82 protein-coding genes and 3 pseudogenes (1 of these 85 only partly in view) are annotated in these 111,188 nt (G+C 70.1%); 52 read left to right on the top strand and 33 right to left on the bottom strand.

Features of this window, described 5'->3' with window-relative positions:
• Positions 1 to 63 precede the first annotated feature (63 nt).
• The 4 genes from IMZ11_RS00955 (at position 64) to IMZ11_RS00940 (ending at position 6,207) form a co-directional block, all read left to right on the top strand.
• Positions 64 to 945 carry a potassium-transporting ATPase subunit C gene (locus tag IMZ11_RS00955; protein WP_228636802.1) on the top strand — a complete coding sequence of 294 codons (882 nt, stop codon included), beginning with the start codon at positions 64 to 66 and terminating at the stop codon, positions 943 to 945.
• 5 nt (positions 946 to 950) lie between these two features.
• Positions 951 to 3,581 (top strand): sensor histidine kinase KdpD, encoded by a 2,631-nt coding sequence (locus IMZ11_RS00950; protein ID WP_228636805.1) that lies wholly within the window; start codon positions 951 to 953, stop codon positions 3,579 to 3,581.
• The gene (locus tag IMZ11_RS00945; protein WP_061254976.1) at positions 3,578 to 4,246 is read left to right on the top strand and encodes a response regulator; all 669 of its coding nucleotides are present in this window, start codon (positions 3,578 to 3,580) and stop codon (positions 4,244 to 4,246) included. Before IMZ11_RS00950 ends, IMZ11_RS00945 begins: the two co-directional genes overlap by 4 nt.
• A 293-nt stretch (positions 4,247 to 4,539) precedes the next feature.
• Positions 4,540 to 6,207, top strand: coding sequence for a catalase (locus IMZ11_RS00940; RefSeq protein ID WP_228636801.1), 1,668 nt, complete (start codon positions 4,540 to 4,542; stop codon positions 6,205 to 6,207).
• A 150-nt stretch (positions 6,208 to 6,357) separates the two neighbouring features.
• Here IMZ11_RS00940 and IMZ11_RS00935 read toward each other — a convergent pair whose 3' ends face one another.
• Positions 6,358 to 7,089, bottom strand: coding sequence for a PP2C family serine/threonine-protein phosphatase (locus IMZ11_RS00935; RefSeq protein WP_228636800.1), 732 nt, complete (start codon positions 7,087 to 7,089; stop codon positions 6,358 to 6,360).
• Positions 7,090 to 7,146: 57 nt separating this feature from the next.
• Between IMZ11_RS00935 and IMZ11_RS00930 the strand changes: the two genes are divergently transcribed.
• Both IMZ11_RS00930 and IMZ11_RS00925 read left to right on the top strand, forming a co-directional pair.
• Positions 7,147 to 9,156, top strand: a complete 2,010-nt coding sequence (locus IMZ11_RS00930; RefSeq protein WP_228636799.1) for an N-6 DNA methylase — start codon at positions 7,147 to 7,149, stop codon at positions 9,154 to 9,156.
• Positions 9,157 to 9,194: 38 nt separating this feature from the next.
• Positions 9,195 to 10,085, top strand: a complete 891-nt coding sequence (locus IMZ11_RS00925) for a serine/threonine-protein kinase (protein ID WP_061254972.1) — start codon at positions 9,195 to 9,197, stop codon at positions 10,083 to 10,085.
• Positions 10,086 to 10,332: 247 nt separating this feature from the next.
• On the opposite strand, the gene IMZ11_RS00920 is transcribed toward IMZ11_RS00925, so the two are convergent.
• Positions 10,333 to 10,785, bottom strand: a complete 453-nt coding sequence (locus IMZ11_RS00920; RefSeq protein ID WP_228636798.1) for an HNH endonuclease signature motif containing protein — start codon at positions 10,783 to 10,785, stop codon at positions 10,333 to 10,335.
• Between the two features lie 573 nt (positions 10,786 to 11,358).
• A pseudogene (locus tag IMZ11_RS46585) lies at positions 11,359 to 11,994 on the bottom strand (DUF222 domain-containing protein); the annotation flags it as partial.
• Between the two features lie 871 nt (positions 11,995 to 12,865).
• Here IMZ11_RS46585 and IMZ11_RS00915 point away from each other — a divergent pair.
• The 4 genes from IMZ11_RS00915 to IMZ11_RS00900 all read left to right on the top strand — a co-directional run bounded on the left by IMZ11_RS00915 (position 12,866) and on the right by IMZ11_RS00900 (position 22,200).
• The gene (locus tag IMZ11_RS00915) at positions 12,866 to 13,672 is read left to right on the top strand and encodes a class I SAM-dependent methyltransferase (RefSeq protein WP_228636797.1); all 807 of its coding nucleotides are present in this window, start codon (positions 12,866 to 12,868) and stop codon (positions 13,670 to 13,672) included.
• 435 nt (positions 13,673 to 14,107) lie between these two features.
• Positions 14,108 to 14,668 (top strand): hypothetical protein, encoded by a 561-nt coding sequence (locus IMZ11_RS00910; protein WP_228636796.1) that lies wholly within the window; start codon positions 14,108 to 14,110, stop codon positions 14,666 to 14,668.
• 13 nt (positions 14,669 to 14,681) lie between these two features.
• Positions 14,682 to 16,757, top strand: a complete 2,076-nt coding sequence (locus tag IMZ11_RS00905) for a flotillin family protein (RefSeq protein ID WP_228636795.1) — start codon at positions 14,682 to 14,684, stop codon at positions 16,755 to 16,757.
• Between the two features lie 184 nt (positions 16,758 to 16,941).
• Positions 16,942 to 22,200, top strand: a complete 5,259-nt coding sequence (locus tag IMZ11_RS00900; RefSeq protein ID WP_228636794.1) for a DNA repair ATPase — start codon at positions 16,942 to 16,944, stop codon at positions 22,198 to 22,200.
• A gap of 98 nt (positions 22,201 to 22,298) precedes the next feature.
• Here the strand turns inward: IMZ11_RS00900 and IMZ11_RS00895 are convergent, their stop codons facing one another.
• The 7 genes from IMZ11_RS00895 to IMZ11_RS00865 all read right to left on the bottom strand — a co-directional run bounded on the left by IMZ11_RS00895 (position 22,299) and on the right by IMZ11_RS00865 (position 31,693).
• Complete coding sequence (locus IMZ11_RS00895) at positions 22,299 to 23,360, bottom strand: DUF2293 domain-containing protein (RefSeq protein ID WP_228636793.1); 1,062 nt, start codon at positions 23,358 to 23,360, stop codon at positions 22,299 to 22,301.
• Between the two features lie 86 nt (positions 23,361 to 23,446).
• Entirely contained in the window at positions 23,447 to 24,547 is a 1,101-nt protein-coding gene (locus IMZ11_RS00890; protein WP_228636792.1) for a hypothetical protein, read from the bottom strand.
• A gap of 29 nt (positions 24,548 to 24,576) precedes the next feature.
• Positions 24,577 to 25,599 (bottom strand): agmatinase, encoded by a 1,023-nt coding sequence (gene speB, locus IMZ11_RS00885; RefSeq protein ID WP_228636791.1) that lies wholly within the window; start codon positions 25,597 to 25,599, stop codon positions 24,577 to 24,579.
• Complete coding sequence (locus tag IMZ11_RS00880; RefSeq protein WP_228636790.1) at positions 25,596 to 27,467, bottom strand: PH domain-containing protein; 1,872 nt, start codon at positions 27,465 to 27,467, stop codon at positions 25,596 to 25,598. Before IMZ11_RS00880 ends, speB begins: the two co-directional genes overlap by 4 nt.
• Positions 27,464 to 27,964, bottom strand: coding sequence for a PH domain-containing protein (locus tag IMZ11_RS00875; protein ID WP_228636789.1), 501 nt, complete (start codon positions 27,962 to 27,964; stop codon positions 27,464 to 27,466). The genes IMZ11_RS00880 and IMZ11_RS00875 overlap by 4 nt, the downstream gene beginning before the upstream one ends.
• 64 nt (positions 27,965 to 28,028) lie before the next feature.
• Entirely contained in the window at positions 28,029 to 31,208 is a 3,180-nt protein-coding gene (locus tag IMZ11_RS00870; RefSeq protein ID WP_228636788.1) for a S41 family peptidase, read from the bottom strand.
• A gap of 152 nt (positions 31,209 to 31,360) precedes the next feature.
• A complete protein-coding gene (locus IMZ11_RS00865; RefSeq protein ID WP_228636787.1) occupies positions 31,361 to 31,693 on the bottom strand; it encodes a hypothetical protein in 333 nt (110 codons plus the stop codon).
• 18 nt (positions 31,694 to 31,711) lie between these two features.
• Between IMZ11_RS00865 and IMZ11_RS00860 the strand changes: the two genes are divergently transcribed.
• The 3 genes from IMZ11_RS00860 to IMZ11_RS00850 are packed head-to-tail and all read left to right on the top strand — an operon-like array spanning position 31,712 to position 32,443.
• Entirely contained in the window at positions 31,712 to 31,888 is a 177-nt protein-coding gene (locus tag IMZ11_RS00860) for a hypothetical protein (protein ID WP_228636786.1), read from the top strand.
• Positions 31,889 to 31,898: 10 nt separating this feature from the next.
• Positions 31,899 to 32,129: a DUF6158 family protein gene (locus IMZ11_RS00855; protein WP_061254960.1), complete on the top strand. Its 231-nt coding sequence runs from the start codon at positions 31,899 to 31,901 to the stop codon at positions 32,127 to 32,129.
• A gap of 5 nt (positions 32,130 to 32,134) precedes the next feature.
• Positions 32,135 to 32,443 carry a hypothetical protein gene (locus tag IMZ11_RS00850; RefSeq protein ID WP_228636785.1) on the top strand — a complete coding sequence of 103 codons (309 nt, stop codon included), beginning with the start codon at positions 32,135 to 32,137 and terminating at the stop codon, positions 32,441 to 32,443.
• Between the two features lie 276 nt (positions 32,444 to 32,719).
• Here IMZ11_RS00850 and IMZ11_RS00845 read toward each other — a convergent pair whose 3' ends face one another.
• On the bottom strand, positions 32,720 to 33,094 hold the full coding sequence (locus IMZ11_RS00845) for a hypothetical protein (RefSeq protein ID WP_228636784.1): 375 nt from the start codon (positions 33,092 to 33,094) through the stop codon (positions 32,720 to 32,722).
• Positions 33,095 to 33,221: 127 nt separating this feature from the next.
• Between IMZ11_RS00845 and IMZ11_RS00840 the strand changes: the two genes are divergently transcribed.
• From IMZ11_RS00840 to IMZ11_RS00815, 6 genes are all read left to right on the top strand, one after another.
• Positions 33,222 to 34,202, top strand: a complete 981-nt coding sequence (locus IMZ11_RS00840; protein ID WP_061254957.1) for a LacI family DNA-binding transcriptional regulator — start codon at positions 33,222 to 33,224, stop codon at positions 34,200 to 34,202.
• A 408-nt stretch (positions 34,203 to 34,610) separates the two neighbouring features.
• Positions 34,611 to 35,636: a LacI family DNA-binding transcriptional regulator gene (locus IMZ11_RS00835; protein ID WP_228636783.1), complete on the top strand. Its 1,026-nt coding sequence runs from the start codon at positions 34,611 to 34,613 to the stop codon at positions 35,634 to 35,636.
• A gap of 499 nt (positions 35,637 to 36,135) precedes the next feature.
• Positions 36,136 to 37,515 carry an ABC transporter substrate-binding protein gene (locus tag IMZ11_RS00830; protein ID WP_228636782.1) on the top strand — a complete coding sequence of 460 codons (1,380 nt, stop codon included), beginning with the start codon at positions 36,136 to 36,138 and terminating at the stop codon, positions 37,513 to 37,515.
• Positions 37,516 to 37,701: 186 nt separating this feature from the next.
• Positions 37,702 to 38,619: a carbohydrate ABC transporter permease gene (locus IMZ11_RS00825; protein ID WP_228636781.1), complete on the top strand. Its 918-nt coding sequence runs from the start codon at positions 37,702 to 37,704 to the stop codon at positions 38,617 to 38,619.
• 15 nt (positions 38,620 to 38,634) lie between these two features.
• A complete protein-coding gene (locus tag IMZ11_RS00820; protein ID WP_082776766.1) occupies positions 38,635 to 39,642 on the top strand; it encodes a carbohydrate ABC transporter permease in 1,008 nt (335 codons plus the stop codon).
• 53 nt (positions 39,643 to 39,695) lie between these two features.
• The gene (locus IMZ11_RS00815) at positions 39,696 to 41,273 is read left to right on the top strand and encodes a glycoside hydrolase family 13 protein (RefSeq protein ID WP_228636780.1); all 1,578 of its coding nucleotides are present in this window, start codon (positions 39,696 to 39,698) and stop codon (positions 41,271 to 41,273) included.
• Positions 41,274 to 41,636: 363 nt separating this feature from the next.
• Here the strand turns inward: IMZ11_RS00815 and IMZ11_RS00810 are convergent, their stop codons facing one another.
• From IMZ11_RS00810 to mscL, 3 genes are all read right to left on the bottom strand, one after another.
• Positions 41,637 to 42,611 (bottom strand): aldo/keto reductase, encoded by a 975-nt coding sequence (locus tag IMZ11_RS00810; protein WP_228636779.1) that lies wholly within the window; start codon positions 42,609 to 42,611, stop codon positions 41,637 to 41,639.
• Positions 42,608 to 42,958 carry a MerR family transcriptional regulator gene (locus tag IMZ11_RS00805; RefSeq protein WP_228636778.1) on the bottom strand — a complete coding sequence of 117 codons (351 nt, stop codon included), beginning with the start codon at positions 42,956 to 42,958 and terminating at the stop codon, positions 42,608 to 42,610. The genes IMZ11_RS00810 and IMZ11_RS00805 overlap by 4 nt, the downstream gene beginning before the upstream one ends.
• A 232-nt stretch (positions 42,959 to 43,190) precedes the next feature.
• The gene (gene mscL, locus IMZ11_RS00800; protein ID WP_061254950.1) at positions 43,191 to 43,613 is read right to left on the bottom strand and encodes a large conductance mechanosensitive channel protein MscL; all 423 of its coding nucleotides are present in this window, start codon (positions 43,611 to 43,613) and stop codon (positions 43,191 to 43,193) included.
• A gap of 270 nt (positions 43,614 to 43,883) precedes the next feature.
• On the opposite strand from mscL, the gene IMZ11_RS00795 reads away from it, so the two are divergent.
• The 3 genes from IMZ11_RS00795 (at position 43,884) to IMZ11_RS00785 (ending at position 49,383) form a co-directional block, all read left to right on the top strand.
• A complete protein-coding gene (locus IMZ11_RS00795; protein WP_228636777.1) occupies positions 43,884 to 46,319 on the top strand; it encodes a PQQ-dependent sugar dehydrogenase in 2,436 nt (811 codons plus the stop codon).
• Positions 46,320 to 46,389: 70 nt separating this feature from the next.
• The gene (locus tag IMZ11_RS00790) at positions 46,390 to 47,748 is read left to right on the top strand and encodes a carbohydrate-binding protein (protein ID WP_228636776.1); all 1,359 of its coding nucleotides are present in this window, start codon (positions 46,390 to 46,392) and stop codon (positions 47,746 to 47,748) included.
• 6 nt (positions 47,749 to 47,754) lie between these two features.
• Positions 47,755 to 49,383, top strand: coding sequence for a glycosyl hydrolase family 8 (locus tag IMZ11_RS00785; protein ID WP_228636775.1), 1,629 nt, complete (start codon positions 47,755 to 47,757; stop codon positions 49,381 to 49,383).
• Between the two features lie 142 nt (positions 49,384 to 49,525).
• On the opposite strand, the gene IMZ11_RS00780 is transcribed toward IMZ11_RS00785, so the two are convergent.
• Together IMZ11_RS00780 and IMZ11_RS00775 are read right to left on the bottom strand one after the other, a co-directional pair.
• A complete protein-coding gene (locus IMZ11_RS00780; protein ID WP_228636774.1) occupies positions 49,526 to 51,109 on the bottom strand; it encodes a serine/threonine-protein kinase in 1,584 nt (527 codons plus the stop codon).
• The gene (locus IMZ11_RS00775) at positions 51,096 to 52,100 is read right to left on the bottom strand and encodes a LacI family DNA-binding transcriptional regulator (protein ID WP_228636773.1); all 1,005 of its coding nucleotides are present in this window, start codon (positions 52,098 to 52,100) and stop codon (positions 51,096 to 51,098) included. The genes IMZ11_RS00780 and IMZ11_RS00775 overlap by 14 nt, the downstream gene beginning before the upstream one ends.
• Before the next feature lie 381 nt (positions 52,101 to 52,481).
• On the opposite strand from IMZ11_RS00775, the gene IMZ11_RS00770 reads away from it, so the two are divergent.
• Entirely contained in the window at positions 52,482 to 53,153 is a 672-nt protein-coding gene (locus IMZ11_RS00770; RefSeq protein WP_228636772.1) for a DUF305 domain-containing protein, read from the top strand.
• A gap of 220 nt (positions 53,154 to 53,373) precedes the next feature.
• Here the strand turns inward: IMZ11_RS00770 and IMZ11_RS00765 are convergent, their stop codons facing one another.
• Together IMZ11_RS00765 and IMZ11_RS00760 are read right to left on the bottom strand one after the other, a co-directional pair.
• Complete coding sequence (locus tag IMZ11_RS00765; protein WP_061254946.1) at positions 53,374 to 53,577, bottom strand: cold-shock protein; 204 nt, start codon at positions 53,575 to 53,577, stop codon at positions 53,374 to 53,376.
• A 299-nt stretch (positions 53,578 to 53,876) separates the two neighbouring features.
• The gene (locus IMZ11_RS00760; RefSeq protein ID WP_228636771.1) at positions 53,877 to 54,461 is read right to left on the bottom strand and encodes a TetR/AcrR family transcriptional regulator; all 585 of its coding nucleotides are present in this window, start codon (positions 54,459 to 54,461) and stop codon (positions 53,877 to 53,879) included.
• A 95-nt stretch (positions 54,462 to 54,556) separates the two neighbouring features.
• On the opposite strand from IMZ11_RS00760, the gene IMZ11_RS00755 reads away from it, so the two are divergent.
• Both IMZ11_RS00755 and IMZ11_RS00750 read left to right on the top strand, forming a co-directional pair.
• Entirely contained in the window at positions 54,557 to 54,784 is a 228-nt protein-coding gene (locus IMZ11_RS00755; RefSeq protein ID WP_228636770.1) for a hypothetical protein, read from the top strand.
• Entirely contained in the window at positions 54,781 to 55,887 is a 1,107-nt protein-coding gene (locus IMZ11_RS00750) for a zinc-binding dehydrogenase (protein WP_228636769.1), read from the top strand. Before IMZ11_RS00755 ends, IMZ11_RS00750 begins: the two co-directional genes overlap by 4 nt.
• A 95-nt stretch (positions 55,888 to 55,982) precedes the next feature.
• On the opposite strand, the gene IMZ11_RS00745 is transcribed toward IMZ11_RS00750, so the two are convergent.
• The 3 genes from IMZ11_RS00745 to IMZ11_RS00735 all read right to left on the bottom strand — a co-directional run bounded on the left by IMZ11_RS00745 (position 55,983) and on the right by IMZ11_RS00735 (position 57,664).
• Positions 55,983 to 56,378 carry a VOC family protein gene (locus IMZ11_RS00745; RefSeq protein WP_228636768.1) on the bottom strand — a complete coding sequence of 132 codons (396 nt, stop codon included), beginning with the start codon at positions 56,376 to 56,378 and terminating at the stop codon, positions 55,983 to 55,985.
• Between the two features lie 256 nt (positions 56,379 to 56,634).
• Positions 56,635 to 57,078, bottom strand: a complete 444-nt coding sequence (locus IMZ11_RS00740; protein ID WP_228636767.1) for a hypothetical protein — start codon at positions 57,076 to 57,078, stop codon at positions 56,635 to 56,637.
• 130 nt (positions 57,079 to 57,208) lie between these two features.
• A complete protein-coding gene (locus IMZ11_RS00735) occupies positions 57,209 to 57,664 on the bottom strand; it encodes a pyridoxamine 5'-phosphate oxidase family protein (RefSeq protein ID WP_228636766.1) in 456 nt (151 codons plus the stop codon).
• 320 nt (positions 57,665 to 57,984) lie between these two features.
• Between IMZ11_RS00735 and IMZ11_RS00730 the strand changes: the two genes are divergently transcribed.
• The 4 genes and pseudogenes from IMZ11_RS00730 to IMZ11_RS00720 form a co-directional block, all read left to right on the top strand.
• Entirely contained in the window at positions 57,985 to 61,284 is a 3,300-nt protein-coding gene (locus IMZ11_RS00730) for an AfsR/SARP family transcriptional regulator (protein WP_228636765.1), read from the top strand.
• Between the two features lie 84 nt (positions 61,285 to 61,368).
• Positions 61,369 to 62,193, top strand: a complete 825-nt coding sequence (locus IMZ11_RS00725; protein ID WP_228636764.1) for an MBL fold metallo-hydrolase — start codon at positions 61,369 to 61,371, stop codon at positions 62,191 to 62,193.
• Positions 62,194 to 62,260: 67 nt separating this feature from the next.
• Positions 62,261 to 62,347: pseudogene (locus IMZ11_RS46580) on the top strand (SAM-dependent methyltransferase); the annotation flags it as partial.
• A gap of 25 nt (positions 62,348 to 62,372) precedes the next feature.
• Positions 62,373 to 62,708 (top strand): annotated as a pseudogene (locus IMZ11_RS00720) (SAM-dependent methyltransferase); the annotation flags it as partial.
• A 51-nt stretch (positions 62,709 to 62,759) separates the two neighbouring features.
• On the opposite strand, the gene IMZ11_RS00715 reads toward IMZ11_RS00720, so the two are convergent.
• Positions 62,760 to 63,944 carry a CdaR family transcriptional regulator gene (locus IMZ11_RS00715; protein ID WP_228636763.1) on the bottom strand — a complete coding sequence of 395 codons (1,185 nt, stop codon included), beginning with the start codon at positions 63,942 to 63,944 and terminating at the stop codon, positions 62,760 to 62,762.
• 115 nt (positions 63,945 to 64,059) lie between these two features.
• Between IMZ11_RS00715 and IMZ11_RS00710 the strand changes: the two genes are divergently transcribed.
• The 7 genes from IMZ11_RS00710 to IMZ11_RS00680 all read left to right on the top strand — a co-directional run bounded on the left by IMZ11_RS00710 (position 64,060) and on the right by IMZ11_RS00680 (position 75,869).
• Complete coding sequence (locus IMZ11_RS00710) at positions 64,060 to 65,334, top strand: MFS transporter (protein WP_228636762.1); 1,275 nt, start codon at positions 64,060 to 64,062, stop codon at positions 65,332 to 65,334.
• Entirely contained in the window at positions 65,331 to 66,578 is a 1,248-nt protein-coding gene (locus IMZ11_RS00705; protein WP_228636761.1) for an alkyl sulfatase dimerization domain-containing protein, read from the top strand. Before IMZ11_RS00710 ends, IMZ11_RS00705 begins: the two co-directional genes overlap by 4 nt.
• An 83-nt stretch (positions 66,579 to 66,661) precedes the next feature.
• On the top strand, positions 66,662 to 68,776 hold the full coding sequence (gene glgX / locus IMZ11_RS00700) for a glycogen debranching protein GlgX (RefSeq protein ID WP_228636760.1): 2,115 nt from the start codon (positions 66,662 to 66,664) through the stop codon (positions 68,774 to 68,776).
• A 161-nt stretch (positions 68,777 to 68,937) separates the two neighbouring features.
• Positions 68,938 to 71,160, top strand: a complete 2,223-nt coding sequence (treY, locus tag IMZ11_RS00695) for a malto-oligosyltrehalose synthase (protein ID WP_228636759.1) — start codon at positions 68,938 to 68,940, stop codon at positions 71,158 to 71,160.
• A gap of 39 nt (positions 71,161 to 71,199) precedes the next feature.
• Positions 71,200 to 72,903 carry a malto-oligosyltrehalose trehalohydrolase gene (treZ, locus tag IMZ11_RS00690; RefSeq protein WP_228636758.1) on the top strand — a complete coding sequence of 568 codons (1,704 nt, stop codon included), beginning with the start codon at positions 71,200 to 71,202 and terminating at the stop codon, positions 72,901 to 72,903.
• Positions 72,904 to 72,991: 88 nt separating this feature from the next.
• The gene (locus IMZ11_RS00685; RefSeq protein WP_228636757.1) at positions 72,992 to 74,053 is read left to right on the top strand and encodes an ATP-binding protein; all 1,062 of its coding nucleotides are present in this window, start codon (positions 72,992 to 72,994) and stop codon (positions 74,051 to 74,053) included.
• Position 74,054: 1 nt separating this feature from the next.
• Positions 74,055 to 75,869: a hypothetical protein gene (locus IMZ11_RS00680; RefSeq protein WP_228636756.1), complete on the top strand. Its 1,815-nt coding sequence runs from the start codon at positions 74,055 to 74,057 to the stop codon at positions 75,867 to 75,869.
• Positions 75,870 to 75,889: 20 nt separating this feature from the next.
• Here IMZ11_RS00680 and IMZ11_RS00675 read toward each other — a convergent pair whose 3' ends face one another.
• Positions 75,890 to 79,306 carry a serine/threonine-protein kinase gene (locus IMZ11_RS00675; RefSeq protein WP_228636755.1) on the bottom strand — a complete coding sequence of 1,139 codons (3,417 nt, stop codon included), beginning with the start codon at positions 79,304 to 79,306 and terminating at the stop codon, positions 75,890 to 75,892.
• Between the two features lie 384 nt (positions 79,307 to 79,690).
• On the opposite strand from IMZ11_RS00675, the gene IMZ11_RS00670 reads away from it, so the two are divergent.
• The 8 genes from IMZ11_RS00670 to IMZ11_RS00635 all read left to right on the top strand — a co-directional run bounded on the left by IMZ11_RS00670 (position 79,691) and on the right by IMZ11_RS00635 (position 87,510).
• A complete protein-coding gene (locus IMZ11_RS00670; RefSeq protein ID WP_228636754.1) occupies positions 79,691 to 80,014 on the top strand; it encodes a hypothetical protein in 324 nt (107 codons plus the stop codon).
• A gap of 314 nt (positions 80,015 to 80,328) precedes the next feature.
• Entirely contained in the window at positions 80,329 to 81,156 is an 828-nt protein-coding gene (locus IMZ11_RS00665) for a lysoplasmalogenase (protein ID WP_228636753.1), read from the top strand.
• Positions 81,157 to 81,324: 168 nt separating this feature from the next.
• On the top strand, positions 81,325 to 82,614 hold the full coding sequence (locus tag IMZ11_RS00660; RefSeq protein WP_228636752.1) for an MFS transporter: 1,290 nt from the start codon (positions 81,325 to 81,327) through the stop codon (positions 82,612 to 82,614).
• 89 nt (positions 82,615 to 82,703) lie between these two features.
• On the top strand, positions 82,704 to 82,874 hold the full coding sequence (locus IMZ11_RS00655) for a hypothetical protein (protein ID WP_228636751.1): 171 nt from the start codon (positions 82,704 to 82,706) through the stop codon (positions 82,872 to 82,874).
• 132 nt (positions 82,875 to 83,006) lie between these two features.
• Positions 83,007 to 84,110 carry a ThiF family adenylyltransferase gene (locus IMZ11_RS00650; RefSeq protein ID WP_228636750.1) on the top strand — a complete coding sequence of 368 codons (1,104 nt, stop codon included), beginning with the start codon at positions 83,007 to 83,009 and terminating at the stop codon, positions 84,108 to 84,110.
• Positions 84,098 to 85,324 carry a hypothetical protein gene (locus tag IMZ11_RS00645; RefSeq protein ID WP_228636749.1) on the top strand — a complete coding sequence of 409 codons (1,227 nt, stop codon included), beginning with the start codon at positions 84,098 to 84,100 and terminating at the stop codon, positions 85,322 to 85,324. The genes IMZ11_RS00650 and IMZ11_RS00645 overlap by 13 nt, the downstream gene beginning before the upstream one ends.
• A gap of 191 nt (positions 85,325 to 85,515) precedes the next feature.
• Positions 85,516 to 86,397, top strand: coding sequence for a hypothetical protein (locus tag IMZ11_RS00640; RefSeq protein WP_228636748.1), 882 nt, complete (start codon positions 85,516 to 85,518; stop codon positions 86,395 to 86,397).
• A 180-nt stretch (positions 86,398 to 86,577) separates the two neighbouring features.
• Positions 86,578 to 87,510, top strand: coding sequence for a hypothetical protein (locus tag IMZ11_RS00635; protein WP_228636747.1), 933 nt, complete (start codon positions 86,578 to 86,580; stop codon positions 87,508 to 87,510).
• Between the two features lie 190 nt (positions 87,511 to 87,700).
• Here IMZ11_RS00635 and IMZ11_RS00630 read toward each other — a convergent pair whose 3' ends face one another.
• The 6 genes from IMZ11_RS00630 to IMZ11_RS00605 form a co-directional block, all read right to left on the bottom strand.
• A complete protein-coding gene (locus IMZ11_RS00630) occupies positions 87,701 to 88,045 on the bottom strand; it encodes a hypothetical protein (protein ID WP_061254926.1) in 345 nt (114 codons plus the stop codon).
• A gap of 24 nt (positions 88,046 to 88,069) precedes the next feature.
• Entirely contained in the window at positions 88,070 to 88,747 is a 678-nt protein-coding gene (locus IMZ11_RS00625) for a uracil-DNA glycosylase (protein ID WP_228636746.1), read from the bottom strand.
• A gap of 386 nt (positions 88,748 to 89,133) precedes the next feature.
• Complete coding sequence (locus tag IMZ11_RS00620) at positions 89,134 to 90,021, bottom strand: carbohydrate ABC transporter permease (RefSeq protein ID WP_228636745.1); 888 nt, start codon at positions 90,019 to 90,021, stop codon at positions 89,134 to 89,136.
• The gene (locus IMZ11_RS00615; RefSeq protein ID WP_228636744.1) at positions 90,018 to 91,418 is read right to left on the bottom strand and encodes an ABC transporter permease subunit; all 1,401 of its coding nucleotides are present in this window, start codon (positions 91,416 to 91,418) and stop codon (positions 90,018 to 90,020) included. Before IMZ11_RS00615 ends, IMZ11_RS00620 begins: the two co-directional genes overlap by 4 nt.
• Positions 91,419 to 91,430: 12 nt before the next feature.
• Entirely contained in the window at positions 91,431 to 92,756 is a 1,326-nt protein-coding gene (locus IMZ11_RS00610) for an ABC transporter substrate-binding protein (protein WP_228636743.1), read from the bottom strand.
• 3 nt (positions 92,757 to 92,759) lie between these two features.
• The gene (locus IMZ11_RS00605) at positions 92,760 to 94,025 is read right to left on the bottom strand and encodes an ABC transporter substrate-binding protein (protein WP_228636742.1); all 1,266 of its coding nucleotides are present in this window, start codon (positions 94,023 to 94,025) and stop codon (positions 92,760 to 92,762) included.
• Between the two features lie 142 nt (positions 94,026 to 94,167).
• Between IMZ11_RS00605 and IMZ11_RS00600 the strand changes: the two genes are divergently transcribed.
• From IMZ11_RS00600 to IMZ11_RS00590, 3 genes are read left to right on the top strand one after another with little or no spacing between them, the layout of a single operon-like run.
• Complete coding sequence (locus IMZ11_RS00600) at positions 94,168 to 94,674, top strand: PadR family transcriptional regulator (RefSeq protein WP_228636741.1); 507 nt, start codon at positions 94,168 to 94,170, stop codon at positions 94,672 to 94,674.
• A 55-nt stretch (positions 94,675 to 94,729) separates the two neighbouring features.
• The gene (locus tag IMZ11_RS00595) at positions 94,730 to 95,476 is read left to right on the top strand and encodes an ABC transporter ATP-binding protein (protein WP_228636740.1); all 747 of its coding nucleotides are present in this window, start codon (positions 94,730 to 94,732) and stop codon (positions 95,474 to 95,476) included.
• A gap of 3 nt (positions 95,477 to 95,479) precedes the next feature.
• Positions 95,480 to 97,741 (top strand): FtsX-like permease family protein, encoded by a 2,262-nt coding sequence (locus IMZ11_RS00590; RefSeq protein ID WP_228636739.1) that lies wholly within the window; start codon positions 95,480 to 95,482, stop codon positions 97,739 to 97,741.
• A gap of 36 nt (positions 97,742 to 97,777) precedes the next feature.
• Here IMZ11_RS00590 and treS read toward each other — a convergent pair whose 3' ends face one another.
• Both treS and IMZ11_RS00580 read right to left on the bottom strand, forming a co-directional pair.
• Positions 97,778 to 99,451 (bottom strand): maltose alpha-D-glucosyltransferase, encoded by a 1,674-nt coding sequence (gene treS / locus IMZ11_RS00585; RefSeq protein ID WP_228636738.1) that lies wholly within the window; start codon positions 99,449 to 99,451, stop codon positions 97,778 to 97,780.
• A gap of 480 nt (positions 99,452 to 99,931) precedes the next feature.
• Positions 99,932 to 101,698: an asparagine synthetase B family protein gene (locus tag IMZ11_RS00580; RefSeq protein ID WP_228636737.1), complete on the bottom strand. Its 1,767-nt coding sequence runs from the start codon at positions 101,696 to 101,698 to the stop codon at positions 99,932 to 99,934.
• A gap of 248 nt (positions 101,699 to 101,946) precedes the next feature.
• Here IMZ11_RS00580 and IMZ11_RS00575 point away from each other — a divergent pair, with 248 nt between their 5' ends.
• The 4 genes from IMZ11_RS00575 to IMZ11_RS00560 all read left to right on the top strand — a co-directional run bounded on the left by IMZ11_RS00575 (position 101,947) and on the right by IMZ11_RS00560 (position 107,913).
• Positions 101,947 to 104,175, top strand: coding sequence for a hypothetical protein (locus tag IMZ11_RS00575; protein ID WP_228636736.1), 2,229 nt, complete (start codon positions 101,947 to 101,949; stop codon positions 104,173 to 104,175).
• 115 nt (positions 104,176 to 104,290) lie between these two features.
• Positions 104,291 to 104,965: a DALR anticodon-binding domain-containing protein gene (locus IMZ11_RS00570; protein ID WP_228636735.1), complete on the top strand. Its 675-nt coding sequence runs from the start codon at positions 104,291 to 104,293 to the stop codon at positions 104,963 to 104,965.
• Between the two features lie 270 nt (positions 104,966 to 105,235).
• The gene (lysA, locus tag IMZ11_RS00565; protein WP_228636734.1) at positions 105,236 to 106,618 is read left to right on the top strand and encodes a diaminopimelate decarboxylase; all 1,383 of its coding nucleotides are present in this window, start codon (positions 105,236 to 105,238) and stop codon (positions 106,616 to 106,618) included.
• A 14-nt stretch (positions 106,619 to 106,632) separates the two neighbouring features.
• On the top strand, positions 106,633 to 107,913 hold the full coding sequence (locus IMZ11_RS00560) for a homoserine dehydrogenase (protein ID WP_374461900.1): 1,281 nt from the start codon (positions 106,633 to 106,635) through the stop codon (positions 107,911 to 107,913).
• Between the two features lie 69 nt (positions 107,914 to 107,982).
• Here the strand turns inward: IMZ11_RS00560 and IMZ11_RS00555 are convergent, their stop codons facing one another.
• Positions 107,983 to 109,548: a glycosyltransferase family 39 protein gene (locus IMZ11_RS00555; RefSeq protein ID WP_228636732.1), complete on the bottom strand. Its 1,566-nt coding sequence runs from the start codon at positions 109,546 to 109,548 to the stop codon at positions 107,983 to 107,985.
• A 182-nt stretch (positions 109,549 to 109,730) separates the two neighbouring features.
• On the opposite strand from IMZ11_RS00555, the gene IMZ11_RS00550 reads away from it, so the two are divergent.
• Positions 109,731 to 110,642 (top strand): polysaccharide deacetylase family protein, encoded by a 912-nt coding sequence (locus IMZ11_RS00550; RefSeq protein WP_228636731.1) that lies wholly within the window; start codon positions 109,731 to 109,733, stop codon positions 110,640 to 110,642.
• On the opposite strand, the gene IMZ11_RS00545 is transcribed toward IMZ11_RS00550, so the two are convergent.
• Positions 110,632 to 111,188, bottom strand: partial view of a TetR/AcrR family transcriptional regulator gene (locus IMZ11_RS00545; protein WP_228636730.1) — the 3' portion only. The gene runs 106 nt beyond the window's last position; 557 of the gene's 663 nt are visible here — the last part of the coding sequence; the start codon falls outside the window, past its right edge; the stop codon is at positions 110,632 to 110,634. The two genes, IMZ11_RS00550 and IMZ11_RS00545, sit on opposite strands and share 11 nt — an antisense overlap.

Here is a 111,188-nt window from a genome sequence, read left to right as displayed (position 1 = left end):
CGTGGCGCCGTTCATCGGGATCAAGTTCATCGACCTGTTCATCCAGTTCCTTCCGGGGATGTCATGAAAGAGCATGTGCCGGGCTGGCTCCGGGTCCATCTCGCCGCGCTGCGGGCACTGCTCGTTCTCACGGCGGTGACCGGAGTGATCTATCCGCTCGTCACCACGGGCGTGGTCCAGGCCCTCTTCCCGGGAAAGGCCGGCGGATCGCTCATCGAACGGGACGGCAGGAGCGTCGGAAGCGCCCTCATCGGGCAGTCGTTCACCGACGCCCACGGCGCCCCGATCAGGACGTACTTCCAGAGCCGCCCGAGCGCGGCCGGCGCCGGGTACGACCCGATGTCGAGCGGGGCGAGCAACCTGGGGCCCGAGGACGTCCTGGACGTGCTCGCCGTACCCGGGGCGAAGAACGCCGCGGGCGAGCCGGACACCGGCAGGCAGAGCCTCCTCACCAAGGTCTGCGCACGCAGCGCGGCCGTCGGCGCGCTCGAAGGCGTCAGCGGCGCCCGGCCGTACTGCACGGGCGACGGGGTCGGGGCGGTCCTCAAGGTCTTCCCGGCCGTCGGCACGCCGACCCGGGTGGTCAGCGCCAACCAGGCATGTCCGGCGAAGCCGTTCATCGCCGGTTACCAGGGCGTGCCGGTCGAGTGCGCCAAGCCCGGCGAGGACCTGGCCGCCGGCCGGACCGTCCCGGTGCGAGGCGCGGCGCGGGCCGTCGTCCCGGCGGACGCGGTCACCGCGAGCGGCTCCGGCCTCGACCCGCACATCTCGGTCGCCTACGCCGAGCTCCAGGCGCCCCGAGTCGCCAAGGAGCGGGGCATCCCACTGGAGCGGGTCAGGCGGCTCATCACGGACAACACGACCGGGCGAGCCCTCGGCTTCATGGGGGAACCCGGCGTCAACGTGCTGCAACTTAACCTGGATCTGGACGGTATGGGGAGATGAGAGACATGGCGCGCGGGCGGCTCCGGATCTACCTCGGCGCCGCTCCCGGCGTCGGGAAGACCTTCGCGATGCTGGGCGAAGGCCGGAGGGCGCAGGAGCGGGGGCGTGACGTCGTCGTGGGGCTCGTCGAGACCCACGGCCGCGCCCGTACGGCCGAACTGCTCGAAGGCATGGAGATCGTGCCGAGGAAGGAGCTCGTCTACCGGGGGGTGCACCTCACCGAGCTCGACGTGGACGCTGTCATCGCGCGCGGTCCCAGGGTGGTCCTGATCGACGAGCTGGCGCACACCAACGTGCCCGGATCGCGCCACGCCAAGCGCTGGGAGGACATCGAGCAGATCCTCGACGCCGGGATCGACGTCGTCTCCACGGTCAACATCCAGCACCTGGAGTCGCTCAACGACGTGGTCCAGGAGATCACCGGCGTCCCCCAGCGCGAGACCGTCCCCGACGAGGTCGTACGGCGGGCCGACCAGATCGAGCTGGTCGACATGTCGCCGGAGGCGCTGCGCCGCCGGATGGCGCACGGCAACGTCTACCCGCCGGAGAAGGTCGACGCCGCGCTGTCGAACTACTTCCGAGTCGGCAACCTGACGGCCCTGCGGGAGCTGGCCCTCCTCTGGGTCGCGGGGAAGGTCGACGAGCAGCTCGACCGATACCGGGCCGAGCACGGCATCGCCGGGACCTGGGAGGCGCGCGAGCGGGTCGTGGTCGCGCTGACCGGCGGGCCCGAGGGCGACACCCTGGTACGCCGGGCGACGCGCATCGCGGACCGGAGCAAGGGCGCTGACCTGCTCGCCGTACACGTCACCAGGGCCGACGGGCTGGCCGGACAGGACCCGGCGAGCCTGGCCAGGCAGCGCACGCTGGTCGAGAGCGTCGGCGGCACCTACCACCAGGTGGTCGGCGACGACATCCCGCGCGCCCTGCTCGACTTCGCGCGCGGCGTCAACGCCACCCAGCTCGTGCTGGGCGCCTCCCGGCGCGGCAGGCTCGCGCAGCTGTTCTCGCGCGGCGTCGGCGTCACGACCACGGCACTCTCGGGTTCCATCGACGTCCACATGGTCACCCACGGTGAGATCAGCAGAGGCAGGACCCGCGGCTCCCGGTCGAGGGCCGCGCTCACCCGCAGGCGCCGCCTGGCCGGCTGGGGGCTCGCCGGGCTCGGCATCCCCGCGCTGACCGCCATGCTGGTCACGTTCCGAGAGGAAGCGACCCTGCCGAGCGAGATCCTGCTCTTCCTGCTCATGGTGGTCGTCGTGGCGCTGGTCGGCGGCATGTGGCCGGCCATCACCGCGGCGGTGGTCGGGTTCGCCCTGCTCAACTGGTATTTCACGCCGCCCCTCTACACCTGGACCATCTACAGCCCGGAGAACCTGCTCGCGCTGGCGATCTACGTGCTGGTCGCGGTCATGGTGAGCGCCGTCGTGGACGTCGCGGCCCGCCGTACGAGAGAGGCGGCGAGAGCCAGCGCGGACGCCGAGGTGCTCTCGACGCTCGCGGGCCACGTGCTGCGCGGAGAGGCGGCGTTGCCGTCGCTGCTCGGCCGCCTCAGGGAGACCTTCGGTCTGGTCGCGGTCACGCTCCTGGAACGCCGGGCCGGCTCCCCGCCGAGTCCCGGAGACCACGCGGACCCGGACGCCTGGCGCATCGTCGCGACCACCGGAGGCCCGCCGTGCGCCTGCCCCGGTGCGGCCGACACCGACGTGGTGATCGACGACGATCTGGTGCTCGCCGCGCGCGGCCGGTTGCTGGACGCCTCCGACCGCAGGGTCCTGGAGGCGTTCGCGGCGGAGGCGGCGATCGCGCTGCGCCAGCAGCGGCTGGAGGAGGAGGCCGAGCAGGCCCGGCCGCTCGCCGAGGCAGACAAGATGCGGACCGCCCTGCTCGCCGCGGTCAGCCACGACCTGCGTACCCCGCTCGCCTCGGCCAGGGCCGCGGTCGAGAGCCTGCGAAACACCGAGATCGACTGGACCGACGAGGACCGCGCGGAGCTGCTGGCCACCGCGGACGAGTCGCTGCTCAAGCTGGACCGGCTGGTCGCCAACCTGCTCGACATGAGCCGCCTCCAGGCCGGGGCCCTCGGGCTGGCGTTGGGGCCGACCGCGCTGGAGGACGTCGTCCCTCGGGCGATCGACGACCTCGGGCCGCTCTGGGACCGCGTCGATGGGGACATCTCGGTCGAAATCCCCGAGGTTCTCGCCGATCCGGCCCTGCTGGAACGTGTACTGGCCAACCTGATGGCCAACGCGGTTCGCTACAGCCCCCCGGAGGAGAAGGTGCTGATCACCGCGAGCAGGCACGGTAGCCTCGTGGAGATCAGGGTCGTCGACCGCGGCCCCGGCATCCCGCCGGAGGCGCACGACCGGGTCTTCCTGCCGTTCCAGCGCCTCGGCGACCGTGACAACCACACCGGAGTGGGACTCGGGCTGGCGCTCTCGCGGGGGCTGACCGAGGCCATGGGCGGCACGCTGGTGCCTGAGGAGACCCCAGGAGGAGGGCTCACCATGACCGTCACCCTGCCCATCTCCTGGGATACGGCCGCCGACTACGGTCCGGGGCACGACGGAGAACGAAGGGAGGGCGGTGCCTCCCCCACGCCTGACGGCGGGGTCTCCGCACCGGAACTCCGATGACCAAGATCCTCATCGTCGACGACGAGCCGCAGATCCTGCGGGCGCTGCGCATCAACTTCGCCGCCAGGCACTACGAGGTGGCTGTCGCCGCCGACGGCGGCTCGGCGCTCCGCCAGGCCGCCGACTGGCATCCCGACCTCGTCCTGCTCGACCTCGGCCTGCCCGACATCGAGGGCATCGAGGTGATCCACGGCCTGCGCGGCTGGAGCCAGGTCCCGATCATCGTGCTCACCGGGCGGGTCGGCAGCGCCGACGCGGTCAGCGCCCTGGACGCCGGGGCCGACGACTACGTCACCAAGCCGTTCGGCCTGGACGAGCTGCTCGCCCGGGTCCGCGCCGCCACCCGCCGCGCGGCGGCGCACCAGCCGGAGACCGCGGTCGTACGGATCGGCGACCACACGGTGAACCTGGCCGACAAGACGATCACCGGAGGGGTACGGCTCACGCCGACGGAGTGGCACCTGCTGGAGATGCTGCTGCGCAATCCGGAGAAGCTGGTCAGCCAGCGTCAGATGCTCACCGAAGTGTGGGGCGCCACATATGTGACGGCGACGCACTACCTCCGGCAGTACATGGCCCAGTTGCGTCGCAAGCTGGAGCGGGATCCCGCCCGCCCGGTGCATCTGATCACCGAACCCGGCATGGGATATCGCTTCCGGCCCTGAGCCCTCGCCGACGCCTGGCGGCCGCGCAGGGGGCGGCTTCAGGCGTGGACCTGTGGCGGTGTCGCGGTCACCGATGCGGATCCAGGTGGTTACCGATACGGATCTGGGTAGCGGTGCGGCCCCAGCTACCGCTGCGGACCTGGGTGGATACCGATGGGGCCCACGTGGTTACCGGTGTGGACCCGGGGGCTTTAGGTGGCGATTTCCTGGAAAGGGGAGAGGGGACGGGTCGGGGGCGTCCCGTTCGTGGCGGAATGCCGCCGCACAGACAACACACGGAAGGACCCGTTGTCATGACGGACGGGGCGAACAGGGGACCACGACAGGGTGACGACCAGCCGGTGCTGACCAACAGGCAGGGACACCCCGTCTACGACAACCAGAACCAGCGGACGGTGGGAGCGCGAGGCCCGGCCACCCTGGAGAACTATCAGTTCCTGGAGAAGATCAGCCACTTCGACCGCGAGCGCATCCCCGAAAGGGTCGTGCACGCGCGTGGGACGACGACGTTCGGCTTCTTCGAGGCGTACGGGGCGCTGGGGGACGAGCCGGTCAGCCGTTACACCCGCGCCAAGCTGTTCCAGGACAAGGGCAAGCGGACCGACGTCGCCGTACGGTTCTCCACCGTGATCGGCGGGCGGGATTCGTCCGAGGCCGCTCGGGACCCGCGAGGGTTCGCGGTGAAGTTCTACACCGAGGACGGAAACTGGGACCTCGTCGGAAACAACCTGGCGGTGTTCTTCATCAGGGACGCCATCAAGTTCCCGGATGTGATCCACTCGCTCAAGCCGGACCCGGTGACCTTCCGGCAGGAACCGAACCGGATCTTCGACTTCATGTCGCAGACGCCCGAGTCGATGCACATGCTGGTCAACCTCTTCAGCCCGCGTGGGATCCCCGCTGATTACCGGCATATGCAGGGGTTCGGGGTGAACACCTACAAGTGGGTGAACGAGGCCGGCGAAACCCATCTGGTGAAATATCACTGGATGCCGCGACAGGGAGTGCGCAGCATGACCGCCGCCGACGCGGCGGCCGTACAGGCACACGAGCTTGGGCATGCCACCAAGGACCTGCACGAGGCGATCAACCGGGGCGAGTACCCCGAGTGGGAACTGCTGGTCCAGACGATGACCGACGACGAGCATCCCGAGCTGGACTTCGACCCGCTCGACGACACCAAGACGTGGCCGGAGGATCGTTTCCCGCCCAGGCCGGTCGGCCGGCTCGTGCTCGACGCCACCGTGCGCAACAACTTCGCGGAGAACGAGCAGATCGCCTTCGGCACCGGCGTCCTGGTCGACGGCCTCGACTTCTCCGACGACAAGATGCTGGTCGGCCGGACGTTCTCCTACAGCGACACGCAGCGCTATCGGGTCGGCCCCAACTATCTCCAACTGCCGGTGAACCAGGCCAGGAACGCCGACATCCGCACCAACCAGCGCGACGGGCAGATGACCTTCTACGTCGACGGTGAGGGGGAGAGCCCGCATGTCAACTACGAGCCGTCCATCAGCGGCGGTCTGCGCGAGGCGAGATACCCCACCACCGACGAGCAGGGACCGGTCATCAGCGGACGGCTGACCCGCAAGCGGATCCCGAGGACCAACGACTATCAGCAGGCGGGGGAACGCTACCTGCTGATGGAGCAGTGGGAGCGGGACGACCTCGTGGAGAACTTCGTCACCCTGCTCTCGGAGTGCGACCGGCCGATCCAGGAGCGCATGGTCTGGCATTTCCTCCTCGCTGAGGACGACCTGGGCGTACGCGTTGGGACCGGCCTGGGGATCAACCCCGGAGACGTCGCCCACCTGGAACCGCTGGCCGGGCAGGAACTCACCGAGCAGGACCGCGAGCGGCTGGCCAATCTCGGCAAGAACGGCCCACGTGACGTGACCGGGCTGCGGATGACTCACTGTGTCCCCAACCAGCGCGTACAGAGGGACACAGGGCCGCGCTGAAACCGGACACGGAGCGGCACCGGATCTGGACGTGGAGCGGGATGAAACGGCCTGCCGGGCTTCGGGTGGATCTTGCCTCCTGGGTGAGGCGGGATCCCAGCGCGCGTGAGGCCGGAGGTCACCACGCACCGGCCCGGCCAGACCAAGAAGTCAGGCGGGGTCCGCCTCGACGTCGGCGACGATGACGCTGATGTTGTCCGGACCGCCGGCCTCATTGGCCAACTCGATGAAGTGGCGGACCGCGTCGTCCCGGTCGGCCACGGTGGTGAGCACGCGATGGAGGGTCTCGGGGTCCAGCACCGCGGTCAGGCCGTCCGAGCAGAGCAGGTAGCGGTCACCGGCGTGGGCGCCGCGGAGGGACAGATCGGGGTCGGCCAGACCACTCGTCTCCACCGCACGCAACAGGAGGGACCGGTTGGGGTGCTTGGCGGCCTGGTCGGGGCTCATCCGGCCGTCGTCCACCAGCGACTGGACAAGCGTGTGATCACGGGTGATCTGGTAGAGGGCGCCATCGCGCAGCATGTACGCCCGCGAGTCGCCCACGTGCGCCAGCGCGAAGCGCGAACCGTCCCAGAGCATCGCGGTGATTGTCGTGCCCATCCGCTCCAGGGCGGGGTCACGTTCCGCCAGGTCCCGCAACCGGCGGCTGGCCTCCTGCACCGCGTCATCGAGGGCGGCGACGGCGTCGTCGGGGAAGGGGCCTTCCTCCAGGACCGCCAGGGCGGCGACAGCCGCCGCACTGGCCACCTCTCCATGGCCGTGACCACCCATTCCGTCGGCTATCGCGAGCAGTCGCGCCCCGGCGTGGAGCGAGTCCTCGTTCTTCTTCCGGGAACGGCCGACGTCGGATCCCGCGGCGTAGCGAAGTCGGTTGTGCGTCATGGTTTTGAGTAAAGCACTGGTTGAATGACTTCACAAGCTCAAGCTAAGCTGGGCGTCATGAGCCACGACGCCACAGTGAACGCGGGCGACATCGCCCGCCTAGCCGACGTCGGGAGAGCCGCGGTGAGCAACTGGCGCCGACGGTACGAGGACTTTCCGCAGCCTGTCGGGGGCACGGCCTCCAGTCCGCTGTTCTCCTTGCCGGAGATCGAGGAGTGGCTGCGTGCCAACGGCAAGGCCTTCGAGGTCTCGCTGGGCGACCGCGTCTGGCAGGGGCTCAGGGCCGCCGTGGACGACCTCCGGCTCGGCGAGCTGGCCGGATTCGCGGGAGCGTTCCTTCTCTACGTGCTGCGCGATCCCGACGGCTGGCGGCGGCTCGCCGCCCGTTCCGATCTCGTCGTACGGCTTCCCAGCGAGGTCGCGGCGGCGACGGCCGACCTGCCGATCCGTCCGGGAAGCGCCCTGGAAGACGCGCGCCTGGTCCGGTTGATCGCTGACTTGTCCGTGCTGCACGGGCCCACGACCGCGTTCGAGTTCATCTGCGAGCGCTACGTCGAGGCCCACACCCGTCGGCTCGCGGTCACGCGCGCCGAGGTGGCCGCGCTGATGGGACGGCTCGCGTGGCAGGCGTGCCCCGAGGGCGGCAGCGTGCTCGATCCGGCGGTCGGGGTCGGAACGCTCCTTCTCGCCGTCTCCGACGCCGCCGCGACCCTCGGCGGCACGGTCCCTCTCGCGGGGAGGCGCGTCGGCGCCACGGAGGCGGCCGGTGCCGTGCCGCCGATCCGCCTGCTCGGCCAGGAGATCAACGAGACGGCCGCGCTACTCGCCTCGCTGCGGTTGCTGCTGCGTGGCGCGAACACGCGGATCGTCGCGGGAGATTCGTTGCGACGAGATGGCTTCGCGGGCGAGCGTGCGGATGTCGTGCTGTGCGATCCGCCGTTCAACGAGCGAGCGTGGGGCCATGAGGAGCTGATCGGCGACCCGCGCTGGGACTACGGAGTGCCACCCAGAGGCGAGCCTGAGCTGGCCTGGGTCCAGCACTGCCTTGCCCATGTGCGCCCCGGTGGTCTGGTGGCGATCCTGATGCCAGCCGCCGCGGCGGCGCGTCGTCCCGGGCGGCGGATCCGGGCGAACCTGCTCAGGGCCGGTGCCCTCCGGGCGGTCATCACGTTGTCGGCCGCGGGTCCCGATCTCTGGCTGCTTCGCCGTCCGGAGACGGGGGAGCGCTCGCCGACGTCGATCCTGCTCGCCGACGCCTCCGACGACCTCTCGATCGTGGAACCGGCGTGGCGGGCCTTCGCCGAAGCACTGGCTGGGACAGCGGCGGGGGCCGGCGCGTTGCCGCGCGCGGCCCGGATCGTACGGATCATCGACCTGCTCGATGACGAGGTGGACGTCAGCCCGGCCCGGCACCTCTCGCCGCGTAGCGATCCCCGACGGTATCCCGCAGCCGGTCGCAGGCTCCGGGATCTCACCGAGGCGATGGCGGAGGCGGCGGCCACGCTGCCCGATCTGGAGGTGCTCTCCAGGCGGGCCGATCTTCCCGCGACAGCCATCACCGACCTGGTCAAGGCTGGGATGGTCGCGGTCAGGCACTCGGTTCTCAAGGCGGCCGACGCAGGTGACCTGAGCGTGCTGACAGCGGACGACCTGGCGCGAGGCGGTCCGCCGTCCGGCCGCACCGCCTCGGTGCCCGGCCTCGTCACGGTGACGGCCGGAGACATCGTGGCATCGGCGACGACCGCGCGGGTGATCGGCCAGTCGGGAGCGGTCCTCGGCCCACAACTCTCGCTCTATCGCGTGGATCTCTCTCGGCTGGACCCGGAGTTCCTCACCGGTTTCCTGAAATACGCCGCTGCCCGGGGCCATCCGGGAGCCAGCCGCGTCGATATCCGCAGGGCGCGCATCCCGCGGCTTCCGCTCGCGGAGCAGCAGGCATACGGCCTGGTGTTCCAGCGGCTCGCGGCCTTGGAAGACGCCATCAGGCAGGCGGCAGAGGCGGGCGACGCATTGATCCGGCTGGGGTTGGAGGGACTCGTTGACGGCCGTCTCCGCCCGCGCGTGTGAAGGTGTAGCTTTTCCCGAAAGATCGACGGGAGGGGCGGATGGTCATCGGCGACCGGTATGAGCTGGACGACCTTCCCCTCGGCCAGGGCGGGATGGGGGCCGTCTACGGCGGGCACGACAGGCGTCTCGACCGTAAGGTTGCGGTGAAGTTCCTCCGCTTCCCTGGCGGCCATGATGAGGAACTGGAGCGCCGGTTCATCCGTGAGGCGCGCATCCTCGCCCGGCTGGAGCATCCGGGGGCACCCGTGCTCTACGACTTCGGCACCTACGATCAGCGACTCTTTCAGGTGATGCAGTTCATCGAAGGCGTGACGGTCGCCGACCTGGTCAGCGAGTACGGCCCGCTTCCGGTCCCATGGGCCGCCGTGATCGCCGCGCAGGCGTGCGCGGTGTTGACCGCTGCCCACGCGCTGTCCATCTGCCATCGCGACCTCAAGCCGACGAACCTGATGCTCTGCCCGGACGGCAGCGTCAAGGTCCTCGATTTCGGCCTTGCCATGCTGCGCGAATCGGACGGTGCCCAGTTCACCCGGGTTGGGCAGATCCTGGGTACTCCCGCGTACATGTCGCCTGAGCAGATCCAGCGTGGTGTCGCCGGGCCGAAGAGTGATCTCTACGCTCTCGGCTGCGTCTTGCACGAGATGTTGACGGGCAAGCCGTTGTTCACCGGTCCGACCGAGTACGCGGTGTTCGACAAGCAAGTGAAGGAACGGCCGCCGTCAGTGCCCGACGTTCCGGCCGAGCTCGCCCGGCTGGTTGCCGAGCTGCTCGAGAAGGATCCGGAGAATCGCCCGGCCGACGCCAGTGCTCTCTACGAGCGGCTGCAGCCCTTCGCCGTCGAACTGCCGATGCTGCCCGGCTTTCTGCATCCGCCGGCAGTGCCGAGCCCCGGTCGCATGTACGCCAGGATGGTTGGCCGGGTTCTCTGAACCTCGCTTGCCACGCCTACTCGGCGGACGTATCCCACCACACGTTTCCAACTGCGTTCGTGCTGCGTTCGTGTCGTTCGGTCGGAGCCGGCAGCCCAGGCTCGAGCGCCTCCTTCGCGTGTTGTAGCGGGTGATCCAGCGAATACTGACCGTCGGGCCGCGCGGGCTGAGGGCCAGCACTTGGCGCCCTGAAGCGCCTTCCGCTTCAGCGTCGCGTTGAACACCTCGGCCGCGGCCTTCTCGCGGGTCAGCTGGCTGAGCGAGGTCGGCGCTCGCGTTGGTGGAAGCGGGGGAAGGGGCGGGGGCCGATGTAGGCGAAGGCCCAGCGGTTCTTGCCGGCCCGATAGAGCCGGTAGCGGTCGGGATTTCGGTAGCGGTCGCGGTTGTGGAACTGGCAGGTGGGTCCGAGTTTGTCCAAGTCGGTGGCGCCGCCGTCGCTCCAGTTGTCGATGTGGTCGATCTGGCACACGTGAGCGGGCAGGTGGCAGCCGTCGACCATGCAGGTGGCGTACCGGGTCAGGATGGCCCTGCGTTGTGAGGCCGTTGCGCGCCGGACTTTGCGGCCCATGTCGAGGACCTCGCCGTCGGCGTTCATGACCAGGCGGGTGAGGGTGGAGGTGTTGGCCAGGCGATGGACATCGGAGACGGGCAGGAACTGCCCGGTGGCCAGCAGCAGTCCGGGCAGCCTCCGGCTAGACATCAACCCAGCCGGCAGCGCCCACGCGGCTACCTGTTCATCCCACGGCGACTCACCTGGCGGTGTTTGACCTGGCGGCGCCTCGCCCGGCGGTGATTCACTCTCGCGTGATCCAGCCGGCTGTGATCCACTCTGCCGCGACCCGGCCAGCCGTGATCCATCCCGCCGAGGCTCGCCTGGCGTTGAACCAGTCAGCGGTGATCCACCTGAAGGGGATCCACCCAATGGCGAGGCGCCCGGCTCAGCCCGGCCTGTGGGCGGTCGGCCCAGCGGGGCCTTCCTCTCTTGCCGGCGCTCGTCCATCGGTGCCTCACCCTGGTCAGACTTGCCCGGCGGTGTCTCGCATGAGGATGCGCCGAAGGGCGGGTCGGCAGCTTGGGAGGAAACGGGGTGGTCGACCGGGCGGCGGCTGGTGGATTGGGGACCAGAGGCAGCGGGGTGGCGGGTGGTGGGGTTTTGGTCGGCGGGCTCGGGGTTGGTTGTCCGGGTACGAGTCGATCGAGCGTTGTCCGGCCGGGGATCGTCGGGCAGTGAAGTGGCGTTCACCAACACAAGAAGCTCGGTGCTGACCTGCTGCTCCAACATCGCGATCAACGTATCCGCGTTCCGCACCCGAAGCGGACGATCATCCCCCTGAGCGCGAGGCTTGGCATACGCATCCAGCAACGCCCGCAGTCGCGCCCCCGCCTCACGCGGAAGCCGGAACTCCCCTTCCACTCCACCAGAGGCACTCTCCCGAACCAGCAGAAACCGCCGCTCATAATCGGCATCAGCGTCATCCTCAGCGTCGTCAGGGTTGAGCACCTCATGCAGGTAACGACCTGCCCGAGCCACCTCCGCAGGAGTCGCCCGATCCGCCAACCCCACCAAAATCGGCTCCGCCAAAGCCGCTTGCTCATCAGACAACCGCCCCGTAGCAGCGCAGATCGCGGTCACCTGCCCCTCGGAAAGGCTCCCCGCAGCGAACCGCTCACGCACAACCGGCAGCCGCGCCAACTCCACAGCCAATCCGAGCAAGCGGCCCGCCGCCGACGTCGTCATCCCTGCCGCGCCCCGCAACCATGACCTCGTCGACGCATGTCCGTACGCCCGGGCCTCATCAGCGGCGTGCACCCGTCCCACCCGCGCAGCGATCGCCGACGTCAAGCGATCCCGCGCGTACAGCAGATCCTGCGCCTCGGCCAGACACACCCCCGCAGACTCAGGCAGCATCGCCGCCGCCAGCGCGGAGGCCGCCTCAGCCACCGCCGCCACCAGCGGCCACGAAGCCCGACCCCGATCCGGGTCCTGATTGCGATCCCGCCGCTGGCCCGGCTCATGATCCGGCACTTGGTCCTGGCCTCGCCCCTGACCCTGGTCTCGCCGCGGCGTCCGATCTCGCCTCTGAGCGCTGTCGCGAGCATTTCCACAGACGTTGTCGCGGGCGTTGTCCTGGGGTTCGACGCGTGCATTGTCGGAGGCGCCGTCATTGTCGGAGGCGCGTTCGAAGGCAGCGAGAGCGTCGTCGAATGCCTCATCGAGAGCGGTTGCCGAACTGCCCCGCGATGCGCGGGCCGCTCTGAGCGCCGCCACCTGCGCCCACCACTCCGCGTCAAACGGTCCTTTACGAGGACGGCGTGACCGATTTTCCGTGGAAAATTCGAAAGACCCGAATGCTTCGTTCACGCCACCTCCTGATCGAGTTTCGAACGCCTACGCGAATCATTGCATAGGGCAACCGCGCGCCTGACGAGTTATCCACAGGCGATTCGATGGAGGTATCTGGTCAATTGACCTATTTATTCATGTCCGTGAATCGGCTGTGGGCGCGGCGGGCACCTACGCCGAACTGGTGGCCGACCTGGAGATCGGCCAGGGGTGGATATCGGAGTCACGCCTTCGCACGCCTCTTCGAGCGGGTAGCGCTCTATGGCCGGTCGAGCGGTCTGTGGCCAAGGTACGTACAAAAGGGCCGTGGGATGATCGTGAAGCGATGAGTCTCAGGCCGCAGCTCTCGTGACCGCCCACTTGTTCCGTGGGCCAGGGTCCTGGCCGGGCCACGTTCGTGATCACTGCGGCTGGTCCGGGAGGGGAAACAGCGTAGGTGACGGCCTTCGATGAGTATGAGCGCAGGGCCTGGGCCGGTCGAGCGGCCGCGTTCGCGGGGAGCTTCGCGAAGCTCTGTGCGCATCCCGTTCGGCAGTTGCTTGACGCCGCGGCGGTCCGGGAGGGCGCCCGGGTCCTCGACGTTGGAACGGGGACGGGGACGGTGGCCGCGGCGGCGTGCGAGCGGGGCGCGAAGGTGACCGCGGTCGACGCCGAGCCGAGCATGGTGGAGTCGGCGGGACAGGCTGTCCCCTCCGCCGAGGTCCTGCCGGCTGTCCTGCCTGACCTTCCCTTTGAGGACAGCGTGTTCGACGCGGTGGTCGGCAACTTCGTGATCAATCACGTTGGACGGCCAAAGGACGCCTTGGCGGAACTCCGCCGGGTGGTCCGGCCCGGCGGGCGGATCGCGCTGACGATCTGGGCTGTGCCCGCGCCTCCCGGCCAGGCACTGCTCGGGCGGGCGGTGGAGGCCGCAGGGGTGACCCGGCCGCCGCATCTGCCTCCGATCGCCGCCGAGGATGATTTCCCACGCGACCCCGAGGGCATGGCCGGACTGCTGGCCTCGGCGAGACTGCGCGAGGCGACGTGCGAAACGCTGCGCTGGGAGCATCGGGCCGGCGCCGAGGAGTGGTGGAGCGGGGCCGCCGCCGGGGTGGCCTTCATCGGCCAACTCCTGCTGAGCCAGCCCGAAGAGACCCGCGCGGAGATCAAGCGGCACTTCGACGTGCTGTCCCAGGAATTCCTCGGTGCGGACGGTCGGCTGGTCCTTCCGCACGCCGCCTTGCTGGCGAGTGCCCGCCGCTGAGCCGGTACTGGTCCGGCGCCGCCTGGTGCTCTGCCGTACGCTCGCGCGGGCCGTCAGCACCGCAACCCGGCCTCGCCCTGGTCCGGCGCCGTGGGCACTTCACGGGCGCCTGGTCGGCCTCGCTCCGGTCCGGCGCCGTGGGCACTTCGGGCGCCTGGCCGTCCTCGTCTCGGGGACCGGCCAAGGCGAGCCCCAAAGGAGCAATGGAGCGATCTCGGGTGGTGAGCCAAGGCATCGAGCGTGCCTCATCGGCGACGAGTTCGCGGGCCGGTAACTCGCGGCCGGGGAACAACGGAGACCTCCGGAGATCCGTTGTAACAACGCCTCAAAACCCCAGAAAGTGCCCATTATTCGCATCGAATTTATGCTGACTTTTATTGCGACTTTACGCCATACTGCATGTGTCTCAGGGGGCGAGATAAACGGTGGGAGTCAATGGGGCGGTTCGTCGATGCGGTGCTGGAGTTCCCGACGGTGCTGTTCAGCTTCATGCTGGTCGTCGTCATCGTCTACTGGGTGCTCGTTCTGCTCGGCGGCCTCGGCATGGAGCTGTCGGATGACTTCCTGACCAGCCTCGGCCTGCGCGGAGTGCCGGGCGCGGTCGCGCTTTCGCTGCTGCTCGTGGTGGCCTGGTTCGTCAGCCTGGTCGGTGTGGTGCTCGTCGAGGGCACGCCGGCACGGGCCGCCGTGCTCGTGGTCGCGCTGCTCGCCGGGTGGTTGTGCGCCGGGCTGGTGGCACGGGCGAGTCGCGCGATGTTCCCCGCCGTGGCGCCGCCGTACAGGGCCGATTTCGTCGGCCGGATGTGCGTCATACGCACCGGGCGGGTGGGGACCGACTTCGGCCAGGCCGAGGTCACCGCCGACGACGGCTCTTCCGCCCTCGTCCAGGTGCGCCAGACCGGAGACGAGGATCTCCGCGCCGGCAGCTCCGCTCTCATCTTCGATTACGACCCCGAGGGCGAGTTCTTCTGGGTCATGCCGTACGACCTTCACTAGCAGGGGATCTCCGATGGACGTGATCAGCACCGGGACGGGCGTGTTTCTCGCCGTTCTCCTCCTTGTCGTCATCAGCGCGGTGGTCATCGTCAGCCGCCTTTACCGCAAGGTCGAGCAGGGCATGGCGTTGATCGTCTCCAAGATGCGGCGCGTCGACGTGACCTTCACCGGTGCCGTCGTACTGCCCGTTCTGCACAAGGCCGAGGTGATGGACATCTCGGTGAAGACCATCGAGATCACGCGGACCGGCCACGAAGGGCTGATCTGCCGCGACAACATCCGGGCCGACATCCGGATCACGTTCTTCGTGCGGGTCAACAAGACCGTCGAGGACGTCATCAAGGTGGCCCAGGCCATCGGCACGGTGCGCGCCAGCGACGAGGCGACGCTGCAGGAGCTGTTCAACGCCAAGTTCTCCGAGGCGCTCAAGACCGTCGGAAAGCAGCTCGACTTCGTCGATCTCTACACCAAGCGTGACGAGTTCCGCGACCAGATCATCCAGGTGATCGGCACCGACCTCAACGGCTACAGCCTGGAGGACGCCGCCATCGACTTCCTTGAGCAGACGCCGCTGGCCCAGCTCGATCCCGCCAACATCCTCGACGCCCAGGGCATCCGCAAGATCACCGAGCTGACGGCGATCGAGCACGTCCGTACCAACGAGTACCAGCGCAACGAGGAGAAGGAGATCACCCGCCAGAACGTGGACGCGCGGGAGGCGATCCTCGAACTGGAGCGGCGGCAGGCCGACGCCGAGGCCAAGCAGCGGCGCGAGGTCGACACCGTACGGGCACGGGAGGAGGCCGAGACCGCCCGCGTGCAGGCGGAGGAGCGGCTCAAGTCCGAAGGGGCCAACATCCGGACCGAGGAGCAACTCGGCATCCAGCGCCAGAACCGTGAGCGGGAGATCGCGGTGGCGACGAAGAACCGCGAGCGGGTCATCGCCATCGAGAACGAGCGGATCGAGAAGGACCGCCTGCTGGAGGTCATCGCGCGCGAGCGGGAGACCGAGCTGTCGCGCATCGCCAAGGACAAGGAACTCGAGGGCGAGAAGCGGGCGATCGCCGAGGTGACGCGGGAGCGGATCGCCGTGGAGAAGACGGTCGCCGAGCAGGAGGAGAGCATCAAGCGCCTGCGCGTCGTGGAGGAGGCCGAGCGGGTCCGCCAGGCGCTGATCATCCAGGCCGAGGCCGAGGCGCAGGAGAACCTGGTCAAGGACATCAAGGCCGCCGAGGCCGCCGAGCAGGCCGCCGCGTTCAAGGCGCGCGAGGAGCTCGTCCTGGCCGAGGCTCGCCAGAAGGCGGCCGATCTCGACAGCCAGGCCAAGATCCGCCTCGCCGAGGGACTGCGGGCCGAGGCGGCCGCCATCGGCCTCGCCGAGGTCCAGGTACGCGAGCGGGACGCCGAGGCGATCGAGAAGGTCGGCCGCGCCGAGGCCGTCGTGGAGCGCGAGAAGGGGCTGGCCGCCGCGCTGGCCGTGGGGGAGCGGCTCAAGGCGGAGGCCGAGGGCGAGCAGGCGAAGGCCGTCGCCGCTGCCGCCGCCGTGGGCGAGAAGTTGAAGGCGGAGGCGGAGGGTCTCAAGGAGAAGGCCGAGGCCATGGCGGCCCTGGACGAGGCGAGCCGCGGGCACGAGGAGTACCGGCTCCGGCTGGAGGCCGAGAAGGAGATCCGTCTCAGGAACATCGACATCCAGAGGGAGATCGCGGACGCGCAGGCGACCGTGCTGGCGGCCGGTCTGGAGAAGGCCGACATCGACATCGTCGGCGGCGACACCATCTTCTTCGACCGGCTGATGAACGCGATCACGGCGGGCAGGAGCGTGGACGGCTTCGTCGAGAACTCCGCCGTGACGCGGGCGCTGGCCGGGCCGTACCTGGACGGGTCGGCGAGCCTGCCCGCCGACCTGGCGCGACTCGTCGGCTCGCTGGACACCGCCGACGTACGGAATCTCACGCTGTCGGCGCTGTTGCTCAAGCTGATCAATGCGGGCGGTCCGGACACGGACAAGCTCCAGGACCTGCTGAGTACGGCCCAGCGTCTCGGCGTCGCGGAGCGGCCGGTGGCGGCGCTCAACTCGGTCGAACACTGACGCGAGGCGCGTGAGGCGCGGTGGGACGGAATGCTGAGACGAGGCACCGAGGAACCCTGTGACCGACCCCGTTGTGACTGAATCCGTGGCCGGACCCGCGACCGATACGGCGGCCGGACCCGTGACCGGACCCGTACCTGCGACCGGACCCGCGGCCGACGCGGCGGCCGGGCGTGTGGCATCCGTGACCGGGCCCGCGGCCGGCTCGGCCGCCGAGGTCGCGGGTACGCCGCCCGAGCTCGACTCCAGTACGTACGAGGTGCTGCGGGCCCGACTCACCGAGCAGGCCAGGGAGCTGCTCCACCGGACCGAGGAGCTGAACGCGCAGCGCCTGAAGGTCTTCGGCGGCGCCGATTTCCGCCTGCTCGGCACGGCCCGTGTCCGTACCGAGAACAACTGCGTGCCGCGTGACATCGTCTCGCTGGGCGAGGTCATGCTGTTCGGCTACAACGTGTTCATCGGGCTGAAGTCGGCGACGACCGTCCGCGACGTGTTCTCGTTCCACCGGTTCAGCCGCGACGGCGACACCTTCCGGTTCGACGAGGTCCCGGGGTTGTTCGACGATCCGCAGTTCGAACGGGACTTCGGCGAGCTGTACCGCTACTACAGCGAGACCAGGCTGCTGCAGCTCCGGAAGGTGGAGGGGCGGCTGCTGGCCGTCTTCCAGACCGGACCGCAGGACGTCCGGGTCCTGCGGTGGAGCGTCGAGAGCGACGGCACGATCCAGTACCTGGACAACCGCGGCGAACGCGACCACGTGTTCCCGCCGTCGCACGACTTCGAGTGGATCGAGACCACGCGGGACGATCACGTTCTCGGCCGGCACCCGCACATCTCGATCGCCGACGAGCTGTTCGTCGAGACCGTCGGCGGCGACCTCACCATCAAGATCGAGAACAACACCGAGACCGGTGAGGGCATCTACCGGGAACCCGTCGCGGAACCGCTGCAGAGCCTGGCCGACGCGGACGTCCACCACGCCAGGGTCGGGCCGCTGATCCTGCTGCGCGTGCGGCCGTACAACGAGAAGGAATGGCGGTACCTGGTGTTCAACACCAGGACCAGGAACGTGGAGCGCCTCGACGGCATCGGGCAGGCCTGTCAGCGGCTTCCCGAGGACCAGGGGATCATCTTCCCCGGCGGGTACCACCTGACCACCGGCGTCGTGAAGACGTTCGACCTCGACGTCGCCGACCTGGAGTTCGAGCGCGTCATCCGCTCCCCCAACGGGGAGGACGTGCTGTACGTCTTCCACGCGCGGGCCGAGGGCCGGTCGCTGCTGCTGCCGTACAACGTGATCCGCAAGGAGGTGAGCAACCCGATCACGTGCCACGGGTACTCGCTCTTCGAGGACGGCACGCTCGTGTACTTCCGGATGCCGGCGCCGGTCTCGGGCGAGCAGGGCCGGGCGGTCCCCGAGGAGCCGACCCGGGTCCACCTCATGCAGATCTGGCAGACGCCGTACGTGTCGGACGTCTACGCGGCGGGCCGGCCGGTGGGCACGGGACCGCTGGAGCGGATCGGCAACGCCGACCTGGTGCGGGGGATCTCCGACTGCCTGTCCGTGGTCCGGATGGCCGACGCGATGGCGCCGTCGGTCCCGGTGTTCGAGGGGCTCATCGCCGCCTGCGTACGGATCACCGACCAGTACCACTGGCTGGACGAGCACGATCTGCGGTCCGCGGTGGGGGCCGTCCGGGGGACCGCCGAGCAGGTGCTCGACGAGTTCGAGCGGGTCGAGTCGCTCACCGGCCAGGCCGCGGCGGCGCTGGACGAGGCCGCGGAGCGGATCGCCCTCCTGGTACGGCAGGTGCGGGGTGAGGCGCCGAGGGCCGCCGGCGAATGGGTCGGGCAGCTGGCCGAGCTCCGGCGCGAGCAGGGCCGCCTGGCGACCCTGCGGGAGGTCCGCTACGTCGACGTCCAGCGGGTGGACGCGCTGGCCGGAGAGTTCGAGGCCGAGATCGGGGAGGCCGCGCGGCGGGCGGTCGATTTCCTCCGTGGAGCCGACGCGTTCACCGGATACCACGCCGAGGTGGACCGGCTCGTCGCCGACGCCCAGATGATCGGCACCGTCGCGGAGGCCGGACCCGTCGGCGAGCGCCTGGCCGGGCAGACCGAGGGCCTGGAGGTCCTCACCGAGGTCGTCGGCGGGCTCGACATCGCCGACGCGACGGTCCGTACCGGCATCCTGGAGCGCGTCGCCGAGGTGCTCGCCGGGATCAACCGGGCGCGGGCGACGCTCGCCGCGCGGCGGCGTGAGCTGCTCGCGGCCGAGGGCAGAGCCGAGTTCGCCGCGGAGTTCGCCCTCCTCGGCCAGGCCGTCACCGCCGCGCTCGCGCTCGCCGACACGCCTGAGAGCTGCGACGAGCAGATGGGAAGGCTGCTGCTCCGGCTGGAGGACCTGGAGTCCCGGTTCGGGGACTTCGACGACTTCGTGGAGAAGCTCTCGGCCAGGCGTGGAGACGTCTACGAGGCGTTCTCCTCGCGCAGGCAGACGTTGCTGGACGTGCGGGCACGCCGGGCCGAACGGCTGGTCACCTCGGCCGGCCGCATCCTGGAGAGTGTGCACAGGCGGGCGGCGAGCCTGGGCTCGATCGACGAGGTGAACACCTACTTCGCCTCGGATCCGATGGTGGCCAAGCTGCGCTCGGTCGCGGAGGAACTGCGGTCCCTCGGCGACCAGGTACGCGCGGACGAGCTCGACGGGCGCGTCAAGGCGGCCCGCCTCGACGCGGGACGGGCGCTGCGCGACCGCCTCGACCTGTACGCGGACGGCGGTGAGACGATCAGGCTCGGCCGCCACCGGTTCGCGGTCAACACCCAGCAGATCGATCTCACGCTGGTCCCGATGGAGGGGCGGATGGCGTTCGCCATCACCGGGACCGACTACCGGTCTCCCGTCGAAGAGGAGTCGTTCCATCGGACCAGGACCTTCTGGGACCAGGTTCTCGTCTCCGAGTCGCCCGAGGTCTACCGGGCCGAGCATCTCGCCACGTCGATCCTCGACCTGGCGGAGTCGTCCTTTGGGGACGGCCTGACGCTGGACGCGCTGCACGCCGCCCTCGCCGACGGCGGCCTGCTCGACATCGTTCGCCGCGTCGCGGAGACGCGCTACGACGAGGGGTACGAGCGCGGCGTCCACGACCACGACGCCGCGGCGATCCTCGGCGCGCTGCTCCCCTTGCACGCGGGCGCCGGGCTGCTGCGCTTCCCACCCGCCGCCCGGGCCGCGGCCCAGCTCTTCTGGACGTTCGGTACGGACGAAGCCCAGCGGGAGGCGTGGACCACGCGCGCCCGCTCCCTCGCGCGGGCGCGCTCCCTGTTCGGGTATCGCACGGCCACACCGGACGCCCGCACGACCGCCGAAGGCGACGGCGGCGGCGGTGGCGGTGGTGGTGGTGCGGAGGCGGGCCGTGTCGAGGCGGGCCGTGATGGGGCGATCGGAGCGCTCCGCGCCGAACTCGGATCGGCGACGGCGGCATTCCTGCGCGACCGGGGCCTGCGGCTGGAGGACGCGGAGCTCGCCGGCGACTATCTCTTCGAGGAACTGGCCGGATCACGCCCCGGCTCGGCGCCTCGGCCGGGTCCCGCGTCTGGTTCATCTGGTTCACCCGCTTCCGCGATCGGCGGGCACGCGGGCTCCGCGGCCGGCGCTCATCCGGGGTTCACCACCGGGCCGCTCGCCCGGCTCCTGCTGGAGCGGTTCCGCGAGGCGCTCGGCGGTTCGGCCGAGGACTTCGACGACGAGATTCGGGCGCTGGGCGACGATCTGGCCGCCAGGCACCAGCTCGTCGTGGCCTGGCTGACCGCCTTTCTCGGGACGTCTCCCGATCTCTCGCCGCGTTCCGCCCTGACCGGCTCCCCGGCCGCGCCCGTCACGGGCGGTGCCGTACGGACGGGGCGCGCGGTGACGTTCGCGGCGGCGGACGTGAGAGCGGGAGACCTCGCCGAGGCCGTGGCCGTCCAGCTTTGCGACCTGCCGCGACATGAGCCGTCGGCGGCCCTCACGGTCACCGTGGACGGGCTGCTCGGCGCGCATCCCCGGCTGGCCGGGAGGAGCCTCACGCTGCGGTTGGACGAGGCGCTGGCGCGCACCAGGAGGTTCCGCACCGAGCGGGTGCCCGCCTACCGGGCCTACCAGAGGCAGCGCGGCGAGTTGCTCGACCGGGAACGGGCACGGCTTCGGCTGGACGAGTACCGGCCGAAGGTGATGAGCGCGTTCGTGCGCAACCGGCTGCTCGACGAGGTGTACCTGCCGCTGGTGGGAGACAACCTGGCCAAGCAGCTCGGCGCGGCGGGGGAGGGCAAGCGCACCGACCAGATGGGACTGTTGCTGCTGATCTCGCCGCCGGGGTACGGCAAGACCACCCTGATGGAGTACGTCGCGAGCCGGCTCGGCCTGGTGTTCGTCAAGATCAACGGCCCGGCGCTGGGGCACGCCGTCACCTCGCTCGACCCGGCCGACGCGCCCAACGCCACCGCGCGGCAGGAGATCGAGAAGGTGTCGTTCGCGCTCGAATGCGGCAACAACGTGCTGCTCTATCTCGACGACATCCAGCACACCTCGCCCGAGCTGCTCCAGAAGTTCATCTCCCTCTGCGACGCGCAACGCCGGATGGAGGGCGTGTGGAACGGCGGGACCCGTACGTACGACCTGCGTGGCAAGCGCTTCGCGGTCTGCATGGCGGGCAACCCGTACACCGAGTCGGGGCGGCGGTTCCGCGTCCCGGACATGCTGGCCAACCGGGCCGACGTGTGGAACCTCGGTGACGTGCTGTCGGGCAGGGACGACCTGTTCTCGCTGAGCTACATCGAGAACGCCCTCACCTCGAATCCCGTCCTCGCGCCGCTGTCCACGCGCGACCGGGCGGACGTGGAACTGCTCGTACGGCTGGCACGCGGCGACGCGGACGTGCGGGCCGACCAGCTCACACATCCGTACCCGAAGGTGGAACTCGACCAGATCGTGGCCGTCCTGCGCAGGTTGTCACGGGTCCAGCAGGTCGTGCTCGCCGCCAACCAGGCGTACATCGCCTCGGCGGCCCAGGCCGACAGTTCGCGTACGGAACCGCCGTTCCGGCTGCAGGGGTCCTATCGGAACATGAACAAGCTGACCGAGCGGATCGTCCCCGTCATGAACGACGCCGAGATCGAGGCGTTGATCGACGACCATTACGTGGGCGAGGCCCAGACGCTGACCTCAGAAGCCGAGGCGAACCTGCTCAAACTGGCCGAACTGCGCGGCAGGATGACGGCCGAGCAGCAACGGCGCTGGGCCGAGGTGAAGGCCGGATACCTCCGGGCCCAGGCCCTCGGCGGCGAGGAGGACAACCCGGTGGTCCGGGCCGTCGGCGCCATCGGCCTCCTGGCCGATCGTGTGGGCGGCATCGAGCAGGCCATCCACCGTGCCACCGAGTCCGATCGCGACGGTGGCATGGAGTAGGTCGTTCACCGTGCCACCGAGTCCGACCGCGATGGCGGTATGGAGTAGGTCGTTCACCGCGTCGCCGGGTCCGATCGCGACGGTGGTCGAGCTCGCCTTCAGTCGCGCCAGCGGGTGAGCACCTGGTCGATCCGGTCGCGGATGCGGTCCCGTGCCTCCCTGCGGGGCACGCCCGCCATGAGCAGGCGGTCGTAGTCCGTGTCCAGGTGGCGTACGGAGGCGACGACGGCCAGCGTGACGGCCCGGTCGTCGAACACGCGGGCCGCCGCCGTCCGGCCCACGCGCCCGCTGCCGCGCAGTCCCGCGTGCAGCGCTATGGCCTCGGCGCGTTCCTCAGGACAGCCGGGGAACAGCCGCCGGATCTCCTCGGCCAGCGCCGCCTGGAACTCGACATCGCCCACCTCGCGCCGCAGCCGGTCCCTTTCACGGCGGCGGAGCCGTACCTCCTCGTCGGCCAGGCACTGCTCCTCGGCTCGGGCCAGGGCCTCGTCCTCGACGAGGATGCCCCGGCGCTCGAACCGCTTCCGCCGGCGGTTGTACTGGACGACCACCGCCGACAGGACGCTCTCCTTCTTGGCCCGGCGGCTCAGCGCGGCGTTCCCGGCCGGTAGGAAGACGAGATGGTCCATGTCCGCGCAGGTCAGGCAGTGCAGCTGGTCGTCCTCCATGATGTGGTGCGGTCCCGTCTCCCCGCAGCCCGCGCAGGTCCACGGTTCGAGGGGAACGACGACGGTGAGGTCCGGCGGGCGGGTCTCCTTCTCGGTGAGCTGCCTGCGCCTGGCCTCGCTCAGCTCCGGCGAGAACCAGTGGACCCGGAACACACGCTCCAGTTCCTCGTCGCCGTCGACGGTGAACCGGAGCGGGCGCCGGTCCCGGCCGCCCGACACGTACGCGGACTCGCCCGGGGTCAACCCGCGAGCCAGCGCCCACTCACGGAGGATCGCCATGGCGTCGGCCATCTTCGCCGCGTCCACGGCGGTCACCCGCTCAAGGCTGTCGGTGCGCCCCTGCCGCCAGGTGTCGATGTTCCTGAGGTACGACCAGCGCAAGCCCGTGATCACGTCGACCGCGGTCACGTGCCCCCGCAGGGTCAGCGCCTCCTTCGCCGCCTGGGCCACCCGCCCGGCCAGCCTGCTCCCCGTCACGCCGTCGTTTCCCACCGGACAAGGGTGCCGCATCCCGGGCCCGTACCGCACAGCGTCCCGGCCGGTCGTCCCTCGACGCGGCGCGGAGCCGCGGGCCGCCCTCAGAGCACGCTGCGGTAGAGGTCTCTGGCCAGGGCCGTCAGCCGGGTCGAGGACGAGCCGAAGGTCGCGCCCGCCGGTTGGGTGGTCAGCACCACCATGATGAACCGGTCACCGATCACGCCGGTCGTGTGGAGTACCGGACGGCCGAAGTCCACCGGGTTGCGCGTGCGGCCGGTCGCGGTGGTGCCGACCTTGGTGAAGCCGGCTGCGGTGACTGTGGTGGCGGCCGTGAGGCCGTGGGTGAGATCGGATGACGTGGTCGTGGCGCGGACGCACGTCACCGGCGGCACCGAGCCGTATCCCGACCAGCCCTGCTTGACGGCCCAGGGGCGGGGCACGCCACGGGGAATGCCGAAGTACTGGTCGAACCCATCGGTCGCGCACTGCTGCGCCTGGCGGAGGTGGCCCATCACGACGTCGCGTACGCGTGGCTCGGCCTTGGCGAGGAGGTACTGGTAGACCCGGGCGATGTCGAGGGCGCTGATGGCCGTATAGCCCCAGAAACCCGGTTTGGCGGCGGGCGGCGGTGCCGTGTCGGTCAGGCCGATCTTCTTGACCATCCGCTGGACGATCTTCCCCTGGCCGCCGCGCCGCCACAGCGCGGTCGCCGCGTCGTCGTCGCTCCCGCGCAGCATGGGTTTGAGCAACGCGGCGTCGCCGGCCGGGATCGCGCCCTTCCGCCGTTCGAGATAGTCGATCGCGATGAGGATCTTGACGACGGAGGCGGACCTGAACCGGTGATGGACCTGACGGTTCGCGATCACCTTGCCCGCCTGCCGGTCGAACACGACGTAGCCCGCCGTCACACCGGAGGGCACCCGTACCGGCCGCGGGGTCGTAGAGGGAGCCCGGCTCGCGGCCCCGGCCGCCCCCGCGGCGTCCGCGGTATCCGTGGGAGGCGACGCCGAAGCGCCGGTCGCCGGGGACACGGGGGACGCGGGGGAGGGCTGAGCGGCCGCCTGAGATGCGGGGGAAGCCGCGTCACCCCCGCCGGACCGAGCCGCCTGAGACGTCGAGGCGGGCGCCGCGCAGCCCGCGATGAGCTGCGCGGCCGCCAGTGGGACGGCCAGGGAGACGGCGACCGGTGGGAAACGCTTCATCAGATCTCCTTGTGCGCGGCCGACCGTGATCACTCCGGTCGGCGGCCGTCGAGCAGGGGCTGGGAGGGGTCCCAGCGGGTGCCCTCGGCGGCGTCCCTGCGGCGGCGCGCGATGCCGGACAGCGCTTCGAGCACCACGCGGTTGCCCAGGTACGCCGTGATGTCCGCATGGTCGTACGGCGGAGCCACCTCGACGATCTCCACCCCGACGACGGGCAGTTCGTAGCAGGTCCGCCGTACCGCGTCGAGCAGTTGCCTGGAGGTCAGCCCGCCGGGCTCGGGCGTTCCGGTGCCGGGGGCGTGGCCCGGGTCGCACACGTCGACGTCGACCGACAGGTAGACGCCGTCACATTCGTCGAGCGCGATGCCGTACGCCTCGGTGAGGCATGTGTCGAGACCTCTGTGCACGATCTCGGTCATCTCGTACGAGCGCATCCGCTGGTCCGCCATCCAGTCGAGGATGTCGGGTCCCGGCCAGTAGCCGCGCAGGCCGATCTGCAGGAACCGGTCGCCCCGGATCGCGCCCGACTCGATGAGCCGGCGCATCGGCTGTCCGTGACCGTGCAGGTGGCCGAACTCGATGTGCCCAGTGTCGGCGTGCGCGTCGAAGTGCAGCATGGAGATCCGGCCGAAACCGTGGTGGCGTGCCACACCCGTCGCGTCGGGAAGCGCGATGGTGTGGTCGCCGCCGAGGACGATCGGGATCGCCCCGGAGGCCGAGATCCGGGCGACGGCGTCCTCGATGGCGCGCAGGCTGCCCTCGATGTCCCCGGCGTACGTCTCGACGTCGCCCGCGTCCAGGACACGCACGTCCTGGAGCGCGTCGACGCGCATCGCGAGGCTGGGCCGTGAACCGTCGTGGGGCAGGTAGCAGGTCTGCCGGATGGCATTGGGGCCGAACCGCGCTCCGGGCCGGTGCGAGGTGCCGCCGTCGAAGGGCGCGCCGAGGATGACCACGTCGGCTCCCGCGTACGAACCGGGATCGTTCAGGTCGCAGCGGTCGACGCCGAGGAAGGTGATGTCGGGGCCGAACATCTGGCCGTAGCGGGTCACTGTGATCCCTCCGGTTCTGGGGCGTGCTGTCCGGGGACGGTGAGGAACGGGTCGAGCAGGCCGGGGATGCCCGCCGCCGCGACGCCGAGCGCCTCACCCATCGCCACGTCCGACACACGGTAGCCCTGCCGTCCGGCTGCCGTGGTCGCGGTCAGCGTGGCCAGGCCCGCCCGGCGCTGGAAGAACGACCGCGTGACGTTCCAGCCGATGATCCCGTCGCATTCCAGGACGACCCGCCTGCGCACCAGCGATCCCCAGCGGGTGACCAGGTACTCCGTGGTCATCGCGTGTCCGAGGTTCCGGTAGCGGTCGGCCGCGAGCAGCGCCGCGAACGGGATGAACCCGAGGGCCGTGATCCAGGTCCACTCCGGCAGGCCCGCCCACTCCCACAGCGCCAGCAGGGCCACCACGGCGAGGGCGTTCGCGCCGAGGGCGCGGGTGAACCGGCGGCGCATCGCGGCGGCACCGTGCGCGACGAGCGGTGCGACGACGGGCGACGTGCCGTCCGGGATATCCGGGGTATCCGGCCTATCCCGCGTATCCGGCCCATTCGGCCTATCCGGTGTATCCGGCGTGCCGGGGGTGAGCACGCGCTCGGCGAGCGCCTCCACCTCGGCGACGGGGGCGGGCGGCAGGAGCATCGAACCGCCGCGCTGCGCTCCACGGCCGACCCGCAGGCCGGTCGTCACCGCGATCAACCGGGCTCCCCGTACGGCACGCAGCAGCAGCGGCTCGCTGACCTCGACGCCGCGCAACCGCCTCTCCTCGATGGTGGTCGCCCGGGTCGTGATGAGGCCACGGGTGACGTGCAGCGTCCCGCCGGTGTGCCGGGTGAGCCGGAAGCCCCAGAACGACAGGATGTAGCCGAACGTCGAGGCGACCGCCACGAAGACGACCAGGGTGAGGACGGCCGCGGCGACCCCGGTCCACACGGGGACGCGGGTGAACCACTCCCAGCCCTCGCGGAGTGCCGCGATCTTGCGAAGGTCCACGCCGCCCTCGTTGGTCAGCCGGGACAGGAATCCGGCGATGACGCCGACCGCGACGATGCCCGACAGCGTGAACGGGGCGTACCTGATCCACCGGGGCTGGAGGCGGGCGAGCTCCGTCTCCTGTTCCGGCGCGAAGGCCGCCGTGACCGGGCGGACACCGGTGATCGGGCCGCTGCCTGGGAGCGGTACCGGAACCGGGAGCGTACCGCCGGCACCGCCCCCTGCACCCACCCAGCCGTCCCCCGCACCGGCGGCATCGCCACCCGCGCCTGCCGGGCCGTCGCCCGCACCTGACGGGTCGGCTCCCGGGGTCGCGGCGCCGGTCGGGGAGTTCGGGGCGAGCTGGCGGTGCAGCAGCTCCTCCCGCAGGTGGGCGGCCTCGGCCGTGCCGAGCGCGTCGAGCTTCACGGCCCCGCCGCCCTTCTGGTCCGAGCGGCCGGTGCCGATCTCGACCCGGGCCAGGCCGAGAACGCGGTGGAGGATGTGCGAGGTGACGTCCACGGTGCGAACCCGGTCACGGGGAACCGTCATCACCTGCCTGCGGAACAGTCCCTTGCGCACCTGGACGTGCTCGTCGGTGATCCGGAACGTGGTGGTGAACCACTGGAGCGTGCCGAGCACGATCATCACCACCAGGCCGCCGAGGCTCCACAGGTGGCCGCTTCCGCCCCTGCTCGACCCGGCCACGAGCAGCCCGAGCAGCGCGGGCACGGCCCGTACGGCCACCTGGAACGGGTGCACGAACAGCATCCGCGAGTTGAGCCGCCGCCACTCGTCGGCCGGTGACGCGCCGCCCGACGTGCCGGTCGGTGACGCGTCAGCCTGGGGTACGTCGGCGGGCACGTCACCCGGGGGCAGATCGGCCGGGCCGTTCACGTGGCGTCACCCGCGGTGGCCTGCGCGCTCGCGGTGAGCTCGTGCACGATCCGGTCGGCCGTACCGCGGTCGAGGCCGCTGATCTTGAGGGGGCCGGCCGCCGAGGCCGTGGTCACGGTGACGTTGGCCAACCCGAAGAGCTGCTCCAGCGGCCCCCGCTCGCTGTCCACCGTCTGGATGCGGGAGACGGGGGCGATGCGCCATTCCTGCTTGAACCACCCCGACAGCGTGTACACCGCCTCCGGCGTGGTCTCCCACCGATGCACCCGGTACCGCCACTGGGGCATGACGATCAGATGCGCGGCCGCGAACACGGCGGTGACGGCCAGCGCCGGGATCCGGACGGCGCGGTGGTCGCCGTCGGCGAGCACCATCCAGGCGATCTGGGCGCCGATGACGACCAGCCAGCCCAGAGACGCACGAATGGTCCAGTACCGGATCGCGGTACGGCTCACGCGATGCAGAGGAGGGCGCAAGGAGGGGGTTTGCACGTCCATTACTCTGCCAGATCAGCCCATCTGCCTCCCCCTGCGACTGATCCTGGCTTTTATAGGACAAATGTCATGCGCGAGGCGGCAACGTCGGCGTCACCGGCCGGGGACGGTCGGCCGGATTCGCGGTGTGCGGCGGCGACATGGCGAGGCGTTCGAGCGCGACGTCGACGGCCACCTCCAGCTGGCTGTCCACGCCCAGCGCGTACTCCTGGGGCGTGATGTCCACCTCGATGTCCGGGTCCGTGCCGTAGTTCTCGATCCGCCAGCCGACGTCGTCGAACGCGAAGGAGAACTCCGGCTGCGTGGTCACCGTGCCGTCCGCCAGGTGGTGCCGCGGCCAGATGCCGACGACCCCGCCCCAGGTCCGCTTGCCCACCAGCGTCCCGAGCTTGAGCAGCTTGAACGTGTGGCAGAAGATGTCGCCGTCCGATCCCGCCCACTCGTTCGTCACCGCGACCAGCGGCCCGCGCGGCGACTCCGGCGGGTACGGCTCGGGCACGCCCCAGCGCGGGAAGTCGTAGCCGAGCCGCCTGCGGGAGAGCTTCTCCAGCAGCAGCGCGGAGACGTTGCCGCCGCCGTTGAAACGGACATCGATGATCAGGCCCTCGCGGTCGTACTCGGCCAGGAATCCCCGGTGGAACTCGGCGAAGCCGTGCGGGCCCATGTCCGGGATGTGGATGTAGCCGATCCTGCCCCGGGTCCGTTCGTGCACGAGGAGCCGGTTGGCGGCGACCCAGTCGCGATACCGGCCGGGCGTCTCGTCCGCGAGGGCCCGCACGATCACGGTGCGGGTCTCGCCGTCCCGCTCGACGGTCAGCTCCACCTCCTCGTCGGCGAGGTTGACCAGGAGCTGGTTCGGTGTGGTCTGCACGCCGAGCGGCTGCCCGTTGATCGCGATGACCGCGTCACCCGGCCGTGCGTCGACGCCGGGACGGTTGAGCGACGAGGTCGTGTCGGGATCCCAGTGGTCGCCGCACACGATCCGCGCGATGACGTATCGGCCGTCGCGGTAGGCCCAGTCGACCCCGAGCTTCCCCTGCCAGTAGTGCGGCCGCTCGCGGTACTCGCCGCCGGTCTCGTACGCGTGCGAGGTGCCGAGCTCGCCGAGCAGCTCCCACAGCAGGTCGGAGAACTCGCCACGGGTGGTCACCCGGTCCACGAGGGGGAGATAGCGGTCATAGACCGCCTCCCAGTCGATCCCGGCCATGTCCTCGTCCCAGAAGTGCTCCCGCTGCAACCGCCACGCCTCGCGGAACATCTGCCGCCACTCCGCGTCCGGGGCCACCGACACCTTGACCCGGTTCAGGTCGATCCACCCGCTCGTACGGCTCGGCGTGTCGTCGTCCGGCGGCTCCTCGCCCGCCTTGACGACCCGCAGCCGGTCGCCCGCCCGGTAGAGCAGCGTGGTCCGGTCACGGCCGAGCCGGAAGTCGGTCAGCCCGGTGACGAGCACCTCCGCCTTCTGCTTGGCGAAGTCGTAGCAGCGCAGGACGGCCGGGCCACCGAGCATCGGGGACGTCGTGTAGATCACCTTGCCGTGGAGTCCCGCGATCCGGTTGTAACGGCCCTCGGGGACAGGGAAGGAGATGATCCGGTCGGTCAGGCCCGAGGTCTCGATGACCAGCGGCTCGGAGCCCTCCCTGGTCTCGCCGCCCGTCTCCGCCGGGGTCTCGCCGAGCGGCCGGGGCTCGGGCACGAAGGGCGAGCGCACGTCGGGCCGCAGCGTGATCGCGTACGGGCGGGTGCCGAGCGGGAAGCCGAGATCGAACTGGAGCTCGTCGTAGACGGGGCTGAACGCCCGCTGCCCGATGAAGTAGAGGTAGCGCCCGCCGGGGTCGAACGAGGGCCGGTGGTCGACGAGCAGGGGGATCGTCGCCGGGAACGTCTCGCCGGTCTCGACGTGGAACAGCTTGATCGCGGTCGCCTGGGGGGAGATCGGGCAGGCGTAGGCCAGCCATGATCCGTCCGGCGACCACTCGGGATCCTCGATCGCCCCGAACAGGCTCGCCTCCACCTCGGTCACGCGTACGCCGGGCTCGTCGTCGAGATCGACGACGAGCAGCTCGTTGCGGTGGTTGGTGACCGCCACCCGGTCGCCGGTGGGGCAGACCACGAGACCGCTCACCCGTCCGGTGTCGGCGGAGTCGAGCCGGACCGGCTCCGTCTCCCCGTCCGCCGTGAGGATGACCAGGACCTCGCGGTCGCCGTCGTCGCTCGCCGCCGCGATCAGCCGCCGCCTGTCGTTCAGCCAGGTCAGGAAGCGGTACCGGACGCCGTCCTGCTCGCCGTGCCGGCGGACCGGGCCCTCCCAGTTCGCGAAGGAGAACGCCTTGCCCCGGGCGGTGACGGCCAGCCCGCTGCCGTCGGGGCTGAGCGTCGCGGTGTCCAGGTACTCGGCGGCCGGGACGAACCTGCGGTTGCGCTGGGTGCGCGAGCTGCCGAGCTGCACCTCGACCTGCCGGGACTCGCCGGTGGCGGGATCGAGCAGGTAGACGGCGGCATGGGCGTGGTAGACCAGCCGACGCCCGTCGGAGGACAGGTTGCGCGCGTAGTAGTCGTCATGATCGGTGTGCCGCCGCAGGTCCTCGCCCTCGGGTGTGCAGGAGTAGACGTTGCCGATCCCCTCGTGATCGGAGAGGAAGTAGATCCGGTCGCCGACCCAGCATGGTGACGCGAGGTTCCCGGGGAGCCGGATGAGCCGCTGGAAGGCGCCCCTCCCGGACAGGTCCACCCACAGGTCGCCGACCGTCCCGCCCCGGTAGCGCTTCCAGCGCGCGGGATCGGCCGTGTTGCGGCCCAGCACCATGCCGTACCGCGCCTGCCCCGGCAGCGGCATCCCGTACGAGATCGTGCCGGCCGGGCCGTACGGCAGGCGCTCGGGGACGTGGCCGGGATGGACGCGGTGCAGCCAGCGGTATCCGTCGAACGGCTGGCACTCGTCGCTCGCGTACACGATCGCGTCGGCGGGGTCCCAGCCGGTCACGACAGACGTGGCGCCGTGGAAGGTGACCCGTCGCGTCGCCCCTCCGTCCGACGGCATGACGTAGACCTCCTCCGGTCCCTCCTCCCGGCCGACGAAGGCGATCCGGGTGCCGTCGGGGGAGAACCGGGGATACGCAGCCTCCGCCACCCCCGCCGTGAGGCGGAAGGCCCGGCCACCGTCCGCGTGCACCATCCACAGATCGTCTTCGCACGCGAAGACGATCACGTCGCGGAAGATCGTAGGAAAGCGGAAATATCCAGACATGACGCCTCGCCCGGTGTCCGGGATGGTCACGCTGGGACGTCGGCGGCGGCGTCGCCGGGCGGCCGGGGGTTCGCGCCGGAGTCGCGCCGGGACGCCCACGGCGTGGCGCGTCCGGGGCCGGGCCCGGATGAGGTGCCCGGCCCTTCGGTGAGCTATTCGTTCTCGGTCGTCGGCCGCTGTTCCATGGAGCTTGTCGAACCCGTCGACTTCTTGGACTGCTTGGCCGAGCGTGCCTGCTTGATAGCCGACTTCTTGGCCTTGCCCGTCGACTTCGCGGCCTTCTTCTTGGGTGTTTCAGCCATAATTCCCCCGTTTGAGCGATGATGCGAGCCCATGTACGCATCAAGCGGTTGATACCCAATCCGGTTATTTGTCACCAGGTGGCCGGGTTTTGCTGAGAAGGCTCGTTCAGCGATCGGGAGAGCGCGGGCGGCGGCGGTGCGCGCGAGGACGCGGATCCGCGCCGTACGCATGGGTGCCGCCATGCCGGGCAGGGGGGCGGCATGAGACGCGAAAACGACCGTGAGCAGCACATCGTGAACGGGTTCTGGCGGGACACCGAGATCGACTACGAGCCGGATTTCGCCGAGGAGCACACACCGTCGGAAACCGATCCGGCGAACGCCCGCGCCTCCGACGGCATGCCGGATGAGCGCTGGGACAAGCCGACCGAGGTCTGAGGGAGATGTGATGACGACCGGAATGATGGGTGTGGACCCCCGGGATCTCGACGACGAGGATCTCTTCCGCGAGATGCGGCATCTCCACGAGACCCGGACCGACGCCCTGTTGCACGGATCAGACGACGCGCTGGAACGCCACACGTCCCGTACGCGGGAACTGGAGGGGGAGTACCTCAAGCGTTATCCCGAACGGGACGTGGATCCTGGGCGCCTGCGCAGTGGAGCCCGCGAGAGGTGACCACCATGGGGAAGATCGCCACGAGAAGGACGCCGCGTGAGCTGGCCGGTGACGTCTCCGGCCAGGACGCCGGCGCCGTCCGCCCGCTCGCCGACGTCCAGAGCGTGTCCGACGCCGACATGCGCGTGTACGAGACGGTGGCCGCGCTGAACGTCGACCGGCGCGCGGCCACCGTGGCCGAGATCGCACGGCTGGCCGATCTCCCCGAGGAGTTCGTACGGCACAGCCTGGACGTCCTGGTCGCCGACGGGTGGCTGCTGCGGCGACGGGACGCCTACCTGGTGGGGCCGCACGACTGGGGTCTGGAGTACTGACCCGCACTCCACGGCTCCCGGCGCCGGTGGTCCCGGTGTCGCGTGGGCCGGGCGCGTGGGGCTCTGGCGGCGGAGCGCGGGGCTCTGGCGGCGTAGTGCGGGGCTCTGGCGGCGTAGTGCGGGGCTCTGGCGGCGGAGCGCGGGGCCCGGCATGGCGAAGCCGCCGCACCACGGGGGCGCGGCGGCTTCTCGGGGTGTCCAAACCGGAGTGTCCGGCCCGGCGTCGAACCCGCAGTCGAACCCGAAGCGTCCGACCCGGTGTCTGGGCCCGGAACGTCAGGCGCAGGCGGCCGCGAACGACTGGGCGCCCTCGGACGCCTTCTTGGCGAACTCGGTCACCTTGGTCGCCGCGGCGGGGTCCGACGGGTCGATCTTGAGCTCGGCGAAGGAGTCGCCGACCTTCTGCAGGGCGCTCTGCAGGTCGCCGTCGGCCTTGCCCGCGAGTTCCTTGAGCTTGGCGGAGAAGTCCGCGGTCGCCTTGTTGAGATTGTCGAAGTTGGCGCCGGCCGCGGCCGCGGCGGTCTGGTAGTCGGTCATCGCCTTGGTCGCCTCCGTGCAGGTGGCCACCTTGTCGGCGCCGCCGCAGGCCGAGGTCAGGGCGAGAAGGGTAGACGCCGCGACGACGGCGAGGGAGTTCCTGACGATGCTCATTACGTGCCTTCCTAGTGATCTTTGACGAGGAGCGACATTAGGAACGCCCCCTTGCGGATCCCTTACAACGCGCTTACAAACGCGAAGATCGTAAAGTACTGGCTTTGCCCGTCCTATGCTTGCGCCCATGACGCGACGACTTGCCGAAGTTGCCAAAAAAGTGGGGGTGAGCGAGGCGACGGTGAGTCGTGTCCTCAATGGCAAGGCAGGAGTCTCCGACGCCACGCGGGAGGCGGTCCTGACCGCGCTCGACGTGCTCGGATACGAGCGGCCCACCCAGTTGCGCGGCGAGCGCGCCCGCCTGGTCGGCCTCGTGCTCCCGGAGCTGCAGAACCCCATCTTCCCTGCGTTCGCCGAGGTCGTCGGCGGATCGCTCGCCCAACAGGGGTTCACGCCCGTCCTGTGCACCCGTACGGTCGGAGGGATCTCCGAAGCGGACTACGTGGATCTCCTGCTGCAGCAGCAGGTGTCCGGCGTGGTGTTCGCGGGTGGCCTGTACACGCAGGCGGGGATGGTGCATGAGCACTACCTCAGGCTGATCGACCGCCGCCTGCCCACGGTCCTGGTGAACGCGGCGGCCGACCACTGGGAGTTCCCCCGCGTCTCCTGTGACGACACGATCGCCGTGGAGCAGTCGGTCGGCCACCTGAGGGCCCTCGGACACGAGCGCATCGGCCTGGTCGTCGGTCCGCCGGACCACATGCCGTCCGTACGCAAGCTGGAGGCGTTCCGGGCGTCCGGCGGCGAGTTGGTCGAGCACACGATGCACTCGCTGGAGGGCGGCCACGCCGCCGCGCTCAAGCTGCTCGGCCGCGAGGTCACCGGCATCGTCTGCGGCAGCGACCCGCTGGCCCTCGGCGTGGTCCGCGCGGCGCGGCGGCGCGGCCTGCGGGTGCCGGACGACCTGTCCGTCATCGGGTACGACGACTCGGCGCTGATGAACTGTGTGGACCCGCCGCTCACGACCATCCGGCAGCCGATCGAGGCGATGGGCCGGGCCGTGGTCGAGCTGCTGGTCAGCCAGATCGACGGGACCGCCGTCGCCGCCGGCGAGCTGCTCTTCGAGCCCGAGCTCGTGGTCCGCTCGTCGACGGCCCGCCCCCGCTGACCTGGTCGCTCCTTGGACCCGCCATTCCTTTGGACCAAAGCCCTTTCTGCTCGGAGATCCGGGAGAGGCGCCGTGGACGCTGGAACCGGCGCGCCTCCAAGGTCACCCACACCATAAGGTCGTCTACAGTACTGCGCAATATTTCGACGCAAACTAGCAATATCCTGCGCGCGCGACAGGCCGCGACGCTCGTGGCGCTCGTCATGCCGGGAACGCTCCCGGTTCGCGCCCGGTTCGCTCCCGGTTCCTGTGCTCCCTCTCGTGCGTGTCCGCCGTGACCGCGTGCCCGGCTGTCCGGGCGCGGAGGGGACCGCCGCAGGCCCCCTCCCGGCCATGCCGTACGAGCTGAGTGGCCGGGCAGCGCAAGTTGTTGCAAGTATTTACGCGATTTGTCGTATGCTTGCGCCCATGACACGACGGCTTGCGGAAGTGGCCAAGAAGGTCGGCGTCAGCGAGGCGACGGTGAGCCGTGTCCTCAACGGCAAGCCGGGCGTCTCCGACGCCACGCGGGAGGCGGTCCTGACCGCGCTCGACGTGCTCGGGTACGAGCGGCCGACGCAACTGCGCGGCGACCGCGGCCGCCTCGTCGGCCTGGTCCTCCCGGAGCTGCAGAATCCGATCTTCCCGGCGTTCGCCGAGGTGGTCGGGGGTGCGCTGGCGCAGCAGGGGTTCACCTCGGTCCTGTGCACCCGCACCGTCGGCGGCGTGTCCGAGGCCGACTACGTCGATCTGCTCTTCCAGCAGCACGTCTCCGGCATCGTCTTCGCCGGCGGGCAGTACGCCCAGGGCAACGCATCGCACGAGCACTACGCGCGGGTGCTGGAGCGCCGGCTCCCGATCGTGCTGGTCAACGCCGCGGTCGACCACCTGCGCTTCCCCCAGGTCTCGTGCGACGACGTGGCGGCGGCCGAGATGGCGCTCGGCCACCTGCTGGCCCTGGGGCACCGCCGCATCGGCATGCTGCTCGGTTCGCCTGATCACGTCCCCTCGCGGCGCAAGCTGGCCGCGTTCCGTGCCTTCGCCGCCGCGAACGGCCTGGACGTGGTCCCCGAGGACATCGAGCACGCCATGTTCTCCATCGAGGGAGGTCACGCGTCGGCGGCCCGTCTGGTACGCCGTGGGATCACGGGCATCATCTGCGCCAGCGACGTGCTCGCCCTCGGGGCGGTCCGCGCCGCCCGGCGGGCCGGGCTGTCGGTCCCCGAGGACGTCTCCGTCGTGGGATATGACGACTCGGCCCTGATGAACTGCACGGATCCGCCGCTCACGACCGTGCGGCAGCCGATCGACGCGATGGGCCGCGCCGCCGTCGACCTGCTCGTGGCGCAGATAGACGCCGTCGCCGTCCCGGCGGACGAGCTGCTCTTCGAGCCCGAGCTCGTGGTGCGTTCCTCCAGCGCGCCCGCGCCCCGCGAGGCCGCCCTCCCGGGTTAGCCTCCCGGGCCGCCCTCCAGGGGTTGGCCTCTCGGGCCGCCCTCCCTGATCAGCCTCTCGCGCCGCCCTCCAGGGGTTGGCCTCCCGGGCCGGACCCCTCTGGTTCCAGGTCACCGGGCCCAGGCCGTTCTCGCGCCGCGCCCCGTGCCGGACCTGGCGCCCCGTAGCAGAGCTGTCGCACTGGGCCCGGGCCCGGGGCCGGGGCCGGGGCCGCCCCGCGTCCCCCCGCGTCCGCTCGTGTCGGCTGGACGGTTTGCACGGGTCGACGCCGGTCCGCGTCCGTCTTCCCGCCGCCGCGCCGTGTCCGCGTTGCCGAGCTTCGGCCTCGTCCCAAGCGCGCCGTATGCCCTGGACGGATGTTTCCCGACGATGGCGTGAGGTGCACTGTCACTTTTTTGCATCATGAACGCATGAGTCTTGCTGGGTTCTGTATGCCTCTGTATGTTTCTCGCAACTGTCCGGCTCGGGTCGTGGCGCGCCGTTCCAGGAAGGAACATTCATGAAAACCCGCAACCTCTCGATACTGCTGGCCGCAGGCATCACCCTCAGCGTCGCCGCATGCGGAAGCGACGCCGGCGACACCCCGAAGGCCGCGTCGTCGCAGGGCTCCGCGGCTCCCGCCGCCGACGCCCCCGTGACGATCACGGTCGGCTGTCAGCCGCCGAAGAGCAACCCGAAGGAGCGCAGCCAGTGGGACGCCGACGTCGCGGCGTTCCAGAAGCTGCACCCGAACATCACGATCGAAAGCAAGGACGCCTTCCCCTGCATCGTCCCCGAGACGTTCCAGGCCAAGCTGGCCGGCGGGGAGATGGAGGACCTCTTCTACGTCTATTACACCGACGTCCAGAAGATCATCGCCAACGGTCAGGCGGCCGACATCTCGCCGTACGTCGACACCGTCACCACACTGAAGGACATGCGTCCCGACGTCCTCGGCGTCTTCAAGAGCGGCGAGAAGATCTACGGCATCCCGAGGACCAACTACTCGACGGGGCTTGTCTACAACCGCAAGCTCTTCACCCAGGCGGGTCTAAACCCTGACAACCCGCCCAAGACCTGGGCCGAGGTGCAGGAGGCGGCCAAGAAGATCGCCGCGCTGGGCACCGGCTACGTCGGGTACGGCGAGTACAGCGCCGGCAACACCGGAGGCTGGCACTTCACCTCCTCCCTCTACGGCCGCGGCGGCGAGGTGGTTACCGCCGACGGCAAGCAGGCGGCCTTCAACAGCCCCGAGGGCAAGGCCGTCCTCGAGAACCTGAAGCAGATGCGCTGGACCGACAACAGCATGGGCACCAAGCAGCTGCTCCGCTGGGAAGACCTCATGCGGATGATGGGCAGCGGCAAGCTCGGCATGATGATCGGCGCCCCCGACGTCGTGAAGGCCGTCAACAACGACTTCAAGGGCAAGTTCGACGACTACGGCGTGACCTCGCTGCCGGAGGCGACGTCGTCGCTCAGCGGTGGCGACGGCTACATGTTCAATCCGAAGGCCACGCCCGAGCAGATCAAGGCCGGCCTGCAGTGGCTGGAGTACAGGTTCCTGACGCCCGGCCAGGGCCAGTTCAACTATGAGCGGGCCAAGGCCGACGGTCTGCCGGTGGGCCTTCCTGAGACGGACCTGTACGGCTCGGCCGCGCCCGGAACGAAGATCAACGAGCAGCGCAGGCAGTTCGCGACGGTTCCGGTGGATCACTTCCAGCCCTACGTCGACGGCGCCGCGAACGTCCAGTTCAAGCTGGAGCCGCCCAAGGCCCAGGAGATCTACGCGGTGCTGGACACGGCGATGTCCGCGGTGCTGACCAGGCAGGACGCCAACATCGACCAGCTGCTCTCCGACGCGGAGAAGAAGGTCAACAACATCCTGGCGAAGTCCAGCTGAGATCAGGTCGTGTCCCGTGGGCCTTCCCGGCCTAACGCGGTCGCCCAGATGCAACCTCGCGGCGGCGTCGGGTCCCTCTGACCGCTCCTCGCCACGGCGAAGATCCACAGGACACTTCCTGGCTCCGGGGTGCCGGTCCCCACAGCCGGCACCCCACCGGTCACGTCGAGATCAGGAGTTCAACCCATGACCACAATGACCGTGAGGGGATCACGGCGCCGCACGCCGGGGGCGGTGCGGCGTGGCGTGCGCCGCAACCTGACGGCGTACGGGTTCCTCAGCGGGGCGCTGATCTGCTTCGCGTTCTTCTCCTGGTACCCGATGGTCCGGGAGTTCCTGCTCAGCTTCCAGAAGACGAACTTCGTCTCCTCGCCGGAATGGGTCGGGCTCGACAACTTCCGCACCGTGATGGAGGACTCGGCGTTCGGTCCGGCCTGGATCAACACCGCCATGTTCACCCTGCTGGCGCTGATCGTCGGGTATGCCGTTCCGTTCGTGATCGCCCTGGTGCTCAACGAGCTGCGGCACGCCAAGGCGTACCTCAGGTTCGTCGTCTACCTGCCGGTGATGTTGCCTCCGGCCGTCGCGGTCCTGCTGTTCAAGTGGTTCTACGACCCGGGCCCCGGGCTGTTCAACCAGATCCTGGACCTGGTGCACCTGCCCGGCCTGAGCTGGCTGGACTCCACGGACACCGCGCTGATCTCCCTGGTCATCGTCTCCACCTGGATGAACCTCGGCACCGGCACGCTGATCTATCTCGCGGCGCTGCAGAGCATCCCCAGCGACCTGTACGAGGCGGCGGAGCTGGACGGCGCCGGACTGTTCCGGCGGGTATGGCACGTCACGATCCCGCAGACCAAGCTCATTTTGCTGGTGATGCTGCTGCTCCAGGTCGTCGCGACCATGCAGGTGTTCATCGAGCCGTACCTGCTCACCGGAGGCGGGCCGGAGAACGCGACGGTCACCGTCGCCTACCTCATGTACCAGTACGCCTTCAGCTTCGGGAACTTCGGCGGCGGCGGCGCGCTGGGGTTCATGCTCATGATCGTGTTGATGGTGTTCTCGGCCGTCTACCTGCGCGTCTCGCGGGACAACCAGAACTAGGAGGGAGTGGCACCGATGTCGAACAGCACAGCTCAGTCGTCAGGCACTGGTGTCCGGTCGGGCCGACCGGCTCGGCTCGTCCCGCCGCCGGCCTCCGGCCAGAGGAAGGCGGCACGCCGATCCCGCCGGTCGGGCAGGAAGCCGGAACGCGAATTCCGCGGCCTGATCTCGCCGCACACGCTGAACACCACGCGCGGGCGGGTGATCTACTGGATCGTCCTCGTCACCGTCGTGGTGAGCTTCACCGTGATCTTCCTGTTCCCGTTGTACTGGATGGTCACCGGGGCGTTGAAGTCACCGGAGGATCTGGCCCAGATCCCGCCGTCGCTCTTCCCCGAGTCGATCAACTTCGACGTGTACAAGGAGGCGTGGGACCAGCTCGACCTGGGGCTGTTCCTTCGCAACACGGTCGTCTACGCGGCCGGCGCCTGGCTGTTCACGCTGGCCGTCGACGTGTCGGCGGCCTACGCCCTGTCGAAGCTGCGGCCGGTGCTCGGCAAGGCGGTCCTCGGCCTCATGCTGACCACGCTGATGATCCCGCCGATGGTGATCCTGCTGCCCGCGTATCTGACGGTCAAGGATCTGCCGATCCTGGGCTGGAACCTGCTGAACACGCCCTGGGCGATCTGGCTGCCCGCCGCCGCCAACGGGTTCTTCATTTTCCTGCTCAAGCGGTTCTTCGACTCGATCCCCCGGGAGCTGCTGGAGGCCGCCGAGATGGACGGCGCCACTCCCGCGCGGATCCTGTGGTCGATCGTGCTGCCGGTGTCCCGGCCGATCATCGGCGTGGTGTCCATCCTGTCGGTGATGAACGTCTGGAAGGACTTCGTCTGGCCGCTGCTCGTGCAGCCGGACTCCGACAAGATGCCGATCAGCGTCGGCATCGCCTCCCTATCGGCGCAGATGCCGCAGAACGTGCTCATGGCCGCGCTCGTCATCGCGAGCATCCCGGCCATCGTGGTCTTCCTCTTCTTCCAGCGCAGCATCATGGCCGGTCTCACCGCCGGAAGCCTCAAGGGCTGACGCGCCCTCGCGCGTCGGCCAGGTATCTCTCTGTGTGAGGAGTTGTATTCAGCATGTCCGGCAGTGCCTCTCGGGGGACGACTCCACAATCCGAAGAATGGTGGCGTGGCGCCGCGATCTACCAGGTGTACCTGCGCAGCTTCGCCGACGGGAACGGCGACGGCACGGGTGACCTGGCCGGATTGCGGGGACGCCTGCCGTACCTCGCCGATCTGGGCGTGAACGCGATCTGGCTCAACCCCTGGTATCCCTCGCCGATGGCGGACGGCGGGTACGACGTCGCCGACTATCGGAACATCGAACCGGTCTTCGGCACGCTGGCCGAGGCGGAGAAGCTGATCGAGGAGGCCCATGCCCTGGGCATCCGGATCATCGTCGACGTGGTGCCGAACCACGGTTCTGACCATCACGCCTGGTTCCAGGAGGCGCTGGCCGCCGGTCCCGGTTCGGAGGCCCGGGAGCGGTTCTGGTTCCGCCGGGGGAACGGCGACGCCCCGCCCAACGGCTGGCAGTCGATCTTCGGTGGTCCGGCGTGGACCCGGGTCCCCGACGGAGAGTGGTATCTGCACCTCTTCGCGCCGGAGCAGCCCGACTTCAACTGGACCAGCCCCGCCGTACGGGAGGAGTTCCTCGACGTCCTGCGCTTCTGGTTCGACCGGGGAGTGGACGGCATCCGCATCGACTCGGCCGCCGTGCTCGTCAAGGACCTTGACAGCGTCGAGGAGTCGTACACCGACCACGACGGGGTGCACGAGATCTACCGGGAGTGGCGCTGGGTCTGCGACACCTACTCGGCGCGGATTCTCATCGGCGAGGTGTGGCTTCCCGACCAGGAACGCTTCGCCAGGTACCTGAGGCCCGACGAGCTGCACACCGCCTTCAACTTCGACTTCATGTCCTCCGCGTGGGAGGCCGGCGCGCTGCGCCGGGCGATCGACATGACCCTCGCCACGCACGTGCCGCTGGGCGCGCCCGCGACGTGGGTGTTGTCGAACCACGACGTGGCCCGCCCCGTCACCCGGTACGGCAGGGCCGACACCTCGTGGGACAACGGCGACCGCAAGGACGGCGCTCCGTCCGACCTCGAACTCGGCCGGCGCAGGGCGCGGGCGGCGGCGCTGCTCGCCATGGCGTTGCCCGGCGGCGTCTACGTCTACCAGGGCGAGGAGCTGGGGCTGCCCGAGGTCGAGGACATCCCCGGTGACCTGCGCGAGGACCCGATGTGGCATCGCTCGGGGCACACCGTTCCCGGCCGGGACGGCTGCCGGGTCCCACTGCCGTGGTCGGGCGCCGAGCCGCCGTTCGGGTACAGCACCGGCGAGCCGTGGCTGCCGCAGCCCGCCGGATGGAAGGACCTCACGGTCGAGGCGCAGCAGGCCGATCCCGGGTCGATGTTGTCGCTCTACCGGGCCGCGTTGCGTGTGCGCCGCGAGCGGCTCGGCGACGGCACGCTGACGTGGCTTCCCTCGGGCGATGGGGTGCTGGCCTTCACCCGCGACTCCGGCGTGACCTGCGTCGTCAACCTCGGCCCCGATCCCGTACGGCTGCCGCCGCACGAGTCCGTCCTGCTCGCCAGCGGCCCCCTCGACGGTGACCTGCTCCCCGCCGACACCACCGCCTGGCTGGTCTAGCCGTACCGATCATGGCCGTACGGCGGGGTGGAGCACGACCGGCGACACCCCGGTGACGGCCTGAAACAAGCGAGTGCTTCCGGCGCGACGTGAATCACCGAATGCGAGTCGGCACGCTGCGAATCGACACGCTGCGAATCGACACGCTGCGAATCGACACGCTGCGAATCGACACGGTGTGCATCGACACGGTGTGCATCGACCATGATTCACGCCCGCCGGAAGCCCCCGCGAGTCGGCGTGGGCGTTTCGGCCGATCCGGTCGATCCGGTCGATCCGGCCGGCCGGACGGGGGTCACGGCACGCGCCTCCGGCTCCCGACCGCCATCAGGAAGGTGACGCTCCTGATGAACGCGGACGCGCTCAGGACTCGATGCGGCTCATGTCCGGGTAGCGCGCGCCGCGCACCGCGTCAGCGGGTACGGCCGACTCCAGCGCGGCCAACTGGTCCGGCGTCAGCGTGATGCCGGCGGCCGCGGCGTTCTCCTCCAGGTAGCTCAGCCGCTTGGTGCCCGGAATCGGCACGATGTCCTCGCCCTGTGCGAGCAGCCAGGCCAGGGAGAGCTGGGCCGGGGTGATCCCGGCCGACTCGGCGATCTTCCTGATCTCGGTGACCAGGGCGGCGTTGTGCGCGGCGTTCTCGCCCTGGTTGCGCGGTGCCCACTTGCGGAAGTCGTCGTCGGGAAGCTGCTCGGCCGGTGGGACGGTGCCGGTGAGGATGCCGCGGCTGATCGGGGAGTAGGCGACCAGCCCGACGCCCAGCTCGCGGGCGGTGGGAAGGATCTCCGCTTCCAGACCGCGGGTGAACAGCGAGTACTCGCTCTGCAGGGCGGCGATCGGGTGGACGCCGTTCGCCGCGCGCAGGGTCTCCGCGCTCACCTCGGACAGGCCGAGGTGCCTGACCTTGCCCTGCCGTACGAGTTCGGACATCGCGCCGACGGACTCCTCGATCGGCACGTCGGTGTTGCGGCGGTGCATGTAGTACAGGTCGATGTGGTCGACGCCGAGCCGCTGGAGGGAGGCGTCGCAGGCGGCCCTGATGTACTCCGGGGTGTTGTCGATGGAGCTGACGCCCCCCTCGCGCCTGATGCCGAACTTGGTGGCCAGCACGACCTCGTCCCTGCGGTCCTTGACGGCCCGGCCGACGAGTTGCTCGTTGTGCCCGCTGCCGTACATGTCGGCCGTGTCCAGGAAGTTCATGCCCAGGTCGAGCGCGCGGTGGATGACGGCGATCGACTCCATCTCATCGGCCGGGCCGTAGAACTCGGACATGCCCATGCAACCGAGGCCGAGGGCCGAGACCTCCAGGCCGCCGTTTCCGAGCGTGCGCTTGATCATGTCGTCTCCCGATAGGATTTGATCTTGTAGTCCAGGGCCGACAGGTCCTGGGTGAGCTCGGCGATCCTGGCCGCGACCTTCTCGCGATGCCGTTCCAGCATCAGGCGCCGCTCGCCGGCGGTGTGCGCGCCCGCGCGGAGCAGCTCGGCGTAGCGGCACATGTCCGCGATCGACATACCGGTGGAGCGCAACTTGGTGAGGAAGTCGAGCCACCCCAGGTCGTGCTCCGCGTAGTCGCGGTGCCCGCTGCCGTTCCTGCCCACGGCGTGGATGAGCCCGATCCGCTCGTAGTAGCGCAGCGTGTCCGCGCTCAGACCGGATCTGCGTGCGGCCTCCTGGATCGTCATGCCTCCAGGTTCGCCCTTGGAGTGCGCTCCAAGTCAAACCGGACACGGCCTCGTAGGCCGTCCCGAGCGACGACTCCGGCCACCGAAAGGCCGGCGGGGACGGCTGGGGACGCCGAAGGACGACAAGGGACGACGGAGGACGGGCTGGGGGACGGAAAAGTACGGCGGAGGACGGAGGACGGGGAAGGACGCTGCCGCACCGGTGCTGCCGGTGCGGCGGCCGTACACGCGATCAGGCGGGGGAGGACTCGGGGGCGGGGGTGAGCTCGGCGGTGCAGAAGGCGCACCTGCGGGCCCTGACGGGGATCGTGCTCAGGCACTCGGGGCATTCCTTCTCGGTGGTCTCCTTGTTCCGGTCGAACAGGCTGATCAGCCGGTTCATCGGCATGACGACCAGCCAGTAGATCACCGCGGCGATGATGAGGAACGTCAGCACATGGTTGACGAAGTCGCCGTATTTGAACTCGCTCCCGTTGATCGTGAACGAGTACGCGGAGAAGTCGGGCTGTTTCCCGCCGGTCACCGCGCCGATCAGCGGCGTGATGAGGTCGGCGACGAGGGCCTGGATGAGGCCGCTGAAGGTGGCGCCGACGACGACGGCGACCGCTAGCTCGACGAGGTTCCCTCGCATCAGGAATTTCTTGAATCCACTCATAGCGCTACGACTTATCCCAGGTCACTGATCGTGTGCAAGAGCGTGTCAAGGCGTGGTATGCCCTGACCTGGTCGGTCAAGGCGCGACAAATTTGGGCCTTGACTGTGAACGGCCCGCGCTGTTCCCATAGCAGTCACAAAGTTAGGAACCTTTCCTAACCTTTGTGTGTCCTGTCATGATCAGCTGGGCCCGCGTCCGCTCGGGGGAGCCGGGGCGCGTGGTCCGGCGGAGAGGGCCGTCACGGTGTTCCCCCGAAGCCTCCGTCGTCCGTTGATCCTCTTAGCCTCGCTGGCCACCGTGGCCGGCTTACAGCTCGTCGTCTCGTGGCCCGCCTCCGCCGCGACCCGCTACGAGGCGGAGAACGCCTCGATCTCGCAGGGGGCCGTGGAGGCGAACCACACCGGATACTCCGGGACCGGGTTCGTCAACGGCGACAACGTCGCCGGCAGCTACACCCAGTTCACCTTCAACGCGTCCGGAGCGGGCACCGCGACGCTGGTGCTGCGGTACTCCAACGGGACGGGCGCCGCCCGCACGGCCGACGTCGCGGTGAACGGCGCCGTGGTGTCGGCCAACCGGTCGTTCGCCGCGACCACCGACTGGGACACCTGGGCGAACTCCACCGTGACGGCGAACGTGAACGACGGCGCCAACACGCTGCGGGTGACCGCGACATCGGCGGGTGGCAACCCCAACCTGGACTACCTGGACGTGACGGTCGCCGTTCCTTCATCGGTCCACCAGGCCGAGGACGCGACGCTGTCGCAGGCGTCGGTGGCGACGAACCACACCGGGTACACCGGCACCGGGTTCGTCGACTACGTGAACGCCGTCGGCGGCTACATCCAGTGGACGGTCGACGCGGCCTCCGCCGGGCCGGCGACGCTGACGTTCCGGTACGCCAACGGCACGACCACCGACCGGCCGATGGACATCACGGTCAACGGGACCTCCGCGGGGGCGAGGTCGTACCCCGCCACGGCGAACTGGGACACCTGGGCCGACGACACCGTCACCGCGAACCTGAACGCGGGGGCGAACACGATCCGCGCCACGGCCACCACGGCGGGCGGCGGACCGAACGTGGACAAGCTCACCGTCGCGGCCACGTCCGGCGGCGACACCCAGCCGCCCACCACGCCCGGCACCCCGACCTGCGGCGACATCGGCACCACCGGACTGATCCTGAGCTGGGGCGCCTCCACCGACAACGTCGGCGTCGTCGCGTACGACATCTACAACGACGGCAACAAGCTGGCCGAGGCGCCGGGCAGCCAGACCTCGACGAGCCTGACCGGCCTCACCCCGAACACGCAGTACCGCCTGTCCGTGTTCGGCAGGGACGCGGCCGGCAACGTGTCGATCGGCAGCCCGACGGTGGCCTGCACCACTCTGGCGAGCACTGACACACAGCCGCCCACCGCGCCCGCCGGGCTGACCCGGTCGACCGTCACCGCCACCAGCGCCGACCTCGCCTGGACCGCGTCCACGGACGATGTCGGAGTCACCTCGTACGAGGTGCGCAGCGGGACCTCGGTGTACAAGACGGTCACCGGCAACCCGCCGGCCACCTCCACCACCGTCACCGGCCTGGCCTGCGACACGCCGTACTCGCTCACCGTGGTCGCCCTGGACGCGGCGGGCAACGCCTCCGCCGCGAGCAACGCGGTGAGCTTCACGACCCTGGCCTGCGGCGCCGCGGACGGCGGCGTGCCGTCCGCCGTCACCACCGTCTCCTCCGGCTGGACGATCCCGTGGGGCCTCCACTGGATGCCCGACGGGCAGACGGCGCTCGCCACCGAGCGGGACGACAAGGTGACCTCCGGCCAGTTCACGGTCTTCAAGGTCACCCTGGCCGGGGCGAGGACCCAGGTCGGCGCCGTGCCGAACGTGCAGACGACCGGCGGCGAGGGCGGCCTGCTCGGTGTGGCGGTCGACCCGAACTGGGCGTCCAACCACTACGTCTACTTCTTCCACACCGCGTCCGAGGGCAACCGGATCGTCCGGATGACCTACAACGGCACCTCGCTGAGCGGCTACACGATCCTGGTCCAGGGGATCAAGAAGAACAAGTACCACAACGGCGGCCGGCTGGCCTTCGGCCCCGACGGCTACCTCTACGCGAGCACCGGCGACGCGCAGACGTCGAGCCTCGCCCAGGACACGACCTCGCTCAACGGCAAGATCCTGCGGATGAAGACCGACGGCACCCCCGCTCCGGGCAACCCGTTCGGGACGCTCGTCTACAGCTACGGCCACCGCAACCCGCAGGGCCTGGCCTTCGACCGCAACGGCAGGCTGTGGGAGGCCGAGTTCGGCAACAGCTCGGTCGACGAGCTCAACCTGATCAAGCCGGGCGGCAACTACGGCTGGCCGACCTGCGAGGGCACGTGCAGCGTCTCCGGCATGACCAACCCGAAGAAGACCTGGTCGGTGAGCACGGCGTCGCCGAGCGGCATCGCGATCGTCCGCAACGTCATCTACATGGCCGCGCTGCGCGGCGAGCGGCTCTGGCGGATCCCGATCACCGGTGACACGGAGAACGTCGGCACCCCGACCGCCTACTACGTCGGCGCGTACGGCCGGCTGCGCACCGTGGTCAAGGTTCCCGGAGCCGACCAGCTCTGGCTGACCACCACCAACGCCGACAACAACGGCGGCGCCGCCAACGGCGCGGACAAGATCTTCCGGATCGCCATCAGCTGACACCCGGCCCTAGTCCCCGTACGGAACGCGTACGGGGCCCGGGTCACCCCCCAACCAGCAGGAGTGTCACGTGCGCAAGTTATTCGCATGCGTCCTCGGCGTCGCCCTGGCCGGGGCACTCGGCTCCATGGCGTCGCCCGCGCAGGCGGCGTCGGCCGTGTACCAGGCGGAGAACGCGACGCTGTCGCAGGCGTCGGTGGCGACCAACCACACCGGGTACACCGGCACCGGGTTCGTCGACTACGTCAACACCACCGGCGGCTACATCCAGTGGACGGTCGACGCGGCCTCCGCCGGGCCGGCGACGTTGACGTTCCGGTACGCCAACGGCACGACCGCCGACCGCCCGATGACCATCACGGTCAACGGGACCTCGGTGGGGTCGACGTCCTACCCGGCCACGGCGAACTGGGACACCTGGTCCGACGCCTCCGTCCCGGTCACCCTCACCGCCGGCGCCAACACGATCCGCGCCACCGCCACGACGACGACAGGCGGCCCGAACGTCGACAAGCTCACCGTCGTCACGCCGGACCCGGGCGGCCCCTCCATGGCGGTCGCTCCGTACGAGTACCTCGGCTGGGGCAACCCGCAGTCGCCCACCAGCGTCATGACCGCGACCGGCGTCAAGTGGTTCACCCTCGCCTTCATGCTCTCCGACGGCACCTGCAACCCCAAGTGGGACGGTGACCGCGCCCTCACCGGAGGGTCCGACCAGGCGGCGATCAACTCCATCCGCGCGGCCGGCGGCGACGTCGTCATCTCGTTCGGCGGCTGGAGCGGCAACAAGCTCGGGGAGAAGTGCTCCAGCGCGTCCGCACTCGCGGGCGCGTACCAGAAGGTGATCAACGCGTACAACCTGAAGGTCATCGACATCGACATCGAGGACACCGAGTTCTCCACCGCGAGCGTGCGGCAGCGCGTCGTGGACGCCCTCAAGATCGTCAAGACGAACAACCCCGGAATAAAGACGATCATCACGATGGGCACGACGCCGAGCGGGCCCGACTCGACCGGAACCGACCTCATCAACCGCGGCGCGGCGGCCGGGCTGGACAACGACGTCTGGACGATCATGCCGTTCGACTTCGGCGGCCACACCGGCACGATGGGCGCCGCGACGGTCAGCGCCATGGAGGGCCTGAAGGCCAAGGTCAAGAGCGCGTACGGCTACAGCGACGCGGACGCCTACCCCCGGATCGGCCTCTCCTCGATGAACGGCAAGACCGACGAGGCGGACGAGACGGTCACGACGGCCGACTTCCAGACCATGTTGTCGTACGCGCAGCAGCACCACATCGGCCGGCTGACGTTCTGGTCGATCAACCGGGACCGGGCCTGCGGGTCCGGCTCCGACGCCGACTCCTGCAGCGGCGTCTCCCAGTCCGCATACGCCTACACCAAGATTTTCGTCCAGTACACAGGGTGAGATGACATGCGCATGAGATCACTGATCATCGCCGCCGGACTGCTGCTGCCCCTGGCCGCGGTCCATCCGGCGGCGGCGGCCACCACCGTCTACCAGGCCGAGGACGCGACGCTGTCGCAGGCGTCGGCGGCGACCAACCACACCGGCTACACCGGGTCGGGGTTCGTGGACTACGTCAACGCGACCGGCGGCTACGTGCAATGGTCGGTCTCCGCCGCGGCGGCGGGATCGGCGACGCTGACGTTCCGGTACGCCAACGGCACGACCGCCAACCGGCCGATGGACATCGCGGTCAACGGGACCACGGTGTCGACCGGCACGGCGTTCAACGGCACCGGCGACTGGGACACGTGGGCCGACACCTCGGTCACGGTCGCCCTCAACGCCGGCTCCAACACGATCAGGGCCACCGCCACCAGCACCGGCGGCGGGCCGAACGTGGACAAGCTCACCGTCGTCAGCCAGGACGGCGGCAGCGGCGGCGGCCCCGCCGTGCCGTTCGGCGGCCACCAGTTCGCGTACGCCGCCGGGATGCTGCGGCCCACGGGGACGCAGGCGACGCTCGACCAGAAGGTGATCGACTACTACACCAAGTGGAAGGCCGCCTTCGTCAGGCAGAACTGCGGCAACGGCTGGTACGAGGTGATCTCGCCCGACGCCGACCACCCGTACGTCGCCGAGGCGCAGGGCTACGGCATGGTCATCGTGGCCACCATGGCCGGGGCCGACCCGAACGCGAAGACCGTCTTCGACGGGATGGTCAAGTACATGCTGGCCCACCCGTCGGTGAACAACGCCAACCTCCTCGCCGCCGAGCAGGACACCTCCTGCACGAGCGTCAACGGCTCCGACTCGGCCACGGACGGGGACCTGGACGTCGCCCTCGGCCTGCTGCTGGCCGACAAGCAGTGGGGCAGCACCGGGACGTACAACTACAAGGATCTGGCCGTCAAGCACATCAACGCGATCAAGTCGAGCGAGGTGAACCCGACGACCCACCTGATGCGGCTGGGCGACTGGAGCACCGCGGGCGACTCGCTGTACTACGTCAGCCGCTCGTCCGACTGGCTGATCGACCACTTCCGCGCGTTCAAGAAGGCCACCGGCGACACCGCGTGGGACACGATCAGGACGGCCCACCAGAATCTGATCACTTCACAGCAGGCGAACTACGCGTCGAGCACCGGACTGCTCGCGGACTTCGTGGTCAACACCAACACCACCCCCAAGCCGGCGCCCGGCGAGGTGCTGGAGGACACGAACGACGGCAAGTACTGGTGGAACGCCTGCCGTGACCCGTGGCGTATCGGCACCGACGCCGTGACCAGCGGTGACAGTGCCTCCCTCGCCTCGGCGCGGAAGATCAACACGTGGATCAAGAGCAAGACCGGCGGCAACGCGAACAACGTCGCGGTCGGGTACTCGCTCAGCGGTTCGCAGATCAGCAGCGGCAGCGAACCCGCCTTCTTCGCTCCGTTCGCGGTGGCCGCGATGACCGACTCGGGCAGCCAGGCATGGCTCGACGCCCTGTGGACGAAGATGCTCACCACCTCGTTCACGTCGAACGACTACTACTCGACCAGCATCCAGCTCCAGGTGATGATCGTCGTCACCGGCAACTACTGGCTGCCCTGACCCCCGCCGCGATTCCACGGTGCCGAGCCCGTCCCGCCTCCGGTGGGGCGGGCTCGCTCCCGCTCAGGTCACCGCCGCGCCGCCCGGTGTTCCCGTGTCCCGCCTCCGGCATGACGGGTTCGTGGCGCCTTCGCCGCGATGATCACGTGCCGAGGGACCGGGTCAGGGCGACGTGGACGTCGTCGAGGGCGGTGCCGAGCTTTCGCATGAGCGCGATCGTCAGCTTGCCCTCGCGCAGCCGGTCGCGGAGCTTGGTCCGGACGTTCGCTATGCCTTCGAGGTTGTGGCCGTCGATGGAGTTGTGCAGCACCTGTTTGAGGTCCAGCGCCGCGTCCGCGCTGATCTCGTTCCCGGAGAGGCCGTCGCCCAGGATCAGGTCGAAGCGGGAGAGCGCTCTGTCCAGGGACACCGGCTTCGGCGTCGCGAGCGGCAGCGTGGACACGCTGGGGTCGCCGCCTGACGTCGTGTCCGCCTGGCGCGTACGGGCGGGCTGCGGGCGAGGATCCTCCGGGGTCGGCCTCGGTTTCCCGCGGGCCTCGGGACTGGGCTTCCCGCTCGGCTCGGTCCCAGGTTCCCGCGACGGGTGGGCCACGGGCTCGCCGGCCGAGTCACCCGCGGGATCGTCCGACGCGTCACCGACCGGATCGGCGGCAGGCTGTTCCGACGGATCCGGGATCGGCGTCGCGGGCGGGCGCTTCACCTGATCCTCCGCCGCGGGCGCCGCGGTGCCGGGAGCGCCGGACGGAGCGCCGGACGGGGACGCGGCCTGGATCGACGCGCTCGACGGCGGCCGGGCGGTCACGCCACCGGGCGTCCCGCCGTACTGCGACCACACCAGGACACCGATGGCCACCGCGCCGGTCGCGGCCCCCCAACCCCGCCACTGCCGCCCACGCGGACCCTGCGACGGCGTCAGCAGGTCGGCCATCTCGCGGGCGCTGGGCCGTACCTGGGGATCGGGGGAGAGGCAGCGGTGGCAGAGCTCGGCCACCTCGGCGGGGAGGCCGGCCACGTCGGGGATCGGGGGCGGGTTCTCGCGCCGGGCCGCCTCGATGCCCTCCCAGGTCGTCTCCGGGTACGGCGGAGCCCCGGTGATCATTTCGAACAGCAGCACGCCCAGGGCGTACACGTCGACCGCCGGATCGGCGGTCATGCCGCGCAACCGCTCGGGCGCGACATAGGGCGGCGTGCCGAAGTCGGCCACCAGGTGGTCGTCGGCCTCACCGGTGAACGCGGCGATGCCGAAGTCGAGCAGCTTGGCACCGTCCGGGGTGAGCAGCACGTTCTCCGGCGTGACGTCGCGGTGCACGATGCCGCGCTCGTGCGCCGCGGCGAGTACGCGTGCGAGCCGGGTGGCGATGGCGGCCGCCTCCGCCCACGGCAGCGGTCCCTCCACGATCCGGTCGGCCAGTGAGCGCCCCTCCAGCAGGCGCATGACCACGTACGCGGCGAGCCGGCCGCCGTTCGTCACGGTCTCGCCGTAGTCGTAGACCTCGATGGCGTCGGGGTGGATCAACCGTGCGGTCGCCCTGGCCTCGCGGCGGATCAGCTCGCGGCCGGGATGGTCTCCGTCGAGCGTGCCGTCCAGCACCTTGATCGCGACAGTGCGCTGCAGGGACTGGTCGAAGGCGCGCCAGATGACCGACATCCCGCCCGTCGCTATCCGCTCCTGTAACTGATAACGACGGGTCAGGACGTCGCCCTCACGGAGCTCAGGACGATTCACGAACCACCAGTTCCGTGGGCAGTACCGGATTGCCCTCGGATGCCCCTTCCTCGGCCACCGAGACGAGGAGCAGTTTGGCGGCGAGCGAGGCGAGTTCCTCGACGGGCTGGCGGACGGTGGTCAGGGTCGGGGACGTGTGCCGGGCGATCGGCGCGTCGTCGAACCCGACCACGGCGACGTCGTCGGGCACCTTCCTGCCGGAACGGCGCAGCGTCTGCATCGCCCCGGCCGCCATCACATCGGACGCCGCGAAGACGGCGTCGAGATGTGGTGCCCGTTGCAGCAGCCACTGCATCGCGTGCGCACCGGAGGCGTGGCTGAAGTCGCCGTACGCCACCGGCATGTCGAAGATGCCGGCGTCGCGGAGCGTCTGGCGGAATCCCTCCAGGCGATCTCTGGCCGCGGGCAGCGTGGGAGGGCCGGCGATGGTGGCGATGGCCCGGCGGTCGCTCAGCAGCAGGTGTTCCGCCGCCTGCCGGCCGCCGTCCCTGTTGTCCATGTCGACGTATGGCAGCTCGACGCCGTCCGGGGGACGGCCCGCGCAGCGTACGGGGATGCCGGACGCCGCGAGGGTGACCGCGAGGGGATGGCGTGCTCTCGCGCTCACGAGGAGCACTCCGTCGACGGCTCCCGCGACGAGCGGCGGGGCGGCGATCGCCGAGGTCGCGGGTGTGGCGGTCATCACGACCATCGGTACACCATGCGCGGCGAGCACCTCCTCGCAGGCGCCCAGCAGTCGTCCGTAGAAGGGCTCGCTGAAGAGTCGCGGTGTCTGTTCGCAGACGACTGCTGCGATGATCTGGTCGGTACGCCTGCCCCCGGAACCACGAGGTGCGCGACGCCGTACGTAGCCGAGGCGGGACATGGCATCATGCACCTGGCGGCGGGTGGACGTCGTCACGCGGACCGAGCCGGTCAGGACCCGGGACGCGGTCGCCGGGGAGACGCCGGCTGCGGCGGCTACCTCTGCGAGGGTGGGAAGATCGGCCATTCCGGTCTCCTCGGCCCGAAGTGTTACGGCTTGGGAGCGCTCCCAACGGAACGTATCACTGTTTCGTGCGTGTCAACAGAGGTTTCGTCGGGATGAAACCTTTCGGAGTATTCCGCACGCGTTCGGTATGGTCAGAGGTTAGGTGTCCACCTACTCCCGATGGTGGTTAATGAGGGATTCTGTCGTGGACTAAGCGAACGTGTTCCGGTGAATCCCGAGGCCAAAGCGGGTTAACCGGAAATTTGACCGCCATGATCGAACTGAGTGACGAAGCACTGATCGCTGGTCGCGATAGGGTCCTTGACAAAGGGATCACGGATGGACACTTGCCCATCTTTCGGTCCTCCACATAGTGGCCCCGCTGAGAAAGGTTTCTCCTGAGTGACCAGCTTTAGCCGGATCGTCCTGCCCGTCGCCACGGGTACGGTCGTGCTGACCTTGCTCGCCGGGTGTTCCACCTCCGGCACGGACTCCGCGGGTCCTTCGCCCTCGGCCCCCGTGACCGCGTCCGCCTCCGAAGCCGGCACCGCGTCCGCCGCTCCGTCGGAGACGCCCACCACTCCGGAGGAGCCTTCCGCCTCCCCGACGGCCACCGAGGCGGCGGGACACAACGACGCGGACGTCTCCTTCGCGAAGATGATGATCCCCCACCACCTCCAGGCCATCGACATGGCGGGGCTCGCCCGGACCCAGGCCGGCGACCAGTGGATCAGGGATCTCGCCGCGAAGATCGTCGATGCGCAGGATCCGGAGATCCGGACGATCAAGGGATGGCTGGACGGCTGGGGTGAGGAGCCCCACCCGCGCGACCACGCGATGCCGGGAATGTTGTCCGAGGCCGAGATCGGCAAGCTCGCCAAGGCCGACGGGTCCGCGTTCGACCGCCTCTTCGTCACGATGATGATCAAGCATCACCAGGGCGCGATCAAGATGGCCGAGGAGGAGCGGGCGTCGGGCGCGTTCGCGGAGGCCACGGCCCTGGCCGACACGATCGTCACCACGCAGGCCGCCGAGATCAAGGAAATGAAGGCGTACCTCGCCAAGCTGAAGTGACCGGGTGGGCGCCGGGTCGCCGGATCCGAAATCTCCCTCACCGGAGGTTCAGGAAGAAGGGCCGGCGGTCCCGGTGATTCGGCACCCGTCCCTCCGGCGGCCAGAGCGCTGCTTCTCGACCGTGGGGGAGTGCGGGGACGCGGCCCCGGGCCACAGACACCACGAGCCGGGTCCCTCGACCGTTGAAGGTGAGGGCCCGGCTCGTGGCGGGCGCCATGGTTCAGGCGGGAACGATGTTCTCGGCCTGCGGGCCCTTCTGGCCCTGGGTGATGTCGAAGGACACCTTCTGGCCCTCCTGCAGCTCCCGGTAGCCCTGGGCGGCGATGTTGGAGTAGTGAGCGAAGACGTCGGGGCCGCCGCCGTCCTGCTCGATGAAGCCGAAGCCCTTTTCCGAGTTGAACCACTTCACGGTTCCAGTTGCCATGTCGATCTCCCTTTGAACAGGTGCAGAGCCGGAAACCGCACTGCACGGACCCGGCGTCGCTGTGATGAACCCATCCGGAGATCCCAGAGAAAACAAAAATGCACCTGAAGGTCACATCCCGTCAGGTGCACACAGAGTTTATGGGTACCACAACTGCAACAGGCCCCAAGTTAGCACATGTATATGCCGGGCACGAACGTATGGCCCAGACGGCCGTGCGCGGCACCGGGACATCTCCCATCCTACCGACGGATGCCTGGCCCGACATGTCGGGATTCTGTCCAGGTGGCGAGACGTGGTCACCTGCCGATGGCGGTGGTGACCAGAGTCTCCAACTGGGTCGCGACGGCGTCGAGCGGTTCGATGCCGCGCTTGGCCCGGCACAGCGCGACGGTCCCCTCCACCGCCGCCACGATCAAAGTCGCCAGTTGCGCGGCGTCCCCGGCCGGAGCGCCGTGGTCGCGCAGCGATGCGGCGAGCAGGTCCTCCCAGGTGGTGAAGACCTCGGCGGCGGCGTGGACCGCCTCGGGGTCGGTGTCGGCGGGGGGTTCTTCGACGGCGACGGCCAGGACGGGGCATCCCGCCGAGAAGTCACTGTCGATCACGATCTGCCGCCAGAGGGCGAGGAACGCCCGGAGCCCGGCCACCGGTCCGGCCTCCAGCTCCCGCTCCAGTGAGCGCGTGACCAGTTCCCCGGCGAAGCGCACGGCTTCGGCGGCAAGCTGCTGCTTGCCGCGCGGGAAGTAGTGGTAGGTCGAGCCGAGCGGGGCACCGGAATGCGCGGCGAGGTCGCGAACCGTGCTCCCGGCCAGTCCACGCCTCCGGATCAGGTCGGCCGCGCCCATGATGATCCGCTCCCGTGACTGCGGCTGCCGGCCGGACATCGGCACACTCCCTGGTTATGACGACTGTTATAAGCTACCGTAAGCTGGCGTTATAACGATCGTTATAGATCTCTTTCGAGCCAAGGAGGACTGCCATGACGATGATCGAGATCATCGTCCCGGCCGGGGCGCTGTCGGAGTGCCGTACGAGCGGGCCGGTCGGAGAGATGACGCAGGGGGTGCCGAAGTCCGCCGGGCTCGGCGAGAGCGACGCGTCGCGGGTGTGGGTGCCGGTCCATGAACAGGCCGACGGCACATGGGGCGCGGGCGGATCGGTGATCCGTTACGCGGATCTGGCCGCGCCGGCGAAGGACGCCGCATGAGAGAACTGGTCTTCCTGCGCAGCGGCACGCTCGCCTGGCGGGAACGCGACGCCCCCGTCCTGACCGGACCCGGTGACGCGATCGTCCGCCCGTTCCTGGCCGGTCGCTGTGACGGGGACACCCTTCCGCTCCACCGGCCGGTGTCCCGTGTGCTGCAGGCCGGGATGAGGCTCGGACTGGTCGACCCGGTCGTCGGGTCGATCTGCGGAGACGTGCCTTTCCGTGGGCCGTTCGCGATCGGCCACGAATGCGTCGCCGAAGTCGTCTCCGTGGGGCCCGACGTGCGGAGCGTCCAGGCCGGCCAGGTCGTGGTGGTGCCCTGGGCCGTCTCCTGCGGAACCTGCCCACGCTGCCGACGCGGCCTCACTTCAAAATGCGCCACCACCACCCGGAGCACGCTCGCCGCCTACGGCTTCGGGCCGGCCAGCGGCCCCTGGGGCGGCATGATCGCCGACCTGATCCGCGTCCCCCACGCCGACCACATGCTCGTCCCCGTCCCACCCGATATCCCACCGCTACGCGTCGCCGCAGCCAGCGACAACCTCGCCGACGCCTGGCGCGCCGTCGTCCCACCGCTCGCCGAACGCGAAGGCGGCACCGTCCTCATCCTCGGCGGCGGCGCCAAGAGCATCGGTCTGTACGCCGCCGGGCTGGCGACCGCACACGGCGCCGCGACCGTCCACTACCTCGACGACGACCCCGAACGCCGCCGTATCGCCGCTGCGCTCGGCGCCGAACCCGTCCTGCGCACCAGTGACCGCTACGACATCGTCGTCGAGGCCACCTCACGCCCCGCGGGCCTACGACGCGCCGTGCGCGCCCTCGCCCCAGGCGGCATCTGCACCGCCGTCGGCTATTACCTGGGCTCGGGCACCCGCGTGCCCCTGATGCACATGTACGCCACCGACGCCACCATGCGCCTGGGCGTCTCACACGCCCGCGCGACGCTGCCCGACCTGCTGGACTTCCTCCGACGCACCGCCTTCCCCGCCGAACACGTCACCACCCTGCTCGCCGACTGGGACGACGCCCCCGCCGCCTACACCGCCAAGACCACCAAACTCGTCCTCAGACGAGACCCCGAACGAACGATCACGCGATGACCGTCATCGGCTGACAGTGACGGGAGGACAGCACGACGATGCGGCGTACCCCTGCCTCCCACGCCGGCTCCACGACAGCCGGGCGAGAGCTGGGCTCAGCGAAGCTCGCCAGTGATGATCCACAGGTGGCCGAAGGGGTCACGGATGCGGCCCGAGCGCTTGCCATAGGGCCGGTTCTCGATCGGGATGACCACCTCGGCGCCGTGGGCGAGCATACGTTCGCCAACAGCGTCCGGGTCGGCTACCTCGATCTCGAGGAGGACTGCGGAGCCGCCGAGGTCGCTGGGTGAGAGCCAGCCCCACGCGGTGACTGCCGGCGAGAGCTGGAAGGACGAGTCACCGATGCGGTGATCAATCATGGCAGGTCGGCCATCGTCGCCCAGCGGAGCACGGAAGACCTGCTCTGCGCCAAGAGCGTCCTGGTAGAACGCCGACGCGTGGTCCGGGTCGGGCACGATGAGACGAGGAGCAATGTGGATGGTTTGCGTCATGCACTCATCGTGCGGCCGGGCAGCCGGCGGAGTCTTGGACAAATAGGAACAGATGCGCGCGCGTCGGCAGTCAACTGGACGTACGCTTCGCGCCTGGTGGCCGATCGCGGGCTGACCGGCTCTGCACGGTCAGGCCTTCGGCGCGCAGCCACTCGGTAGGTGTGCATCCGGTCATGGTCCGCCACTCCCGGGTTAGGTGGGCCTGATCGGCGAACCCGACGAAGCGCGGTGCTCGGGCCCTTCTCAGAGGCGGTGCTCAGGCATCGTTTCCGGGCATGCCTCGACGCCTGGCCAGGTCCGCGACGACGAGGCACCCGGCGACCGCGACGAAGAGTAGCGGCGGGAGCCACGGCCCGGCCACGTTGGACGGGCAATACGTGATGAACAGCGCGGAGTGCAGCGCGTAGGCGGCAACCGCGATCAGAGCGCCGCCCGCCCCCAGCCGGGCCAGGATGCGGTGCATGGCAGGACTCGCCTTGAGCGTGGCCAGAGCCGACACGAGCAGCAGCAGCGGCAGAACCGACCCGATGCCCGCGTACACCAGCCCAAAGATCGGCAGATCGAAGCCCACGTACCGCTCGTCGCCTCCCTGAATCGGGCACAGACCGATGCCGGTGCCTCCCAGAGTCGGCAGAACGTACGGCAGTGCGGAGACGAGGGTCGCGATGATCCACCAAAAACGAACCGAGCGCTTGAACACCGACCATCCACATCCAAATGAAACGGAGAACCACTACGCGTATCCGCTTCCGCGTCCGGCGTGACCCCAGAGAGGCCGGTGTGAGCTCAAACGGTGCGTCCGGCCTGGCCCCGGCGCGGCTGGTGCGATCTCAGCGACGCGTCCGTGTTTCGTGGCCGCGACCGGGATGCCAGCTCTCGATCACCACATGGTCGTTGCTCTCGGCGACCCGGACCAGCACCACCTCGGTGATCTCGATACGGAAGAAGTGGGACTCCGTCAACTGCGCCGGATCACCCAGTTCGTGCGCGATTCCGGCGATCTTGACATCGCCCGGATAGGCGCTGGGATTCTCCTCAGGCATGTCGCTCATGGGGCCGTGGAGCGCCAAGCGCGGATCGCGGCGGAGATCGAGGGCCTTCAGTGATCCGGGCATGCTGCCGAGCCGCAGATCACCACCGGAGAAGCCGACTTCGGTGCCGCTGATCCGAGGAGAGCCGTCCTTGCGGAGCGTCGCCATCGTGCAGTGTTTCGCGCTCTCGAACCGTGCGCGCACCCGCGCGGCGAATTCGGACGCTTCGTTCTCGAAATCCTGCCACCATGTCATGCACCCAGATCATGCCGAGCGGCTCCGACAGAACGAGGACCCCGCGGGCATGCCCCGCTTTTGACGGGAGATCTGGCCCGGGATGTCCACTCTGGGCGCTTTCCCGACGCGGCTTGACCATCACCCGACCGCTCCGCCGTCACGGGCCCGGCCATCACTCGCTTGGTCGCCGTCACGGGCCCGGCCGTCACCCGACCACCGGCCCGCCACCGTCCACCGGGTCTGTCGCCTGCCACCGTCCACTCACCGGCCGCCCGGTGCCGCGAGATCCGGCGATATCTGGATAAGGTCGGGCGCAGTACGACCAGGGGAGTGACTGAGTGGAGTTCCGGCTGCTCGGCCCGGTGTCCGTTATCGGGGACGACGGGATGGTTCTCGACACGGGCCCGTCCCAGCAGCGGGCCGTGCTCGCACTCTGCATGCTGGCCGCACCCCGGCCGGTCAGCGTCGCCGGGATCATCGGCGCGCTGTGGCCCGAGGAGCCGCCTCCGCGGGCTGTCAACACGGTCCAGGCGTACATCTCCAAGCTGCGCCGTGTCTTCGAACCCGGCCGTCCGCGCAGAGACAGCCCGTCCGTGCTGGTCAGCAGGCCGGGCGGATACGCGCTCGCCATGCCCGACGGCGCGTACGACCTGGGCAGGGCCAAGGAGCGGATCGCCACGGGACGGCGGCTGCTCGGCACGGGCGAGTACGCCGAGGGAGCCGGAGAGCTGCGGCGCGCGCTCGCCGAATGGCGCGGTGCCCCTCTCTCCGGCTTCGAGGAAGAACCCTGGGCGCGAGACGACATCACCCATCTGACGGAGCTCAGGCTCACGGTCATCGAGGACGCGTCCGAGGCCGAACTCGTTCTCGGCATGGGGCCGGAACTCGCGCCGGGACTGGCCCGGCTGCTGCTCGACCAACCACTGCGCGAACGGCTGCGCAGAATCACGGCGCACGCCCTCTATCAGGCGGGACGGCAGGTGGACGCGCTCGCCCTGCTCGCCGACGGGCGCCGGATGCTCGTCGACGAGCTCGGTCTCGACCCCGACCCCCGCTCGCGGGAACTGGAACGGCGGATCCTCTCGCAGGATCCCGCGCTCATGCCGGACCCTGCGGCGACGCGGGGCCCCACGCTCATCCCGGATTCCACGTCCGTCGCTCCGGCGATCGACGCGACACGGCCGGGTGCGAACGGCTCGGCGGAGCAGGTGGCGGGGACGGATTCCGGCACCGCGCGCACCGGGGCCGTGCCGCCGACGCGGCTGATCGGGCGGGCGGCAGAGGCGGACGTGCTGCGCCGGGCCATCACCTCCGGCGGTCACCGGATCGTCCTCATCGCGGGAGAGCCGGGCATCGGCAAGACCAGCCTCGCCGAGGACGCCGCGCGACACGCCCGCACGGTCGTCTTCGGGCGCTGCTGGGACGGCACCGGCGCCCCGCCGTACTGGCCGTGGGCGCAGGCCGTACGGGAGCTGACCGGCAGGAGCGGAGAGCTGGCCGAGATCACCGGAGCGACCGGCGAGTTCGCCTTGTACGAGGCGTTCGCCCGGCTGGTCGGCGGCCACGGGGCGGTGCTGATCGTCCTTGACGACCTTCAGTGGGCCGACGCCTCGTCGCTTCGCCTGCTGGAGTTCCTCGCCGCCACCCGGTCGTGCCCGGAACTGACCGTGGTGGCCACCTATCGTGACACCGAGGTGGCGGAGCCGCTGGCCAGAGCCCTGTCCACCCTCGTACGGCTTCCGCATGTCGAACGCGTCACCCTCGGGGGCCTGCGGGAGGACGCCATCGCCGAATACCTCGAACGCGCCGGAGCCGACGCGGGCAGGGCCGCAGACGTGGCCAGGAAGACCGGCGGCAACCCCTTCTTCCTGGGCGAGGTGGTCCATCTCGGCGAGGACGCGCCGGGTGCGATCGCTGACGTGCTGCGCGGCAGGATGGCGGCGATGCCGCCGGGCACACCCGAAGTGCTCTCCGCCGCGGCGCTGCTGGGCCGTGAGGCCGAGGTCGGGGTCCTGCTCGACGTGGTCGACACGCCCCACGACCAGGTGCTCGACGTGCTGGACGCGGCCGTCCAGGCGCGCCTGCTGACCGAACGCGGGCTGGTCTACCGCTTCGCCCACGACATCGTCCGCGATGTGCTCAGGGACGGGCTCGCGCCGCTTCGCCGCCGGCGCCTGCACGCCCGCGTGGCCGCCGTGCTCGAACGGCGGGGCACCCACCTGGCGGAGCTCGCGCACCACTACCGGGAGGGCCTGGTCATCGCCGGGATGGCGGGCAAGGCCATCGAGTACGCACGTCAGGCGGCGGCGCACGCCACGGCCCAGTTCGCGTACGAGGACGCCGCCGAGCAGCTGAGCCACGCCGTCCTGCTGACCGGGCAGTTGCCGGTCACCGATCTCGCGCTGAAGTGCGACCTGCTGCTCGACCTGGCCGAGGCGCAGTCGGCGGCCGGAATGAGCATCCGGGTACGCGCCTCCCTGGACGAGGCCGCCGAGATCGCCGAGTCGCTGGGCGACGACGAGCGGCTGGCCCGCGCCGTGCTCGGCTTCTCCGATCCGCTGGCCTGGGCGATGTACGAGGAGTGGGTGGCGGGAGACGCGCTCGCCGGGCGTATCGAGAGGGCCCTGCGCGCGCATGCCGGGGCGGACTCGCCGTGGCGCCCCCAGCTTCTCGCCGCCGCCGCCGTGACCGGCTCCTTCACCCGGCCGGTCGGGGACAGCGTCGCGCTCGCGGCGGAGGCCGTACGGGAGGCCAGGGACAGGGGCGACGACCGGTCCCTCCTGCGCGGGCTCAGCGCGTACGAGATCCTGTCGCGGGGCGTCGCCACGCACGCCGATCGGCAGGCGGTCGTCGACGAGATGGCGGAGGTGGCCCGGCGGACGGGTGACCTCGTCTCCGAATGGCTCGCTCGGGAGGCCGACTACTACGAGCTGGTCAAACAGGGTGAGTCGGAGACGGCGGAGCCGCTTCTCGCATGGCTGCGCGAGACCGCCAGGCGGATCCGCCAGCCGGCGCTGCTCAGCCTGGCCGCGTGGCTCGCCGCCATCCGCGCGTACATGCGGGGCGATCTGGACGAGGCACTCGCCGAGGCGGAGGAGTCGGCCCGTGTCCATCCCGAGGGTGCCCTGGGCAGGGACGACGCGGCGGTACGCGAGCAGGTGTTCCGCTGCCTCGTGCTCCGCGTACGGGGTGAGGCGGGGCGGGCGCTCGCCCTTTCCGAGGAGATGCTGGCCATCCGGCCGGGCCAGGCGGGGTGGATGGTCCTGCGATGTGCCGCACTGCTGGACGTCGGCAGGCGTGCCGAGGCCGCCGGTGTCCTCGCGGACCTGTCGCGTGCCGATTTCGCCGCCATCGAGGGCGACCTCGCCTACCGGTTCATCCCCGACCTGTTGAGCGAGGCGTGTCTGGAGCTGGGGGACGCCGCCGCCTCCCGGGCGCTTTACCGGCGGCTCGCTCCGAGCGGAGGGCGCCTGCTCGGCTGGTCGGTGGCCGACCTGTGCCTCGGCAGGTTGGCGCTCGGACTGGGCGACGACGAGGCCGCCTCCCGGCACCTGCGGGCCGCGCTCGACCTCGTCGCCAGGTCGGGGGCCGTGCTCTACGAGGCCCCCGTACGCGAACTCCTCGCCCGGGTGGGCTGACGCCCGCCCGCCCGGGTGGGCTGACGCGCGGCCGAGCAAGCGCGCGCCAAGGTGTGGACAAGACCATCCGGCGACCCTGTCGTCATGACAGGAAAAAGCGACGGATACCCGGAGACGCGGCCGGTGCCGAAGGACGTCCCCGCCCACCGATCGGATGAGTCCCGCCCGGAAGTCCTGCTCGGGCCGCGCCGGGTGGCTCCGGACGTCGTGCTCATCCCATGCATCGACCAGGCCGGAGCGGGGTTCCGCCACACCAACTCGATGGTGATCACGGGCCGTGAGCCGGTCATCGTGGACACCGGCGCTCCGATCCACCGCGACCGGTGGCTCCGGGACGTGTTCTCCGTCGTCGAACCGGAGGACGTCCGGTGGATCTTCATCAGCCACGGAGACGCCGATCACGTGGGCAACCTCCTCACGACCTTGGACCTGTGCCCGGCGGCCACGCTGGTCACCGGAACCGAGACCGGCCTGCGGCTGCGGCACTCGTTCGAGCCGCCCCCGTGCCGTACGCGGTGGATCGCCGACGGCGGGTCGTTCGACGCGGGGGACCGGACGCTCACCGCCGTACGGCCTCCGCTGTACGACGCCCCGGGGACGTACGGGCTCTATGACGACCGCAGCGGGGTCTACTGGGCCGCCGACTGCTTCGGCGCGCCGGTCCCGAGCGTCACCACGGACGCGGAGGACCTTCCGTTGACCCGCTATCTGGAGTCGGTGCGGGCGTTCGGCGGCGGCATGAGTCCCTGGCACGCGTGGCTCGATCCCCGGAAGTTCGGGCCGTCCGTGGACGTGGTCGCGGCGCTCGACATCACCGCCATCACGACCGCGCACGGCCCGACCGTCACGGGATCGCGCATCCCCCAGGTGATCGACGCCGTCCGCGCCCTCGCCGGGTCCGGCGCCTGAGACGAACCGCGCGGCCGGACATCCCGCGCGGGTCGGCGGCCCGACCAGGCGAGGAGCAGGTGGACACGTGACAGGCACCGACGGCATCGACGCGACCCGGCCCAGCCCGGCTCGCATGTACGACTACTTCCTGGGCGGCGGGAACAACTTCGAGATCGACCGGCACGGTCGCGGTCCTCCTCGTCGCCGTCCTCCACTTCGTCTCCGACGAGGACGACCCCCGGGCGCTCGTGGCCCGCCTGATGGACGGCCTGCCGTCCGGCAGCCACCTGGTCCTCTCCCACGTGACCCGGGACGGGATCCATCCCGAGCTGTGGGAACGCGTCCAGGCCACCAACCCGAAGATGGCCGTGCCGCTCCAGTTCCGTACGGGGGAGGAGATCGCGACGTTCTTCGACGGCCTCGACCTGGTCGCGCCCGGCATGGTCGACTGCCGTGCCTGGAGTCCGGGCGTGGCCGTTCCGTTCGAGGCGGACGCGCTGCGCACCTGGTGTGCCGTCGCGGTCAAACCCTGACGACGCCTGGCGAGACGCCCTCTCGTCTCGGCGGAAGCGCCCAAGGGAGCATCACGGATCCGCGAGGGCGGCGGTGTTGAGTCTGCGGGCGGTCAGTGCGGCGCCGATCAACATGACGCCCCGCGAGGTACGGGGATCGGCGCCGATCAGGGTGCTGACCCTGGCCAGGCGGTTGTCCACGGTGTTGGGGTGGACGCCGAGCGCGCGGGCCGTGGCGCGCCGGTCGAAGTCGGCGGCGAAGTAGGCGTCGAGGGTTCCGACCAGCGAGGGTTCCAGGACGTCGAGCAACCCCGCCAACTCGGTCCCGCTGTCGCCCGGAGCGCCCAGGTGATAGTCGAGCAGCACGTCGCGGAGTCCGTACACGCCACTGGGCCGCCCACCCGCGCGGGCCACCTCGGCGATCCTGCTCGCCCGGCGGGCCGCGCCGGGGATCTCCGCGATGTCCCCGGCGACGGCCATCCCCGTGTGGACCGGGGCGACGGCGTCCACGAGGCGGCGGGACAGCCGGGAGGCCGGTACGGCGATTCGCAGCGGGAGCAGCGCGTGCCCGCCGTCGGTGTCGAGCGAGCTGAGCACCGGTTCGTCGGCGAGCCGGTCGAGCGTCGCCTGGATCGCCCGCACGCGGCGGCGTCCCCCCGGTCCCGGAGAGGGATCACCGAGCGCGAAGGCGAGCACGTGGTAACCGGGTTCGAGCACCACTCCGTGCCGGGCGGCCACGTCGCCCGCCGGTCGGCCGGAGAGCAGCGTCCTGGCGACGGCCCGCAGCGCCTCACCGCGTTCGGCCAGCATGACCTCGCTCAGATACGCCTCACTGGCCGCGGTGGTCGCCCGCTCCAGCGCCGTGAGGATCAGCTCGCCGAGCCGGTGCAGCCCGGCGTCCTCCCCGGGGCGCGTGGCCGCGCAGAGAGCCCGCCACAGTGCCCGGTGGGCGACCATGTATCCGCTGAGCAGGTACGCCAGCGGCACGCCGTCGCCGACCCGCTGCGCGGCGCGCTCCCGGAACAGGCGCATGTCGGCGTCGGTGACGGCCTCTCCTCGTGCCATGCGCAGGAAGAGCCGGAGTCCGTGCCGGGTGGTCGAGGCGATCTCCAGTTCCTTGATCGCGTCAGGGAGTGTGGCGAGCCCGGGCACGACCGCCTCCTGCTCGGCGACGATCTGCCGGGTGAGCCGGTTCACCTGTGTCGCGCAGCGGGCCGCTATCCGGGCGGCGAGGAGCGAGGGGTCGTCCTGTTCCATTTCACGGATTGTGACATGTCATAGTTCGGCGTCCACAGGGCTGGGGCTCCGGTCGATTGTGCGCATCGGCGGCCCGGCCGCACAGTGAGATCACCCTTCATCCCGGAGTGTGTCGATGACCACGATCACGGAACCCGATGTTCCGGTCGCCGCCCGGCGGCGTGCCTGGGGCGTCGTCACGATGTTGCTGCTGTTCATGATGGTGAACTTCATGGACAAGGCGGTGCTCGGCCTGGCCGGCGAGGCGATCACAACCGAGCTCGGTCTCACCTCCACCGAGTTCGGCGCCGTGGGCAGCGCCTTCTATCTGCTGTTCAGCCTCTCCGGGATCGTCGTCGGCGGGTTGACGACCCGGTTCGACTCCACCTGGATCCTGGTCGCGATGATGGCGGGCTGGTGCCTGTCACAGTTCCCGCTGCTGTTCCCCGCGGCCGGGTTCGGGACGCTGGTGGTCACCCGGGTCGTCCTCGGCGCGGCCGAGGGACCGGCCTACGCCGTCGCCAACCACGCCGCCTTCACGTGGTTCCCCGACAGGATGCGGAACCTTCCCAGCAGTGTGCTCACGCTCGGCTCGGGTATGGGCGTCGCGCTGGGCGCGCCCCTCCTCATCTTCATCATCACGAACTACGGCTGGCGCTGGGCGTTCGGCTTCACCGCCCTGGCCGGGCTCGGCTGGCTCCCGTTCTGGCTGCGCCGCGGCGGCGAAGGCCCGTACGGCGCGCGGAGCGAGACGGCGCCGGCCGAGGGGCGCGTGCCGTACCGGAGGCTGTTCTGCAGCGGGACCGTGCTGGGCGGCGTGGCGGCCAGCTTCGCCGTCTACTGGACGCTCGCACTGGCGCTCACCTGGTTCCCGCAGTATCTCCAGAAGGTCAGGGGATACAGCCTCGCCCAGGTCGGGCCGCTCTCGATCGTCTGGCACGTCGCCGGGTTCGTGGTCATCGTCGTCGTCGGCGTGCTCACCCAGCGGCTGCTGGCGCGCGGGGTCTCCACCCGGATGGCCCGAGGGGTGGTCGGCGGCGTCGCCGTGGTCGTGGCCGGGGCGGCGATGACGACGCTGCCCCACGTCGGCGATCCGGCGACCCACCTGGTGCTGCTCACCGTCGCCGCGTCCTTCGGCTATGTCATCTTCCCGCTGGCCACCGCGGTCGCCGCCGAGATCGCCCCGGCCGCCCAGCGCGGCGCGGTCCTCGGCACCGTCACCGCGGTCGCCACCGTGGCCGGCGTGCTGGCACCGGTGGTCACCGGGGCATTGGTACAGCGAGCGGCGGATCCGGCCGAGGGGTACGGCACGGCGTTGACCGTCGCCGGACTGCTCATGCTGGGGGGAGGCGCGCTGGCCGCGCTGGCCATCCGCCCTGAGCTGGACAAGGAAAGGCTGGCTTCCCGATGAACATCACCGAGTACGCCGACACCGTCTGGCGGGGCGATGTCCCCGACAGCATCGTGCACACCGGACTCGCCGGGCAGGGCTTCGTCGAGGTCGCCGAGGGGGTCGGCTTCCGAGGGGGCTTCGGCAACACGATCGCGCTGCGCGAGGGCGGGGAGGTGACGCTGTTCGACACCGGCAACCCGTACGACGCGGAGCGGCTGCACGCCGAACTGCGGGCGTGGACCGGCGAGCCGGTGACGACCGCGATCTACTCGCACGGGCACATCGACCACGTCTCCGGCGTGGGCCCGTTCGACGCGGAGGCCGACGCGGCGGGGCGGCCCAGGCCCACGGTGGTGGGGCACGAGGCGATCCCCGCCCGCTTCGAGCGTTACGTCCTCACCAACGGCTACAACGCCGTCATCAACCAGCGGCAGTTCCAGGCTCCGGACCTGACCTGGCCGACGGAGTACCGCTACCCCGACGTGACGTACCGCGACGAGCTGACGGTCGGGCCCGTCGAGCTCTTCCACGCCAAGGGCGAGACCGACGACGCGAGCGTCGGGTGGGTGCCGTCGCGGCGCATCCTGCTTCCCGGCGACCTGTTCATCTGGGTGAGCCCCAACTGCGGCAATCCCCAGAAGGCGCAGCGCTACCCACGTGAGTGGGCCGTCGCGCTGCGCCGGATGGCCGCACTCGGCGCGGAGACCATGCTGCCGAGCCACGGCGCCCCGATCTTCGGCGCCGACCGGGTCGAGCAGGCGCTGACCGAGACGGCGGAATGGCTGGAGGCCATCGTCGGACGTTCCCTGGAGCTGCTCAACGAGGGGGCCAGGCTGGACGACATCGTCCGGGCCGTACGGCCTCCGGCGCGGCTGGCGGACCGGCCCTACCTTCGGCCGCACTACGACGAGCCGGAGTTCGTGGTGCGCAACATCTGGCGGTTGTACGGCGGCTGGTACGACGGCAACCCCGCCCACCTGAAGCCCGCGCCCGACGCCGTGCTCGCCGCAGCCGTGGCCGAGCTGGCGGGAGGCGCGGAGCGACTGTGCGACGCCGCGCTCAGGGCGCTGGCCGACGGCGACGAGCGGCTGGCGGGGCACCTCGCGGAGATGGCCGTGCAGGCCGCGCCGGGCGACCCCGGAGCACACCGCGTGCGCGCCCGGGTGTTCGCCGCGCGGGCCGCGTCGGAGGTGTCCCTGATGGCGAAGGGTGTGTTCACCTGGGCCGCCGAGGAGTCACGGAAGGCCGCCGGAGGCGCCTGACGGGGGAAGGGGCAAATCAAGGACACGTGTCTTTAACACGGCGGAACTGTCAAAGTCGGCCGAGGGTGGGAACGATGGCGTGAGTGAACGACCGCAGGGACATTTGGCCGGGTGACCCCTATCCGCTGGGGGCCACGTACGACGGTGCGGGCACGAACTTCGCACTCTTCACCGAGGTCGCGGACAGCGTCGAACTCTGCCTGTTCGACGAGGAGGACGCCGAGGAGCGGGTGCTCCTCACCGAGGTCGAGGGGTTCGTGTGGCACTGCTACCTGCCGGGCGTCGGCCCCGGGCAGCGGTACGGCTACCGCGTGCACGGGCCGTACGAGCCCGCCAGGGGGCAGCGGTGCAACCCGGCCAAGCTGCTGATCGATCCCTACGCGAAGGCGGTGGACGGCGCCGTCCGCTGGGACCAGTCGGTGTACGGCTATCGCTTCGGCGAGCCGGACAGCCGCGACGACAGCGACTCGGCGGCGTACATGCCGCGGGCCGTCGTGACGAACCCGTTCTTCGGGTGGGGACACGACCGGCCCCCGGCCACGCCGTACCACGACACGGTGATCTACGAGGCGCACGTGCGCGGTCTGACGATCGACCATCCGCGGATCCCCGAGCGGATCAGGGGGACCTACGCCGCGCTCGGTCACCCCGAGATCATCGACCATCTGACCGGGCTCGGGGTGACCGCGATCGAGCTGATGCCGGTCCACCAGTTCGTCACCGACCACGTGCTGGAGAAACGCGGCCTGAGCAACTACTGGGGCTACAACACCATCGGGTTCTTCGCGCCCCACAACGAGTACTCCAGCTCGGGCCAGCGCGGCGAGCAGGTGCTGGAGTTCAAGGCGATGGTGAAGGCCCTGCACGAGGCCGACATAGAGGTGATCCTCGACGTGGTCTACAACCACACCGCCGAGGGCAGCCATCTCGGGCCGACCCTGTCGATGCGGGGCATCGACAACGCCAACTACTACCGGCTGGTGGAGGACCACCCCGCCTACTACATGGACACCACGGGCACCGGAAACAGCCTGCTCATGCGGAGCCCGCACGCGTTGCAGCTCATCATGGACTCCCTGCGCTACTGGGTGAGCGACATGCACGTGGACGGCTTCCGCTTCGACCTCGCCTCCTCGCTCGCTCGGGAACTGCACGCGGTGGACCGGCTGAGCGTCTTCTTCGACCTCGTCCAGCAGGACCCCGTCCTCTCGCAGGTCAAGCTCATCGCCGAGCCGTGGGACGTCGGGCCGGGCGGCTACCAGGTGGGCAACTTCCCGGCCAGATGGACCGAGTGGAACGGCCGCTACCGCGACACGATCCGCGACCTGTGGCGGGGCGAGCCGGCCGCGCTGCCCGAGTTCGCCTCACGGCTGACCGGGTCGAGCGACCTCTACCAGGACGACAGCCGCCGCCCGGCCGCCTCGATCAACTTCGTCACCTGCCACGACGGGTTCACCCTCCAGGACCTGGTGTCGTACAACGTCAAGCACAACGAGGCCAACGGCGAGGACGGCAGGGACGGCGCGGACGACAACCGGTCGTGGAACTGCGGGGTCGAGGGGCCGGCGAGCGGGCCCGTCGCGCAGCTCAGGGAACGGCAGAAGCGCAACCTCCTCACCACGCTGTTCCTCTCCCAGGGCGTGCCGATGTTGTCCCACGGCGACGAGATGGGCCGGACCCAGGGCGGCAACAACAACGCCTACTGCCAGGACAACGAGACGAGCTGGGTCGACTGGTCGGACACCCGGGAGAACCGGCTGCTCCTGGACTTCACCCGGAAGCTCTCCCGCCTGCGTCGCGACCATCCCGTCTTCCGGCGCCGCCGTTTCTTCTACGGCAGACCCGAGCGCGGTTCGCACGACGAGCTGAGCGACATCGCCTGGCTGACCCCGTCCGGCACGGAGATGACGGACCAGGACTGGCGGAACGGTTACGCCCGTGCGCTCGCGGTCTTCCTCAACGGCGACGCCATCACCGAGCCGGACCGGCGTGGCAGGAGGATCACCGACGACTCCTTCCTGCTGCTGTTCAACGCCCACCATGACGTCATCAGGTTCACCATCCCGACCGGTTACGGCGAGATGTGGACGACCGCGCTCGACACGGCGCGGCCGGTCACGACGGACTCGCGCGTCTGCCGGGCCGGCGAGGAGGTGCCGGTATCCGGCCGTTCTGTCCGGGTTCTGCGCCGTGCCTAGAGAGACGATCTGGCGGTGATGTGTTCGCGCCGTCACTATGAGACGGAAACCGAAGGAGTGTTCCACGGGTCTTCGCCGTGGCCCCGTCCGGCGACCGCGGCGGGCCGAGAGGGTCCGCGGAACACGATCCAGCGCCGGAAGATCCGCCGAAGGGTGGTGCCGTGATCTCGACCTACCGAGTGCAACTGACCCCCGATCTCGGGTTCGCGGACGTGGCCGAGCTGACCGGCTACTTCCGGGAGCTCGGAGTCGGGGCCGTCTACCTCTCGCCGATCCTGCAAGCCGTGCCGGAGTCCGGGCACGGATACGACGTCACCGACCACACCGCCGTGCGGGCCGAGTTCGGCGGGCTTCCCGCCCTGCGCGACCTGGCGGCGCGGGGCCTCCCGCTGGTCGCCGACGTCGTGCCGAACCACATGACCGTGCCGGTGCCCGAGTCGCGGAACGCCCCGCTGTGGGCGGCGCTCAGGGACGGCCCGGCCTCGCCGTACGCGCGCTGGTTCGACGTGGAGTGGCCCGTCGCGCTGCCGGTGCTCGGCGACGAGACCGGCGACGGGAACGGCGGCCTCTCCGTGGACGGGAGCGTGTTGCGCTGTCACGAGCACGAGTTCCCGATCAGACCGGGCACGGAGCGTCTCCCGCTGCCCGAGTTGCTCGCGGCCCAGCACTACCGGCTGGTCAGCTGGCGCGACAGCCCCGGGTACCGGCGGTTCTTCGACGTCTCGTCGCTGATCGGGCTGCGGGTGGAGGACCCCGAGGTCTACGACGCCACCCACGCCGTGATCCTCTCCCTGCTCGACCAGGGGGTGCTCCAGGGGCTCAGGGTGGATCACCCCGACGGGCTGGCGGATCCACGCGGCTACCTCAAGCGGTTGCGTCCCCGCGTCCCCGGACCGCTGTGGGTCGAGAAGATCCTGATCGACGGCGAGCGGCTGCCGGAGAACTGGCGGTGCGACGGCACGACCGGGTACGACGCGCTCAACATGGTGACCCGCCTGTTCGTCGACCCGGCGTCCGAGGACCAGCTGGTCAAGACGTTCGCCCGCCACACCGGTGTCATCGAGGACTACGAGACGGTACGCCGCGAGGCGAAGCGGCACGTCATCGACCTGTTCTTCCGCGGCGAGGTCGACCGGCTCGTCGGCGCCATGACCGGCCGCGTCGAGGAGAGCGGGCTGCGCGAGGCGGTGGTCGAGCTGCTCACCGCGATGCCGGTCTACCGCGCGTACGTCGATCCGGGCGAGCCTCCGTCCACCGAGTCGATCCGCGTCGTCCGGCGCGCGGCGCGGGAGGCGGCGCGCCACACCGATCCGGGTCCGGTCGCCAGGGCCGCCGACCTCGTCCTGTACGGCCCCGCCGAGGCGGTGACGCGGTTCCAGCAGACCTGCGGCCCGGTGATGGCGAAGGGGGTCGAGGACACGGCCCTCTACCGGTGGTATCCCCTGGCCGCGTTGAACGAGGTGGGCGGGGAGCCGGACCGGTTCGGCGTGCCCGTCGGAGAGTTCCACGAGTTCTGCGCGATCCTGCCGCCCCGGACCATGACCACCCTGTCCACGCATGACACGAAACGCTCCGAGGACGTACGCGCCCGGCTGGCGGTGCTGTCCGAGATGCCCGACGAGTGGGCGCTGGCCGTGGACTCCTGGGCGGCCGAGGTGTCCTTCGACCCACGGCTCGACTATCTGGGCTGGCAGACGTTGATGGCGTCCTGGCCGATCACCCCAGAACGTTTCACGAAATATCTGCTCAAAGCGGCACGAGAGGCGAAGACCGCGATCTCCTGGCAGAACCGCGAACCCGGATACGAGAGCGGCATCCGGCGGTTCGCCCAGGAGGCGATCGGCGTCTGCGGCGAATCGGTCGCCGCGTTCACGGCGGTCGTGGACAGGTACGCCCGGGTCAACTCCCTCGGCCAGAAGGCCGTCCAGCTGTTGATGCCGGGCATCCCCGACGTCTACCAGGGCAACGAGATCACCGACTTCTCCCTGGTCGACCCGGACAACCGGCGGCCGGTCGACTTCCGGGCGCGGCGGGCGCTGCTGGCCGAGATCCTGACCCCCGGCACTCGCCCCGATACGTGGGACGGCCAGAAGCTGCTCGTCACCACCACCGCCCTGCGGCTCAGGAGACGGCTCGACCCGGAGGCGTCGTACACGCCGGTGGAGGCGGGTGAGCACGCGGTCGCGTTCTCGCGCGGGGACGAGGCGCTGGTGGTGGCGACCCGCCTGCCGGTGGCGCTCGAACGGCGCGGCGGCTGGGGGAGCGAGACGCTCATGCTCCCTCCGGGACGGTGGCGCGATCTGCTGACCGGATGGGAATACACCGGACGCGTCCCGATGGGGCATCTCCTGTCCCGTTATCCGGTCGCGATACTCGGGCGGTGAAGTGTGCACGGCGACACCAATCACGACGACGGGAGTGGCATGTTCGAGGTCTGGGCACCCGAGGCGGAACGTGTAGAGGTCGAGTCGGGGGGCGCCAGGCGGGACATGAGGGCGGGAGCCGGCGGCTGGTGGCACGCCGCCGGAGCGGAACACGGCGCCGACTACGCCTTCCACGTCGACGGCGAGGGCCCGTTCCCCGACCCGCGGACGCGGCGCCAGCCGTACGGCGTGGAGGGGCCGAGCCGCGTCTACGACCATGACAGGTTCACCTGGGGCGACCAGGAATGGCGCGGCCGTGACCTGCGCGGATCGGTCATCTACGAGCTGCACGTCGGCACGTTCACCCCGGAGGGCACCTTCGCCGCCGCCGCGGAGCGGCTGCGCCACCTGGTCGATCTCGGTGCCGACTTCGTCGAGCTGATGCCGGTGGCCCCGGTCCCGGGGCGGCGCAACTGGGGGTACGACGGCGTCGACCTCTACGCGGTCAACGAGGAGTACGGCGGTCCCGACGGCCTGAAGGACTTCGTGGACGCGTGCCACCGGGCCGGGATCGGCGTGATCCTCGACGTCGTCTACAACCACCTGGGTCCGTCGGGGAACTACCTCGCGAAGTTCGGGCCGTACCTGCACGGATTCAAGGGCTCCTACTGGGGCGACGCGATCAACCTGGACGGCCCCGGATCCGACGAGGTCCGGCGCTACTTCATCGGCAACGCGTTGCAGTGGCTGCGCGACTACCACATCGACGGCCTGCGGCTCGACGCCGTGCACGCGCTGCACGACCGGCGCGCCGTGCACTTCCTGGAGGAGTTGTCGGGCGAGGTGGAGGCGCTGTCCACCAACCTCGGCCGCCCGCTCACGCTGATCGCCGAGTCCGACCTGAACGATCCGCGCATGGTCACCTCGCGCGAGGCGGGCGGGCTCGGTATGCACGCGGCCTGGAACGACGACGTCCACCACGCCATCCACGCGGCGGTGACGGGGGAGCGGCACGCCTACTACGCGGACTTCGCGCCGCTGTCCGCGCTGGCCAAGGTGCTCACATCCGGATATTTCCACGACGGCAGCTATTCGTCGTTCCGCGGGCGCAGCCATGGCAGGCCGGCGAACGGCGTCCCCGGCTACCGGTTCGTCTGCTGCGTCCAGAACCACGACCAGATCGGCAACCGGCCCCTCGGCGACCGGATGGAGCCCGAGCAGCTCTGGATCGCCGCCGGCCTGCTGCTGACCTCGCCGTTCACGCCCATGCTGTTCATGGGAGAGGAGTGGGGGGCGGGGACGCCCTTCTACTTCTTCACCGACCATTACGACCCGGTGCTGGCCGGCGGTGAGGCTGAGCGGCGCAGGCGCGAGTTCGAGGGGTTCGGTTACGACTGGAAGGCCCCCGACCCGCAGGAGGAGTCCACGTTCCTGCGCTCCAAGCTCGACTGGAGCGAGATCTTCGACGACGGCTCGATGTCGCTGCTCGGCTGGTACCGCGACCTCATCGCGCTGCGCAAGACGCACCCCGACCTCGCCGACCCCCGCCTCGACCGGGTCCGGGTCCGCTTCGACGAGCAGCGGCACTACCTGGTGATGGAACGCGGCTCGCTCCATGTGGTGGCCAACTTCGGCGCCTTCCCCATTCCCGTACGGCTGTCGCCGGGCGCGAAACGGGTGCTGCTCGCCTCCGACGAGGCGGTGCGGGCCATGGACGGCGACCTCTATCTTCCCGCCCAGTCCCTCGCCATCGCCCAGGTCTGAGGAGCCGTCCGCGCGCTGTCCCGATAATCTGCGCGATGTCCCGATAAATCGGGTGCTTTCCGGTAGAGGGTGCGGAAACCTGGGTGCCATGCAGGCCACCCTCACCGTGACCCCGGCGCAGCTTCCCGACGTGTTGCTGCACGTCGCCGTCGTACGGCCGGTGTTCCTGTGGGGAGCGCCGGGCATCGGGAAGAGCTCCCTGGTCCAGGCGTTCGCCGCGTCGCTCGGGCTGCACTGCGTCACCCTGCTCGGCACCCAGCTCGCGCCGGAGGACCTCATCGGCGTGCCGCAGATCGTGGGCGACCGGAGCAGGTTCGCGCCGCCGGAGACCATCGCCAGGGACGAGCCGTACTGCCTGTTCCTCGACGAGCTCAACGCCTCCGCCCCCGAGGTGCAGAAGGCGTTCTACTCGCTGATCCTCGACCGGCGGATCGGCGCGTACGAGCTGCCCGAGGGCTCGGTCGTCATCGGAGCGGGCAACCGCGCGACCGACAACGCCCTCGCGAGGCCCATGGCGTCCGCCCTGGTCAACCGGATGATCCACGTCCATCTGCGCGCCTCGGCCACCGACTGGCTGAAATGGGCGGCGGAGCACGGCATCCACCCGTGGATCGTCGACTACCTCGTCCAGCGGCCCGACCACCTGTGGAGCCCGCCGCCGAAGACCGAGGAGCCGTTCTCCACACCGCGCGGCTGGCACATGCTGTCCGACGCCGTCCACTCGTACGGCGAGGCACTCGACGAGGACACCCTGGGCGTCCTCGCGTACGGCGCCCTCTCCGCGCCGCACGCCTCGGGGTTTCGCGCGTACGTCAAGACCGTGCGGCACGCCTACGACCTGGAGGCTGTCATCAAGGGAGACGCGGCCTGGCCGCGGCGGCCCGAGGACCGCGACCTGCTCTACTTCCTGGCCGAGACGTTCCGCGCGCGACTCGTCAGGGGGCTGCCGGACTCGAAGGACCACGCCTCGCCGTCCGGGAGGCAGCTCGCCTTCCGGGCCAAGACCCTGCTCGTCGAGCTCGCCGAGATCTCGCTCGAATGCGCCCAGCTCGTCATCGCGACGGGAGACGACGGCGCTCCGGTGCTGCCCTCGTGGTTCCTCGTCGAGGTCAGCCGCGACCTGCCCCGCCTCGCCGCCGCCCGGAGCTGACATGCCGCCGCGAAAGCAGAAGCCGGATCCGTGGCGCGAGGCCGTGTACAAGGGCTGGGAGCTGGTGTGGGCGCATCCGCTGTTCCGGCCGCTACGCGGATACCTCTACCAGGCCCCGGACGGCGAGCTGCCCAAGGACGCGTGGGCGTACGTCACGGCGAGCGGCAGCGTGTACCACCACCCGAAGCGGCGCGCGGACGCCGGCGAATGGGCCTGGGTGTTCGCGCACTGCCTGCTGCACGCCGGGTTCGGCCACCTCGATCCGCGTACGGCGGCGGCCGAGGACGTGGGGCCGGACGAGGCCACGCGGTGGCAGGAGTCGAGACGGGCACCCGGGACCGCCTACCGGGCCGCGTGCTGCGTGGCCGTCGACCGGTTCCTGCACACTCTGAAGATCGGCCGCCCGCCGGAGCCGCTGCCGCATCCCTTGCCCGAGGAGGACGAGCGGGTGCTGGCCGCCCGGTGGCGGGCCGGTGAGGTGCCGGTCGAATTCCAGACCACGAAATTTCCGGACTTCTTCGTCGGGACGGAGGAGACCGCCGCGCGCCTGGACTTCCCGCGGTCGTTCGCTATCGGGGTGTCGGCCGCCGCGGCCCGGGCCATCGAGGTCGCGGGCCGTGCCCGTGGCTCGCTCACCGACGCCGTCAAGAAGCCGTGGGACGTGGCGCTGGGCTGGTTCGTGTCGTCGTACCCGCTGCTGGGCGCCCTCGCGACCGGCATGAAGATCGTCGCGGACGCCGACCTCGCGCGCGCCTGGGACATCTCCGTGGCCGCGGTCAACGCCCAGGCCGCGGAGATCTACGTCAATCCTCTGGTCTCGATGTCGGCGGACGAGTGGCGGTTCGTGCTGGCGCACGAGATGCTGCACGCCGCGCTGCGCCACGGCGACCGCGCCGGATGGCGTGATCCGTACCTCTGGAACATCGCCTGCGACTACGTCGTCAACGGATGGCTGGTCGAGATGGAGGTCGGGACGATGCCGGAGGGGCTGCTCCACGACCCCTCGCTCAAGGGGCTGTCCGGCGAGGCCGTCTACGACCGGATCGCCACCGACCTGCGGCGGATGCGGAAGCTGGCGACCCTGCGCGGGCGCGGGCTCGGGGACGTGCTGGGCGAGCCGCCGCCGCGTCCCGGTGTTCCCGGACGTTACGTCGATCTCGACGACTACTACCGGAACGCGCTGACGACCGGCCTCGCCTACCACCGGGGCGGCGGGCGCGGCTCCATCCCGGCCGGTCTTGAACAGGAGATCCGCGCGCTTGACCAGCCCCCGCTCCCGTGGGACGCCGCTCTCGCGCGCTGGTTCGAGGAGCATGTGCCCGCCGTCGAACGGCGCCGTTCCTACGGCCGGGCGTCCCGGCGGCAGTCGGCCACGCCCGACATCCCGCGCCCCGGCTGGGTCCGTCCCGAGGAGCTCGTCCAGCAGGCCACCTTCGGCGTCGTGCTGGACACCTCGGGCTCGATGGACGTGAAGCTGCTCGGAAAGGCGCTGGGCGCCATCGCCTCGTACGCCGTCGCCCGGGACGTGCCGCGCGCTCGCGTGGTGTTCTGCGACGCCGCCGCGTACGACGCCGGATACCTGGCGGTCGAGGACATCGCCGCGAAGGTCCGCGTCCGGGGCCGTGGAGGCACGATCCTGCAACCCGGGATCAACCTGCTGGAACGGGCCGACGACTTTCCGCCGGCGGGCCCGATCCTCGTGATCACCGATGGCGAGTGCGACGTCGTGCGGGTCCGCAGGGAGCACGCCTTCCTGATCCCCGCCGGGGCCTTTCTCCCCTTCCGCCCGCGCGGCCCGGTCTTCCGGATGAGCTGAGTACGCAGGAAACCCCAGGGCTATCCGCAGACCTTCCGGTACGGCAGCGCGGGAATGTAGGTCTTCCACTCCTGCGGGGTCAGCGACCGTCCGGCCCGTGCGCAGACGGCCGTGGCGACAGCCTCCGCCGCGGCCGGGAAGTGTCTGACCGTCCCGTTCCTGTCCACGGTCAGGACGTCGGCCCCGTCGGGGGTGAAGGCGACGGACATCAGCTCGCCGGTCTCGGGGTCCCGTCCGCCGCCGGTGTCGGCGGACAGGCCGAAGTCGTCTCCTGTGAGCGGATCGAACAACCGCACGCGGCCCTCGCCCTCGCTGACCGCGATGAGGTCCTCGGTGGGTGAGTAGGCGTCGCCCCCGGCGAAGGCGCTTCGGGTGGGAGTGCCGATCATGCGCAGGGTGGCGGGGTCCCACAGAGTCATGCGTCCGCGCGTGTCGAACACGACGATGGCCCTGCCCGCGTGGGTGAAGTACACCCCGCTGCCTAGGCTGTCCTTGCCGCTGGCGCCGAAGGGCTCGCCGATCGCCTTTCCACTGGTGGCGTCGAGAAGTCGATGCTCGGGACCGACGACGGCCAGTCGACGGCCGTCGGGTGAGAACGCCAGGTCCACCACCATGCCCGTGGGCGCCTGCCACAGCCTGCGACGGGCCGACCAGTCCCAGAGTTCCACGGCGTGCCTGCGCGGGGAACGTCCGGCGAGGGGGGTGTCCAGGGTGAACGCGAGCCGGGTTCCGTCGGGACTGAAGCGTAAGGACCCGGCTTTCAGATCGCGCTCGACGGTGGTGAATTCGGCCGCGACCTTCCTGGTGGCCGTGTCCAGGACGGTGACCCGGCCCCGGGACAGGAGGGCCACCCACCGCCCGTCCCCACTGAATTCGGTGCTCTCGGCGGCGGGCAGGGAGCCGATCGGCTTTCCGCTCGGGGCCGCGTACAACGTCCTGGCGCCCGCCGTCTCCTCCACCACCAGGTGGCGCCCGTCCCGGCTGAACGCCGCGTTGTCCACCAGTCCCGGTTCAGCTTCGGTCATCAGGTCGGTGACGTCGACGGAGAAGACCTGATCTCCCATGCGATACCGGAACGTCGAGCCGTCGAAGGCGCCCACGGGCATGACGCCGAGGTCCCCATAACCCCGGACCGGAACCTCGCTGAGTAACACCGGGGCCTGTCTGAGCGAGGTGGCGTCGGGCAGCCGCCAGAACTCGATGCTCTCGCGTGCGACCGTCGCCAGCAGCCGCCCGTCCGCGTTGAACACCGGATCGCCCTTGTTCCAGGTCTCCGTCGTTTCGGCCCCGTCCTTCTCGCCGATCTCCGCCAACCGGCCGTCCTTGATGTTGGTCAGCTTCAGCGTCCCGTAGCCGTACCGCGCCAGCCATGCACCGTCAGGGCTCACGGTGCCCCTCCGGGCTGCCGGGTTCTCAGCGGCGATCACATTGAACTGGTCGCTCTCGCCGGGCCTGACGATCACCCGCCGGCCCTCGTGCTCCATGACGGCCGCGACCCAGCCGTCGATCAGATCGGCATCCCGGCGGAACGTCCAGGTTCTGATGGCTTTCCCTGTGCGGGTGTCCCACGCCCCCGCCCGCTTGGCGGTCGCCGCGATGAGCGTACGGCCCGAGGGGGACAGACCGACGCTCACCACCCGCCCACCGTCAAGCCCCAGCCCGGAGATCAGAGCGGTCCGCCTACCGGTGCGTACGTCCCACAGCCGTGCCTGGTCCTTGTCGATGCTGACCAGCGTGCGCCCGTCGCGGCCGAACGCCCGCAAGGTGTCACTCGTACCGGCCGGATCCCGGAACATCGCCCGCTCGCGTTGAGCGAGCGAGCCGGTCAGCGCCGCTCTGGACTGCGGTGTACCGCCCAGCCGCCAGGCGGCCACGCTGAGGAGCATGGCCAGGCGCGGGTCGGTGCGCCTGGTCGTGTCCGCCAGCGTGGCCAGCCGCACCGACTCCGACCTGTTCAGTTGAACCGACAACTCCTCGGCCCGGGCGTCGGCGACCCCGCCCTGATAGATGGCCAGGCCACCCGCGACCAGTGCGATGACGAGCAACCCCGCCAGGCTCAGCGAAACCAGCCTGGCGCGCTTGGCCCTGCGCCTGCTCAGCCGCGCAGAGGACTCCAGGAAGTCGCGCTCGGCCGGGGACAGGGTGATGTTCTTGCGGCCGGTGGCCGCCCACCGCAGGCCGTTCTCCAGGCTGCTGCCCTGGAACAGGTCCCCGTGCCTGCGCCCGGACGCCACCCACAGCTTCGCGGCGGTCACGATCTGGTGGTGTACGGCGAGGCCGTCGCGGTCGGCGTCGATCCAGCGGCGCAGGCGGGGCCAGGCATGCGGCAGGGCGGGGCGCGCCAGCCAGATCTGCTCGCCGTCCCTGCCCAGCAGGTAGCCGAACACCTTCACCATCCGCGTGATCGCCGCGACCTCGGACCGCGGCCTGTCTTCCGTCAGTTCGGCCAGATCCGCGTGCCGTAAGGAAAGCTCGCCGCGCTCGTTCACGGTGATCAGCCGCAGGAAGAACTCGGCCGCGAGCTCGCGTTCCGCCGGGCCGAGCAGCGCGTAGGACTCCTCCGCCAGTGTGCCGAGCGCGGGGTCGGCGTCGGGGACGGCCACGTCGGCCGCCGCACGGTTGCCCTGGGCCAGCAGTCGTCCAGTGTCGAGCCCGGCGCCGCCGCTGACCAGAGCGATGAGCAGTTGCCGCGCGGTGGGCCGCTCCTGTGGCTCCTTGCTGAGCGCCGCGGCCACCAGCGGACGCAATGTCTCCGGCAGCACCCCGAGGTCGGGACTGGCGGACAGCACCCGATGCATCACTCCGCCCAGGCTCTCGGCCTCGAAGGGATCGGTGCCCGTGGCCGCGTAGAGCATGATGCCGCCCCACGCGAACACGTCGGCGGGCGTGCCCGCCCGCTGCCCGGTGAACACCTCCGGCGCCATGTAGGTGGGGGTGCCGGTCACCAACCCCGTCGCGGTCAGCGACATCTCCGCGGTCCTGGCGATGCCGAAATCGATGACCCGGGGGCCGTCGGGACCCAGCAGCACGTTGTCCGGCTTGAGGTCCCGGTGGATCACGCCGGCCTCGTGGATCGCGGTCAGCGCCGTGGCCACCGCCGTGGCCAGCCGATGCAGGTCACCGCCGAGGAACCGGCGTCCCTCGCCGACCGCCGTGCGCAGGCTCGGTCCCGGCACGTACTCACTGACGATGTAGGGTCGCGGCCCTTCCAGGTCGGCGGCGATCACCCGCGCGGTGCAGAACGAGGCGACCCGCTCCGCGGCCGCGGCCTCCCTGGCCAGCTGCCCTGCCTGGCCACCGTGGAGGACCTTGATGGCCACCCGGACGCCGTCCTCGGCGTAGGCCTCGTAGACCACACCCTGGCCTCCCGCGCCCAGTCTTCCGGCCAACCAGTAACCGCCCAGATGCTGCGGATCCCCCGCTATCAGCACGCCCACGGAGGGTTGGATGCGGCGAACCGCCGGAAAGTTGTGATGGATTTACGGCGATATGCGATGTCCTCGGCGAGGAAGGTCACAGTCGGGTCACGTCGGTTCGTGATCCGGCGCATCACCCCGAGTGTCCTCCCGGACGATCCTCCCGATGTCTCACCCGGAGCTCTCCGAGTGGCTCCGGTCACGCCGGCAACCATCGTGGCCAGGGATGACTCCGTCTCCGAGTGCCGCGGTGTCCAATACACCGCCTCCGAGCGGGGCGTCTCCATCGCCTTCGACGGCGACGGGGAGTCACCCGGAGTACGGGCTCCCGGCGGTAGACCATCCCTCTGGATCTTTCTCATGCCGTGCGCTACGTTCTGGCCCGCCAACGGGATGAGGGGAAAAATGAAGACATTTGCCAAGATTGCCGTCACGTCGATCGCAGGCATGGCGCTCATGGGAGCCGTCCAGCTTCCGGCCGAGGCTGCCGTCAGGTACAGCAACCCCTGCCAGGGCGTCACCCACTGCAAGTGGGAGAAGACGGACGGAGAGCAGTTCACGGTGACCACTCCGAAGCGGAACTGGAAGAAGGTCCTCTACCGCTACCACCACCTGACCAAGGCCGGCCGGTCCACGTGCAACGGCACGCTGCCCCTGACCCTGACTGATGGAAAGAAGTACAGGTTCTACCAGATCAAGGGCATCAAGGACTCCAGCTACTGCAACTGACCACCACCGGTCTCACGACGTGGCTCGCCGCGCACGCGGCTTCGCCACGCGGCCACGCACACCGCCTCGCTGCGCGCGGCCGGCGGAGTGTGACGACCGCACGTCCAATGCCGACTGAACGTGGAGAGCGCTGCGTCGGCGCGAAAACGTATTAATGGCATTGGACGTGCGATCACGTCGCGTCCATGTCCGGATTCGTGGCCTTGTTGGCCTGTCTCCACCGTTCCGCCGGGTTCGGGGGTATGCCGGGGAGTAGGCCGCCGGGTCCTTCGGGAGTCTTACTAACGTGAGACCCGCTCACTAGGATCCCGGGCATGGACGAGTCACCGAATGTTGTTCAGCCGGATCGCGCGCCCGGTGCTCCCGCGAGGTTCGCCGGGCCGGTTCTGATCGCGTTCTGGGTGTGCTCGGTGGTCCATCTGGTCGCGGTGCTCACCGAGCCGGGCTTGCTCGACCCGGTGAGCAAGGCCCTGCTGATGCCCCTTCTCGCGCTCTGGGTGCTCGCCCGGCGCGGCCCGGGGATCATCGTGGCGGCCCTCCTGGCGTCGGCGGCCGGGGACATCGCCCTGGAGATCGACGGGATGTTCGTCCCCGGCATGGGGTTCTTCGCCGTCGCGCATGTCTGCTACATCACGTTCTTCGTACGGGAGAGGCCCGCCTTCCGGAAGGCGCCACGGGCCGGACATCTCGCCGAGGCCGGTTCTGGAGCCGAGGTCGGTTCTGGAGCCCAGGTCGCCGCTGAGGGCGAGGTCGGTTCCGCGGGCGAGACCGCGAGCGGGGCCGCAGGTCCGGGTTCTGCGCGCGGTCGGCGGCCCGGCGCGCCGTGGGCGGCGGTGGCCGTCTACGGAGTCGTGTGGCTGGTGCTGGTCACGCTGCTGTGGCCCCGGCTCGGCGCGTTGCAGATCCCGGTCGCCGCCTACTCCCTGGTGCTCACCACCACCGCGATCACCTCGTCCTGGTACGGCGTGCGTGCCGGGCTGGGCGGAGGGCTGTTCTTGCTGTCCGACACCCTTATCGCACTCGGAATCGCCGACCTCGATATTCCGTACATAGGTTTTCTCATCATGTCGACGTACATCGTCGGCCAGTATCTGCTGGCCTCCGCGATCGTGCGCCGGACACGCGTTACCACCGGCGTCTGAGAGCCCTTTCCGCGCGCCCGCACGCGCTTGCGCGCGCCCGTATGCGCCCGTGTGCGCCTTCGCGCGGCGAACCGGCACGGCTTTATTACGGACCTGCACAAGTCGCATGCCTCGGGGGTCCATTCATCTCCCTTGCGCGATTCAACCGGGAAGGGATGATTTCGTGGCATGCGCACTCGTTGGAGCAAGCTCATCCGGTCGGCCCGTCCCGCTGACGGTTCTCTGGTCCGAAACCGCGAGTTCCGCCTGCTGTGGCTCAGCTTCACGATGTCGGTGGCGGCCGACCAGATCTTCCCCGTCGCGGTGACCATCGCCGCTCTCAACGCGGGCGGTACCGCTTCGACGGTGGGCGCGATCTTCACCGGGCGGTGGATCGCGTTGATCCTGTTCGCGTTGCTCGGCGGGCTGTGGGCGGATCGGTTGCCGCGCCGGACCGTCATGATCGCCTCCTTGGCGTTCCAGTGCTGTGTGGTCGCGATCGGGGCGCGCGGCAGTGCTCCGGCGTGGCTCCTCGCCTTCCTGGTCTTCCTCGTCGGATCGGCGGAGGCGTTCCACCGGCCCGCGTACCAGGCCTGCCTGTCGTCGGTGCTCACGCCCGCCCAGCGCTCCGCGGGCGTGGCGCTCGGCGCGGTCTCCTGGCGGATCGGCGCCATCATCGGGCCGGGCTTCGGCGCGTACGTGGTGACGGTCTGGTCTCCCCGTGTCGGGTTCCTCGCCGTGCTGGCCGCCTACCTGCTCGCTCTCGTCCTCCTCCTTCCGCTGCGCGAACCCGCGGCCGCGCCGGCGCAGCGGACGTCGGCGGTCCGGGAGATCGCGGACGGTCTCTCCGAAGTCTGGCGACGGCCGTGGGTGACGGGGGTCATCGTCGCCGTCGCGCTCCAGCTGATGTTCACGGTCGCGCCGGCGCAGGTCCTGCTGCCCCTCATCTCCCGCGACACCTTCGGCGGTGACGCCGTGTACGGCACCGCTCTGGCCCTGCTCTCGGTCGGTGGCCTGGTGGGCGGAGTGATCAGCATGCGGTGGAAACCCGGACGGCCCGGTCTGACCGGCATCATCGGGCTCGCGTTGTACGGGGCCGTGCCGCTGGCGCTGAGCTGGCCGGTGTCCCCGGGGTTCCTGTACGCCTGCTACATCGTCGCCGGACTGGGACTGGAGATCTTCGCCGTGCAATGGGTGGTGAACCTCCAGCGGGAGATCCCGTCCGAGCGCCTCGCGCGGGTCACGTCCGTCGACTGGCTGGCCTCCTCGGTCATGATGCCCCTGGGGCTCGCGCTGACCGGGCCGGTCGGCGCCGTGTTCGGCCGGCCCGCACTGCTGGCGGTCTCCACGGTCGCCGGATTCGCCGTGCCGCTCGCCGCGCTCTTCTTCCGCGGAATGACGCGTTTCCAGAGCGGCGTCACTCCGATCACCGGAGGCCAGGCGCAGGAGGCGACGCCCACTTCGCTCAAAGCGCCGTGACGGAGATTGCGGCTCCCGGGATTCCCACCTTTCCCTCCCGTTACCGATGATCTAATCTGACAATCGCTACGGCCGTACATTTACAAGTCATGTCAATCGAGTGTGTCGACGAGAAGAGGAAACTCGTGAGCGAGCTCAGGGACCTCGACAAGAACAAGGCCGCGGAAAAGACCGCCGCTGACGGGACGGTCAAGATCGAGATTCGCCGGCTGGACCGGCTCGAGACCACCGAGCGTCTCAGCAACTCCAGCGGAAACTGACCCATACCCGCACGAGCGGAGCCAGGACCGGGCGGCTCTCCCGCGCCCGATCATGGCTCCGCGCGTTCCGCTTCGGATGTTCGGCTGCGTCGGAAGCGGTTTCCACGCCCCTGCCGGGAGGCCGGATTGCGGTTGCCGAGAATTAAGCCCGAGCACGCGGCGCACAGGTTGGAAGACGGCCGCATCCGCATCGGAGGCGACGTCTACGGGCTGGCCCACGAGATCAAAGATCCGCATGGCTGGGTGTGGACGGCCCTTGAGGCGATGAACGGCACCCGGACGTGCGCGGACGTCGCCGCGCTGGTGCGATCGGGATTCCCCGAACTGACCCGGCGTGACACCGTCGCGATCGTCTCCCAGCTCGTGGCCTCCGGTCACGTCGAAGACGCCGGAGCCACGGAAGCGCCCGAACTCAGCGAGCGCGAGCGCGACCGTTACAGTCGCGGCCACGCGTTCTTCCGCTGGGCGGACCTGACTCCACGGGAGCACGGCTGGGATGCCCAGCTCAGGTTGCGAAGAGCGCGGGTCCTGCTGATCGGCGTCGGAGGCGCCGGCGCTTCCGTCGCACTGGCCCTGGCGGCGTCCGGAGTGGGATTCCTGCATCTGGTCGACGACGACCGGGTCGAGCTCTCCAACCTCAACCGGCAACTGATCTTCACGGAACGCGACGTCGGCCGCGCCAAAGTCGACGTCGCCGTGGAGAGGTTGAGAAGGCTGAACTCCGATGTCGAGATCACCGGCGCGTACTCCCGCATCCGACGCGAGCGGGATCTGACGGATCTGCTGCCGGGATTCGATGTGCTCGCCCTGTGCGCCGACGAACCGAAGGGAGACGACGGCATCCGGGTGTGGACCAATCGGGCCTGCTTCGCCGCCGGCATCCCATGGGTGGGCGGCGGCTACAGCGGCCCCCTCGTCACGACGGGCGTCTTCGCGCCCGGCCGCGGCGCCTGCTACGAGTGCATGCAGCGGATCGAAGACCGCAAGCGCACGCCGTCCGGAGACCGGCCTCCCGGCGCCGCGTACCGTCCCGTCGACCTCGGCGGGCCGGGGGCGATCGCCACGTCGGCGGGGATGTGCGGGAACCTGGTCGCGCACGGGGTGCTCCGTCTCATCACCGGAGTGCCGCCGATCACGGCCGGTTTCATCCAGGGCACCAATCTGGTCGCCCCGCACCAGTCGATCTTCGCCGAGTTCCCGCACGGTGAAGCGGGGTGCGCCACGTGCACGCCGTGACCGGAGCGTCGACAGTACGGCTTCACCCGCTCCGCATGCGCCGCGACGGTGCGGAATGGATCGTCGGACGGGTCGAGACCGGAGAGTTCGTCTCCTTCCCGGACATCGGCAGAAGAACGATCGACCTGCTGGCCGGCGGCGGGCCGATCGACGAGGTGGCGGAACGCCTCAACGCCGAAACCGGGACGGCCGTCGATGTGGCCGACTTCGTGACGGCGCTGATGGGCGTGGGGTTCGTCGCGGAGATAGACGGCCGGCCGATGGACGACACCCGGCGGGAGAGGCCCTCTCTTCCCTGGCTGAAGCCCCGCCATGTTCGATGGACTCTGCGCCCGGCGGTCCGTGCCGGCCTCGTGACGATCTTTCTCTGCGGGTTGATCGCCCTCGCCGTCAGGCCGGGGATCATGCCCAATCCGAGCATCATGGCCTGGAGCGAGTTCGGCACCGTCTCCCTGGTCACCCAGATCGCCATCGCGTGGTCGCTCGTCATGCTGCACGAGCTCGCCCACCTGTGCACCGCCCGAGCAGCCGGAGTGCCCGGCCGGATGACTCTGGGATCCCGCCTGCAGTTCCTCGTGGTGCAGACCGACGTCTCTGGAGTCTGGGGTGAGGAGAAACGCGTCCGGATGACCGTCTATCTCGCCGGTATGACCCTGGACGCGGCCATCATGGGGGCCGGACTCGTCGGTCTCTCCATCGTCCCGCCGGAGGCGGGCGTCCACACCGCCCTCTCCATCGTCGTTCTGACGCAGATCGACGCGATGAGCTTCCAGCTCCTCGTCTTCATGCGTACCGACCTCTATTTCGTCGCCCAGGATCTCGCCCGATGCAGGAACCTGTACGGCGACGGTGCGGCGTACGGGCGGTATCTCGCCCGTCGCGTGATCGGCCGTGGAGGCGTGAATCCGCTCGCGGCCTTCTCATGCCGCGAGCGTTCCGCGGTGCGGTCGTACACGCTGCTGCTCGTGCTGGGCACCGTGGTGTGCCTGACCGTGGCCGTGACGATCGTGATCCCCGCCCTCGCGGCCATCGCGCTGCCCGCGATCGGCACGCTGGTGAACGGCGGGGACGGGCTCGCGGTCATCGACGCCGCGATCGTGGTCCTGGTGCTGGCAGGCGTCCAGGGACTCTGGGGCTGGGCGTGGTGGCGCAGACACGGGCCGAGGATCAAACGGTGGTTCACTCCGGCCGCAGCGGAGGGAACGGAAGGATGACGCCCCTCCCGAGTGTGGGTGGACGGATCCCGAAGTGGACGGGCACGACAGCGGCTGATGGCGCCCGTACCTGGCAGGCGAGGGGAACTCCGCTGTGGATAACCGGGGTTTTCCACAGAGGGGCGTTCGGTTGAGTGGAGCGTCCGGGGGCGCGCGCAAGCTGGGGTCTCCAGCGACCGACAGGAGGACCCATGAAGATCACCTATTCCGTGCCGGCCGAGACCACCTCGGTGTTCGTCGTCGCGGTCGACCGCCGACCGGTCGACCTGGACTCGGTCGTCCCGTGGCGGATGAGCGGGTCCCACAGGCGGGCCGCCGCGCAGGCGGTGGGCACGTCGCGGTTGGAGCTTCAGGTGTTCCGGGCCGCGCAGTCACCCTGGCGACGGATGGCCGTCGGGGACGAGGGCCGCGAGGCCGTGCGCAGGGCTCGCCATCATGTCGTGGTCACCAGCACCGCGCCGGTCACCGAGCAACCCGAGGCCGCGCAGGTCGCCAGGGCGGTGGCGCGCGGTGTGGCCGACGCCTGTCGTGGGGTGATCGTCGATCAGCTCACCGGGGCGATCGTCCCGCACTGCACGGGGTGCCAGGAGGAGCCTCAGGAGTTCCAGCTCGGAGACGACTGGCTCGGCTGGACCACCGAGGTCGGCGCCGACAGCTCCTGCCCGCCATGGGATCCCGCCGCGACCGACGCCTGCACCTGCCTCACGATCGCGACGCGTGGCCTCCGGAGGTTCGGCCTGCCGGAGGTGATGTTGGAGGGGGCCGCCTGCGCGCACAGCCTGTGCACCGTCTCCGTGCTCCGCACGGTCGCGCAACGCCTGCTCGCCGGGCATCTCGCGTGGACGGCCGGAAGCCCCGAGGCGAGTTGCCGCACGATCGGCGAGCATCTGTGGATCGGCGGCCCCGAGCTCGCGGTGGTCTCCGGTGCCCCTGATCTCGGTCGAGAGCCCTTCCGTGTCCGCATCGGCAGCCGCACGGCCGACACCACGTGTCTCAGCGTCAGTCCGCCGGCCGGCTTCGCCGGCACGCTCAACGACTGGCTCTGCCGCACCCCCGGACTGCTCGCCGCCTGAGAGATCGTTCCCCGCTCGCAGCGGATGGGCGGCCGCTTGGGCAGGCGGAGGATTCGCGCGCGGCGCAGGAGTCGGGATCGCGTAGCGGGCCGAGATAAGGAATGGAATGAAAGCCGGATTTCGGGCGAGATGGTGAATAAGCCGGGGAACGTCGCATGTTGATCGTTCGTCTTGTCGAATATGACCTCCTTTGATGCTCTTGATGAAAAAATTCGTGAGGCCAAGGAGCGGGCTCGCCGCCGGGAGCGGCTGACCCGGCAGCGCATCACGCTCACTGGGCAGATGAGCGAGGTCGGGGTGCTTCTGGCCGAGCTGGAACAGCAGCTCGCCAAGGAAGATCGGGATGTCGTCAGGTTGGAGCAGGGTGGCTTCTTCGCTTCTCTCTTCGGCACGAAAGAGGATCGGCTCGTCAAAGAGCGCGCCGAGGCGGAAGCCGTACGGCAACGCGTCCACGGCCAGCGCACCCGGCTGGAGTGGCTGACCGCGGACCTCCGGTCGATCGACGCGAGTCTGGCCGAGGTGGCCACGGCCCCGGGCGAGCTCGGCACACTGCTCGCCCGCAAGGAGCGGATGCTCATCGAGTCCGATGACCCGCGAGGACGGGAGTTCGAGAGAGTCGCCGTCCGGCTCGCCGACGTCGATGCCGAACTGCGCGAATACGAAGAGGCGCGGCGGGCGGGCATGGCTGTGGGCCATGCCATCGCGAGGGTCCTGCGGTCTCTTGGCGGAGCGCGCGGAGCGTCCACCTGGGACGTGCTCGGCGGAGGGGCCATCGCCGACATGATCGAGCATGGTCAGCTCATGAGGGCGGACGAGGCGGCATGGGAGGCGCAGCGCGCGCTCGACGCGTTCTCTCGGGAACTGGCGGACATCGGTGTGGAGACGAGTCCCCAGCTTCCGCGGGTGGACACCCGCTGGTTCGCCGACATGATCTTCGACAATGTGATCGTCGATATTTACAAGCATCGGAAGATCATGAATACCGGCCGGGAGATCCAGCAGATGGCCCAATGGGCCGAAGGCACGGTCGACGAGATCACCGCCCGCTGCGGCGAGCTGGCGCGGGAGCGCGAGGCCCTGGCCGACCATCGGCAGCGCCTCCTCGAAGCCTGATCGCTCCGGTGTGAACGCGGCACCGCTCCATGAACCGGCGTCCCACGACCGCACCTCATGGTGGTCGGCGGCCGATGGCAGGGACCGTGAGGGACCACCGGAGAAACGCGGAAAATCGGAACGGGCCGCCTGTCGAGGACGGCCCGTCACGTTCACCGGTGGTCGGGGAGGTCCCTACCTGCCGGGGTTTTCAGTGCGCGTGGTCGTGATCGTCGTGGTCATGCTCATCCTCGTCCTCAAGGATGCCGTCCGACGGCTCGACGCCGAGCATCGCCTCGCGCGGCTCCACATCGCTGACGTGCTCGACCAGGCCGAGGACGTGATCGGGCTCGATCAGCCACTGGAGGGCCGCGGCGCCGGTGTCGTCCGCGTTGACCAGCTCGATCTGCTCCTGGCGCTCGTCATCGTCCAGCTCGGCGTCCGGATGGCGGATCTCCGCCAGGGCCGCCGCCTGCAACGCCTTCACATCCTGGACCTCGACGACAAGGTCGACCGTCAGACGGAGGTAGCGTCCGGTATCCGTTTCATCGCTCATGGTGGTTGATCCTAGTGGCTGAGGTCAGGGGAGCTTCCACTCGACAGGGGCGGCGCCCTGCTGTTCGAGGAGCTCGTTGGCGCGGCTGAACGGGCGGGAGCCGAAGAAGCCGCTGCGGGCCGACAGGGGACTCGGGTGTGCCGACTCGATGCACGGCACCTGCCCGAGCATGGGCCGCAGGTTCCGGGCGTCGCGGCCCCACAGGATGGCCACGAGCGGGCCGCCGCGCTCGACGAGTGCGGTGATGGCGCGTTCGGTGACCTGCTCCCAGCCCTTGCCCCGGTGCGAGGCGGGCTTGCCGGGCATCACGGTCAGCACCCTGTTGAGAAGCAGCACGCCCTGCTCGGTCCACGGCGTGAGGTCGCCGTTGCTCGGCTGCGGGTGGCCGAGGTCGGCCATGTACTCCTTGTAGATGTTCACCAGGCTGCCGGGCAGCGGGCGGACATCCGCGGCGACGGAGAAGCTCAGGCCGATCGGATGGCCGGGCGTCGGATAGGGGTCCTGGCCGACGATCAGCACCCGTACCTCGTCCAGAGGCTGCTGGAACGCGCGGAGCACGTTGGCCCCGGAGGGGAGATACTGCCGGTCTTCGGCAATTTCCTGCCGGAGGAAGTCGCCCATGGCGCTGATCCGCTCGGCGACCGGTTCGAGGGCCGTGGCCCATCCGGCTTCCATGACTTCGTTTAAGGGACGCCCTGACATGGTCGGGAAGCCTATCGGCTTTTCGGGATCAAGGCTGAAGTGTCGCGACAACGCAAAGCCGGCTCAGCCTCCTGCCCTCCCACGACGGGTGGGACCCGTGCCCCCCGGAGCTCGTGTCTGCTCGCGCTGGTGTCTGCTCGCGCTGGTGTCTGCTCGCGCTGGTGTCTGCTCGCGCTGGCGTCGATTCGCGCCCATGGCTCCTGAGTCACCCCTGTCGACCCAGTCATCCATGCCTTCGCGGTTCGTGTCAGCACGTGGGTGTTCTCACGCGTTCGTGTCCGCACGCGGTGGTCCACGCATGTGTCGTCGTGCGGCGGACCCGGACGCGTGCCCTCCCCCGAGAGGCACGCGTCCGGGCTCCGTAGGCCGTCCGGACCGACTGGTCGCTACTTCACCGACCCCGCGAGCAGGCCCTGGACGAAGTACCGCTGGAAGGCGAAGAAGAGCACCAGCGGGATGATCAGCGACAGGAAGGCCCCGGGAGCGAGGATGTCGACGTTGGTGCCGAACTGCCGCATCTGAGACTGTAGGGCCTTGGTCATCGGCTGGTTCGCGGTGTCGGCGAAAACCAGGGCCACCAGCAGGTCGTTCCACACCCACAGGAACTGGAAGATCCCGAGGGACGCGATCGCGGGCTTGGCCAGCGGGAACACCACGGTCGCGAAGATCCGCCATTCCGGCGCGCCGTCCATCCGCGCCGCCTCCAGCAGTTCCCGGGGGATGCCCACGAAGAAGTTGCGGAGCAGGAAGATCGCGAACGGCAGGCCGAACGCCACGTGGAACAGCACCACGCCGGCGATCGAGCCGAAGATGTCCAGCGCCCCGTACATCTTGGCGATGGGGATCAGGGCGATCTGGATCGGCACCACCAGCAGGGCGATGACCAGGAGGAACACGGCGTCCCTGCCGGGGAACTCGATCCAGGCGAACGCGTACGCCGCCATGGCCGCGATCCCGATCACCAGCAGCGTCGCGGGCACGGTGATCATCACGGTGTTCCAGAACGACGACGTGAACCCGGACGCCAGCAGGTTGCCGTAGTTCTCGAACGTGATCTGGGCGGGCTTGGTGAAGAGGGTCCACCAGCCGGTGGAGTTGTTCTCCTTCTCGCCGCGAAGCGAGACCACCAGCAGCCCGAGCGTGGGGACCAGCCAGAACATCGCGATGAGGATCAGGACGACCTGGACCAGGCCGCCGCCGATCCGGTCGACGACGCGCCCGATCAGGCCGCGCTCGATCGCGCGCGCGTGCCTCGGCTCGGTCAGGGTTGTCATCGCTCGTCCCTCCTGAACCGCCGGATGTTGAAGATCATGAACGGCAGCACCAGGACCAGCAGGAAGATGGCCAGGGCGCTACCCATGCCCTGGTTGCCGCCGCCGCCGAACGACACGCGCCACATCTCCAGCGCGATCACGTTCGCCTGCGGTTGCACCGAGCCCGGCGCGATGATGAACACCAGGTCGAACACCTTCAACACGTTGATGACCATCGTGACGAAGACGACGAGCAGGACCGGCGCGAGCAGCGGCACGGTGATCCGCCGGAACACCTGCCATTCGGTGGCCCCGTCGATGCGGGCCGCCTCCAGCGCGTCACGCGGGATCGCCGAGAGCCCGGCCGCGATCAGCACCATCGCGAATCCCGCCCACACCCAGATGTACGCGCCGATGATCGCCGGCGTGATCAGGGTGGGGCCGAGCCAGCTCAGGCCGTTGAACGGCGCCTCGAAGTTCGACTGCGGGAGCCGTATGTCGTAGGAACCGGACGCCAGCCCGGAGAAGTAGAAGGTGCCGTCGGCGGAGGTCTCGGTGGTGGCCTTGACCTGTCCGTTCGCGACCGCCTCCACCGTGATCCCGGCCAGGCCCTTCTCGACGCCGTCGATCTGGTTGACCGTGCCGCCGCCTCCGCGTACGACGTCGAGCCAGACCGTGCCGCTGAGACCGCCGGAGCCGGCGGCCTTGGCGGGCGCCGCGCCGGCGACGGCGTCCTGGTTGAGGCCGACGAGCGGGATCAGCACCTGCTGGCCGGGCTGGGCCGGCTGCCTCGTCACGACGTCGCCGTCCTTCACCACCACGGGCGACTGGTCGTTCTCGCGCGGCCGGGCGCCGGGATAGCCCTGGCTGCTGCTGAAGGTGTCGTGCACCGTGGTGATCACGGCGTTGGCCACGCCCTTGTCGGGGTCCTGCTCGTAGACGAGCCGGAAGATGACGCCGGCGGCGAGCAGCGAGACCGCCATCGGCATGAACAGGACGAGCTTGAACGCGGTCGCCCAGCGGATGCGCTCGGTCAGCACCGCGAAGATCAGGCCGAGCACGGTCACGATCAGCGGGGCCACGACGACCCAGATGATGTTGTTCCTGATCGTGGTGAGCGTGCTCGCGTCGGTGAAGATCGCGGCGTAGTTCTCCAGGCCGACGAATCGGTCCCCTGCCGCGTCGTACAGGCTGCGCAGGATCGAGTAGACGATGGGGTAGATCACCCAGGCTGCCAGCAGCACGAGCGCCGGAAGCAGGAAGAGCACCGCCATCTTGGGGGACGGACCCAGCCGCATCGCCGCCTTGCCGGCGGTCGGTGGCCGCGTCGTCTGGGGTTCGGTCTCTGTCGGGCCGGGGGAGGCCCCGGCGGCGAGGTCGCCGCCGGGAGCCTGCTGGCCGTCCAACCGTTCGGTCACGGCCTTTTCCCCTTACTTCGTGTAGGCCTTGGCGGCGTCCGCTTCCAGCTTCTCCTGGATGCCCTTGATGTCCTTGGGGTCCCGCAGGAAGTCCTGCAGGTGCTTCCACTCGCCCTTGCCGTCGGTGCCGCCGAAGGCGCTGGGCGCGAGGTCGGACATGTCGTACCGGACCGCCTCACCCGCGGAGATGATCGTCTGCGCGAGCTTCTTGGTCAGCTCGGTCGGGTAGTTGTCCGGCGAGACGTTGCGGTTGGGCGACAGGTAGCCGGGCTCCTTCGCCCAGACCTCGCCGCCCTCCTTGGAGGCGAGGAACTCCAGCAGCGCCTGCGCGCCCTTGGAGTCCTTCATCACGACACCGACGTCGCCGCCGAGCACGACCGGCTCGGTGTCCCCGGCCTTCGGGAACGGCATGATCTTCGCCTCCTCGCCGACCTTGGCGCCCGACTGGCCGACCGAGGCGGCGACGAAGTCGGCCTCGATGACCATCGCGGCCTTCTTCTGGCCGTACACCTGGGTGACGCAGGTCGGGAAGTCGGTCTGCAGCGCGCCGGACGAGCCGCCGAGCATGAAGTCCTTCTTGCCGAAGATCTGGGCAATCTTCTCCAGCGCGGTGGTGACCGACGGGTCCGTCCACGGGATCTCGTGCTTGGCCAGCTTGTCGTAGTTCTCCGGGCCGGCCGACGACAGGTAGACGTTCTCGAACAGGTCGGTGAGCGTCCAGCCGGAGGCGGCGCACAGCGCGAACGGCGCGGTGCCGGAGTCGGCCAGGGTCTGCGCGGTCTTGCCGATCAGGTCGTCCCAGCTCGCGGCCTCCTGGGCGCCCGCGTCGTCGAAGGCCCCCTGGCGGTACCAGATCAGGGACTTGTGCGCCGCCTTCACGAGCACGCCGTACACCTGGCCGCTCGCGGAGCCGAGCTCCTTCCAGTACGGCGTGTAGTTCTGGTCGATCTGCGCCAGAACCTCCGAGGACAGCGGCTTGAGCGCGTTCTGGTCGGCGTACTGCTGCACGAGGCCGGGCTGCGGCAGGATCGCGACGTCCGGCGGGTTGCCGCCCTGGATGCGCGGGCCGAGGTAGGCGCCGGTGTCCTCACCCGTGGAGGCGTAGGTGACCTTGGCGCCCGTCTTCTCCTCGAACGCCCTGAGGACCTTCTCGAAGCTGGCCTGCTCGTCGCCGGTCCACTTCGCGGCGATCTCGATGGCGACACCGGCGAGGGGCTTGGCCGCCGCCGCCGTGGCGGAGGCGCTGCCGTCGGCGGCGGGTGTGTCGGACGCGGAGTTGCTGCTGCACGCGGCCGCAGCGAGGGCGAGGACGGCGAGCACCGGGGGGAGTTTCCGCATTGTCTATCCTCCAGTCTGGATGACCTCGCCGAGCTGCTGTTTCAGCTCGGTGACGGTCTCATCGACGGGTTTGCCGAGGTTGAGCGCACTGGAAACGGCGCTGGAGATGACCAGGCTGACCTGGTTGTAGTTCGCGGTGACCGGACGTGGCCGCGCGGAGAGGATCGCCTCCTTGAGCGCGGGCAGGTACGGGAACCGCTTGATCAGTTCCGGATCGTCGTAGAGGTCGGCCCACACCGGGGGGAAGGACCCCTCGGTGAGGACGAGCCGCTCGTTGTCCGGTCCGGTGAAGTAGCGGATGAAGTCGAGTGCGGACTTCTGCCGCTTCGAATATGCGCTGATGGCGAGGTTCTGCCCGCCCAGCGTGCTGGACCCCGGGCCGTTCAGGCCGGGTAGCCGGGTCACCTGGAACTTGCCGGCCACCGCGGAGTGGGTGGCCGGGCCGTACGCGTGCGGCCAGTTGCGGGCGAACAGCAGCTCGCCCTCCTGGAAGGCGAGCCGGGACTCCTCCTCCTTGTAGGCGAGCGCCTCCTGGGGGATCCAGCCCTCCTTGATGCCGCCGACCAGGAAACCGAGCGCGGTCCGGGTGGTGTCGGGGTTCATGGTCACGGTCCGCGCGTCCGGCCCGAGGATCGTGCCGCCGGCCGAGTGGACCGCCTCCGCGAAGTTCACGGTCAGCCCCTCGTATGGGAGGAACTGGCCCGCGTATCCGCCTATGTCGTATTTCTTGCCTAGGCGAAGTGCCTGATCGCGGAGCTCCGCCCAGGTCGTGGGCGGCTTGAGGTGCTCCTTCTTGAGGATGTCGGACCGGTAGTAGAGAAGCCCGGCGTTGCTCGTGTACGGCACGGCCCACAGCCGATCCCGGTAGACCGCGGTGTCCACGACCGGAGGCAGCAGCTTGTTCAGGGGGAACAGGTTGCGGTCCAGCGGGACGATCCAGCCGGCGTCGGCGAACTCCGCCGTCCAGACCACGTCCAACCCGAGCACGTCGTAGCGGTCGCTGTGCGCCTGCAGGTTGGCCACCATCTGGGCGCGCTGCTCGTCGGCCGCCTCCGGCAGTTCGAGCAGCGTCACCCGTTCGGCGGGGTGGGTCTGGTTCCATCGGTCGAGCAACGGGCGAAGGTACGCCGTCGTGTCCCGTCCGATGACGAGCGTGATGGGGCCGGTGCCGCCGGTCCCGCTGCCCGGCTCCTCACCGGGATCGCCGCCGAACCCTGAGCAACCTGCCAGGAGCAGGGTGGCCAGGAGCAGGCAGCCTCGGCGGAACACGACGTGACCTCCACATTAAGTCCGAGTTACATACGTGTTAGGTAGGTGCATGCATGTTATGCATAGCGATAATGTGGGCGTCAACGGGTGTACCCAGTCCGCTCGATAACGTTCCGGTCACTACGCTCTGGGAGGTGTGCGCGTGCGGCTGCCGCTGCTGGCGCTCCTCGCGAAGGAACCTGCCCATGGCTACGAACTGAAGCACGCTCTCGAGAAGACGTTCGGGAGCGCGTATCCGTCGCCCAACATCGGACAGATCTACGTCACGCTCGGACGTCTGGAGAAGGACGGCTACGTCCGCGCCGTGGACGTCGAGCAGTCGAACCGGCCGAACAAGAAGGTCTACTACCTCACGGCCACCGGCCGTGAGGCACTCGAGAACTGGGTCGACGAGCCCACGGAGGGGCCGCGGGTCCGGGACGAGTTCTTCATGAAGCTCGTGCTCGCCCCGCTGACCGGGATCGCCGACCGGATGGCGCTGGTGAACCGCCAGCGCCGCCACTATCTCTCCCTGATGAGAGATCTCAACGAACTCGCCGAGCAAACCGATCAGGGGAATCGGGTGGCTCTGCTGCTGATCGAGGGCGCCATGCTCCATCTGCAGGCGGACCTCGACTGGTTGGAACGCTGCCAGGAGGAACTTCCCTGATGCCCCCCACACCCCCCGAACCCCGCCACGCACCGGCGTCCGAGAGGGGCCGGTCGTGACCGACGCCCCCGCGATCAAAGCGATCAACCTCGTGAAGATCTACCAGTCGGGGGGAGTGCCGGTTCCGGCCGTACGCGGGATCGACATGCGGGTCGAGAGCGGCGAGTTCGTGGCCATCATGGGCCCGTCGGGCTCGGGCAAGTCGACCCTCGTCCACATGCTCGGCGGGCTCGACGTCCGTACGAGCGGGGAGATCTGGATCGACGGCACCCGCGCCGACACGCTGTCGGAGAGCGGATGGGCCCTGCTCAGGCGGCAGAAGGTCGGCTTCGTCTTCCAGTTCTTCAACCTGGTCGCCAACATGACCGTGGCCGACAACGTGGAACTGCCCGCGCTGCTGGGCGGGGTGTCGCCCCGGCAGGCTCGGGAGCGGCGTGAATACCTGCTCGGTGAACTGGGGCTCACCGAGCGTGCCGCCGCCGCTCCCGCACAGCTCTCAGGAGGCGAGCAGCAGCGGGTCGCGCTGGCCCGCGCGCTGGCCAACCAGCCCCGGCTGCTCCTCGCCGACGAGCCGACCGGCAACCTGGACAGCCGCAACACCAAGGACGTGCTCCGCCTGCTGTCCGACGTGCACAGGAAGGGCCAGACGATCGTCCTCGTCACGCACGACGCGCGGGTGGCCAGCATGGCCGACCGGGTCGTCAGCCTCCTCGACGGCCAGATCGTCGACGACGGAGCCCTGCCCAAGACGCGTCGCCGCCCGTTGGGCACGGTCGGCGACGTCGTCGAGCTGCGGGGCTGATCCGTGCGGGCCGAGCTGCGATGGATCCGCGCCGACCTGCGGGCCCGCCGGGGGCAGGCGTTGCTCACGATCCTCACGGTCGCCGGGATCGTCACCGCGCTCGTCACCGCGGCCACCCTGCTCGAAGACGGCACGAACCCCTGGCGCGGCCTGTTCACCCGGGGGCACGGCGCGCACATCTGGATCCACACCAAGGACACCCCCGACGTCGTCTCCCTGCAAGGGCTCGACGGCGTCGCGGACATCGCCGGGCCGTACCGCAGCGCGCCGGCGACCCTGACCGGCCACGGCCGAAAGGTGCCCATCGCGCTGCAGGAGACCCCCGCCGCGTTCCAGGCCGTCGCGCGCCCGCTGCTGCGTGAGGGGCGCTGGCTCGACGTACGCGACCCGGACGCGGTCGTGGTCGAGCGGTCGTTCGCGCGGGCGCTCGGGCTGCGGCCGGGCAGCCCGTTCCCGGTCACCGGCCTGAACGGCGCCTCCCACACGCTGATCGTGGCCGGCGTGGCGGAGAGCGGCGACCAGGGCTTCTATCCCGACTGGGCCCCCGGGCTGGTCTGGACCCTGGCGGGGACGCTCAACGTGGTCGAGCCGGCGTCCGGCCGTACGGAGACGGTGATCGGGCTGCGGCTCGCCGACCCCGACGACACCGACCTCGTGGTGCAGCGGGCCGTGACCGCGCTCGACAACCAGGTGCAGCGCGTGTCCACGTGGCGCGAGGTCCGGGCCTCCATGGAGCTCGACAACCGGCTGCTCGGCCTGCTGCTCGCCCTGTTCGGCGTGGCGGGACTGGTCGCCGCGGCCCTCGCCCTGGCCAACGCCACCGGCGGCCGCGTGCTCGGCCAGGTGCGCGACATCGCCACCCTCAAGTCGCTCGGGTTCACCCGGGGCCAGGTGACCCGCACGCTGGTCGCGGAGCACGGCGTCCTGGGCGTGTTCGGGATCGTGGTCGGGCTGGTCGCCGGCCGCCTGATCACCGCGTACGCGCTGCCGGACACCGTGGTCGTCCCGCTGTCGTCCGGGCCGTTCGCGGCGATCGCCCTCGGCACCGGTCTGGTGGTGCTGGGCTCGGTCTGGCTGCCCGCCTGGCGGGGCGGGCGGACGCCGCCGATCCCCGCCACGCCCGCCGCGCCTCCGCGCGGTCACCTGTCCCGCCTGGCCAGGGTCGCCCTGCTCGTACGGCTGCCGCCCGCGCTGGTGCTCGGCGCGCGTGACGCGTTCACCCGCAGGGCGCACGCGCTGCTCACGGTGTCGGGGGTGGCCATCCCGATGATGATGATCTCCATCGGGCTCGGCTCATGGGCGACGCTCGACGAGTTCATCCGCCATCCGGAGCGGGTCGGCCAGGCGGCGGCGTTGACCGTACGCCCGGGCGACCTGAGCGCGGACGAGGCGCGCGGGCGGGCCGCGGCCGACCCGGACGTGGCGGCGTTGTATCCCGGCGCCGAGCTGGACGCGCTCGTGCCGTGGCAGACCAGGACGGTACGCACCCGCGCGCTCGGCCTGTCGGCCGATCCCTATCCGTTCCCCGTCGTGGAGGGCCGGATCTTCCGGGACCGGGGCGAGGCGGTGGCCGGGCAGGGGCTGCTCGACCTCCTCGGCGTGCACGTCGGCGACCGGGTACGGATGACGATCGGCGGCACCCCGCTGATCGTCAGGATCGTCGGCAGGGTCGTGGAGCCCGAGCAGGACGGCGAGGTGCTGTCGTTCGGTCTCGACAGCCTGGCGGCCAAGGACGCGGAGCCGCCGCAGTTCTACAGCCTCGTGCTGCGGCCGGGGGCCGACCCCGCGGAGGTGCGGGACCGGCTCCATGACAGGGCGCTGGAGGTCGCCCAGGCGGTGAACCCGGCCGACCGGCTGTCGATCATCCGGCTGATCATCGTCGCGCTGGTCGTCGTGCTCGCCCTGATCGGCCTGGCGAACCTGCTGACCGCGAGCGCGCTCGGCCTGCGCGACCACGCGCCGGACCTGGCGGTGCTCAAGGCGATGGGGCTCACCCCGCGCCAGGTCATGGCGACGCTGGTGACCGGCACAGGTCTGCTGGCCGTCTCCGGGGTGGTCATCGGCACCGTCGCGGGGGCGTCCCTGTCGACGGCCCTGATCGACCTGGAGGGCCGGGAGAGCGGGGTCGGGGCGGGGATCGGCCGCGCCCCCACCCCGGGGATGCTCGTCGCCTCCGTGCTGGTCGCGGTAGGCGCGTCACTTCTCGTCACGCTGATCCCGGCACGCCGGGCGGCACGCGCCCGGGTGCCGCACAGCGCCCGCTGACCGCAGGCGGTCCGGCGGGCGCCGTGCCGGGGCCGCTCAGGGGCGGATCGAGAACCAGTAGAAGCCGTGACCCGGGAGGGTCAGCAGGTACGGCAGTTCGCCGATGACGGGGAACGGGACGCCGCCCCGGCATTCGACCGGGGTCATCCCGGTGAACCTGCGCAGGTCGAGCTCGACCGGCTGGGGATGCTTGGACAGGTTGTTGACACACAACATCCGGTCGTCGCCCTCCTCGCGGAGGAAGGCCAGCACGCTGGGGTTCGGCGACCACAGCTCGATGTACTCGCCGGTGCCGAACACCGGGTGCTCCCGCCTGATCTGCAGCATGCGGCGGGTGAAGTGGAGCAGCGACGACTCACTCTTCAGCTGGGCCTCGACGTTGACCGACTGGTACCCGTAGATCGGGTCCATCACGACGGGGAGGTACAGCCGGCCGGGGTCGGCCTGGGAGAACCCGGCGTTGCGGTCCGGGCTCCACTGCATCGGTGTGCGGACCGAGTCGCGGTCCTCCAGCCAGATGTTGTCGCCCATGCCGATCTCGTCGCCGTAGTACATGACCGGCGAGCCCGGCATGCTGAGCAGCAGCGCGGTGAACAGCTCGATCTGGTCCCTGTCGTTCTCCAGGAGCGGGGCCAGGCGGCGCCGGATGCCGAGGTAGGCCCGCATCCGCGGGTCCTTGGCGTACTCGGCGTGCATGTAGTCGCGCTCCTCCTCGGTGACCGTCTCGAGCGTCAGCTCGTCGTGGTTGCGGAGGAAGATGCCCCACTGGGCGCTCTCCGGGAGCTTCGGCGTGCGCGACATGATCTCCGAGATGGGCTCCCGGTTCTCCCTGCGCACGGCCATGAAGATGCGCGGCATGAGCGGGAAGTGGAAGGCCATGTGGCACTCGTCGCCCCCGGCCGTGGGGTCGCCGAAGTATTCGACCACGTCCTCCGGCCAGCCGTTCGCCTCGGCCAGCAGCACCCGGTCGGGGTAGAGCCGGTCCACCTCGGCGCGTACCCGCCTGAGGTACTCGTGTGTCTCGGGCAGCCCGGAGCAGGAGGTGCCCTCTCTTTCGAAGAGGTACGGCACGGCGTCCAGCCGGAACCCGTCGACGCCGAGGTCGAGCCAGAAGCGCAGGACCTCCAGCATGGCCTCCTGCACGTCCGGGTTGTCGTAGTTGAGGTCCGGCTGGTGGTGGAAGAACCGGTGCCAGTAGTACTGCCCGCGGACCGGGTCGTAGGTCCAGTTGGACTCCTCGGCGCCGATGAAGATGATCGGGGCGTCGGGATACTGTGTCGGGTCGTCCGTCCAGACGTAGAAGTCGCCGAACGGCCCCTCCGGGTCGTGCCGGGACGCCTGGAACCACGGATGCTTGTCGCTGGTGTGGTTCATGACCAGGTCCGTGATGACACGAAGGCCGCGTTCGTGGGCCGCCTCGATCATCTGGATGAAGTCGCTGAGGTCACCGAACTCCGGAAGGATCTTCAGGTAGTCGGAGATGTCGTATCCGCCGTCGCGCAGCGGCGACTCGTACAACGGCAGCAGCCACAGGCAGTCGATGCCCAGCCACTTGAGGTAGTCCATCTTCTCGATGAGCCCGCGCAGGTCGCCGGTGCCATCGCCGTTCGAGTCCTTGAAACCGCGTACCAGCACCTCGTAGAAGACCGCCCGCTTGTACCAGTGGGGGTCCTGGGAGGTGAAGTCGTCAGCGATCTCAGAAGTCGGCATGAGATCGCCATGACGCGCGATCTCAGAAGTCGGCATGAGATCGCGCGCGATCTCGGAAGTCGGCATGAGGGTGCCATGACTGGAGGTCCCGCGAGCGGGCACGGGGGCGCCGTCGCTCGCGGTCTCGGCAGTCGGCTCTGAAGCCGGGATGAGGTTGCTGGGCGCCGTGATCTCCGAGGTGAGATCGCCGGCAGCCTCGGAAACGGATTCCGGGCATGGCGAAGCAGCGTTCATCTGGTCTCGCTTGATGAGGGAAGGGGTGGGGTGGCCTGGTCACACTCCGCAGCTGTATGCCAGCTCATGCCATATACATAACAAGAAACTACCACCCACCCGGCTCTGACAAGGAGTCGTTACTCGGTCCTGACAAGTGCTTTTCGCCTGTTGCCGCGCGGTCGCGCACAGCTACCTCACCGTCGCCGATCCGACTTGTGCGGAGCGGGGACGGTCATGCCGGGTGATCGGGCCCGAGCGCCTGCCTCAGCCCCGCGGGGACCACGGGGGAGTGAGATCGCCGAGGACGTCCTCGTAGTCGCTCAGCCACGCCCCGAACAACACCAGGCCGCGCAGCCAGAACCGCGAGTTCCACGAGCCGAACGACGCCAGCGCGTCGGGCCCCTGGGAGACGACCTCCAGCATCTGGGGCGACATCAGGCCGGGGACGGTCGCGGCCCGCAGCAGCATGCGGTGGTTCCACTCGCGGGCGACCGGGCCGTTCGAACGCAGCGGCACCCGGCGGTGGGGGAGCGCGCCGTTCGTGGACGGCAGCGCCGCCACCTTGGGATCGGCCGCCTTCAGGATCTCCCGGTAGAACCTGCCGCCCTCCTTGCGGGTCACCGGCACCGAGAGCGCCGCGTCGAAGAACTCCGGGTGCAGGAACGGGAACACCGGCGTGGCCTCGGGACCCACCAGGTTGACCGGCGAACGGGCGATGCCCCGGGCGGTGCGCGTGTGCAGCACGCTCAGCGGCAACTCGGAGCGGTGGCCGTGCAGCATCGACGTCGCCCGCGCGAAGGCCGTACGGACCCGGTCGTCCATCCAGGCCAGGGCGGACTCGCCGAGCACGGGCAGGTGCGGCTCGCCGGTCGCCAGCGCGGCCAGGAGCGCCTCGCGGCGGGAGGCGCCGGTCCCGGCGTCCACGGCGTCGGCGGTGATGAGGAAGTTCTTCATCAGCGGTCCGCCGGCCAGGCCGTCCACCACGGGCCTCCCCGCACGGTGGACCTCGCGGGCGAACGGGGAGTACCAGGCGTGGTGGCTGGTGAGGTACTCCAGCCGTCGCGCCGCCCACAGTGCCTCTTCCGGGTATTTTTCCGGATATTGCGGGACGATCCGGTGCGGAAGGCCCAGCTCGCGGGTGATGTACCGGGCGAAGTCGATGTCGTTGTCCAGCCCGTCGTCCGGACTGGTCGTCCACGATTCGACGTCCATCTTCCTGGCCACCGCGATGCTGGCCAGGAGCCGCGAGTCGTACCCGCCGCTCACCGGCACCAGGACGCTGTCGTACGGCTTCAACGCGTCGTGCAGCAGCGCGACCAGGTCGCCGCCCGTCACGCCCCGGTCGAACGGCTCCTCGCGCACCCAGCGCGGGGCCGCCCGGTCCACGCGCGCCCGCCGGTCCTTCCGGGACCAGATCAGCGCGGAGGAGCCGGGCAACCGCTTGATCTGCCGGTACGGAGTGTCCTCCAGCAGTGGATAGGTCAGCTTCAGGATCGCGGCCCAGGCGTCCCAGTTCACCTCGTACGGCGTGCGCGCCAGGGCCAGCAGGGGCTCGATGAGACCCGCGAAGTAGATCGCGTCCCCGTCGGTCAGGTAGTAGACGTCGTCCAGGCCGAACGCCCCGGTGTGCAGGGTCACGTCGTCCGGCTCGTCGATGAGGCCGGGCGTCTCGTAGGTCTCGGCGACGGTCAGCCAGCCAGGACGCGCACCCGTCCCGGACGGCGCGCCCGCGAACGCCCCCCGCCCGCCCCAGGCGAAGGCCGCCGGGCCGGACACGCCCGCGACCGCGCGTTCCCGGCCGCCTCCGAGGCCGTCTCCCGCGCCGTCCCGAGGGCCGTCTCCCGCCGTGGTCCGCGGGCCGTACGGCGTGATGGGAGCCGAGCTGAGGAGTGCCGCCTCCTGGGCGCGGTGCACGACGCGGACGCCGGGGCCGGAGCGGGCGAGCACGTCCAGCCTGGCCGGGTCGAAGGGCCCGATGGCACCACACACGTACGGCCTGGCCTGGTATCGCGGCCACTCACCTTTGCGCACCGGTTCGCCCTCCTTCTACCTCGACCGGAGAGTCTACGGATCCGCGCCCCCAACAGACGACGCGCGAAACCCGCGACGCCGCCACCCGTCACGCGGGCCCGGCGATCTCCGCACTGAGCGGGTGGATCACCGGATGCGCCGGGGCGAGCGGCGCCGGCGGTTTCGGTGCGCTTCGAGGAGCGGAGATCGATCTGGGTGATCTGCGAATATTGTGGCTTGCGCCTTTTCGGACTACCGCGGAGTGACCCATGAGCGAGACGAGCGACCTCGAGAGCGTCAAGCGCGCGTTGGCGCAGGCCGTCGAGGAGGCCGCCGGGGCGGCGGAGCTGGCCCGGCTGCTCACCGACTACCAGCGGCGGCTCGACGAGGCGGCGCGCTCGGAGGCCGAGGCTCTGACGCGGATGCGGGAGGCGGAGGTCCGGGCGAGGACGGCCGAACGGCAGAACACCCAGCTCGCCAAGCACCTGGCCGAGCAGCGCTACCAGACCGAGGTCGCCAACTGGAAGCTCGTGTCGGTGCAGGACAGCCGCTGGCTCAAGCTGGGGGACGCGCTGCACACCAAGAATCCCGGCACGGTCGCCAAGACCCTGAAGGAGCCGGTGAAGAAGCGGCCCGCGCCCAAGCGCTCGGACTTCAAGCCGGAGCTTCCCGAGGTCTCCGAGGCCCCGGCGACCGCCGCCGTGCCCGATCCGAACGCGCCGCGGGTCTCCGCTCCCATGGCCGAGGGCTTCGAGGTGCCCAAGGGGCCGCTGGCCAGGCCGTACCTCACCGTCGCCGCGATCGTGGACCGGCAGACCGAGGCGCTGCTGCGCTACGAGTGGCGGCAGGTGACGAACTTCGGCCCGGAGAACTGGGCCGCGATGCTCGACCAGCACCAGCCGCACCTGCTCTTCGTCGAGTCCGTACGGCCCGGCCCCCGGCAGGGCAACGGCGGCCGCTGGCTGGAGGCCCTGGCCGGAGAGTCGCGGGCGCTGCGGGATCTCGTGGAGGCCTGTCGCAAGCGCGGCGTCAAGACCGTCTTCTGGCACTCCGGCGGCCCCATCTCGCGCGCGGTCCCGGCGGCGGAGCACTTCGAGTACGTCCTGACGACGACCGAGGCCCGTGCCCGGGAATGGAAGGCCGCCCTGCGCCACGACAGGGTCGGCATCCTGCCGCTTGCCGTCCAGCCGCGTGTGCACAATCCGATCCCGGCCGTCGGCGGCCGTACGTCCGAGGTCTTCACGCTGGGCGCGGTGGCCCTCCCCGCGCCCGCGCGGCCGGCCGAGGCGCCCGACGCGGACGCGGCCCAGGTTCCGGCGGGCGCCGCTCAGACTCCGGCGGGGGCCGGTGCCGCCCCCGCCGGAGGCCCTCCGCAGCCGCAGGGCGCGGAGTCCTTCCACGGCGGGCGCGCCTGGCAGCCGCTGCCCGGCCAGGACGACGACAAGACGTCCTATGACGACGTCCTGACCGCGTATCGCCGGGCCGGGCTGGTCGTCGCCGTGGCCGACGCGGACGCGCGCGCCATCGCCGAGATCGCCGCCTGCGCCACGCCCGTGCTCCGGCTGGCCGCGGGCGTCAAACCGGAGGTGACGGTCGCGCAGGCGGAGGCGCTGCTCGCGGACGCCGGGGGTCTCGACCGCGAAGCCCATCTCGGCTGGCGCAGGACCGTTCCCGTCACCCCGCTGCTCGACCCGGTGTTCGACGTGGTCGGGTTGCCGAACGTCCGCAACAGCGGCACCGTCTCCGTCATCGCGGCCGTGTACGGCGAGGCCGAGCTGGAGCATCTCCTGGACCAGGTCGCACGCCAGGCCCACGTACCCGGGCAGCTCGTCATCGTCGCCGAGGGCGTGGACGCCGGACTGGTCGAGAAGAGCGCCCGCCAGATCCTCACGCCGCTCAGGACCGCCGTATCGGTCGCCTCCGGCGCCGGAGGCGCGGGCGGGGTCACCGGCGACACCGCGAACCCGGCCGACGGCCCGGCTCTCCCGCAGGGCGTTCTGCAGGATCTCGTCATCCGGGTCGCGGACGTCCCGATGACGCGCGGTGCGGCGCTCGACCGGGCGCTGCGGCTCGCCGAGGGCGACTACGTCGCCGTCGTCGACCCCCGGGACGTGTACGGCCAGCACTACCTGTCCGACCTCGTCCGCTACTTCGGCTCGACCGACGCCGAGATCGTCGGGAAGGCGTCGTTCTACGCGCACCTGCCCGAGTCGGGGGCCACGCTCCTCCGCCAGCCGGGCGCGGAGCACAGGTTCCTGCCCGAGGTCGGCGGAGGGACGCTGCTCGGCCGCCGCCAGGTGCTCGCCGACCTGGGTTTCGCCGACGTCTCCGACGAATGGGACGAGGTGCTCATGCGGCAGTGCCGCGCCGACGGGGTGCGGGTGTACTCCGGTGACCGGTACTCCTACGTCTGCGTACGCGAGTCCGCGGTCGGCCGCCTGCTCGGCTCCGCCCGGCTCCAGGGCTACTTCCCCCCGGAGCCCGTCGCCCTGATCTGACCACCCGCTGCCCCCACGCGGGCGCGGGTCAGGTTGACGGGGGCTCGGGGGCCGTGAGCAACGGCATTCCAGCGGATGCTCCATCGGACGCTCCCCGGCGGCCTACGCTGCGGAGGTGACCCCTGACCAGCTTGCCGGACTGATCGGCGCGCCGCCCGTCCCCCTGGGCTCGTGGGCGCGGGAGGCGGTGTACGGCTCGCCGGTCGCGTTCCGGACCGCGTCCGGACGGCCGCCGCGCGAGGTCGCCGAGGAGATCGCGGTACGGCTTCGCGGACACGGCGGCGTCGAGGAGGTCAGGGTCCGGCCGGACGGCTTCCTGCTGATCACGGTCGGCTGTCCGGGTGAGGTCGTCCGCGAGATCGTGCGGAAGGGGCCGCCCGAGATCCGGGAGCGTGCCGCTCTCGCCCCGGACTTCCCCCGTACGTGGGACAACCCCGGCTTCGTCGTCCGGTACGCGCACGCGCGGGCGGCGGCCGTACAGCGGTGGGCGCGTGGCCTCGGCGTCCCGGAGGAGGGGTTCCGGCCCGAGCTGCTGGACGATCCGCACGATCGGGCGGTGCTCCGGCTGCTCGCCGAGCTCCCGACGCGCGCGGCCGGTCGCGACCCGGCCTGGGAGTCGTACGCCGGGCAGCTCGCGCTCGCCTATCACGACGCCCATGAGCACGCCCCGGCCGTTCCCGTGGGAGATCGGCCGGTGACCGGCGTCCACACCGCCAGACTCTGGCTGGCGACGGCGGTGCGGACCGTTCTCGTCGCGGTGCTCACCCCCGAGTTGCCCGAGCGGTTGTGACGGTGTCGGGCCCCGGCTCGCCCGCCCTTCCTCGGTGACGTACCGGACGGATGATCGCCGTCGCGGCCGCGGCCGGGGCTGAGGCGGTCGGGAAGCTCGCGGGGGGAGGGAGGGCGCTCCCGAGCCGCGGAAAAGGAGGTCCGTCATCTTCGAGGCTTTCCAACGAATTTTTCGTTGGAACGATGGAATTTCCGCATTTCATATAGTCGCGTGTCTCGCCAGTTGGTCATCCGTCTCGCTGTGCCGGTGGGGTCGGATAGCCTCGTTCGGGTGAGCCGATTCGCCCATTCCGCCGGTGACGGGCATGCCGAAGCGCTGCCCGAGGAACGTCCACCGTACGTTCCCGCTGACCTGAACCTTCTCGACCCGGCGATCTGGACGCGAACGTCCGGCCGGATCGACGGCGCGATCACGATCGGCGGCGTGGACGTGCGCGATCTCGCGGCGCAGTACGGCACGCCGCTCTACGTCGTCGACGAGGAGGACTTCCGGTCCCGCTGTCGCGACTTCCGCGCGGCGTTCCACGACGGCGAGGTCCACTACGCGGGCAAGGCGTTCCTGTGCAAGGAGGTCGCCCGCTGGATCCAGCAGGAGGACCTCGGCCTCGACGTGTGCAGCGCCGGTGAGCTCGCGGTCGCGCTCAGCGTGGGCTTCCCCCCCGAGCGCATCACCATGCACGGCAACAACAAGTCGCTCGCCGAGCTGGAGCGGGCCGTCGAGGTCGGCGTCGGTCACATCGTCGTCGACTCGTACGAGGAGATCGCCCGCCTCGGGTTCCTCGCGGACAAGTACGGCACCCGGCCCAAGGTCATGATCCGTGTCACCGTGGGCGTCGAGGCCCACACGCACGAGTTCATCGCCACCGCGCACGACGACCAGAAGTTCGGCCTGTCGCTGAGCAGCGGCGCGGCCGCCGAGGCCGTCCGCCGCATCCTGGCGCTGCCCCAGCTCGAACTGGTCGGCCTGCACTCCCACATCGGGTCGCAGATCACCGACACGGCCGGGTTCGAGGTCGCGGCGCGCCGCCTCGCCGCCCTGCTCGTCGAGATCAAGGAGGAGCACGGCGTCGTCCTCCCCGAGCTCGACCTCGGCGGCGGCTACGGCATCCCGTACGTGCACGGCGACGACGTCCTGGACGTAAAGATCATCGCGGACGGCCTGCGCGACATCGTGGTGAAGGTGTGCGAGTCGGCCGGTCTGCCCGTGCCCCGGCTGACCGTCGAGCCGGGCCGGTCCATCGCCGGGCTCGCCGGAGTCACGCTCTACGAGGTCGGCACGGTCAAGGACGTGGAGAGCCTGCGCAGCTACGTCAGCGTCGACGGCGGCATCAGCGACAACATCCGCACCGCCCTGTACGGCGCCGACTACACGGCCGTCCTCGCCTCGCGTGAGAGCGACGCGGAGCCGAGGCTCTCCCGCCTCGTCGGCAAGCACTGCGAGAGCGGTGACATCCTCGTGCGCGATCTGTGGTTCCCCGCCGACCTCACACCCGGCGACCTCGTCGCCGTGGCGGGGACCGGGGCCTACTGCCGTTCGCTCGCCAATAACTACAACTACCTGCCCAAGCCGGCCGTGGTGGCGGTGTCCCACGGCCAGTCGCGCGTCATCGTGCGCCGGGAGACCGAGGACGACCTCCTGAGGGGACAACTGTGACTAAACCTCTGAAAATCGCGTTGCTCGGCTGCGGGGTCGTCGGCTCGCAGGTCGTCCGGCTCCTCCGCGAGCAGGAGAGCGACCTCGCCGCCCGCGTGGGCGCTCCGCTGGAGCTCGTCGGCGTGGCGGTGCGCAAGCCGGGCCGTAAGCGGGACGCCGAGATCGACCCGGCCCTCCTCACCACCGACGCCGAGAGCCTGGTGACCCGCGACGACGTGGACATCGTCGTCGAGGTGATCGGCGGCATCGAGCCGGCCAGGTCACTGATCCTCGCGGCGATGGCCTCGGGCAAGTCCGTGGTCACCGCCAACAAGGCGCTGCTCGCCGAGGACGGCGCGACCATCCACCGCGCCGCCCGCGAGAACGGCGCCGACCTGTACTTCGAGGCCAGCGTCGCGGGCGCCATCCCGCTGCTGCGCCCGCTCCGTGAGTCGATGGCCGGTGACCGGGTGCAGCGGGTACTCGGCATCGTCAACGGCACCACCAACTACATCCTCGACAAGATGGACTCCAGCGGCGCCTCGTTCACCGACGCTCTGGAGGAGGCCCAGGCGCTCGGCTACGCCGAGGCCGACCCGACCGCCGACGTCGAGGGCTTCGACGCGGCGGCCAAGGCGGCGATCCTCGCGGGGATCGCCTTCCACAGCCGGGTGACCGCGGCCGACGTGCACCGCGAGGGCATCACCGAGATCACCGCCGCCGACGTCGCCTCGGCCAAGGCCATGGGCTACGTCATCAAGCTGCTCGCCATCTGCGCGCGCTCCGACGACGGCCGTTCCGTGGGCGTCCGCGTCCACCCCGCGATGATCCCGAGGTCGCACCCCCTCGCCGGGGTCCGCGAGGCGTACAACGCGGTGTTCGTGGAGGCCGAGTCGGCCGGCCGCCTGATGTTCTACGGCGCCGGCGCCGGTGGCGCTCCCACCGCCTCGGCGGTGCTCGGCGACATCGTCGCGGTGGCGCGCAACCGCGTCGCGAACACCCGGGGTCCCGAGGAGTCCACCTACGCCGACCTGCGGGTCCACCCGATGGGCGAGAGCGTCACCCGCTGCCACGTCTCCCTGGACGTGGCGGACAAGCCGGGCGTCCTGGCCAGGGTGGCCGACATCTTCGCCAAGCACGACGTGTCCATCCAGACCGTCCGCCAGGAGGGCAGGGGCGACGACGCCCAGCTCGTCCTCGTGACGCACCGCGCCAGCGACGCCGCTCTCTCGGCCACGATCGAGAGCCTGCGCGAGATGGACATCGTCCGCGCGGTGGCCGGTGTGATGCGCGTCGAAGGAGACGAGACGCCGTAGCGGCGCCACCGCCCGGGCCGCAGGCCGGGGGCGGGTCGCTCCAGGACGAACGCGGCGCGACCGGTGGCGTCACCCCGCCGTTCCGCCCGGCTTGCTCTCGCCCCCGGTCGTACGGTCCCGGACCCAGACGTGGAAACCGCCGGGTCCGTGGACCGGGCGGAACGGGATCACGCCCAGCGACCGATAGCGAGGGCTCGCCTCCACGGCGGCTCTGATCACGTCGGCCGTCCCGGGGGTGGCCGTCCAGCTCAGGACGATCACGTCGTAGCGGCCGTCGCGGATCGCCGCCCGGTATCCCTCGTCCCCGCTCAGGACGTTTCCCCGACGGTCCTGGTAGCGCACGTAGTAGGTCGATGTCCACTGGCGCGGTTCGGCGCGGTCGAGGAAGTAGTAGATGGGGACCTCGCTCACCTCGACCAGATAGCGTCCGTCCGGTCGCACCCGGTGATCGAGCGCCGCGATGAGCGCCGACGAGTTCTGCCAGGTCAGGAAGAACCGCGCGGAGTGGGCGACACCGAGCGCCAGCACGCATGCCCAGGCGGCGACCGCCACCACCCACCCTCGGCGTAGCGACCGTACGGCCCCCGCGACGGCCAGGCCGGCGAGCGGGGCGGCGAACAGCAGGCCATACCCGACGTGCTTGTGCAGGGACACGCCGGTTCGCAGGTACATGTGATACGCGGGTGCGAGCAGCGCCGTACAGCAGAGCGTGACGCCCATGAGCACGAGGGCGGCTCGGGGCGCACGGTCGATCCACAGTGCCGCCCCGGGGGGCTCGAAGGCTCCGGGGGTTTTTGTGGCGCCAGGGAAGTTCCCGGCGCGTACTGCGAGGAGCACCGCGCCGGCGCACGCCAGGAGGAACAGGGCGCCGCCCCACTGGGTCGCCTTCCACAGCAGCGCGAGCTGGTCGGCGCCGCCCCTGGGGCGGGCCGTCGTGGTGCGGCCGAGCGCCTGGAAGAGCCCGCCCGCGTAGAGCAGCCCCAACAGGATCGGTGCCGTCGCCACGGCTTGCAGCAGGGCGCGGCCGACCGCCCGCCTCCACAGCACGTACGGCGCCGCCGCCAGCGCGGACAGGACGCAGATCGTCGGAATGTAGAGTGCGGCGGCGTACTTGACGGCGCTCGCCAGGGCGAGGATCGGCGCGGCGGCGAGGGTGGCGACCGTCCGCGTGGCGGCGGCGCGGACGACCGTCAGCGCGGCGAGCGCCAGCAGGAACAGCGCGGCGGCGTCGTGGGTCGCGAGGTCGCCCAGGAAGATCGCCGGACCGGTCGCCGCGAAAAGCGCGGCGGCGCCGATCCCCGCTCCGGCGCCGAACAGCCGGGCCGTGGTCGCGTACAGCAGCGTGGTCGTCCCCAGCAGGAAGGCGAGGCTGAGCGCCCGAGCGCCGGCGAGGCCGAACACCGTGTCGACCGCCCCCGCCAGCACGGGGTAGAGCCAGGGAGAGCCGGAGAAGTAGTTCTCGAACCCGAGGTTCGCGGGCGGGCCGCCGAAGAGGTCCCTGAGTTGCATATGGCCCGCGTAGAGATAGAGCGCCTCGTCCTGGAACGCGGTGTTGCGCAGGCGCAGCGACAGGAGGGCCTGGAGCGTGAGGATCGCCGCCAACGGCCATCCAGCCCTCCGGAAATGCTCCCTCATGCCCGCTTAAGGTACTAGGTCGTGATTGGTGGATCTTCTTGGCCTGCAGTGGTCGCCACGGCAAAGATCCGCAGGGGGCGCTGTGGATCGCACTTCATGCCATATTTCCGATATATCTGGTCATGCTGGTGCACCCGTGGAGCGCCAGGACCGGAACGCCGACGCGGTGAGGACGTGAGATCGTGCGAAGGACACTCTGGGTTCCGGTCGTGGTCTCCACCCTCGGCACGCTGGTGTTCCAGGGGCAGTCCGCCCACGCTGCGACCACTCCCGCCGCCGCCCTCGCCACCCGGCCCGCCACCACACCGCCCGCCATCACACCGCCCGCCGCCGCGCGCCTGACGAAGCCCAAGCCGAAATCCACGGTGAAGCCCACGACGGTCGTCGCCCTCACGTTCGACGACGGTGACCGCAGCCACGCGATGGCCGCGCGGTTGCTGGAGAGGTACGGGCTTCGCGGCACGTTCTACGTCAACAGCGGCGACCTCGGGAAGAAGGGCAAGCTCACCCGCGCCCAGCTGGCCGCGATCGCCAAGGCCGGCCACGAGATCGGCGGGCACACCGTGAACCACGAGCGGCTGACCGACCTCGGCCCGGACGAGCAGGCGGCGACGATCTGCTCCGACCGGCGCGCCCTGCTCGGGATGGGCTACCGGGTGCGGACCTTCGCCTACCCGTACGGCGCGGTGGACGCGAGCGCCCGGCAGGCCGCCAGGGACTGCGGCTACAACGCCGCGCGGACGATCGGCGGCATCGCCACGAAGCCCTGCGGCGGCTGCGTCGTGGCCGAGCCAGCCCGTCCCGAGAGGGTCTACGAGATCCGTACGCCGGGATCGGTGCACGACGACACGAGCCTCGCGGAGATGAAGCGGTATGTGATCCGTGCCGAACAGAACGGCGGCGGGTTGCTCCCGCTCGCCTTCCACATGGTGTGCGCGAAGGGATGCGGCTCCTATTCAGTCCGCACGAAGGTGCTCGACCAGTTCCTCGGCTGGCTGGCCACGCGCGAGCGCCGAGGCACCGCGGTGCGCACGATCGCGGACGTGACGGGCGGCAAGGTGCGCCCGGTGCCCGCCGAAAGCGTCACCCCGTAGTGCCCGCCGTCGCCACCAGCCCGTGGATCAGCGTGTCCAGGGCCTGCTCGAAGTCCGCCGCCGGGTCCACGCCGCCTTCCGTCGTCCAGTGCAGCAGCCTGCTGAAGTGCGGCAGTCGCGCCGGGTCGAGCCGGCGGATGTAGATCCCGACCTGTTCCTCGCCCGCGTGCATCCCAGGGGCGCCGGTGAACCCGCCCGTCGACAGCAGCAGCGCGCCGAACACCAGACCGTTCACCGCCCCGAGCGCCCGCCAGGCGCCGAGCTCGTCGAAACCCGCCTCGAACAGCGCCCCCACCAGGCCGTCCAGCGCTCCCATCACCTGAGGTGAGGTGGGATTGGACCGGTCGGTGGCCAGTGCCAGCGGCACCACCGGATGGCGGCTGAAGACCCGGTACATGTTCAGCGCCGCCGTACGCACCCGCTCCGGCCACGGCAGCGCCGGATCCGGCGGCTCCACCTGCTCGAACACGCGCCCCACGATGCCGTCGATGAGATCCGCCTTGTTCGAGACGTGGTTGTAGAGCGACATCGCCTCGACGCCGAGCG

The sequence above is a fragment of the Microtetraspora sp. AC03309 genome, from assembly GCF_020826795.1.
Lineage (GTDB): Bacteria > Actinomycetota > Actinomycetes > Streptosporangiales > Streptosporangiaceae > Microtetraspora > Microtetraspora glauca.
This window is presented reverse-complemented; position numbering and strand designations above follow the sequence as displayed.

Bases quoted from the DNA above. Each gene is read 5' to 3' on its own strand.
- IMZ11_RS00955 (WP_228636802.1), top strand. From the start codon at position 64: ATGAAAGAGCATGTGCCGGGCTGGCTCCGGGTCCATCTCGCCGCGCTG.
- IMZ11_RS00950 (WP_228636805.1), top strand. From the start codon at position 951: ATGGCGCGCGGGCGGCTCCGGATCTACCTCGGCGCCGCTCCCGGCGTC.
- IMZ11_RS00945 (WP_061254976.1), top strand. From the start codon at position 3,578: ATGACCAAGATCCTCATCGTCGACGACGAGCCGCAGATCCTGCGGGCG.
- IMZ11_RS00940 (WP_228636801.1), top strand. From the start codon at position 4,540: ATGACGGACGGGGCGAACAGGGGACCACGACAGGGTGACGACCAGCCG.
- IMZ11_RS00935 (WP_228636800.1), bottom strand. From the start codon at position 7,089: ATGACGCACAACCGACTTCGCTACGCCGCGGGATCCGACGTCGGCCGT.
- IMZ11_RS00930 (WP_228636799.1), top strand. From the start codon at position 7,147: ATGAGCCACGACGCCACAGTGAACGCGGGCGACATCGCCCGCCTAGCC.
- IMZ11_RS00925 (WP_061254972.1), top strand. From the start codon at position 9,195: ATGGTCATCGGCGACCGGTATGAGCTGGACGACCTTCCCCTCGGCCAG.
- IMZ11_RS00920 (WP_228636798.1), bottom strand. From the start codon at position 10,785: ATGTCTAGCCGGAGGCTGCCCGGACTGCTGCTGGCCACCGGGCAGTTC.
- IMZ11_RS00910 (WP_228636796.1), top strand. From the start codon at position 14,108: ATGGGGCGGTTCGTCGATGCGGTGCTGGAGTTCCCGACGGTGCTGTTC.
- IMZ11_RS00905 (WP_228636795.1), top strand. From the start codon at position 14,682: ATGGACGTGATCAGCACCGGGACGGGCGTGTTTCTCGCCGTTCTCCTC.
- IMZ11_RS00890 (WP_228636792.1), bottom strand. From the start codon at position 24,547: ATGAAGCGTTTCCCACCGGTCGCCGTCTCCCTGGCCGTCCCACTGGCG.
- IMZ11_RS00875 (WP_228636789.1), bottom strand. From the start codon at position 27,964: ATGGACGTGCAAACCCCCTCCTTGCGCCCTCCTCTGCATCGCGTGAGC.
- IMZ11_RS00870 (WP_228636788.1), bottom strand. From the start codon at position 31,208: ATGTCTGGATATTTCCGCTTTCCTACGATCTTCCGCGACGTGATCGTC.
- IMZ11_RS00865 (WP_228636787.1), bottom strand. From the start codon at position 31,693: ATGGCGGCACCCATGCGTACGGCGCGGATCCGCGTCCTCGCGCGCACC.
- IMZ11_RS00860 (WP_228636786.1), top strand. From the start codon at position 31,712: ATGAGACGCGAAAACGACCGTGAGCAGCACATCGTGAACGGGTTCTGG.
- IMZ11_RS00855 (WP_061254960.1), top strand. From the start codon at position 31,899: ATGACGACCGGAATGATGGGTGTGGACCCCCGGGATCTCGACGACGAG.
- IMZ11_RS00850 (WP_228636785.1), top strand. From the start codon at position 32,135: ATGGGGAAGATCGCCACGAGAAGGACGCCGCGTGAGCTGGCCGGTGAC.
- IMZ11_RS00845 (WP_228636784.1), bottom strand. From the start codon at position 33,094: ATGAGCATCGTCAGGAACTCCCTCGCCGTCGTCGCGGCGTCTACCCTT.
- IMZ11_RS00840 (WP_061254957.1), top strand. From the start codon at position 33,222: ATGACGCGACGACTTGCCGAAGTTGCCAAAAAAGTGGGGGTGAGCGAG.
- IMZ11_RS00835 (WP_228636783.1), top strand. From the start codon at position 34,611: ATGACACGACGGCTTGCGGAAGTGGCCAAGAAGGTCGGCGTCAGCGAG.
- IMZ11_RS00830 (WP_228636782.1), top strand. From the start codon at position 36,136: ATGAAAACCCGCAACCTCTCGATACTGCTGGCCGCAGGCATCACCCTC.
- IMZ11_RS00825 (WP_228636781.1), top strand. From the start codon at position 37,702: ATGACCACAATGACCGTGAGGGGATCACGGCGCCGCACGCCGGGGGCG.
- IMZ11_RS00820 (WP_082776766.1), top strand. From the start codon at position 38,635: ATGTCGAACAGCACAGCTCAGTCGTCAGGCACTGGTGTCCGGTCGGGC.
- IMZ11_RS00815 (WP_228636780.1), top strand. From the start codon at position 39,696: ATGTCCGGCAGTGCCTCTCGGGGGACGACTCCACAATCCGAAGAATGG.
- IMZ11_RS00810 (WP_228636779.1), bottom strand. From the start codon at position 42,611: ATGATCAAGCGCACGCTCGGAAACGGCGGCCTGGAGGTCTCGGCCCTC.
- IMZ11_RS00805 (WP_228636778.1), bottom strand. From the start codon at position 42,958: ATGACGATCCAGGAGGCCGCACGCAGATCCGGTCTGAGCGCGGACACG.
- mscL (WP_061254950.1), bottom strand. From the start codon at position 43,613: ATGAGTGGATTCAAGAAATTCCTGATGCGAGGGAACCTCGTCGAGCTA.
- IMZ11_RS00785 (WP_228636775.1), top strand. From the start codon at position 47,755: ATGCGCATGAGATCACTGATCATCGCCGCCGGACTGCTGCTGCCCCTG.
- IMZ11_RS00775 (WP_228636773.1), bottom strand. From the start codon at position 52,100: ATGGCCGATCTTCCCACCCTCGCAGAGGTAGCCGCCGCAGCCGGCGTC.
- IMZ11_RS00765 (WP_061254946.1), bottom strand. From the start codon at position 53,577: ATGGCAACTGGAACCGTGAAGTGGTTCAACTCGGAAAAGGGCTTCGGC.
- IMZ11_RS00760 (WP_228636771.1), bottom strand. From the start codon at position 54,461: ATGTCCGGCCGGCAGCCGCAGTCACGGGAGCGGATCATCATGGGCGCG.
- IMZ11_RS00755 (WP_228636770.1), top strand. From the start codon at position 54,557: ATGACGATGATCGAGATCATCGTCCCGGCCGGGGCGCTGTCGGAGTGC.
- IMZ11_RS00750 (WP_228636769.1), top strand. From the start codon at position 54,781: ATGAGAGAACTGGTCTTCCTGCGCAGCGGCACGCTCGCCTGGCGGGAA.
- IMZ11_RS00745 (WP_228636768.1), bottom strand. From the start codon at position 56,378: ATGACGCAAACCATCCACATTGCTCCTCGTCTCATCGTGCCCGACCCG.
- IMZ11_RS00735 (WP_228636766.1), bottom strand. From the start codon at position 57,664: ATGACATGGTGGCAGGATTTCGAGAACGAAGCGTCCGAATTCGCCGCG.
- IMZ11_RS00725 (WP_228636764.1), top strand. From the start codon at position 61,369: ATGACAGGAAAAAGCGACGGATACCCGGAGACGCGGCCGGTGCCGAAG.
- IMZ11_RS00715 (WP_228636763.1), bottom strand. From the start codon at position 63,944: ATGGAACAGGACGACCCCTCGCTCCTCGCCGCCCGGATAGCGGCCCGC.
- IMZ11_RS00710 (WP_228636762.1), top strand. From the start codon at position 64,060: ATGACCACGATCACGGAACCCGATGTTCCGGTCGCCGCCCGGCGGCGT.
- IMZ11_RS00705 (WP_228636761.1), top strand. From the start codon at position 65,331: ATGAACATCACCGAGTACGCCGACACCGTCTGGCGGGGCGATGTCCCC.
- treZ (WP_228636758.1), top strand. From the start codon at position 71,200: ATGTTCGAGGTCTGGGCACCCGAGGCGGAACGTGTAGAGGTCGAGTCG.
- IMZ11_RS00685 (WP_228636757.1), top strand. From the start codon at position 72,992: ATGCAGGCCACCCTCACCGTGACCCCGGCGCAGCTTCCCGACGTGTTG.
- IMZ11_RS00680 (WP_228636756.1), top strand. From the start codon at position 74,055: ATGCCGCCGCGAAAGCAGAAGCCGGATCCGTGGCGCGAGGCCGTGTAC.
- IMZ11_RS00670 (WP_228636754.1), top strand. From the start codon at position 79,691: ATGAAGACATTTGCCAAGATTGCCGTCACGTCGATCGCAGGCATGGCG.
- IMZ11_RS00665 (WP_228636753.1), top strand. From the start codon at position 80,329: ATGGACGAGTCACCGAATGTTGTTCAGCCGGATCGCGCGCCCGGTGCT.
- IMZ11_RS00660 (WP_228636752.1), top strand. From the start codon at position 81,325: ATGCGCACTCGTTGGAGCAAGCTCATCCGGTCGGCCCGTCCCGCTGAC.
- IMZ11_RS00655 (WP_228636751.1), top strand. From the start codon at position 82,704: ATGTCAATCGAGTGTGTCGACGAGAAGAGGAAACTCGTGAGCGAGCTC.
- IMZ11_RS00640 (WP_228636748.1), top strand. From the start codon at position 85,516: ATGAAGATCACCTATTCCGTGCCGGCCGAGACCACCTCGGTGTTCGTC.
- IMZ11_RS00635 (WP_228636747.1), top strand. From the start codon at position 86,578: ATGACCTCCTTTGATGCTCTTGATGAAAAAATTCGTGAGGCCAAGGAG.
- IMZ11_RS00630 (WP_061254926.1), bottom strand. From the start codon at position 88,045: ATGAGCGATGAAACGGATACCGGACGCTACCTCCGTCTGACGGTCGAC.
- IMZ11_RS00625 (WP_228636746.1), bottom strand. From the start codon at position 88,747: ATGTCAGGGCGTCCCTTAAACGAAGTCATGGAAGCCGGATGGGCCACG.
- IMZ11_RS00620 (WP_228636745.1), bottom strand. From the start codon at position 90,021: ATGACAACCCTGACCGAGCCGAGGCACGCGCGCGCGATCGAGCGCGGC.
- IMZ11_RS00610 (WP_228636743.1), bottom strand. From the start codon at position 92,756: ATGCGGAAACTCCCCCCGGTGCTCGCCGTCCTCGCCCTCGCTGCGGCC.
- treS (WP_228636738.1), bottom strand. From the start codon at position 99,451: ATGCCGACTTCTGAGATCGCTGACGACTTCACCTCCCAGGACCCCCAC.
- IMZ11_RS00575 (WP_228636736.1), top strand. From the start codon at position 101,947: ATGAGCGAGACGAGCGACCTCGAGAGCGTCAAGCGCGCGTTGGCGCAG.
- IMZ11_RS00555 (WP_228636732.1), bottom strand. From the start codon at position 109,548: ATGAGGGAGCATTTCCGGAGGGCTGGATGGCCGTTGGCGGCGATCCTC.